We start from the raw sequence: 115343 nt of genomic DNA on the forward strand, positions 1-115343 counted from the left end.
TGTTCCCACGATGGCGGTGAGTCGAACTTGGGCCGCCAGTCGATGGTAATCAGCGGGTACGCCAGCAACGCCTGTGGGGCAACCACGTCGGCCAGCACGGCAGGGCTGCAGGCGGGCACCACGCAATCGCGAAACAGCTCGATGGTGAGCTGGTCATCGTGGATACCTTCGCCGTAGCTCAAACGAAAATCCACGCCGTTGGCCTGCGCTTCCGACGGTTCGGTGTGCGTACCGTCGAGGTACACGCTCAACTGCGGATGCTGCAGTTGCCAGTCGGCCACCAGCGGCGCCAGCCATTTCGACAACAGCGAGGGCAGGGCGCTGATGTACAGGCTGTTGGCGTTCTTCGAGCGCTCCAGCTCGGCGTAGGCGGCGCGCAGGCGTTCGAAGGCCTGGCTGCAGCCTTCATGAAAACGCTGGCCCGCCGCATTCAGGCGCAGGCGCTGGCCTTCCTTGGCGGTCAGGTTCAAGCCCACCGCTTCTTCAAGAATTTTCATTTGCTGGCTGACAGCGCCTGCGGAAATACCCAGGCGTTTGGCCGCCTGAGTGATGCCGCCGCACAAGCCAACGGCTTCGAACACTTCCAGGGCACGCAACGGGGGGAGGTGGCTCATGAGCGCTCTCGACAGGCCTGAGGAAGGGCTATTTGTAGTTTAGAAATACTTAACAAATCAACAGAAAAGCCCATCTATTCTTTTGTTCGGTCCAGGCTTAGGCTTTTTCTCAAGAAGCCAAGGCTTCGCATAACAAAAAGAGGAGCTACATGCCATGTTCTTGAGAAACGCCTGGTACGCCGCCGCCTGGGACAGTGAAGTGAAGCAGGCCCTGCATGCAACCGTAGTGCTTGGCGAAGCCATCGTGCTGTACCGCAAGGGCGACGGCACGGTAGTGGCCTTGGAAGACGCCTGCCCGCACCGCAAACTGCCACTGTCGATGGGGCGCCTGCACGGTGACGTCGTGGAGTGTGGCTACCACGGGCTGACCTTCGATGGTGCTGGCAGCTGCGTGAAAGCCGCCTGCGTGTCGCGTATTCCGCAAGTGGCCAAGGTGCGCAGCTACCCGGTGCACGAACGCTATGGCCTGGTTTGGCTGTGGATGGGCGAGGCGGCGCTGGCCGACCCTGGCAAGCTGCTGGAGATCGCCGAGTGGGATGACCCGAACTGGGGCGTCAACCGCGGCGACTCGATGACCATCGAGTGCAACTACCTGTACATGACCGACAACCTGCTCGATCCCTCGCATGTCGCCTGGGTACACCAGAGCACCTTCGGTACTTCGGCGTGCGAGTCCGAACCGCTGAAAACCGTGGTCAACGATGACGGTGTGGTGGTGTCGCGCTGGCTCTACGACATCGATGTGGCGCCGTTCTACCAGCAATACCTGAAGTTCGAGGGGCGCTGCGACCGCCTGCAGTACTACGAAGTGCGCTACCCGGCGCACGCCATCATCAAAGGCGTGCACACCCCGGCCGGCCACGGCGGCGATGGCGCCCCGGCGCACCCGCAGGCGTTCTTGATGGACTCTTACAACTTCATGACCCCGGTCGATGAACACCGCACCCGCTATTACTGGTTCCAGTTGCGTAACTTCGACGCTGATGACGAAAACGTTTCGCGCCAGTTTGCCGCCGATGTGCGCCGTGCCTTCGAAGAAGACCGGGTGATCCTCGCGGCGGTGCATGCCGGGATGAAAAACCGCCAGAGTGCCAACATCGACCTGGCCATCGACGCCGGCCCCTTGCGCTTTCGCCGCGGCATGGAGCAGCGGATCCGCGAGGAACAGGCCTCTGCGGCCAACCTGATCACTACCCTTGAGGTCAACGCCCATGCTTGAAGCCATTCCGGCCGCGAAGGGCTTCGCGCGCTTTGAGGTGACCAGGAAGGTGCAAGAGAGTGCGTCGATCACCTCGTTCGTGCTCGAACCTGCAATCGACACCGGGCGCGTGGCGTTTCGCCCCGGGCAGTTCATTGTCGTGCGTATTCCTCAGGCCGAGGGGCCGCAGTTGCTGCGGGCCTACAGCCTGTCGAGCGACCCCGACGATGCCGCGCAGCTGCGCATTTCGGTCAAGCACGAACGCGCCCCGGCAAACGCCCCCGAGGTGCCGGCCGGTGTCGGCTCAAGCTTTCTGCATGAGGCGGTGCAGGTCGGTGAGCAGCTGGAGATTGCCGGCCCTGCGGGTAACTTCTTTCTTGATGAAAGCAGCGAACGCCCGGTGCTGCTGTTCAGCGGTGGGGTTGGCCTGACGCCGATGGTGAGCATGCTTCACCGCCTGGCCCATAGTTCACGGCCGGTGTATTTCATCCATGCCTGCGAGAACGGTGCGGTGCATGCCTTGCGCGATGAGGTGCTGGCGTTGGCGGGCGCGCGTGCCGGGATCACGGTGCATTTCTGCTACCGCCTGCCGAGCGAGCACGACCTGCAACAGGCGCATCACCACAGCAGTGGCCTGATCACCCGGCAGACATTGCAGGCGCTGCTACCGCTGGATGACTACGACGTATACCTGTGCGGGCCGCGGCCGTTCATGCAAGCGAACTGGCGTTTGCTGCGTGAGCTGGGCATCGACAAGGCGCGGATCCGCTACGAGTTCTTTGGCCCGGCGACGATCCTCGATGAAGACGAAAGCCCAGCCGCAGCCCCGCTCATAGTGCCTCAGGCAGGCACTGCGCTGAGCGTGCGCTTCGAGCCTGGCGGACCCAGCGTGACCTGGGATGACGCCTGCCCCTCGCTGCTCGATTGCGCCGAACAGGCCGGGCTGACGCCAGCGTTCAGCTGCCGTGCCGGGCTGTGCAACAGCTGCCTGACACCGCTGCTCAGCGGAACGGTCGAGTACAGCGAAGCGCCACTGATGACTCCCGAGCCCGGCCAGGTGCTGCTGTGTTGTGCGCGGCCCACCTCAGCGGTGGTACTGGGATTGAACAGCCAATAACGGCGCAGGCTGCGCTACTCATACCCCAATCAACCAAGGACCAACGGCCTATCGAACCACCTTTACCCCTGATGTGCCTTGCCTCGCGTGCCCTATACCGTGCCTCGCACCGGAGAATTAAAAGATGAACAACAAAAAAACACGATTCGCCGCCTGCTCGCTGATGATGATGCTTGCCAGCTTTTCGCTGAGCACCCACGCCAAGGAGTGGAACACCCTGCAGATCGCCACCGAAGGCGTCTATGAACCGTGGAACCGCACCTTGCCCGATGGCTCCTTCGATGGCTTCGAGCCGGAAATGGCCAAGGTCTTGTGCGAACGCATGAAGACCGACTGCACGATCGTCGCCCAGGATTGGGACGGCCTGATCCCCGGGCTCAAGGCCGGTAAATTCGATGTGGTCATGGATGCCCTGGCGATCAGTGCCGAGCGGCGCAAGGTCATCGATTTTTCGCGGCCTTACACCAAGGCACCGGCCACTTTTATCGCCCTGCAATCGAACGGCATTGACCTGGGGCGCGGCACCTTGCACCTGCGCGGCAAGCCGGAGCTGGACACGCCCGCTGTCGATGATTTGCGCAACCGTCTCAAAGGCAAGTTGATCGGTATTGTCAGCGGCACGGTGTACAGCAAATTCATTCGTGACCAGTTCGGCCAGGTGGCGACCATCCGCGAATACAAAACCCCGCCCGAGCCGCTGATGGACCTGAAAAACGGTCGGGTCGATGTGGTGTTCGAAGACCTCGGCTTTCTCTCCGGCGAGCTGCAGCGCGGCAACGACAGTGGCCTGGTGCTGGTCGGCCCGGCGATCAACGGGCCGATCTGGGGCGAGGGCGAGGCCTTCGGCATCCGCCCGGGCGAGCCGGAGCTCAAAGCCAAACTGGACGCCGCAATCGATTCGATGATCGCCGACGGCACCATCAGTGAATTGAGCCGCAAGTGGTTCAAGCACGACTTCACCCCGCCTACTGAGTAGATCCACAAGCCGTCCGGCGTCCTCGATGACGCCGGATGCTGACAGGCCGCTCACGCAGCCGCGTGGGCCGGCCGTTCTCTGACGGGCTTAGAGGCGGGACGACGGTGATCGACTTGATTGGTTTTGGCGCAAAGGGGTGGGGCAGCGTATTGCTGTTGGCGGCGCTGATGACGGTATTGGTGACCGTGGCGGCGTTGCTGATCGGCGCTGTACTCGGCGCAATGGTGGCGGCCGCCAAACTGCACGGCAACGGCTTGCTGCGCATGCTGGGCGAGGGCTACACCACGGTGTTCCGGGGCATTCCGGAATTGCTGGTGATCTATTTGTTCTTTTATGGCGGCTCAGCGTTGGTGAGCAGTGTCGGCGGGTTGTTCGGTGCCGAAGGCTTTATCAGTATGCCGGCGTTCCTGGTCGGGGCGCTGGCGGTGGGGGTGGTGTCTGGCGCCTATCAGGCCGAGGTGTACCGTGGTGCTTTCCAGGCGGTGTCGCGCAGTGAACTGGAAGCGGCGAAAGCGATCGGCATGCCCGTGATGCTGCGCTTTCGGCGGATCATCGCGCCGCAGATCCTGCGCTTTGCCCTGCCAGGCATCGGCGGTGTGTGGCAGATCAGCCTGAAAGACTCGGCACTGATCTCGGTAACCGGGCTGGTCGAGTTGATGCGCGCCAGCCGTGTTGCTGCGGCCTCCACCGGGCAGTTCGTGTTGTTCTTCATGACCGGCTGCGCGCTGTACCTGGTGCTGACGGGTATTTCCAACCTGATGTTCTCCCGTGCCGAACTGCGCGTGGGCAGAACCTTCCGCCGTGGCTGAACAGGGGACAGAGCATGTCTATTGATATCGCATTCATTGGCGACACCCTGGTGCAACTGCTGCGCGCGCTGCCGGTCACGCTGTTGCTGTTCGCCGCCTCGGTTGCCATCGGTACGCTGCTGGCCATGCTGGTGGTGTGGCTGCGGGTCTGCGAGGTTGCGTTGCTGCGGCACCTGGCGCGGGTTTACATCTTCCTGTTTCGCGGTTCGCCGCTGCTGATCCAGATGTTCTTGCTGTACTACGGCCTGAGCCAGTTCCCGGAGGTGCGCCAGAGTCCCTTCTGGCCGCTGCTGCGTGACCCGCTCAACTGCGCGGTGATCGCCCTGGCGCTGTGTACTGCCGGCTACATGGCGGAGATCTTTCGTGGTGGCTTGCTGGCCGTGCCGCCACAGCAGATCGAAGCCGGGCGCGCCGCCGGGATGTCGGGCGGGTTGCTGGCCCGCCGGATCATTATCCCGATTGCCCTGCGCAGCTGCCTGCCAGCCTATTCGACCGAGATCATCCTGATGATGAAGGCGACATCGCTGGCCAGCCTGGTCACGGTCTATGAAGTCTCGGGGGTCGCCCAGCGGATCATCGCCGAAACCTATCGCACGCTGGAGGTGTTCCTCTGCGCAGCGCTGATCTACCTGGTTCTGAACTTTCTGATTGTCCGCACACTGGCGTGGCTTGAACGCAGGCTGTCGCCGCAACAACCGCTCAGCGCCAATCCAACAACAAAAAAGTACGCGCTCAGCGTACCTAGAGGGTAAGTGGCATGACGACAAGTAACGATCCGGTGCTGCAGGTCAAACACCTGCGCAAATCCTTCGGCAACCTCGAAGTGCTCAAGGGCATCTCGCTGGACGCCCATGAGGGGGACGTGGTGTCGATTCTTGGCGCCAGCGGCTCAGGCAAGAGTACTTTCCTGCGCTGCATCAACCTGCTGGAAATCCCCGATGCCGGTGATATCCAGGTGGCGGGCGAGCAGGTGGCGTTCAAGCGTGGCCGCCATCGCTTGCGGGTGCCGGCCGACCGGCGCCAGGTGGACCGCATACGCCCGGAACTGGGCATGGTGTTCCAGAGCTTTGGCTTGTGGTCGCACCTGACCGTGCTGGAGAACGTGATTGAAGGCCCGGTGTATGTGCAAAAGCGCCGGCGTGCCGAGTGCATCGACGAGGCCGAGGCGCTGCTGGAAAAGGTCGGCATGGCCGACAAGCGCAACCACTACCCGGCGTTTCTGTCCGGCGGTCAGCAACAGCGCGTGGCCATTGCCCGCACCCTGGCGATGCGACCGCGGGTGATCCTGTTCGACGAGCCCACTTCGGCGCTCGACCCGGAGCTGGTGGGCGAAGTGCTGAAGGTTATGCGCGCGCTCGCCGAGGAGGGCCGCACCATGCTGGTGGTGACCCATGAAATGGGCTTTGCCCGCAATGTCTCCAACCGCGTGGTGTTCATGAACCAGGGGCTGATCGAGTCCCAGGGCACACCCCAAGAGATGTTCCAGGAACAGCGTTCGGAGCGCTTTAGCCGCTTCATTCTCAGCCACGCCTGAACGCACTGATCCCGTCGATTTTTCGCCTGTTCGCTAACGGGGCAGGCGTTCTACGCCCAAAAAAAGTCCATGAGCAGAGAGAGCACCGCAATGCCTATTCACCCAAAAGACCTCACCACCGTGGTACTGGACGACGCCAAGCCTTCCATCGAAGCGTTCATCGCGGTGGCCCGCTATGGCGCCAAGGTGAGTTTCTCCGACGCCTACCGTGCCCGGGTGACGCGTTCGCGTCAGTTGATCGAGCGCTTTCTTGAGGAAAACCGCCTGGTCTATGGCGTGACCACCGGCTTTGGCGACAACGTTCGCCATGTCATCTCCCCGCAGGATGCGCAAACCCTGCAGGTCAACATCGTGCGTTCCCACGCGGTGTCGGTGGGTGAGCCGCTGAACCGCGAGCAGGTGCGTGCGGTGCAGTTGATGATCTTGCTGAGCCTGGGCAAGGGTTACTCCGGCGTGCGCATGGCCTTGCTCGAACAGATCGCCGGGCTGCTCAACAACGACGTCGTGCCGTTTGCGCCGGGTGAAGGTTCGGTCGGTTATCTTGGCCCGGAAGGCCACCTGGCCCTGGTGCTGATCGGAGAAGGCCAGGCCAGCGTTGCCGGTGGCGACTGGGTAGACGGTGCAACCGCCTTGCGTCAGGTCGGTATGCAGCCGATCAGCCTGCAGTGCAAGGAAGGCCTGGCGATGCTCAACGGCACCACCTCGGTGACTGCGATCGCCACCCTGGCCCAGTACAACGCCAACCAGGCGGCACAGGCTGCGGATATTGCTGCGGCGATCTCGCTGCAGGCGCTCAAGGGCACCATTCGTGCCTTCGACCCGCGCTACCACAGCGTCAAGGCCCATGACACGCAGGCGCAGACTGCCCGTTACATCAAGCAGCTGTTGGCCGACAGCCAGTTGATCGAGGAGAACATCGACTACCGCCTGCAAGACACCTACAGCCTGCGCGCCATTCCCCAGGTGCATGGCGCGTCGAAGCAGTTCATCGCTTATGCCCAGGCGTGCATCGACAACGAGATCGCTTCGTCCGGCGACAACCCGGTGATCTACCCGACCGGTGAGGACGACGGCGTAGCCATCTCCGGGGCGAACTTCGATGGCTCTTACGTCGGTATGGCCGCCGACACCCTGTGCAACGCCATGACCAACCTGGCGAAGATTTCCGAGCGGCGTACCGACCGCATGGTCAACTCGCACTTCAGCGAAATGCCCGCGTTTCTGGTGCGCAACCCCGGGCTCAACAACGGCTACATGATCATCCAGTACACCGCCGCCGGGCTGCTGGGGGAGATGAAGGTGCTGTCGCAGCCTGCAACCATCGACAGCGTGTCGACCTGCGGTAACCAGGAAGACCCGGTGAGCTTCGCCTACAACGCCGCGATCAAGGCCTATCAGGTGTCGCGCAAGCTGGAATCGGTGTTGGCGATTGAAGTGCTGGTCGGTTGCCAGGCCCTGGATTTCCATGCGCTGGACAAAGCCTCCAGCGCCACCCGGGCTCTCTATGACCTGGTACGCAGCCGTGTGCCAGTGGCCAATGAAGACCGTGCGTTCTACCCCGACATCGTCGCGGTCACCGAGCAACTGCGCTCCGGTGAGCTGTTGGCCTGTCTAGACCGTGTGCTGGCCAATCAGTAATTGAAGACTTATCACCCCGTTGAATAAAACAAGGAACAGAACCATGGCTGTGTTTACCCACGTTACTGTCGGCACCAACGACTTGCGCAAAGCCCGTGCTTTCTATGATGAGGTGCTCGGCCAGTTCGGCATGCAGCGCCTGGCCGATCTGGGTGACAACGGGTCGATCTGGGGTATCGATACCCCTTCGTTCTTCGTGCTGAAACCGGCCAATGGGCAGCCTGCCAGTGTTGGCAATGGTGTGACGGTGAGTTTCCAGGCGCCTGACCGTGCAAGCATCGATGCGGCGCACCTGAGCGCCTTGGCCCTTGGTGGAAAGGATGAAGGCCGCCCAGGCGCGCGCGACTGGAAAGCGCATGCCTATGCAGCGTACTTCCGCGATCTGGATGGCAACAAAATCGCCGCCTATTGCTTCAACGCCAATCAAGGTAACTCAGCGTAGTTTGGCGCCGGAATCACCCAGTGATTCCGGCGCCAAACCCGTGCTCAGGCCTGCAACGCCAGTTGCATGCCGGCCAGCTTGATGCAGGTTTCTTCGTATTCACTGGCCGGGTCCGAGCAGTGCACGATGCCACAGCCAGCGAACAACCGCGCCTGCTCGCCATTCAACAACGCCGAGCGCAAGCCGACGATGAACTCACCATTGCCGCGCGCATCCAGCCAGCCGAGCGGTGCGGCATACCAACCGCGGTCGAAACCTTCGAAACGGCGGATATGCTCCATGGCCTGCTGGCGTTCGTGGCCGCCGACGGCGGGGGTAGGGTGCAGGGTTGCGACCACTTGCAACAGGCTGCTCTGCGCGTGCAACTGGCCTTCAATCACGGTGCTCAGGTGTTGTACCCGACTCAGCCGCTGTATCGACGGTGCGGGCGGGACCTGCAGCTGGCTGACCCACGGGGCCAGGTCGTTCTCGATGATCTGCACCACCACCGCATGTTCGTCACGGTTTTTCGCGCAATCCATCAGGGCCTGTGCCAACTGTGCGTCTTGCTCTGGTGCGGGGTCGCGGCGGATGGTGCCGGCCAGTGCCAGGGTCTGCAGATGGCCGTCGTGCAGTTTGACCAGGCGCTCTGGTGAAGCACCGAGGAAACAGCTCTGCTGTCGGCGGAAGGCGAACAGGTACGCCGAGGGGTCGTTGCTGGCCAGGCGCGTCAGGGTGCGGCCAGGGCTGACGGCGTGGCTGAACTCACTGATGACTTCTCGCGCCAATACCACCTTTTTCATCGAGGTCTGCCGCAGCGCGTCCAGTGCATGGACGATTTTGCTTTCCCAGCAGGCGCGTGGCAGGAACTGGTCGCGGGTATGCTGCGGCGCCTGAGCCGTGAGCGGCGGCGACAGGTAGCGATCCATCAACGCGTTCCATTCATTGATGACCTGCTCGCAACGCAGGCGGGCGTTGTCCGCGGCGTCGATGCGCTGCTGGCACACTAACCAGCAGCCGTCATCGTCGCGTATCAGCAGCAGGCTCATCAGCCGCATCGAGGCATCGCCAAAACCCTGCCAGGCACTGCTGGCGCTGGCCTGATGATCGAAGCGAAAGCCGCCGCACAGGGTCGGTGGCTGCGGCCCGGCGATCACCGCGCTGTGCAACCACTGCTGCCATTGCCGGTCCACCGCTGCGAAGCGCTGCTCGCCAGCGCCACTCAGCTCTGCGGCCACGCCCCAGCCGAACAGGCTCTTGCCGCCATCGGCGGCGCGCCAGAACACGCTGTCGGTGTCGGGCCGGTCGACACGGCAGAATAACGCCAGCAAGTCCATGTCGTTGATCGCCAGGGCGTAGCTGGCCAGCACTGGCGTGCCGAGTCTGGCGGCACGTTCGCGGGCCTGTTCGAACACCTGGGTCAGCGCTTGGGCGTGGGGCTCCAGCGGTGTAAAGGCGTTCATGCCGGCGCTCTCGTGGCGCGCCAGTGCCGTACTTGCTGGCTGATGTACCAGTGGATGATTTGTGCGAACAAGGTCTCGACAAAGTGCGCTTCAAGCCCGGCCTCTTCGGCCCATTGGCGCCGCTGCGGGAGCATCTGCGCGACGCGTTCGGGGGCGGCGATGCTGCTTTCAGTCGGCTTGAAGCGCGCCGCAGCTTTGACGTAGGCCATGCGCTGGCGCATGAGTTCGATGATCTGGTGGTCCAGTGTATCGATGGCGACACGAATGTCCGCCAGGCCTTCACAAGCGTCAGGGGTTTTCATCAGCAGGGTTCCTAAAGGGCAGGGGAGGTGAGCGGGCGGCGGCCCAGCAGGGTGTTCGACACTGCGTCGAGGACTGCCTGGCGTTGCTCGATCAGGTAGAAGTGGTTGCCTTGCCAGCGCTGCAGGTGCAGTGGCTGGAGGCTGGCGGCTTGCCAGGCCAGGGCTTCGTCGAGATCGATCTCCGGGTCTTGTTCGGGGTAGAACACCGCGATCCGAGCGTTCAACGCCGTTGGCTGCGGGCAGCCGTAGGTTTCGACAATGCGGTAGTCGTTGCGCAGGCTGGGCAGGAACAGCTCGCGCAGGCCCGGGTCTTCGAGCAGCGGATTGGGGCGGTTGGCGAGGCGCCGGACATCATCGAGCAGGGCGTCGTCCGGACCACTGTGCAACTGCCCGCCACGCTGGCGTTGCGGGGCCGGGTGGGCGGAAATGAACAGGTGCTCGACGCTGATTGCCTGTTGCTCCAGGCGCGTTGCCACTTCGTAAGCCACCGCCGCGCCGAGGCTGTGGCCGAACAACGCCAGGGGGCGGTCGGCATACCCTTGCAGGGCCTGGCAGGCCGCTTCGGCAAGGCTGTGCATGTCGCTCAGGCAGGGTTCGTTGAAGCGGTCTTCACGCCCCGGGTACTGAATGGCCAACAGGTCGATGTCGCCGGGCAGGCTGCTGGCCCAGTCACGGAAAAAACTCGCGCTACCGCCCGCATGGGCGAAACACACCAGGCGCCAGCGTGGCATCGGCGACAGGCGCAAGGGGCGTACCCAGCGCTCGCCCTGGGCCAGCAGGTCAGCGATCACGAGGCAGTGCTCCCACGCTGGGCATCGAGCCACGCCAGGCGCAGGCGTTCGCGCAAGTCCTTGCGGCTGACCTTGCCAACCCCGGTCTGCGGGAACTGCGGCACAAACTCGATACGGTCCGGCACTTTGAACGCGGCCAGGCCCTGGCTGCGCAGGTGCTGTTTCAGACCAAACGCCGATGGCGCCGGATCGCGGGCGACGATAAAGGCGCAGGTGGACTCGCCCAGCAGCGCATCGGGCATCGCCACCAGGGCGGCGTCATGCACCTGCGGATGATTGATCAGCAGGTTTTCCACTTCCTCGGCAGCCACTTTTTCGCCGCCGCGGTTGATCTGGTCCTTGTCGCGTCCCTCGACCACCAGGTAGCCCTCGGGCGTGCGCCGTACGCGGTCGCCACTGCAATAGAAGCCATCCGCGGTGAACGCCTTGGCATTGTGTTCGGGCAGGCGGTAGTAGCCACGAATGGTGTAAGGCCCGCGCACCTGCAGCTCGCCGACTTCACCGTCGGCCACCGGCTGCCCGTGCTCATCGACGATGCGCACTTCGTCGTCGGCGCACAGCGGGCGGCCCTGGGTGTGCAGGATCAGCGCCTGCGGGTCATCCAGGCGGGTGTAGCACAGCAGCCCCTCGGCCATGCCCAGTACTTGCTGCAAGGCGCAGCCAAGCACCGGTGTGACGCGCGCGGCGGCGGTGCTGAGCAATTTCGCGCCGCCAACCTGCAGCACGCGTAGGCTCGACAGGTCAGCCTGGCGCTGGCTCTGGGCATCGAGCCAGAGCATTGCCAGCGGTGGCACCAGCGCGGTGAACGTGACTCGCTCGCGGCTGATCAGGGCAAAGCAAGTGTCCGGGTCGGAGCGCTGGGTACACACCACCCGGCCACCGGCCAACAGGGTGCCGATCACCCCGGGGCAGCACAGGGTGAAGTTGTGCGCCATGGGCAGGGCAGTCAGGTATACCGTGTGCGCGTCCAGCCCGCATACGGCGCTGCTGGCGCGCACGTTATAGAGGTACTCAGCGTGGCGCCGGGGAATCAGCTTGGGCGTGCCGGTGGTGCCGCCTGAAAGCTGGAAGCAGGCTACTGCCCCGGCGCTGCCTGCGTCATGTTCAAGCGGCTCGCTGCGGTACAGCGTGCTCAGGGTGGTGAATTCTTCGCTGTTGCCCTCGATCACCACGTGCTGCAGGTGCGGGTTGGCTGCGACTAATTGGCGCGCCATCTGCCGGCAGTCAAAGCCTTCCAACTGCTCGCAGCCGATGTACGCCGAGGCCTGGGCGAAGGCGCAAAAGCCACCGATCTCATGCTGGCGATGCGCGGGCAGGGCGAGGATCGGCCGGGCGCCGAGGCGAAACAGGGCGAAGCACACTTCGATGAAGGCGCTGCCGTTAGGCAGGTGCACCACCACGTTGTCAGCGGCCTTGATCCCCAGTGCCTGCAGGCCACCAGCCAGGCGTCGGCAGCGTTCTGCCAGGCTGCGGTAGTTCAGGTGCAGGGGGCCGTCGGTAATCGCAATCGCCGAGGGGTTGCGGGCTGCGGCGGCGTCCAGGGCCTGGGTGAACGTCTGGTCTTGCCAGTAGCCGGCTTGACGGTAGCGCTCGATGAACGCTGCCGGCCAGTCAGGTGCATCTCCCAAGGCGTCTGGAGTGCGGGTTGCACAGAGCAATGACATGGAATCCCCTCAATGTAGAAATAGTTCGCTACATATGGCTAAATGAGATCTATTATCATTGTCTTTTCGCTCTGGCATCTCAACGCGAAGGCTTTCGGTAGCGCGGCTTTTTCATTAGATGAAATGCGCAACGGCTTCAAACAGGGAGGTTTACGGATTAAATGCCTCCCGTAATTTCAGGTCAGGCCCCGCGTAATGGCCTCAGGATTAAGGGAAAACCCAATGACTATTACGATCATCGCCCCAACTCAGCACGAAACGCAGGCCGAGCCCAAGGGCAACCAACCCGGTACGGTCTACCTGGAACCGCACATGACCCTGGTCACAGGCACGCTGTGGTCTGAGAGCGAAGAGTGGGTCGAAGACCCGCTGGAGCGCGGTCTCAAGTTGATTCTGGTGCAGAGCGGCGAGCTGTCTTGCCGGATTCCCGGGCATGCCGAGCAATCGATCCGCGGCCCGAGCCTGTGCACCATCGTCAATGACGGCGAGTTCACCTCTGCGCAGATCTACGGCACCTCGACGCCGCTGCGCTACACCATCGTGCAACTGGACCTGGAGTCGCTGGACCGGCACCTGGGCATGGCCCCACGCAAACTGTTGGCCAGCAGTGGTGGCGACCCTTACATGATGGTGCGCCCGGCACCGCGGGCAATGCAGGCACTGGCCACGCAAATTGCCACCTGCCCGATGCAGGGCCCGAGCCGCTCGCTGTACCTGGGCGGCAAGGCCCTGGAGTTGACGGCGCTGAGTGCGCAGTTCCTGCTTAACGAGCGCGGGCAGCCAGAACAGAAGCTGCGCATTACCGCTTCGGATGTCGAGCGCGTGCACGCCGCGCGCGATCGTCTGGTGCGTTCGCTGCTCGAGCCGCCGAGCTTGAATGAACTGGCCAGCCATGTCGGCATGAGCCCACGCAAACTCACCGCCGGGTTTCGCAAGGTCTATGGCACCAGTGTGTTTGGCTACCTGCACGAACATCGCCTCAGCGAAGCGCATCGCATGCTCAGTGATGAAGAGAGCAATGTGTCTACCGTTGCCTACGGTGTGGGCTACAGCCCGGCGCATTTCTCGATTGCCTTTCGCAAGCGTTACGGCGTTTCGCCCAGTGAGATCCGCTGATCAGGCCAGCGCTGGGCGTCACTGTCTCTGAATCGAATGAAAAGGCCTGTGCATCTAAAGCCCTGAACGCTTTCTGAAAATCTGTTTGAGATAAAGTCTTATTTGACAATGGCTTGCATCTTTGTGGGCCGTGCAGACTTTATTTTGACCGGTCACAGGAAGCTTTTCATGAGCGAGCTGACAACAGCAGACACGACCTTGGCGACCCCACTTCGCACCTGGTTGATCGAACACCTCGCGCAGCTACTGGGCGCGAGCGTGGCGGAAATCGACACCCTAGGCGACGAGGAAAATCTGCTTGGTTGCGGGTTGGATTCGATCCGCCTGATGTACCTGCAGGAGCGCCTGCGCAGTCACGGATTACACATCGATTTCGCCCAGCTCAGTGCCCAGCCGTGCCTCGCCGCGTGGCTGGCGTTGCTGCACGGGCAGACCCTGCGCAGCGCGGTGGCAACGGCAATCGTACCGACGGCCGTGCCCGAGGAAAGCTTTGAACTCAGTGCGGTGCAGCAAGCCTACTGGCTGGGGCGTGGCGCGGCTGAAGTGCTGGGCAATATCAGTTGTCACGCCTGGCTGGAATTCGATTGCCGCGGCATCGACCCACAGCGCCTTGAGTCCGCCGTACGTCTGCTGCAGGCCCGGCATCCGATGCTGCGGGCCAGCTTCAATGACGGTCGCCAGCGCATTCTGCCGTCGTCGACGCAGCCGCTGTTCGACCTGCAGGACTGGCGCCAACAGTCCCCACACGCCGCCCAACACGCCTGGGAAACACTGCGCCATTGGCGCTCGCACCAGTGCCTGGCGGTAGAGGCCGGGCAGGTGATGCTGGTGGGTCTGGTGCAGTTCCCCGAAGGCCGCGACCGGGTTTGGCTCAGTGTTGATTTGCTGGCTGCCGACGTCGAGAGCCTGCGCCTGCTGATGGCCGAACTTGGCCAGGCCTACCAGGCGCCAGCGTCACTGGCACCAGCGCCGACCTTGCACTTTGCCGATTACCTCAAGCGTCGCCAGCAGCGCCGTGCCCAGGCCTACGCCGTGGACCGCGAGTACTGGTGCCAGCGCCTGGCGCAGTTGCCCGATGGCCCGGCGTTGCCCCTGGCCTGTGCGCCCGAGTCGATCCGCGAACCGCGTTTCAGTCGCCAGGCCTATGTGCTCAGCACCGCGGAAGCCGAACGCCTGCAAGCCCAGGCCAGCCACCACGGGCTGACCTTGTCCTGCGTGTTTGCCACGGCTTTCAATGCCGTATTGGCGCGTTGGAGTACGCACTCGACGTTCTTGCTCAACGTACCGTTGTTCGACCGTCACGACGACCAACAGCCAGTCGATCAGGTGATTGCCGACTTCACCACCTTGCTGCTGGTGGAGTATCAGGATGCGCCGCAGTTGCCGTTCGCCGAAGCGGTACAACGCTTTCAGCGCAGCCTGCACACGGCCATCGACCATTCGGCCTTTCCTGCCCTTGAGGTGTTGCGCGAAGCACGGCGCCAGGGGCATCCACGTGCGGCGCCGGTGGTGTTTTCCAGCAACCTGAGTGAGTCGGCGTTTGTCCCGGCGAGCTTTCGCGAGGTGTTTGGCGACCTGCACGACATGCTCTCGCAAACCCCGCAGGTGTGGCTCGATCACCAGCTCTACCGGGTCGAAGACGGTGTGTTGCTGGCCTGGGACAGCATCACCGAGCTGTTTGCCGAAGGTGTGCTCGAGGCGATGTTCCAAGCCTACATCGAACTGCTGCAGCGCCTCGCCGACAGTGACTGGAACCTGGCGCAGCCGGTGTTGCTGCCGCTTGCGCAGCAGGCCCGACGCGCGCGCCAGAACAGCGTGCCAGCGTTGGCGACGGGGCGTGGGTTGCTTGAGGACTTTTTCCGCCACAGTGAGCAGTACAGGGATGACCTGGCGTTGATCTGCGGCGAGCAGCGCTGCACCTACGGCGAACTGGCCACGCGTTCACTGCGGGTCGCCGCCGGGCTGCTGGAGGCCGGCATGCGTCAGGGCGAGGCGGTGGAAATCTGCCTGCCACGCGGCATCGAGCAGATTGTTGCGGTGTTTGGCGTGCTCGCGGCAGGGGGTTGCTACGTCCCGGTCGACACCGCACAACCCCCGGCACGTCGGCGCCTGATCGAAGCATCGGCAGGCATCAGCCTGGTGATTACCGAGCACGCGCCAAGCGCCAGCGCTGACAGCCCGGCGTTGCGCTGGCTGGACCTGACGCAGCTGCAGCAGTCGGCGCCGCTGGCAGCGCCGCGTGCCGTCGCCGCGCAGTCGAGCGCCTACGTGATCTACACCTCGGGCTCCACTGGCGTGCCCAAGGGTGTCGAGGTCAGCCATGCTGCGGCGATCAACACCCTCGATGCGCTGCAGGCAGAACTTAAGGTCAACCCAGGCGATTGCATGCTGGCAGTGTCGGCCCTGGATTTCGACCTGTCGGTGTACGATCTGTTTGGCGTGCTGGGGCAGGGCGCACGCCTGGTGTTGCTGCAGCCTGAAGAAACCCGCGACGCTGCACGCTGGGCGCAGTTGATTGCCGAGCACCGGGTGAGCCTGTGGAACTCGGCCCCGGCGCTGCTGGAAATGGCCCTGGGCATTGCCGCTGGCGACTGTCGCTATCACAGCCTGCGGGCGGTGTTGCTCTCCGGTGACTGGATTGCCCTGGACCTCGCCGCACGCCTGCGCCAGCACGCCACGCCGCAGTGCCGGGTGTACGGCCTGGGCGGCGCCACCGAGGCCGGGATCTGGTCGAACCTGCACAGCATCGATGAGGTGCCGAGCCACTGGCCGTCGATTCCCTATGGCAAGCCCCTGGCTGGCCAGGCTTATCGAGTGGTGGATGCTGACGGCCGTGATGTCCCCGACCAGGTGGTGGGGCAACTGCTGATTGGCGGTGCCAGCCTGGCGCGGGGTTACCGCAATGATCCGCAACTGACCGCCCAGCGCTTTCGCAGTGACGAGCGTGGCCGCTGGTACCACACCGGCGACCGTGGGCGCTTCTGGGGCGATGGCACCATCGAGTTTCTTGGGCGGATCGACCAGCAGGTCAAAGTACGCGGGCAACGTATCGAACTGGGCGAGATCGAGGCGGCGCTCAGTGCCCATCCGCTGGTCGAGAGTGCCTGCGCCGCGGTCTTGCCCGGCGCGGTTGCCAGGCTTGGCGCAGTGTTGGTGATGAGCGCGCCGGTGGTCGATGCAACTGAAGGTGCGCTGCAAGGGCCGTCACTGCTGGAAGACACCCTGCAGGCTGAAGTGCGCGTCACGCAAGCGTTGCTGCAACGCGTGCTGCAAGGGCCGCCGCTGCCGGAACATGCGCTACTCGACACCTGGCGTCAGTGGCTGCACCACCAACCTGATACGGCGTTGAGCTTGGCTGACGCCCTGGCGCAACTGGGCTGGCGTGAAACCGACCTGCAGGCGATGGTTGCCTCGCTGCAGGTGCTGCTGGCCAGCGAAGGCGGTGCTTCCGAGCTGCTGTTCGACCCGTTGCTGGCGCCGCAGGCCATGGCCCTGAACTTGCCGGCCGGGCGTCAGCTGCTGGATGCGCTGAGCCTTGCCTTGCAGCCCAGCAATGCAGAAGACGGGCCGCTGAAGCTGGCGGTGCTGGATGTCCGCGGCGGGCAGTTGCTGGATCAATGGCTCGCGCACCTGGACCCAGGCGCGTTGCACATCACGGTGTTCGACAGCAGCCCGGGCCTGTTGGCCGCGGTTGGCGAAAAGCACCCGCGTATCACCCGCCAGTTATTGGCCGACGGCCTGCTACCCGCCGAACACTGGTCGCAGTACGACGTGGTAATCAGCTTTGCTGCCTTGCACAGCTATGCGCAACCCGCTGACTGCCTGCAGTTGGCCCAGGGGCTGCTGAAGCCGAACGGCCGCCTGTTGCTGGCCGATCTGCTGCGTGAATCGCCGCTGGGGCTGATCAGCGCGGCATTGCTCGACAGCCGTCCGCCGCTGTTACCCGATCCCGCGCAGATGGCCCGGCTCTTGGCGCAGGGCGGCTTTGCCGAGCTGCAGTGCCTGTGGCAGAACCCGGCGATGGTGCTGGTCAGTGCCAAGGCCGCAAGCGCTGCGCTGAACCGCGACACCCTGCAGCAGTGGCTGCAGCAGCGCTTACCGCAGGCGATGCAGCCCGAACACCTGGCCTGTCTGCCGCGCCTTGCACTGAATGCCAACGGCAAGGTCGACCGTGCGCGCCTGCAGACGGCCTTGAGCGAGGCGGTGCAGCGTCAGCAGCCAGCGAGCAGTGATGACGGCGACTTGAGCCCGGCCCTGCAACCGCTGGCCGCTTGTTGGGAGGCCGTCTTGGGACGCCCGGTGCGCAGCAACCAAGGCAGCTTTTTCAGCCTCGGTGGCGACAGCTTGCTGGCCACCCGCTTGCTGGCCCGTGTGCGTGAACAACTGGGCGTCAGCCTGCGCATGAGTGATTTCTATCTGCAGCCCACCTTGCAGGGCATGGCCGCGCTGCTCGCATGCAGTGCTGATCTTGAGGAGGGCGTGCTATGAGCCTGGATGATGTGTTGCACATTTGCCGTGAACGCCAGATCGAACTCTGGGCAACGGCAGGCAAACTGCATTTTCGCGCACCGCAGGGTGCACTCGACCCGGTCTTGGCCGAGCGTATTCGCAGCCAGCGTGAAGCGTTGATGGCGCATCTGTCGTCGCGCGCCAGCTGGCGCTCGCAACCTGAACAGGCGCTGCAGCCCTTTGCCCTGAGTGCAGTGCAGGGCGCCTATGTGCTGGGGCGCAACCCGGCGTTCGACTACGGTGGCACGGCCTGCCACCTGTATGTCGAATACCCGTGGCCGGCTAACGTCGACTGCGAGCAACTGAACCAGGCCTGGAACGCTTTGGTACAGCGCCACCCGATGTTGCGCGCGGTGGTGCAAGACAACAGCCGCCAGTGCGTACAGGCCCAGGTGCCGCGCCAACAGCTGCCGCTGCATGACTTGCGTCAGGCCACCCGCGAGGCGTTCGAAGCCCACCTGCAGCAGGTGCGTGAACGCCTCGATCATGCCTGTCATGCCCTGGACCAGTGGCCGATTCTGCTACCCGAGCTGAGCCTGGGCGCCGAACGGACGGTACTGCACTGTTCGGTGGATTTCACCCTGCTCGACTACGCCAGCCTGCAATTGCTGCTGGTGGAACTGACCCAGCGCTACCTGGAGCCGACACGCCAGTGGCCGGAACTGGAAGCGACGTTCCGCGACTACCTGGTGCATGAGCAAGAGGCCCGCAAAGGTGCGGACTGGCAGCGCGACAAGGACTGGTGGCTGGCGCGCCTGGACAGCCTGCCTGGGCGCCCGGACTTGCCCCTGAGCGATGATGCTGGCATCCGTTCCACGCGCTTCGAGCATCACCATGGCACCTTGAGCACCACGCAGTGGAACAGCCTGTGTGCCACGGCCAGTGCCCAGGGCCTGAGTGCCGCGGGCGTGACTCTGGCAGCATTCGCCGAGGTGATCGGGCGTTGGAGCCAGAGCGCCGATTTTTGCCTGAACCTCACCGTACTCAACCGGCCGAATCTGCACCCCGAATTGGGCCAGGTGGTGGGCGACTTCACCGCCTTGAGCCTGCTCGCAGTGCAGGGCGGCAAGGGTGCGGACTTCATTCAGCGGGCGCGGCGCATCGGCGCACAGTTGTTCGAAGACCTCGACCACAGCCGTTTTACCGGGGTCGATGTGTTGCGCGAACTGGCGCGGGAGCAGGGGCGCGGTGCGGACCTGATGCCGGTAGTGTTCACCAGTGGTATCGGTAGCGTCGAGCGCCTGCTGGGAGAAACCGCGCGGCTGTTGCATCCGCCCAGCTACATGATCAGCCAGACGCCTCAGGTGTGGATCGATTGTCAGGTCAGCGATCAGTACGGCGGCTTGCAGATTGGCTGGGACGTGCGCGTCGGCGTGCTGCCCGAGGGCATGGCCGCGCAGATGTTCGCGGCCTACCTCAGCCTGTTGCAACGTCTGGCCGAGGATGCACACCTGTGGCAGGCCAGCGGCGATATCGTCCTCCCGCAACAGCAGGCGCCGCGCTTGCACGGTGAAGTTGCGCGCGCCTGCAACATCGCCAGCGGCTTTGCCCAGCAGGCTTTGCGCACGCCGGATGCGCGAGTGATCAGCGACCGTGACGGCCACTACAGTTACCGCCAGGTGGCGCAGCGGGCTGCAGCCGTGCGTGCAGCGTTGGAAGCAATGGGCCTGGCGCCAGGGGCGCGGGTGGCGGTGATGCTGCCGAAAAGCGCCTGGCAACTGATGGCGGTGCTGGGCATCAACCAGATGGGCGCTGCCTATGTGCCGGTAGACATCCGCCAACCGGTCCTGCGCCGCGAAGCGATTTTGCGCGATGCTGGCATTGCTGCGGTTATCTGCCTTGAAGACGAAGCATTGCCGACGGCCCTGGACTTGCCACGCATTGCCATCGACAGCCTGCTTGCCGACACTCACTGGCCGCCCCGCGAGCCGTGCGCTGTGCTCGCCGATGACCTGGCTTACATCATCTATACCTCCGGCTCCACCGGCACACCCAAGGGGGTGATGCTCAGCCATGGTGCGGTGGTCAATACCCTGGACGACATCAACCAGCGCTACGGCGTCAACGCAGCCGACCGGGTGCTGGGCCTGGCGGAGTTGAGTTTCGACCTGTCGGTGTACGATTTTTTCGGCGCGACAGCGGTGGGCGCGCAAGTGGTGCTGCCAGACCCGGAACGAGGCGCCGACCCTTCACACTGGGCGCAGCTGATGCGCGAGCACGGCGTGACCTTGTGGAATTCGGTACCGGCCCAGGGGCAGATGTTGATGGATTACCTGGAGACGGAACCGGCAACGCTGCCCGGACCGCGCTGTGTGATGTGGTCGGGCGACTGGATCCCGACCACCTTGCCGACCCGCTGGTGGCAGCGCTGGCCTGACAGCCAGTTGTTCAGCCTGGGCGGTGCGACCGAAGCGGCGATCTGGTCGGTGGAGCATCCGATCCGTCCTGCCGACACACAGTTGCCGAGCATTCCCTATGGCCGCGCACTCAAGGGCCAGACCCTCGAAGTGCTCGACAGCTTCGGCCGGCAGTGCCCGCTGGGGGTCCGTGGCGAGATTCACATCGGCGGCCTGGGCCTGGCCCTGGGCTATGCCGAAGACCCGCAGCGTACTGCCGAACGCTTTATCACCCATGCCAGCGGACGGCGCTTGTACCGTACCGGCGATCAGGGGCGCTACCTGAACGAAGACGGTCTGATCGAGTTTCTCGGGCGTCAGGACGATCAGGTCAAAATCCGTGGGCATCGCATCGAACTGGCAGAAATTGATGCTGGCTGGCTTGCCCATCCAAAGCTGGCCGCCAGCACCACGGTGGTGGTGGGCGAACGTCATGAGCGCGCGTTGTGCAGTTTTGTCACTGTGCACAGCGCAGCGCCAGACAGACAACGCGTCTACGCAGAATTGTCAGCGGTTACCGCGGCGGCGCGCCAAACCCTGGAACAGGCAGATTTCGGTCCACGCAAGCAGATTCAGGCAGCGCTGTCGGCACTCGACCACGCGGCCGAGGTGTCGCTGCTGCACTGGCTGGCGGGCAGTGGCTTGCTGGGCCGCGAACAGCCGCTGGAGTTTATCCCGCTGTGTCAGGCGCTCAAGCTGCAGCCCGGGCAGCATCGCCTGTTACAACATTGGTTGACGTTGTTGACCGACAGCGCCTACCTGCAACGCCACAGCACAGGTTGGCGCTGCCTGGTGGAGCCGGGCGATTTCGATCAGACCGGGGCCTGGGCGCACTTTGCCGCGCTGGCGCCGGCAGCGCTGTGGCCTGAAGCCCTGGTGGACTACCTGCAAAGCAGCGCCACGCAACTGGCCGCGCAACTGCAGGGCCAGTTGAGCCCGGCAAGCCTGATGTTTCCGCAAGGCTCGGCACATATCGCCGAGGCCATGTACAGCCGTGGCGTGCATGCCCAGGTCTTGCACCAGGCCATGGCCGAGGCGATCGGCGCCATCGTTGGCCGTGAGCGTCAGCGCAGCTGGCGGATTCTTGAAGTCGGCGCCGGCACGGGTGCGGCCAGTGCCTCGATCATTCCGGCGCTGGCGCCGTTGGCCGCGGCCGGTGTGCAGATTGACTACCTGTTCTCCGATGTTTCCAGCTACTTCCTCAACGCCGCACGTGAGCGCTACGCCGCTTACCCGTGGGTGCGCTTTATGCACTTTGACATGAACAAACCGGCCTGCGAGCAAGGGCTGCAGGCCGGTTCTGTCGATCTGCTGCTCAGTTCCGGGGCGCTGAACAACGCCCTGGATACTCCGCGCCTGCTCAGTGAACTGCGCCAGTTGCTGCAGGCCGATGCCTGGCTGGTGATCCAGGAACTGACCCGCGAACACCGCGAAATCAGCATCAGCCAGAGCCTGATGATGGAGACCCCCGAGGACTTGCGCGCGGCCAATGGTCAGTTGTTCGTGCACACCCGGCAGTGGCTGGACTGGCTCAACAGCGAAGCAGGGGACGCTGCCCAGTCGCTGGCCTCGTCCAGCAGTGTGCTGGCGCTGCTGGGCTACGACGTGTTGGTGGCGCGGATGAAAACTGACCGGCCGCGGTTGTCTGCCCAGGCCTTGCTCGCCTTCATAGCCGAGCGCGTGCCGCGCTACATGGTGCCGTCGCAGGTGCGGGTGCTGGAGCGCCTGCCGGTAACGGCCAATGGCAAGATCGACCGGCGCGCCTTGACCCTCTTGGCGCAACAGCGTCAGGTGGAGGCGGTACGCCAGGTCACGGTCGAGGTCGGCGATGCATTGGTCCAGCGCCTGATCGGCCACTGGCAACGGGTGCTTGATTGCGACGGGTTGTCGGCGGATCAGGACTTCTTCGCTGCCGGTGGCGACTCGCTGCTGATTGCACAATTGATTGCCGGCCTGCGCGAGCAGGAACCTCTGGCCCGCGAACATCCCTTTGACCGCCTGCTGCGCTGGGCGCTGAGCCAGCCGACGCCGGCGGGCCTGGCGCAGCGTTTGCGCACTGAATCGAGCAGCGCGCCAGCGGCACCTGCTGCGCGCGAAGCAGTGACGTGGGAGGCGACCAGCCGAGCGCCGTTGGCCGGACGTCGGTCAGTGGATGCGCTTAGCGTGCTGGCCGATGGTGAAGGTATCGCCCGGGTGCTGGTGCATGAAGGCCTCGGCACGCTGTTGCCTTATCGCGGGTTGATTGCCGAGCTGGCGGGTAGTGGTCCGTTGCTGGGTTTGGCGGTACACGACAGCGAAGACTACCTGCGCCTGCCCGCACAGCACGTGAATACGACCTTGGGTAAACGCTATGCCCAGGCCTTGTGGGACAGCGGCCGACGCCGCTTCGACCTTCTCGGCTACTGCTCTGGCGGGCTGGTGACCCTGGAGCTGGCCAAGGCCTTGCTGCAGTTGGGGGCCGACGTGCGTCAGCTGGACATTGTCTCCAGCTACCGCATTCCGTATCGGGTCGACGATGAATTACTGATTCTGCACAGCTTCGCCGCCACCTTGGGCCTGGACGCCGAAGCCCTCGGCCTGCCGTCTGCCGAGCTGCTGCAGGCAGCGCTGACCCAGGTGTTGCAGGACTCACCGCAGCACCTGACGGCGGGCAGCCTGAGTGCGTTGTTGCCGAACGTCGACGCGGTGCTGCTCAAGTCGCGGGTGCTGGCCGCTGCCAGCGGCATTGCCGACGAGCAGTTGTACCGGGTATTTGCCCATTCGGTACGGGCCAGTCATTACAGCGACGGTGCCCCGTATGCCGGGGCGCTACGGCTGTTTGTGCCGAGTGTTGGCAACCCGCTGATTGCCGATCACCAGGCCAGCTTACGCCACTGGTGGCAAGCGGCATCGCTGGCCCCGCTGACCGTGCAGACCCTGCACGCCAACCACTTCGATTGCCTGAACACCGGGCTCAGTCGTTACTTGCTGGAGGCGTCACGCCCATGAGCACCCCTGTTAAAACCCTGGTAGTGGGTTCGCGATTTGGCCAGTTCTACGCCGCTGGCGTGTCCGCCGCCGAGCACCTTGAACTGGTGGGCGTGCTGGGCCAGGGCAGTGGCCGTTCACAGGCGTTGGCCCGGCATCTGCAAGTACCGTGTTTCAACGCCCTCGAGCAGGTGCCCGACGACACCCGCCTGGCCTGCGTCGCGGTGGGCGGTGCTGCGCGCGGCGAGCAAGGCCCGGCGTTGGCGCAAGCGCTGATGGCCCGTGGCATCGATGTGTTGATCGAGCATCCGCTGTTGCCGCAGGAGTGGCAAGCGCTGCTGCGCTGCGCGGCGCAGTTGCAACGGCGTTGCCTGCTCAACAGTTTTTATCCGCAACTGCCATGTGTGGCGCAGTTCATCGAACTGGGTCAGCGCTTGCATCGTCAGCAGGGTATTCGCCACATCGAGGTCAACTGCGCGGTGCAGGTCAGCTTCGCGACCCTGGAGGTAGTGGCGGCGCTGCTGGAATCGGTAGGGCCGTGGTCGCTGGACAACATCGCCCCGGCCTTGTCGCCGTGGCGCGATATCAGTCTGGTGATGGCGGAGGTGCCGCTGTCGCTGCGCGTGCTCAACGAACTGACTGCGGCAGATGACGGGCGCATGCAGTTTTTGCAGCGCATCAGCCTGGCCACCGACAGCGGTACGTTGCTGCTTGCCTCGCCGCAGGGGCCACTGCTATGGATGCCGGCTGTGCGGGCACCGGCTGAGAACAGCGAAGGCCTGTTTGATTTCAGCGGCGCGGCATTGCCGTGCGCAGAAGTGCTGCTGAACGCCAGCAGCGACTGGGCGCAGGTGTACCGCCAGGTCTGGCCGCAGGCCGCAGCCCGTGCCCTGCAGCCGTTAATGGATGGCAAGGGCCTGGCGCGTCTGCAACAGCGCAGCCTGGAGGTGGTCGGGCTGTGGCAGCAGATCACCGCCGCCCTCGGTTTTCCCGAAACGCCTGCCCAGGCGTTGCCTGCAGCCAGCCTGGCGCAGGCGCTGGACGGTTACCGATGAGCCTGCTGGGGCCTGAGTTACGCGCACTGTTGCAGCCGTTTCAGCGACGCTTGTGGCTGGCGGTGGCACTGCAGGCGGTCGCTGGGATCAGTTCGCTGCTGCCGCTGGTGGCTTTGGCACAACTGGCACCCAGCCTGCAGCAGGCGCCGCCGCTGGCGCCAGCGGTGTTTGGCTGGGTGGTGGTGGCGGTACTTGGCGCGGTGCTGTGGTTATCAGGCCAGACCCTGGCCTTGCACCTGACCCACGAGGTTGACGCCGACCTTTGTGATCGCCTGCGGGTGCGCCTGGCCGAGCACCTGCAACGCTTGCCGCTGGGCTGGTTCGCACGCCTGGGGCCGGATGCTGTCAGCCGTTACGCCGAGCAGGATGTACGGGCGCTGCATCAACTGGTGGCGCATGCGCCCACCGACCTGGTCAACCTGCTGCTGATCCCGCTGGCGACCCTGGGGTACCTGCTGTACAGCGACAGCACCCTGGCGCTTTGGTGCCTGCTGCCGCTGGGGTTGGGTGCGCTGGGCTACTGGCGCCTGGCGTCGGCGCACTATCGCGCTGACGTGGAACAGCGCAATGCGGCGATCCAGCGGTTGTTCAGCGACTACGGCGAATTCGCCGCCAACCTGGGGCTGGTGCGGCAATTTCCGGGGGCGGGGATCGACCAGCGCATGCACCAGGCCGTGCAGCAGTTCGATCAGCGTTTCAGCCACTGGGTGAGTCGCGCCGGGCATATGGCGGCGTTGATCCAGGTGTTGCTCAGCGCACCGTGGCTGCTGGCCTGGGTGGTGTTGGGCGCCTTGTTGTTGGGCGTCAACGAGTTGGGCGCAGCGCAACTGTGCGCGTTTGTGTTGTTGGTCCGTGCGATGGCGGCACCGGTGCTGGCCCTGGGGCACGGCTTCGATGCGCTCAACAATGCCCGGGTCAGCGCCCAACGCCTGCAGGCGCTGTTGAGTACCGCACCGCTGGCCGAGCCCAGTGCGCCGCAAAGCCCCAAGGACGCCAGCGTGGAATTGCGCGATGTGTACTTCGCCCACGGCGTGCAACAGGTGCTGACGGCGATCAACCTGCGCTTGCAACCCGGCACCACCACGGCGCTGGTGGGGCCGTCGGGCGCAGGTAAAAGCACGTTGGCCGGCTTGATTGCGCGGTTCATGGACGTAGACCGCGGGCAGGTGCTGGTTGGCGGGGTGGATGTCCGGCACATCGCCAGCCAGCGATTGCAGCAGCAGTTGGCGCTGGTGTTTCAGCACAGCGCGGCGCTGCGCCTGTCGCTGGCGCAGAACATTGCCCTGTACCGGCCTGAAGCAAGCCTGGCGCAGATCCGTCAGGCGGCGCAGGCCGCGTGTCTGGACCCATGGATCATGGCCTTGCCCAACGGCTATGCGAGTGTTGCTGGCGATGACGTGCAACTAAGTGGTGGCGAGCTGCAACGGTTGGCCATCGCCCGTGCGTTGCTGTCGAGTGCGCCGATCATGCTGCTGGATGAGCCGACCTCAGCGCTCGATCCGCAGACCGAGCGGGCGTTGCGCGCCGCCTTGTTTGACCAGGCGGTGGGGCGTACCCGGCTGATCGTTGCGCACCGGCTGGAAACCATCCGCCACGCCGAGCAGATCCTGGTGCTGTGTGACGGCCGGATTGTGCAGCGCGGATGCCATCAGGATTTGCTGGCCACGGAGGGCCTTTACCGTCAGTTGTGGCGCGAACAGCTGCCGCGCGTTGATCAATTGGAGCCTCTGTTATGAGCTTTTTTTCGCCCCTGCGGCATTTGCCGGACGCCACTCGCCGCGTGCTGCGTGGCGCCTTGACCTGGATGGTGCTGGCCGCCGTGCTCGACGGACTGGCGGGGTTGGCGTTGGTGCCGCTGATACTGGCCTGGTTCGACGGCGCGCCTGCCGACGTGTTGCGCAGCGCAGGGCTGTTGTTGGGGCTGACGCTGCTCCACGCACTAATAAGCTACGCCGCGCAACGTCGTGGCTACCTGGCCGGTGCAAGCCTGGCGGCGGGCCTGGTAGGGCGTTTGCTGACGCATTTGCCACGCCTGCCCATGACGCGGCAACGCGACTTGCACGGGTTGGTGCGCGGGCCGGTGTTCAACAGCATGGGGATTCCCGCGCACCTGTTGGCGCCGTTGATCAGCGCCCTGGTCACGCCGACGGTGGTGGTGCTCGGCTTAGGCCTGATCGAGTGGCGTCTGGCAGGGGTGTTGGCGCTGGCCTACCTGCCGTTGTTCGCCTTGTTGCGCTGGGCCGGGCAGCGCAGCCTGGCGCTGGAGCACCAGCGCCAGGCGGTGGATCGTCACGCCGGACAATTGCTGCAGACTTTCGCCGAGCAGCAAGCGCTGTTTCGCAGCGCCGGTAAGGCCAGTCAGGTCCAGGCCGCCTTGCACGAGGCGCTGCATCAACAGCATCAAGCCACGCGCTTGCTCAACCGTCGCGCATTGCCCGCCAGCCTGGGCTTTGTCGGCGCGCTGCAGTTGCTGTTCGCACTGGTACTGGTTGGTGGTGTACTGGCGGTGGCGGGTGGTTATCTGCAAGGGCCGCTGTTGGTCGCGGTGCTGGTGTTACTGGTGCGCTTTATCGAGCCGCTGTCGCAACTGGCGCAACTGGATCAGGCCTTGCGCATGGCCTGGCAGGCGTTGTCGCAGGTGCTGGCCGTGTTGGGCAGCGCCACGCTGCACAGCCCTGAGCCTGGCCTGCAGCCACGCGATGCCAGCCTGCAGTGCCAGGCCTTGAACGGCTACGGCGACAACGGTGAACACCTGCTCAAGGACCTCGACGTACAGTGTGCTGCGGGCAGTTTCACGGCCATTGTCGGCCCTTCGGGGGCTGGCAAAAGCACGCTGTTGGCATTGCTCGGCCGACGCATGGACCCGCAGGCTGGCGAGGTGCGCCTGGGGCAGGTGGACATTCGCCAATTGAGCGAGCACACCCTTGCCACTCACCTGGCCCAGGTGTTCCAGCACAGCGGCCTGTTTGCCGGCAGCCTGTTGTGGAACGTCAGCATGGCGCGGCCCGAGGCCACTGCGGCGCAATTGCTGCAGGCCGCTGAAGCCGCGGCGCTGGACGAGGTGCTCGACAACCTGCCCGATGGCTGGCTCAGCGAAGTCGGCCCGGGGGGCGCGTTGCTCTCTGGTGGTCAACGCCAACGGGTGGGCTTGGCGCGGGCGCTGCTGTCACCCGCGCCGGTTCTGCTGCTGGACGAGCCCACCGCCAACCTTGATGCGCGCAGTGAAGCGCGGGTCAGTCGCAGCCTGCGCGCGTTGCAGGGTCGACGCACGCTGGTGCTGGTGTCGCACAACCCGGCGCTGGTGCGCGATGCCGATCAGATTCTGGTGCTTGAAGGTGGTCGCTTGAGCGGCTGCGGCAGCCATGAACAACTGCTGGCCACGCACCCCTGGTATGGGCAATTCGTTGCGCAACAGCGCATCGACGGTTAAGTGCATTTGTGCCGGGCAGCCATTGAAAAAGTCATTAAATCGAAAAAACCTACCCGGCATTTACAGGATACTAATGAGAATTATTATCGAAATTGGGGCGGGGCGATGTTTCACCAGCACGTAACAAAGGCGAAAAGGGGTTCCAAGTACAGCCGGGCGCACATGGGGATGGTCCTGGTACTCGGCTTGAGCCCTCTGGCGCAGGCCATTGCTGCCGAAAGCGGCACGGGTTCACTGCACCTGAGCAACATCGAGATCACCGGTGAGGACAGTTCAGGTGCGGTGCTTGATCCGGGCGTTACCACCATTGGCAAACTGCCGCTGAAACTGCGGGAAACACCGCAATCGGTGAGCGTGATTGACCATGAGCGCATCGAACAGCAGAACCTGTTCAGCCTCGATGAGGTGATGCAGCAAGCCACCGGAGTCACCGTGCAGCCGTTCCAGTTGTTGACCACCGCGTACTACGTGCGCGGCTTCAAGGTCGACTCCTTCGAACTTGACGGCGTGCCCGCCATGCTCGGTGGCACGGCCAGTTCGCCGCAGGACATGGCGGTGTATGAGCGGGTCGAGATCCTGCGCGGCTCCAACGGTTTGCTGCATGGCAGTGGCAACCCGGCCGCCACCGTCAACCTGGTGCGCAAGCGCCCGCAAAAGGAGTTTGCTGCCAGCACCACCCTCAGCGGCGGTAGCTGGGATCGCTACCGGGGTGAGGTGGACGTTGGCGGGCCGTTGACCGAGAGCGGCAATGTGCGGGGGCGCATGGTGGCGGCCTATGAAGACCGCGATTACTTCTACGACATCGGCGAGCAGGAAACCCAACTGCTGTACGGCATCAGCGAGTTCGACCTGAGCCCCGACACCCTGCTGACCGTGGGCGCGCAGTACCAGACCATCGATTCGGTGACCAACATGGCCGGGGTGCCCATGGCCAAGGACGGCTCGAACCTGGACCTGTCGCGCTCCACTTACCTGGACGTCGACTGGGACCGCTTCAAGTGGACCACGCGCCGGGTGTTTGGCTCGCTGGAACAGCAGTTGGCGCATGGCTGGAGGGCTAAGCTTGCGGCGGAGTACCAGGATGCCGACTCCAGCCTGCTGTATGCCGGCTCCTTCGGCGCCATTGACCCGGTGACCGGCGACGGTGGCCGCCTGATGGGCGCGGCCTACAAGTTCGACAGCACCCAGAAAAGCCTGGATGCCTCGGTCAACGGGCCGTTCTCGTTGTTCGGCCGTAGCCATGAGTTGCTGCTGGGCAGCAACTACAGCCAGGGCAAAACCGAACAGCACACGGCACCGTTCACCACGCCGTTGAACGTGCCGGTGAATGTCTATCGCTGGGACCCGCACAGCGTACCGAAGCCAGGCATCGGTACGTACACCTCGCCGGGCTCTACCACCACCACGTCCAAGGGCGTCTATGCGCTGACCCGCTTCAAACTGCTCGATCCGCTGACCCTGGTGGTCGGTGGCCGTGCCAGCTGGTGGGAGCAGGATGCGCCCAGCGATCGCTTCAAACCCGGGCGCGAGATCACGCCTTATGGCGGGTTGATCTGGGACTTCACCCAGGACTGGTCGTGGTACGTCAGCTACGCCGAGGTGTTCCAACCGCAGACCAAGCAAACCTGGAGTGGCGAGCTGCTTAAACCGGTGGAAGGCAAAACCTACGAGACTGGGGTTAAAGGCGAGTTGATGGACGGCCGCCTGAACCTGTCGCTGGCGGCGTTTCGCATCGACCTGGAAAACAACCCGCAGGTCGACCCCGATCACCCGGGTGTCGGGCCCACCACCTATTACATCAGCGGCGGCAAAGTGCGCAGCCAGGGCTTCGAACTGGAAAGCACCGGCTACATAACGCCGGACTGGAGCCTGTTCGCTGGCTACACCTACACCACCACCGAGTACCTCAAGGACACCCGCAACGGTTCGGGCGAGGAGTATGCCGAATTCACCCCGCGGCACATGCTGCGACTCTGGAGCCAATATCAATTGCCTTGGCAGGAGCGGCGCTGGAGCGTGGGCGCCGGGGTGCAGGCGCAGAGTGACTTCTCGACGCAATCGGGCACGGTGACCATGGAGCAGGGCGGCTATGCGCTGCTCAATGCGCGGGTTGCCTATCGCATCGACGAGCACTGGACGGCCTCGGTCAACGGCAACAACCTGGCCGACCGCAAGTATTACCAGAGCCTGTCCAACCCCAACTGGAACAACCGTTACGGCGAGCCACGCAGCTTCAACATGACCCTGCGAGGCACGTTCTGATGACCACGCCGGGCCTCGGGCCATGGCCGGTGCGTATTGCGTTGGCCTTGGCGGGCAGTGTCCTCAGCAGCCTGCAGTTGGCGGTGCTGGTGGCCCGGCATTACCCCTGGGGCGGCGGGCTGGAGCGGCTCTACGCTGCTATCTTCCTCGGCTTGGGGTTGCTGGTATCGGTGCTGCTCTGGGCACTGCTGGCACCCACCCGTAAACAGGTGGCTTACCGTGCTGGTGCCTGCTTGCTGTTGTTCACGCCGTGGCTGCTGTGGGACGGAGCCGGGTCATGATGGGCGCACCACGGGCGCTGGTGCAGCGCGTGCATGCTGGCGCCGGCGGGGTTTTTGGCGTGTTGCTGTTCATCATTCTGTTCACTGGCGCCTGGAGCATGGCCCATCAAGACTTGCGCACCTGGTTTCGTGGACCGATGGCGCAGGCCCCTGGGCCTATGCTGCCGTTGTCGCATTGGCTGCAGGTGGCAACGGCCAATGGCCTGCCCCTTGAGTCGTTGCAGATCCGCCTGCCCGACACTGCCTACCCGGTGGTGGAACTGTGCGCCTCGGCTAAAAATTGCAGCCTGATGCTGGACCCGGTGACGGGGCAGTCGCTGCCGTTGGCCAGTGCCGCCGACATCATGTTCGAACTGCACAAAAGCCTGTTTATCGGTTTCCCCGGGCGGATGCTGATCAGCCTGCTCGGGGTGGTGTTGTTGCTGCTGATCTGGGCCGGCAGTGCGCTGCACAGCGGGCGCTGGCAAGACCTCAAGCGCCTGCGCCGGGACCGTGGTACTCGGGTCCTGGCCCATGACCTGCACAGCTTGATCGGCCGTTGGACCTGGCCTTGGTTGCTGCTGTTCGGGGTGACGGGGGCGATGTCTGGCCTCGGTGCACTCGGCACCTTGAACCTGGCCGGACAGGCGTTTCCGGGGGCGCCACAGCAAGCGTTCATGCAGTTGCTCGGCGCGCCTCCACAGATCACTCCTCAGCCCGGTACTTCGCAGACGCTGGTGCTCGATCAACTGCTGCGAAACGACGCGCAGGCACACCCAGGCTTTATCGCCCAGAGCGTCACCCTGCATCGCTGGGGTGAACCCGGGGCCTGGGTGGAAGTCGCCGGGATCGAGCAGGGCCTGCCGAGCACTGCGGTGTTCGAGCGGCACACCTACCGTGGTGATAACGGCCAGGCGCTGGGAGTTCACAGCGCCAGTGGACGCGGTTTCTGGTTGCAGGCGTTTATTGCCGTGCAACCGCTGCACTTTGCCGATTACCGCTGGCTGCCTTACGCCGGATCAACCTTGCGTGCACTGCATTTCGGCATGGCCTTGGCGGCGGCGATGCTGGTGCTGAGCGGCCTGTACCTGTGGTTGGAGCGTCGGCGCATCAAGCAGGGCGGTGCCTGGCAGGTACTGTTGCGGCTGGTGGTGGGCGGCGCCGGTGGCCTGCTGACGGCCACCGCGCTGTTGCTGTGTGGCGGGGCGTTGAGCGCTTTGGGGCTATTCGTCCCCAGCGGGTTGGCCTGGTTGTTCTGGGGCAGTTGGGGCGCCAGCGTGCTGCTGGCCTGTGTCATGCCAGCTCAACGGCAACCACTGCCGCTGCTGTTGACCCTGGCGGGTCTGGGCTATCTGGCGGCGGCTGCCCTGCACCTGGGCGGCAGCCTGCTGCAGGGCAACCTGAACGTCTGGCCGATCGACCTGGTGCTGCTGCTCAGTGCTGCCGGTCTGTTGTGGGCGGTGCGCCGCCTGAGTGTTTTCACGCGTACGGCAGCGGCTGCCGACGCCACTGTTGTTTGATTGGAGAGTCACATGCTGGAACTGTTGAAACATTGGCGAATGGTGCTGACGTTTGCGTTGTTGTACCTCTCCCAGGGCATGTGCTTCGGCATTGCCATGGACGCCTTGCCGACCCTGCTGCGCCATGATGGCGCGGCCCTCGATGCCTTGGCGTTCCTGCCGTTGGTGGGGCTGCCGTGGGTGATCAAGTTCATCTGGGCACCGCAAGTCGACAACCGCTGGAACGCGCGCCTGGGACGGCGGCGCAGCTGGATCATGCCCATGCAGTTGCTGGTGCTGCTGTGCATCGTCACGTTGGCGAGTATCGGCCTGAGCGTTGAAACCGCAGGCTGGGCGGTGGGTCTGTTGATCGTCGCCTCGTTTGCCAGTGCCACCCAGGACATCGCCACCGACGGCATGGCCGCCGAGTACTTCAGCGCCAACCTGTTGGCGCGGATCAATGCGATTCAGGTCGGCGGCACCATGGTCGGCTTCTTTGTCGGCGGAGCCGGGGGCTTGTTGCTCAGCGGCTACCTGGGGCAATCGACAGCCTTTGCCCTATTGGCACTGCTGCCATTGGCAAGCCTGCTGTGTGTTGGCCTTATGCCTGCCGCAGTGGCCAGGGAAAAGCAGCCAGATGTACCGCACGCCAGCCTGCTGCGCTTCATCAAACGGCCCAAGGCCCTGGCGCTGGTGCTGTTGGCGTTGCTCAGCGCGATGACCTCGGTTTCAGGCTTTGGCCTGTCAAAACTGTTTCTCAACGATGCCGGCTGGTCGTTGCAGGCGATCGGACAATTGGGCATCAGCGGCGGGGTGATCACCGTTGTCCTGGGCTGCGGCGGCGGGGCATGGCTGATCCGCGTGCTGGGCTTGTGGCCAGCGTTCATGCTGGCGGTGGGCATGGCGGCATTGGCAGCACTGCTGTGGCTGCTGCAGGCCGCTGGCGTGCTGGCGGCTCAAACAGAACTGATCTGGCTGGCAGTGGGGTTGGGGTCATTCGCGACTGGGGCCAGTTCGGTCGCGATCATGACCGCCTCGATGACCTTTGCCGGGCAAAGTGATCAGGCGGGCACCGACATGACCGCAGTACAAAGCACCCGCGATCTGGGGGAGATGCTGTCGTCCTCGCTGTTGCTCGGGTTGACGGCTCAGGTGGGTTACAGTGGAGGATTTCTGGCCGGGGTACTGATGGCGATGGCAGCCTTGCTGGTTGCGTTGAACCTGGCGCGCCATTCGCAGGTACGCAGTGCAGCCCTGTAGGAGCGGGCTTGCCCCGCGATGCGCTGAGCAAACCCACTCCCAAGCCGATTAGAAGTCGTACTTCAAGCCAAAGGTAGCGTTACGCGGGGTACCGTAGTAACTGCTGCCAGCGGTGTTGGTGTAGTACTCCTTGTCGAGCAGGTTATTGACGTTGACGGTGGCGCTCAACTGGCGGGTGATCGGGTAGCGCGCCATCAGGTCGACCACGGCGTAGTCTTCCTGGGTGAAGCGCACACGGCTCGGGCCCTGGTTGTTGCTGTAGATCTCGCTCTGCCAGTTCACCCCGCCGCCCACGGTCAGGCCGTTGCCGACGCTGCGCAAGGTGTAGGTGGTGAATAGCTTGAAGGTGTTCTGCGGCACGTTGGTGTTGAGCTTGTTGCCGTTGGCGTCCTGCACGATGTTGCGGCTGAAGCTGGCGCTGGCTTGCCAGTCGCGGGCCAGCTCACCGGACAGTTCCAGTTCGAAGCCACGGGTCTTGGTGCCGGATTCGGCGCGGTAAGCGAAGCCGCCACCAGGCACCGGAACGTTGGGCTGGATGAGTACCGCCAGGTTGTCTTGCTTGATCTCGTACAGGGCCAGGCCGAAGTTCAGGCGCTCGTCGAAGAACGAGGCCTTGCTGCCCACTTCGTAGCCATCGCCTTCGAGTGGGTCGATGTATTGGCCGTTGATGTCCTTGTTGCTTTGCGGTTTGAAAATGCTGGTGTAGCTGGCATACACCGACCAGTTCTGGTCGAGGTCGTAGACCACCCCGGCAAACGGCGTGACCACCCCGGTTTCCTTGCGGCGCACGTCTTCGTCAGGTGTGGCGTCGTAGTAGTCGGTCTTGACCGTGTTTTTCCAGTCGTTGACGCGGGCACCGAGAATCAGCGACAGATCGTCGGTCAGGCGCAGGCGCGTGCTGCCATAGGCTGCGGTCTGGTCTTCCTGATAGTCGATGCGGCTGGTGGCGGGTAGCGGTGGCTTGCCGGGGGTGTCGCCATCCCAGGTGTAGATGTTCTCAATGGCATTGCTCCAGTTGTCGAACCACCACAACGGATAGCCATTGGTGCGGAATTCGGTGTGCTGGCGGGTGTAGCCGATCACCGCGTCGTGCTCCAGGCCCCACAGGTCGAAGTTACCGGCGATGTTCAGGTCAACGCTGGTTTGCACAGGCTTTGCTTCCCAGCGCCCGGCCCACAGGTTGACCCCGGCGCCGGTTGCCGGATCAGGGTTGCCGCCGGCGGCATAGCCGAGCACTTCGTCGTATTCGTAACGGTCGTGGTTCAGTGTCAGCTTGGCTTTCCAGCGCTCGTTGAGGTTGTGCTCAAGGGTGGCGAAACCGGTGGTGAACTGGCGATCGGAGTAAGCCCAGCTGGCAGCGGCGGAATCCGAGCGCGACCATTTGGCCCGCGAGCCGTCCTTGTTGAACAGCGGCAAGCCGCTGCGCGCGTGGTCGTCGGCATCGTGGGACTGCGAGTCCATACCGAAGGTAAACAGTGTGTCGGGGCTCAGGTCGGCTTCGATGATGCCGTAGAACACTTTCTTGCGCTCGTTGAAGCGGTCGATGTACGACTCGTTGTCCTGGTAGGCGCCGACCACCCGGCCACGCAGGGTGCCGGCGTCGTTCAGCGGGCCGCTGGCGTCTACCTCGGTGCGCTGATAATTCCATGAGCCGACCGAGCTGGAAATGCTGCTCTGGAACTCGGCTGTCGGGCGCTTGCGGATCAGGTTCACCGTGGCGCCGGGGGTGCCCACGCCGTTGGTCAGGCCGGTGGCGCCGCGGATGATCTCGACGCGGTCGTACAGGGCCATGTCGTTGCTCTGCGCCACGGACTTGTAGTTGCTGTCCAGGCGTTGCAGGCCATCGACCTGGTAGTTCTCCACGGCAAAGCCGCGCGAGTAGATCTGGCTGGAGTCGGAGCCCGCGTTACCCCCCTGGTTGACGCTCAGGCCCGGGGCCTGTTTGACCACGTCGAGCAACTGGGTGAGGTTCTGGTCTTCCATGCGCTGTTGGGTCATCACGCTGACCGATTGCGGGGTTTCGCGAATCGACAGCGGCAGCTTGGTGGCGCTGGCGGTTGAGCCGGTGGTGTAAGAGCCCGTGCCTTCGGTGGTGGCGCCCAGGCCTGAACTGTTGATGCTGGTGGCACCGAGCTCCAGGGCGTCCCCGCTCGGTTGGCTGACGATCAGGGTGTTGCCGCTTTGCTGGTAGCTCAGGCCGCTACCGGCGAGCAGGCGCGACAGCGCGTCGTGCGGCTCCAACTGGCCGCTCAGCGCGGGTGCCTGGCGGCCTTGTACCAGGCTGCTGTCGACGGCAATGGTCAGCCCGGCGGCTTCGCCGAGCTGGCGCAGCGAGGTGGCCAGCGGCTGCGCCGGCAGGTCGAGATCGATCGGCGCGGCCACAGCCTGCGCGGCCAGAATCAGGGCCACTGCGGCCGACAGGGCACGCAGGGTCGGTTGCATCGTCATGCAGAACATCCTTCTTGTGTTTAATTGCTCTAGCACTAACGCGGCAGGGTGGTTTTACCCTGATGTTGTGATTGCGAATTATTTGCGATGCCGACGAGCGGTCGTTCAGTGGGAGCGGGCTTGCCCCGCGAAGCAGGCACTGCGGTGAATGGCACGGGCTTCGCCCGTGTTCGCGGGACAAGCCCGCTCCCACCCACAGAGGGCCGCGAAGTGGGCAAAACCTAGCGGGGCTGCAGGATGGTGGCGTCCGCTTCGTTGCGCAGGCGCACCGCTACGACCTGAGGCAGCGCCTGCAGGAACCCCTCGATATCGTTGAGTTGCACCACAGCGCTAACGCGCGGGCTCTGGCCGGTAGCGGCCTGCACCGGCAACTGACGGTAGCGCGACAGGCTGGCGGCGACCTCTGCCAGGTCGGCCTGGTCGAACACCAGGCTGCCGTTCTGGAACGAGAATGCATCACTGGCCGCACGTGGCAGGCGTTGCAGGCGTCCGTCTGCGCCTACCTCGGCGACCTGGCCGGCTTCCAGCACCAGGCTTTCACCGGGCCGCGAGAGGCTGTCTACCTGCACCTGGCCGTGGTCAACGCTGACCCGCAGGCGGTCCGGCAAACGGTTGAGGACAAAGCGCGTACCCAGCACCCGTACTCTGGCCAGGCCGCTGTCGATGATGAACGGCCGCTGCGGCTGACGTGCCACGGCGAAGATCGCCTCGCCGCGCATCAGTTCGACCAGACGCTGCTCGGCGTTGTAGTGCAGGTGCAGGTGGGTATCGGCATCGAGTGTCAGTTCAGTGCCGTCCCGCAGTTGCTGCACCTGCCGTTCGCCAATAGCGGTGTGCAGTTCGAGGTCCAGTGGGCCGTAGCGGTGGGCCTGCCAGCCGAACGCGCTAGCGAGTGTCAGCACCACGGCCAGGGCGCCACCTTGCAGCAGGCGACGGCGCTGGCGCCGACGCTGCTGTTCCATGGCTTGGGCCAACGCTTCGGTGCGTGGGGTGGAGGCGAAGTCGCCCCACAGTTCGAGCAGCGCCTGGTATTCGGCCGCATGGTGTGGATCGGCGGCCAGCCAGGCGTCGAACTGCCTGCGTTCAGGGTGCTCGCCAGCGTCGTTGTGCAGGCGCGCAAACCACAGCGCCGCTTGCTCGCGGGCATCGCTCATGAACGCAGCAAGTCGCGGGCGTTGCGCAGGCTGACCAGAGCGCGGGCCATGTGACGCTCGACCATGTTCAGGCTGATATCCAGTTGCTGGGCGATCTCTTTTTGCGCATAGCCCTCGATGCGCGCCAGCCAGAACACCTCACGGCAGCGTGCCGGCAGGCAATCGAGGATGCGTTGCAGGGCGATCAGCCGTTGCTGGATGTCCAGCAGGTGTTCATTACTCGGCGCGACATGCTCGTCGCCGGTTTCCTCATGGTACTCAGGCAGCGGCTGCAAACGGGCGTTGCGGCGAAAATGGTCGATCAACACCGACTGCGCCACCTGCCTGAGGTAGGCGTTGGGCTGGGTCAAGGGCTGCGGGTGCTGAGCCAAGGCGAAGCGCAGCAGGGCGTCGTGCAGCACGTCATAGGCGCGCTGCACGCAGCGGGTCTGGCGACTGAGGCTGAGCAGCAAGTCGTTATAGGCCCAGCGCAGGTCGATGTCCTGCCAGTTCAGCGACGGGCTTGTGGAAATTGACGGGGAGGAGAGGGCAATCGACACGATCGGGCTGCTCTTTGACACGACCGGATTAGTCGCGTCAGGCAGCATAAATAGTTGTCAATCGTATGTAAATAAGAAGTATTTCTATTTATGTTTGTGATTGGCGGCCCTCTTCAAGATGCCAGCACGATACCGCTGACCGTTGCGCCGTCAGCGTCAGCGCAGGTGTTGGCACCGCCCTCAGACAAGTAGCGCGCAGGCGGCTTGCCCATGGCCTTGCGGAACATGGTGACGAAGCCGCTGGCACTTTCATAACCCAGCGCCAGCGCTACCGCCTGCACGCTTTCGCCCCTGGTCAGGCGTTGCAGCGAAAGCACGATATGCAGCTGGCGGCGCCAGCGGCCGAAACTCATGCCGACCTCCTGCAGCAACAAGCGGCTCATGCTGCGCTCACTCATGCCGATGTGTTTGCACCATTGGCTCATTGAGGCTTTGCTCGATGGATCGGCCAACAGCCCTTGCGCCAATTCACGCAGGCGGCGGTCTTGCGGCATGGGCAAGTGCAGGAATTCGATCGGCGCCTCACGCAATTCATCCAGCAACACCGCGCTCAGGCGCGCTTCGGGGCCGTCTTCGGCGTACAGCGGGGCAAAGCCTGTGGCTTTGAGCAATAGCTCGCGCAGCAGCGGCGACACCGCCAGCGTGCAACAGACGCTGGGCAAACCTTCGACCGCATCGGGTTCAACAAACAGGCAATAGCACTCGGTTTCTCCCGAGCCGCGGGTCGAGTGCAGCAGGTTGCCCGGAATCCACACTGCGCATTGCGGCGGCACGATCCATACACCGGTCTGCACCTCGCAGTTAAGGATTCCGCGCACCGAATAAATCAGCTGCGCCTTGCGATGCTGGTGCGGTGCGTGTTCCCAATCCTTGTCAACCCGCGAGGTATTCAACGCGGTGACCTTGCGCGCAATGCTGTCGATGTCCCAGGTAATCATCGGATCGTCAGCGGTAACGGGTTCCACGAACGCTTCCTATGTGGCAGTTAGCAGCACTTGGCCGAAATGAAAAATAGTGTGGCCTGATTGTGCAATGACGTAAACCGCTGCGGTTGGATATCGTGCCGTTGCGTTACCGGCACCCTCATTTGAGCAGGGTGCAGATTATTCAATGCAGAGGACAGGTCACATGGTTATAGATTGCGCACACTTTCCACTGGTCTGGATGCAGATTGGCACCACTGTTATCAACACCGGCGATGAAGGGTTCGTTGCCTTTGAAGGGCTGCTGGCACGCGCTGAACCCTTCGTGCTGCTGGACGAACAACGCGCGGACCCGCCAGCGCAACAAAACAGCCAGGATGAGCAAAAACAGTTGGCGCTGTGGATGAACCGCCACAAAAGCGCCTTGCGCACCTTCGTCAAAGGGCAAATCCACATCGAACCCGACACCAGCAAGCAGCAGGCAGCGACATTGTTTGCGGTCAAGTTCGAGTATTTCTGGGGCTATCCGTTGTTTGTGGTGGCCAGCAGGGAAGAGGGGGTGGAACTGGCGCAGAAACTTCTGGCGCAATGAGCAGCGAGGGCTAACGACCATGGGGATTGTTGCTATCAACGCGGTCGAGATCGATCCGGCCGATGGTTCGGCCGCCGTCCTCCGCGAGCGTCTGCAGGCGCTGCTGCAGACCCTGCAGCACAGCTGCGACTGCGCGGCTTATCGGCTGACCTGCGGCAGCGATCCTGGCGGCACCTGGTCGCTCACCGGGTATTGGTATTCGACCGAGCGGATGCAGGCCCACTTCACCTTGCCATGCCTGGCCGAGCTGTTCGAGCTGACGGCGCAGCGGCTGGTGAAGGGGCTGCGGTTCAGGACGTTTTCGGCGGATGATCCGCATTCGTTTGCTGTTGTGCAGGGGCAGTAATGTCGGTGGGCTTCGCGGGGCAAGCCCGCGCCTACAGGGAGTGATGGCACTTTGTACAATGGCGGTTGGAAATGTTTGAATGTGCACCGCTATTTTGAAAATGGACCTTTCTCTGATGCACATGCTTCGTCGTTCTGCCTTTGCGTTCCTGCTTGCCGTTTCTTCTGCTCCCGCCGTTGCCGACTTCAGTTTTGGTCGCAGTGACGAGGCAATGGTAGGGCTCGGCAAGGCTTATGGTTACCTGCTCGGTCAGGACTACACGCTCAAACGCATCGCCACGTTGTATCCCGCGTTGCAGGCACCGGTGAAAGGCGCAGAGCATGGGTTTGCCGCCGCCTATGGCAGTTCGATCAAGGACACGCTGGCCACAGAAATCAGCGCCGCAGTCGGCAGCGAGGCCTTTGGCCAGATCGCCACGCGCATGGAGTCATCCGTGGTGCAGCAGATCAACACGGCACGTCTCACGCAAGATCAAGCCGTCAAGTTCATTGCCGAGGTCAACAGCCGAGCCAAAGGCGAGGTAGATGCAAGCGTGCGGCCGTTTTTGCTTGCCGCCCGCTACAAAGATCAGCCCGCGAGAGAGTTCTCGGCCAAACAGCGCCAGCGTTTCGATACTCAGGGGCATCCGAAATCCCTCGGCTTGAACCTGACATTGGACGTACCGGTGTCGTGGGTCGGCGCAGAGGGCGAACGCCCGCACATTGTGCAAAAGTGGCAAAGCATGGCCGGCTTCGGCCAGCAGATGATTACCCTCGATATCCGCAACACCGGCGCCAAAGTGACCCCGCAGGAGATCAAAGCGCAGGTCGATGGCGAGGGTATCAAGAGCCTGACCCCGCCGGACAGCACGTTCATCAATGGCGGGGCGCAGACAGTCGAGACGTTGCCGGGCTACTGGCTGGATTTCAGTGGCGAGTTTGAGCGGGCCGGTGTCAAGATCTACCAGGTTGCCCGGCTCAATGCGTTTTTTATCGGTGAGCAAGCCTTCCTGGTCAGTTGCGCGACAACGGTGGGGCTGGCCGACAAAGCGCAAGCGGATAAAGACTTTGTCAAACTCCAGGCCCTGTGCCCGCTGGTGGTCAACAGCATTGTCGTGAAAGACCGCTGGTAGGCGTGGCGGTGCGGCGACCCTACTTCAAGTAATGGTGAACGTGAAAAATGGATCTGCATTCGATTCTGGCTTTTACCCTGGTAGCAGCGATTGCCATCGCAAGCCCCGGGCCTGCGACCTTGATGGCCATCAACAACAGCCTGGCCTACGGGCCGCGTTACGCCATCTGGTCATCGATCGGCAATGCGTGCGGGCTGTTCTGCCTGTCGGCAGCGGCGATGTTGGGAATGGGCGCGCTGCTGGCAAGCTCCGAGTGGATGTTCAACGCGGTGAAGATTTTGGGCGCGGGCTATCTGTTCTACCTGGGGGCCAGGCAGTTGTTCAAGAAAAGCCCGGCACTGGCCAGTGAAGTACAGGTGGACGGACACGCCATCAGGCCGTCGCGTTGGAAACTGTACAAATCGGCGTTTCTGACGGCAGCGACCAACCCCAAGGCGACGATGTTTTTTACCGCCTTGTTTCCACAATTCATTGACCAGAACGCGGCGCTGTTGCCGCAGTTTCTGCTGTTGACGGTGATTTTCATGGGACTGTCACTGACTTCATTGAGCCTGTATGCCGCCATTGCGTCCCGAGCCAAAGGCATGCTGACCCGGCCTGCGTTCTCGGTGTGGGTCAGTAGGGTGGTCGGTTCGACGTTCATCGGCTTCGGCACCGCCATTCTCGCGATGCGCCGGCCTGTTTCTTAGTCTCTGTACAAAACGTTTTGTGGGAGCGGGCTTGCCCCGCGAATTCAGGCCTTGCTGTCGCGTTGCGGCAGATCGCGGGGCAAGTCGGGTCGCCGCACCGCCGCTCCTACCGGGTAATTCGTTCCCGTATTGCCTTGCCCCCCCTTTGACGAGGGGGCAGCTGTTCACCAAAAGTAGGCAGCATTCAGCTCATGTGTGCACACGATTGCACGATGACTGAGGCTGCGATGTGACGGCAAAAAACCACCTTCCCGAATTTCCGCTCACGGCCACTGCCCGTTCGAGCGGTCGGCCTACAGCCCGGCATTTAGCTGAGCAACTGGGCGTGGCCACCTCTACCGTCACGCGCGCCTTCGACGCAGATTCGCGTATCTCGGCCAAACTGCGCTCGCGCATCCTGGCGCTGGCCGACGAGCTGGGCTACCGCCCCAACGCCATTGCCCGCTCGCTGAACCGGCGGCGCACAGGGATCGTGGCGCTGGTGATGGGCGACATGAGCAATCCGTTCTACCCCGCAGTACTTGAGGCGTTCTCCCAGCAGTTGCGCGCATCAGGTCAGCAACTGTTGCTGTTCGTGGTCCCGGCAGGCGCTGATGCCGACACCCTGATGCCGCAAGTACTGCAATACCAGGTCGACGGCATTGTGGTCACGGCAGCGAAGTTGTCTTCACACATGTCCGAACTCTGCGCGCGCCAGGGGGTTGCCCTGGTGTTTCTCAACCGCCGCGTTGAAGACCCGACCGTCTGGTCTGTGTGCTGCGACAACCAGCGCATGGCCGCCGCGGTGGCCGACTACCTGGTTCAACAAAATCGCCACGCCTGCGCCTTCATCAGCGGTGACCTGCAAAGCTCGACGACCGCTGACCGTCTGCTCGGCTTCGAGCAGGGCCTGGCAGTGCATGGCCAACGTGTGGTCGCGCAGTGCCATGGCGGCTACAGCTACGAAGGCGGACGTGCCGCTGCCGCGCAGCTGTTCTGCGCCGGGCAGCCGGCCATCGACGCGGTGTTCTGTGCCAACGACCAGATGGCCCTTGGTGTATTGAGCTATCTGCGCTTGAACACCAGCCTGCGTGTGCCCGAAGACGTCGCGGTGGTCGGCTTCGATGACATCTGCGCCGCAAGCTACCCGGAGCACGCCCTCACCACCGTGCACCAGCCTATAGAACAGATGATCGCCTGCGTCATTCGCTTGCTCGGCGAAGGCCACCCGCCAGGCAACACGCCAGCGCTGTGCGAGATCCCCGGGCATCTGGTGCTTCGCGCCACAGCCTAGCGCCACACCCCTGCAGGTCAATAACAACAAAAAACATCAGGAGACAGGCATGAACCTCAGCGAAACCCCAGACGACCGCAAGCTTTATCGAAAAATCGCGTGGCGCATCATGCCATTGCTGATCGCCGCCTATGTTGTGGCGTTTCTTGATCGCATCAACGTCGGCTACGCACAGCTGCAGATGAAGGAGACACTGGCGTTCAGCGACGCGGTGTATGCGCTAGGCGCCGGTATCTTCTTCATTGGCTACTTGTTGTTCGAGGTGCCCAGCAACCTGATGCTGGAGAAGATCGGCGTGCGCAAAACGCTGTTGCGCATCATGGTGTGCTGGGGCGTGGTGGCCATGGCCATGATGTTCGTGCAGACACCTGCGCAATTCTATGTTCTGCGTTTTCTGCTGGGCGCCTTCGAAGCCGGTTTCACCCCCGGGGCCTTGCTCTACCTGACCTTCTGGTACCCACCCGCGCGGCGTGCAGGGATGATCGCGGTGTTCCTGCTCGGGGCCATTTTCGCCAGCTTGATCGCCGGGCCGCTGTCGGGAGCGATCATGAAGTTCCTTGACGGCTTCAATGGCTGGCACGGCTGGCAATGGTTGTTTCTGGTGCAAGGCCTCCCAGCCCCGCTCCTGGGACTGCTGGCCTGGCGAGTGCTGGTCGATGGGCCTGAACAGGCGAAATGGCTGACCAGTGAAGAGAAGAACCGTCTGCGCGCGCAATTGGACGCCGAGCAGCACTCATCGCTCAAGGCCAGCCATGGCTCCGTGCGCGACCTGCTCGTCGACTCCAGGTTCTGGGCGTTGTCGCTGGTTTACGTGCTGATGGTTGCCGGCACCTATGCCATGGCCTTCTGGACCCCGACATTGATTCGCAGCTGGGGCGTCGCCGATCTGATGCACGTCGGCCTCTACGCCACCCTGCCACAGCTGTTCGCTATCGCCGGCGTGCTCCTGCTCAGCCGCAGTTCAGACCGTTTCGGCGAGCGCCGCTGGCATTTCTCCAGCGGCGCATTGGTGGCGGTCTGCGGCCTGGCAATCATGGTGTTGGCCCAGGGCCAACTGGGCGCCTCGCTGCTCGGTCTGTGCCTGGCCATGTTGGGCATCGCCTCGGTAACGCCGGTGTTCTTCGCGCTGCTCTCTGAATACCTGCCACGCGCCTCGGTAGCAGTGGGCATTGCCCTGGTCAGCAGCATCGGCAACCTCGGCGGCGCGATCATTCCTTCGCTCACCAGCGCCCTGAACACCGCCAGCGGTGGGACCAGCTACAGCTTCTACCTGCTCATGAGCCTGTACCTGGTTGCCAGCGCCATTGTGTTGCGGGTCGCCCGGCCCGCGCTATCGACCTACCAATCCGCCTGAAATACACCCTGTGCATCCCTTAGGAGAACACTCGTGATTCAACACCTCAAAAAGGGTCGCCCGGCCCAGGCCAAAGCCAGCGACCAGGCGCAGATCCGCAGCACCGTCGAGGGCATCCTCAGCGCTATCGAGCAACGCGGCGATAGCGCCGTGCGCGAATATTCCGAGAAGTTCGACGCCTGGTCGCCCCCCAGCCTGCGCCTGAGCCAGGAGCAGATCGACGCCTGCATCGCCAGCCTGCCCGAACAAACCCTTGAAGACATCAGGTTCGCCCAGGCACAAATTCGCCGTTTCGCCGAGATCCAGAAGGCCTCGATGCACGACGTTGAAGTTGAAACCCTGCCGGGCGTGGTGCTCGGTCATCGCAACATCCCGGTGAACTCGGTCGGCTGCTACATCCCCGGTGGCAAATACCCGCTGATCGCCAGCGCGCACATGAGCGTACTGACGGCCAAGGTGGCCGGCGTCAAGCGCGTGATTGCCTGTGCTCCGCCTTTTGCAGGCAAGCCCTGCGCCGAGATCGTGGCAGCCATGCACCTGGCGGGTGCCGACGAAATCTACTGCCTGGGCGGTGTGCAGGCAGTGGCAGCAATGGCCATCGGTACCGAAAGCATCGACGCGGTCGACATGCTCGTCGGCCCCGGCAATGCCTACGTGGCAGAAGCCAAGCGGCAACTGTTCGGCCGCGTCGGTATCGACCTGTTCGCCGGCCCGACCGAAACGCTGGTGATCTGTGATGACACGGTGGACGCCGAACTGGTGGCCGTCGACTTGCTCGGCCAGGCCGAACATGGTCCAACGTCCCCGGCCTATTGCGTCACCACCAGCAAAACCATTGCCGAACAACTGCCAGGCGCGATCGAGCAGGTGCTGGCACGCCTGGACACTGCCGCCGTAGCGAGCGTGGCCTGGAACGACTTTGGTGAGATCTACCTGTGCGACAGCGATGAAGAAGCGCTGGAAGTCGCCGAACGCCTGTGCTCGGAGCACGTGCAGGTCATGACCCGTGACCCGAGCTGGTATCACCAACGCATGACCCGCTACGGCGCACTGTTCCTTGGTCATCGGACCAATGTCAGCTACGGCGACAAGGTCATCGGCACCAACCACACCTTGCCGACCATGGGCGCGGGCCGTTACACCGGCGGGCTGTGGGTGGGCAAGTTCATCAAGACCCACACCTACCAACGCGTATTGACCGACGAAGCCTGCGTGATGATCGGCAACTACTGCTCACGGCTGTGTGGCTATGAGCATATGTCCGGGCATAAGGAGCAGGCAGACATCCGCGTGCGCCGCATGAAGCAGGAGGCCTGAAGGTATGAGCAAGCCCGTACCGCAACAGCGCAGCGCCTACCCTTACTTGCGCGACATCACCACACGCTGGATGGACAACGACGTCTACGGCCACGTCAACAACGTGATTTATTACAGCTGGTTCGACACCGTGGTCAACGGCTGGCTGTTGGAACAACACCTGCTGGACCTTGATCAGTGCCCGACCATTGGCCTGGTGGTCGATACCCAGTGCAGCTATTTTTCCTCGATTTCCTTCCCTGACCTGGTGCGTGGCGGCCTGCGCGTGGCCAGCATCGGCCGCTCGAGCGTGCGCTACGAAGTAGGGCTGTTCGTCAACGACAACAGCCAGGCCTCGGCACAGGGCCATTTTATCCATGTCTACGTCGACCGCGTGACACGCCGACCAGTGCCGCTGCCGGAGCCTTTGCGTCGTGCGCTGCAATGCATTCAGGTGCAACAGGTGGAGACAGCGTCATGAACGCGTTCAGCAATCGGGTAGCGGTGATCACCGGTGCCGCCTCAGGCTTGGGCAAGGCATTCGCCGAGAGGGGCGCGGCGCTTGGTATGAAACTGGTGCTGGCCGACCTGCAGCACGAAGCGCTGGAGGCCACCGTGGCCCAGTTGCGCGCTGGCGGTGCGACAGTGATTGGCCTGCACGCCGATGTCTCACAAGCAGGCCAGATCCAGGCACTGGCCGATGCCGCCATCGCAGCGTTCGGTGCCGTGCATGTGCTGTTCAATAATGCCGGGGTGCTCGCTGGCGGCCTTGTGTGGGAGAGCAGTGAGAAGGATTGGGACTGGATACTGGGCGTCAACGTGCGCAGCGTTATCAGCGGCGTGCGCATTTTCACGCCGTTGATGCTGGCGGCGGCCGCCCAAGACCCCGACTATCAAGGGCACATCATCAACACCGCGTCGATGGCCGGTTTGCTCAACGCGCCTAGCCTGGGTGCCTATAACCTCAGCAAGCACGCGGTGGTGTCGCTCAGCGAAACGCTCTATCAGGACCTCGCCCTGATGACCACCCAGGTGCATTGCTCGGTGCTCTGCCCGTACTTCGTGGCGACCGCTATCAGTGCCTCTGCGCGCCATCGTCCGCTCGACCTGGTGAATGCCGAGGGCCAAACGCGCTCTCAGGCAGCGGCTCAGGCGCAAAACCAGAAAGCGACCGGCGCGGCCAAAGTCAGTGCCGAGCAGATCGCAGAACTCACCTTCGAGGCCATCGGCCAGCGCCGCTTTTATATCTATTCGCACCCACACGCCATGGCTTCGGTGCGCGATCGTTTCGACGCGATTGTCGAGCAGCGTAATCCACCCGATCCCTTCGCAGACAAACCGACACTGCGCGCGCAATTGCTTGAAGGGCTGCGCGGCTGAACCCGCCGCCTCTGCAGTTAACGTCGCAATAAGGAGACCGCTCATGATGCAACGCATGAAACGCCTGGTCATGGCAGGTATTACCGCTGTTGTGCTTGGCGCCCCCATGGCGCATGCGCAGACGGCCAAACCCAACATCCTGGTGATCTGGGGCGATGACATCGGCTGGCAGAACGTGAGCGCCTACGGCATGGGCACCATGGGCTACACCACGCCGAACATCGACCAGATCGGCCAGCAAGGCATCCGTTTTACCGACCACTACGGCCAGCCGTCCTGCACGGCCGGGCGCGCGGCCTTTATCACCGGTCAGTACCCCATCCGTTCAGGCATGACCACCGTCGGCCAGCCCGGCGACAAGCTCGGCCTGCAGGCTGCCTCGCCAAGCCTTGCCGAAGTGATGAAGGATGCCGGCTACCGTACCGGCCAGTTCGGCAAGAACCACTTAGGCGACAACAACCCCAACCTGCCCACCGTGCATGGCTTCGACGAGTTCTTTGGCAACCTCTACCACCTCAATACCGAGGAGCAAAGTGAGTACACCGATTATCAGAACTTCGCCAAGCAGTATCCGGGCGGGCCGCAGGCCTACGCGAAGAAGTTCGCCACCCGTGGCGTGCTGCACAGTTTCGCCAGCGACCAAGAGAACTCGACGGTCGATCCACGCTTTGGTGTGGTCGGCAAACAGACGATCGAAGACACCGGACCGCTGACCATCCAGCGCATGCAGGACTTCGACGGCGCCGAAGTGATCCCCCATGCCATGGCCTTCATGCGCAAAGCCAAGAACGATGACAAGCCATTCTTCGTCTGGGTCAACACCAGCCGCATGCACCTGTACACCCACCTCAACGACACCTGGAAACATGCCGCCGCCAGGTACACCCACGAGGGCGATACCCAAGGCAGCGGCATGCTGCAGCACGACCACGACATTGGCGTGCTGCTGGATTTTCTCAAACAAAGCGGCCTGGATCAGAACACCATCGTCTGGTATTCCACCGACAACGGCCCGGAGCACTCATCCTGGCCCCACGGTGCGACAACGCCGTTCCGTGGAGAAAAAATGACAACCTACGAAGGCGGTGTACGTGTGCCTTCGATGTTGCGCTGGCCGGGGGTCATCAAGCCGGGGCAGATCAAGAACGGCATACAGGCGCACCAGGACATGTTCACCAGCCTGGCAGCCGCAGCCGGTGTAACGGATGTGGCAGAGCGCATGAAAGTGCAGAAAAAGCAGTACATCGACGGCATCAATAACCTCGACTACTGGACCGGCAAAGCCCCCGACAGCGCGCGCACCAGCCTGTTTTATTACATCGAGAGCAAGTTGACCGCCGTGCGCATGGGGCCGTGGAAGCTGCACTTCTCGACCAAAGAAGACTACTACGCGCCGATCAAGCCGCTGTTTGCCCCTTTGATGTTCAACCTGCGCAGCGACCCGTTCGAAAGCTACGACAGCAATGACGCCTACGGCCATATGATCCAGAAGTCGTCGTGGATCGCAGCACCGATGGGCGAGTTGATTGGCGCGCACCTGAAAACCCTTGCCGAGTATCCGCCAGTGCAAGCCGCCAAGTCGTTCGATCGCTCGAACCTGGTTCAGGATTTCCTCAAAAGCCGGCAGTAGACCAAGCCTTCCAACGAGCAGGAGCCACACGATGAAAGAAGCTGTAATCCTTTCCACCGCCCGCACGCCGATCGCCAAGGCCTTTCGCGGTGCCTTCAACGTCACCACCTCGCCGACCATGGCCAGCTTCGCGATTCGCGCCGCCGTCGAGCGCGCCGGTATCGAAGCCGGAGAAATCGAAGACCTGGTGATGGGTACCGGCATGCCCGCAGGAACTGCGGGTTGGAACCTGGGACGCATGAGCGCTTTGGCGGCAGGCCTGCCGCTGACCGTCAGCGGCCAGACCCTGGATCGCCAGTGCGCATCGGGCTTGATGGCCATCGCCACTGCCGCCAAGCAAATCATGGTCGACGGCATGCAGGTGACCCTGGGTGCCGGCCAGGAACACATCAGCCTGGTGCAGAACCGGCACATGCATTGGGTCGACAGCCAGCATGACGACAGCGTCCTGCGCCACGTACCCCAGGCTTACATGCCGATGCTGCAAACCGCCGAGTGGGTGGCCCAGCGCTACGGCATCAGCCGCGAAGCGCAAGACCACTACAGCCTGCAATCACAACAACGCACCGCTGCCGCGCAACAGGCAGGTGTGTTCAGCGATGAAATAGTGCCGGTCACTGTGAGCAAGCAGGTGGTTGACAAAGCCAGCGGTGCGATCAGCCATGAACAGGTAAGCCTGAGCCTGGATGAAGGCAACCGCCCACACACCCAGATTGACGACTTGAGCCGGCTCAAGCCCGTGATCGAAGGCGGCAGTATCACCGCCGGCAATGCCAGTCAGTTGTCTGACGGCGCGAGTGCCTGCGTACTGATGGACGCGCGCCTGGCCGAACAGCGCAACCTGCAGCCCCTGGGCCTGTACCGCGGTATCGCCGTGGCCGGCCTGGCGCCGGAAGAAATGGGCATCGGCCCGGCACTGGCGGTACCGAAGCTCCTGAAACAGCACGGCCTGAGCGTCGATGACATCGGCCTTTGGGAACTCAACGAAGCCTTTGCCTGCCAGGTGCTTTACTGTCGCGACAAACTGGGCATCGACAACGACCGGCTCAACGTCAACGGCGGTGCCATCTCCATCGGCCACCCCTATGGCATGAGCGGCGCGCGCATGGTGGGTCATGCCTTGCTCGAAGGCAAACGCCGTGCAGTCAAGTACGTGGTGGTGACCATGTGCGTCGGGGGAGGGATGGGCGCCGCTGGCTTGTTCGAAGTCGTGTGATGCATGCCGCTATTCTGGCGGGGCCGCTTCGATGAAGGTCGAGCTATCTTGCACAGAAGCAAGCCCCGTCAAGTACGTCGCATTGAGGCCACGCCTGCACATTTGGACGATCTGCACGATAACGTTGACGATCAGATCCCAGGGCGCTCATGGCGGCGTCCACTATGTCTCCAGGGTTGATCAAGCCCCAACCAACTTACCGGAGACTCACCATGACGCGTATTACTGCCCTGAACTCGGAACAGGCTCCCGAGTCCTCTCGTCGCCATTTGGAGGGCCTGCACAAAGCGTTCGGTGTTGTGCCGAACGTGTTTGCCACGATGGCTCATTCGCCCGCCGCATTGGGTGGTTACCTGGCCCTTTCTCAGGCGCTGCAGAAGTCGACATTGACTTCCCGTGAGCGAGAGGCCGTTGCCTTGGCCGTTTCGCAGGTCAATGGTTGCGACTACTGCCTCGCGGCGCACGTTTTGTTTGCCGGTAAAGCCGGCCTGGATGCGAGCGACATCACACGTGCTCGTGAGGGGCGCCTGGATGCGGTGGTGGTGTTGGCTCGCCAGGTTGTCGAATTGCGAGGGCGCGTCACCGAACGTGATTTGCATGACGCCCGCGAGGCAGGTTTGAGCGACGCCAAGATCGTCGACGTCATTGCCCTGGTCGCGACTACCACCTTCACCAACTATCTCAACAACGTGGCCAACACTGAACTGGACTTTCCCGCCGTGGATTGATGCGCCTGGCAGATAAACCACGGCAGGCGCTGGCCGCTGCAATTTCGCAGTGGCCATACCACTGTGCTGTAACAAATCCATGCCTAGCCACTCAGTCAATTGACCCTCCTTTGCAATCCAGGAATTTACTATGACCCCGTCCGCACTTGCTGGCCTGCTGCGCAGTGACATTGAAATCAAGTTCACCCGTTGGGCGCTCGTTGTGATTTTTGCCCTGTTCGGCTACGCCAAATGGTTCCCCTACGAGGCACAAGCGCTGCAGCCCTTGATTGGCAACAGCCCGATCCTGGGATGGATGCACACCGTGTTCGGTGTTCAAGGTGCCAGCTACGCACTGGGCGTTGCGGAATGGTCGATAGGGCTGGGCCTGGTGCTCGGTGCCTGGTTTGCAAGGATTTCAGTGCTGGCATCGGCGGGGTCCGTGGCGACGTACTTGACTACTCTTACCTTGATTTTCTCCACGCCCGGTGCCTGGGAGGCGTCGGCGGGCGGGTTTCCTGCCATGGGCGGCGCGACGGGTTTCCTGCTCAAGGACGTGGTGTTGCTGGCGGCTTCACTCGTGCTCCTCAAACACAGCCTGCTGCGCGTTTTTCGAGTGCCGCAGCACGCCCCGGCTGTCGCCTGAGCCGTTGATCGGGCGGGTGAGGTGACTGTGCTATTTGCCTTGATTCTGGCGCTGCTGATTGGCTGGACAGCGCAGCGCATGGGGTTGTGCCTGGTCAGAGCCTGCGAGCTGTTGCTGCAAGGGCGACCGACGTTATTTGTGGCACTGCTGTCGTGCGGTCTGTTCGGGCTGCTGCTTGCACCGCTGTATGAGCGGCTCGGCATCAGCCAGCCATTGTTTTCGCCGGGTATCGGCTATTGGCCGCTGCTGACTGGCGGCCTGCTGTTCGGTGTCGCCTCGGTTTTGAACGGCGGCTGCAGCCTCGGCACCTTGACTCGAATCACCCGCGGTGACCTCAACCTGACGCTGACCATTGTCGGCTGGGTGCTCGGTATCCTGTTGTGGCACCGCCTCAATCGGCAGCCTGAATACAAGATCGATCGCTTGCCGGAGATCTCCAGTCTCCATTACGGGCTGACCCTGGGTATTTTGCTGTTGGTATTGCTGGTGCTGGTGCGGGCTCACGGCGATCGACGCCTGGTGTTGGCCAGCATGCTGCTGGGTACCTTGACCCGTGCGCTTTACAGCCTTGAACCTTTATGGACACCCAGTGATTTTTTCTACGATCTGGCGCAATGGGTGTGGACGCCGGGTCAATGGTTGATCAGTGGCCAGCGCCTGGCGGTGTTTGCGGCACTGCTGCTGGGCATGCTTGGCTTTACTGTGTACCGCAAGACCTTCAGATGGCAAGCAATCCGGTTGGCCGCATCGAGTCGACATTTGCTGTCGGGAGTACTGATGGGCGGTGGCGCCTCCATGATGCTGGGGGGTAACGATTCACAGATGCTGCTGGTGTTTCCAACCCTCAACGTTGTTTCGAGCCTGCCTTTATTGGCGATTGTCGTGGGCATCCTTGCAGCCCTGGGTGTCAGGCGTTGTTGTCGCCCCCCCACTTGAACTGTGCAACGAGGAGCTTCATGAGCACTCTCGACATCGTCCTGAATCATTTCAACCTTCACGCGGCCACCTACCATCAAGGTGGCTTTTGCGGTACGTCAGCGTACAGCGGCCAGGTACCGTGCGGGTATATCCATTTGCTGCGGGCAGGGCGTGTCACTTTCGAGGATAAAGCCAGGCGGGTGTTCCACCTCGAAGAGCCCGGGTTGATGTTGATTGTACGGCCCAATGCCTATCGGCTTAGCGCGTTACAAGACGGCGGGGCTGAACTGGTCTGCGCGACCCTGCAGTTTGACGGCGGCATCGACAATCCGTTGTCCCGCGCTCTCCCGGACTACATCATCAGGCCGTTGCGCGAACTCCCGAGCCTGAGTGGTTGCCTTGACTGGATATTCCAGGAGGCGACAGGCCAGGAGGCGGCGCGCGAGCTGGTGCTCAATCGCTTGTTCGAGCTGATGGTCATTCAATTGCTGCGCCACATCATGACCCGGCGCGAGCTGCCTTGCGGGCTGATGGCTGGCTTGGCAGACATACGCCTGTCCCGGGCCCTCAACCAGATCCACGAAGCCCCCCAGAAGAGCTGGTCGGTTGCGGCGCTTGCCAACATCGCGGGTATGTCGCGAGCCAGCTTCGCAGCGCATTTTCGTCAAGTGGTGGGGTTTTCCCCGGCGGACTACCTGCTGGAGTGGCGTGTGAGCCTGGCGCAAAAGCGCTTGCGTGAAGGTCGGCCTATTGCCTTGATCGCCGATGAGGTGGGCTACGAGAGCCCATCGGCGTTGGCCAGGGCTTTTCGGCGCAAGGTAGGCAGCAGTCCCAGCCAATGGCTACAGCAGGTAGTCATCCAGGCGTGAGTACTGGACGTACTGTTGTGCATTGCAGACGCGCTGCCGCCGAGGCAGCAACGTGGCTCCCTAGAATTGCGCCATGCCTGTGAAACAGGACATTCACTGAATTGGGGAGTACCACCATGCAACGCCTTTTAAAGGCAACAGCCTTATTGATTGCAGGCACTGTCACCGCGACTGCTTTTGCTGAAGAGGGTGCCGAGCACCTTCGCGCGTACCACGCCCAGGCCAATGCCATGAGCCTCGCCGAGCACACCTATAGCCACTATGTGGATGACAAAGGGAAGATCAGTTTGCCGGTCGACTTTCGCAAGACCTGGAGCCACCTTGGTTCTTGGGTAGTGGGTGACAAACAGGCACCTGGCTTTGGCTTCCACGATGTCTACACGCAGCCCGAGGTTGTCGAGGCCTACCGCGCAACCGGTGAGTTTCCGGATGGGGCGGTACTGGTCAAGGAGATTCGCAACGTAGAACAAGGCGCTCAAACGACAGGTTTGGCACAGTGGGCCGGGCAGACTTCGGTGTGGTTCGTGATGGTCAAAGATCGCCAGCAGCGTTTCCAAAGCAATACCCATTGGGCCGAAGGGTGGGGCTGGGCACTGTTTGAAGCCAAGGCACCCAAGATCAATGTCTCGAAAGGTTTCCAGACGACGTGCCTGGGTTGCCATGTACCCGCCAAAGCGTCGGATTGGGTATTCTCCCGCGGGTATCCCACGCTGTTGAAGTTACCGCAATGACGGATGCAGCCGCTCATATTGAAAATGGCTCTTCACGGATTGTCGGGGGGAAGGGTTGGATTTTGCTTTTGCTTTTGCTTTGAGGGCTGTGGGCTTATCCATTTGATGGGGTGGCTGGGCTGGCACCTTCCGCCTTTACGGCGGCTTACTTTTTTCTTGGAAAAAGTAAGCAAAACCGCTGGCTCCTGCATCCGGCCCTACCGGTGGGAGCGGGCTTGCCCCGCGATTTGCTGTATCGCGCCAGATCGCGGGGCAAGCCCGCTCCCACCGTGACAAGCCCTCCAGTCACCTCCACTCGGCCTCCTGAAGTCGCTAAGTTACGGGCGGCGCCCGGGCTGGTGTTAGCTTCGCTAGTGGCGGCTTGGATGGTCTGTACGCTTGTGGCTTGTTGTTTTGCTCTTGCTTTGTGCGCGCGTTAGTTCAGGCGCCACGGTCTGCGACTTCAGGAGGCTGAGTGTAGGTGACTGGAGGGCCAGGTGCGTTAGCACCCTTCGGCGTAGCCGAAGGCGCGAGATGTAGACTTGCGTAGCAAGTCGTAGGCCGCGCGGGCCTGGAAGTCGCCGGAGCGAGGGGACCCGGAGCGAAGCGTAGGGCCGGATGCAGGAGCGAGCGGTTTTGCCTACTTTGCCCAAGAGCAAAGTAGGCCGCCGTAAGGGCGGAAGGGGCCAGCCCAGCCACCCCATCAAATGGATAAGCCCCCAGCCCTCAAAGCCAAAGCCAAAACCAATCCTGCCCCCGATCAGCGCCGAAAGAGATTTGGTCAACCCCGCCGGTAGAATCCGAAACCTTTGATCCGTAGCTTTTGAAGTTCTAACGTTGCATTGGCGCAAGCGGGCCTACGAACATCACCTTCAGTCGATCACGGCCAATGACACGTGCTAACTCCGCGATCACGCAATACATGAAGATCAACGTGATGAGCAGAATCTGTATTGCCCAAAAGCGTGGCCAGTTCATTGAAGACCACAGCAGCGAATTCGCATCCACGAGGCTGGGTGCTTCCTTCCAGTATTCGTACAGACGCTCCAAGTAGTGCACAACCAGCGCGACCACTGCATACATCAGCGTCTTCCAGGTTACATTCCAAATCAACGGTTTGTCAGGAAAGCGGTTAATGAAGGGCAGCATATCCGCGACCAATACCGATTTGCCGAGGATCATGGATGCGATCAGTACTGAAGCCGAGACGGGAAGATCAACCCCCGAGCCCTTGATCATCAGCCCGCGAATAAGGGCCACAATATGCAAAATGATGAAAAAGAAGATCGTGGGCGGAAGGACTTTCATGAATTCATGTTTGAGCTTGTGTATCAGCGTGCTCATAGTGATGCCCTTCAATTGAGGTTAGCGTGGCTTCGCCGGGACAAATAGAGGCTGGGTATCCAATCCAGGGTTGTCACCGTTGTATTAAACAAAGAGGCAAGCCACCGACTTATTGCCAATGGCTTGCCGAGATGCAATCAAGCATCAGTAGGCACGTTAGGGCGTGACGATTGGGAACCAGAAGTCGAAGTTGTCCATGTAGCTCATCAACTCCTCAAGCTTGCCTTCGTTGCCGTTGATCTTCACGTCGCCCTTGCTGACAGCATCCTTGAGCGTGGTCTGCTTGAGCATGATGTTGTTCAAGGTGTCACGGGTCAGGGTGATGGTCGCATCGGCGTCTTTGGCTTGCATGCCTTCGGTGTGGTTGAGTACACCGTTGACCATCTCCAGCGTGTACTTCTGCTTGAGGTCAGTGAAGTCCAGGTTCAGGGTGATGTGCTTGTCGCCCACCTCAGGCCCTTTCAAACGCATGGCCAGGAAGTCGAAGAACAGGTCCAGGTCCATCGCCTTGACGGTGTCGGGGCTGGCGGTGTCTGGCGTTGGCAGCTTCTGCACGCCGTTGCGCAGTTCTTGGGCACCGGTCAGGTAGAAGTTGCGCCATGGGCCGCTCTCGGCCTGGTAACCCAGTTGCTCCAGCGTGTCGGCTTGCAGGTTCTTCGCCGCCTGGTTGCTCGGGTCGGCGAAGACTACATGGTTGACCACCTCGGCCACCCAGCGGTAATCACCCTTGTCGTAGTATTCCTTGGCCTTTTTCAGCACGGCATCGGCACCGCCCATCATGTCGACGTAGCGCTTGGCCTGTTCATCCGGTGGCAGCTCCCACAAGGTCGCAGGGTTGCCGATGAACCAGCCCAGGTGCAGCACGTAGGTGGCCTTGACGTTGTGGTTCAACGAGCCGTAGTAGCCGCGGTTGGAGAAGCGGTTGGCAATCGACTTGGGCAGTTTCACCTGCTCGGCGATTTCGGTCATGGTGTACCCCTTGTTGGCCAGACGCAGGGTTTCGTCGTTGATGTAGCGGTACATGTCACGCTGCGACGACAGCTGATCTTTGACTTCCTTATTGCCCCAGACCGGCCAGTGGTGCATGGCGTACATCACCTGGACGTCGTCGCCCCACATCTTCAGCGCCTCGTTGAGGTACTTGGACCACGGCAGTGGCTCGCGGATCTTCGCGCCACGCAACGAGTAGGTGTTGTGCAGGGTATGGGTGGAGTCTTCGGCCGTGTTCAGGGCCTTTTTCTCCTTGATGTAATAGAGCATCTCGGCCGGCGCCTCACTGCCCGGCGCGTAGAGGAACTCGTAGGTGAGGCCGTCGATTACATGGGTCTCGCCGGTTTTTTCGATGATGTCGGTCGGCGGGATCAGGGTCACGGTACCGGCGGAGGTGGTGGTCCCCAGGCCCGCGCCCAACTGGCCGGTTTCGTTCGGCGGCAGCAGGTTACCGTACATGTAGCTGGCGCGACGGCTCATGGCGGTACCGGCCATGACGTTCTCGGCCACCGCATGCTCAAGGAAACCTTTGGGAGCGTAGATCTTGACCTTGCCGGCCTTGACGTCGTTCTCGTCGACAACGCCGCGCACGCCGCCGTAGTGGTCGACGTGACTGTGGGTGTAGATCACCGCCACCACCGGCTTTTTCGGGCGGTGCTTGAAGTACAGCTCCAGCGCAGCCTTGGCGGTTTCACTGGAAATCAGTGGGTCGAAGACGGTAATGCCGTCCTTGCCCTCGACGATGGTCATGTTCGACAGGTCGTAGTTACGCACCTGGTAGATGCCATCGGTAACTTCGAACAGGCCGGAGATGTTGATCAGTTGCGACTGACGCCAGAGGCTTGGGTTGGTGGAGGCCGGTGCCGTTTCACCTTCCTTGATAAAACCGTATTTGTTCGGGTCCCAGATCATGTTGCCGCTGGGGCCTTTGATCGGCTCGGACGGCAGCGGGGCGATGAAGCCCTTGTGCGCCAGCTCGAACGAGGTTTTATCGTTGAACGGCAATTCCTTGAGCAGCGCGTCGTTGGCCGCCTTGGTGGCCTCGGTGGCGGGCTTGGGCGCTTCGGCGGCCCAGGCGTGGTTGCTCATGGCGATGGCAGCGGCGAGCAGGACCGAGGTGCTGAGTTTCCAGATTCCGGCTGATGCGTTGTCAGCCCGTAGGGTCGAGGGTTGGACGATCGCTTTCATTTCAAACTCCTTGTTCAACGATGCGCTGTACCCTTGCAGGTAACCGCCAGCGCTCTGCACTGTACTCACAGTGCAGAAGGTTGGGGATCTACAGTGGGGTCGCGATTGCGACCTATTTCTTCAGCGCCTCGAACGACTTGACCATGTCACGTGCCCAGCCATCGATCACTGCCTTGGCATCGTTGGCACTCATGACCTGGGAGGAGTTGTCCAGCTCGGCGCCCGCGCCTTTGCGTACCACCTGAGCGACCACTTCGTTGCTGCCGCCATCAAGGAACGCCGCTTCGGTGGCGATGCTGGTGTCCTGATCGCGGATACCTGTGGCCGCGCTGACGCCGGCGGCTACCAGGGCAATCGGGATCACTTCATACGGTTGCAGGCCCTTGGTCTTGGCGCTGACCGCAGTGATCGCCGGACGTACCACCAACACCCGTGGCCCGGGGCCGCTGGCAAGCGGTAGTGCCTTGGCGAACTGGGTTTTCAGCGATTGATCGTAATACGTGGTGATGCCGTTCAGGGTTTTCTGCGGCACCTTCTCGGTGGGTTGCGGTTTTGGATACAACTGGCTTGGTTCAATAAACACGCTGGTGAACTGGCTGGCGTTCACGCCTGGTTTGATCCAGCGCATCACTGCTTCGCCAGAGGGCGACTTTTCTTCTTTGAGCAATTGGTAGCTTTTCAGGAACCCGGAGTACTCCTCGGGTGCTACGTATTTACTGCTGCAACCTGCCATCCCTAATGTGGCCAGGCACAATACGACCGCTAGCGGCTTCAACTTCATGGTGTAACTCCTTGTGGTCAATCCCGTACAGAATCAGGTCGAGACGGTGTTATCCGATTCAAAAACGCCAGGTCGCGCCGCCACCAATAATGTGTAGCGCGGCATCCTTGTAGGTTCCGGAGAGGGTGGTTCCGGAACGCGACTTGGTCTGTTCGTCGTCCATGTCTCCCAACCACACGAGGGTGTAAGCGACGTGCAGATCGAGACCTTCTTCAAGCTGGTAATTGACCCCGGTCGCGAAACGCCAGGCTTCGCCCATGGGGTTGTCAACGGTGCGGTCTTTGTCGTCTACCGCCGAGCTGTCATAGCCCAGGCCCATGCTCCAGCGCAGTTGTTTGGTGGCCTGGTACTGCGCCCCGAGCGAGGCGTGCCAGGTGTCTTTGTACTGGCGGTCTACCGTGCGGTCGACACCGGCGGCATTGGCATCGACCTCTACGCCGATCTGGCCGAAGTCGCTCCATTCTTGCCAGCCCAGGCTGCCGAGCAACTTCCATTGCGGATCGAGCTGATGTGCCACGCTCAACAGCACGGTCTGCGGGACATTCATGTCCAGCTCCAGTGAGTCGACGTCGAGGCGGCGCAGGGCGGCATTGATGATCGGGTTACTGACGTTGCGCACGTCCGGGCTGTCTTCAAACTCCAACTTGACCTTGCTGGTGTAGGCCAGACCGACTTGCGTGCGCTCGTCGAACTTGTAGAGCAAACCAAGGTTGACCCCGGTGCCTATGTCGGTGTCTTTGTATTCCAGTTGCCCATCCGGGCTGTCGCGCAGGCCGAGCAGGTTATTGTTGATGGCAACTTCGTCGCGGTAGTAACCGTACACAATGCGTGGGCCGATACCGACCGAAAGTTGGTCGGTGAACTGGTGAGCAATAGTTGGCTGAAAGGACACGCCGATCACCGCAGTTTCCTGGCTGAAGTAACGGCCGGCCCAGTCATCGTCATAATCCAGCGCCAGGCCAAAGTTGCCGTACATGCCAAAGCCAACGGCCGAACGCTCATCGAGCTGATGGCTGATAAACAGGCTCGAGCCCGGCAGCCACTGCAGGGCATTGCCGCCCTCGTTGCCGTCGAACTGGTTGTTGTCATCACGAGAAAAGCGAATGTGACCAAGAATCACCTGGGCATTGGCGCTGACTTGTGTGCCCTTGAGTTCGGTGATCCCGGCCGGGTTGCTCATCAGTACACTGGGGTCGGTAGCGAGTGCGGCAGCGCCTGCGTTGGCCAATCCGGCGCCTTCCTGGCCGGCCTCATAGATGAACAGGCCACCGGCGTTAGCATTCAGACTCAACAGTCCCAGCCCCGAACTGAAAACTGCCGCACACCAGATACGCGCGCTACGTGTACACGTGTTACTCATCGAGCTTCCCCTGCTGAATGTAAAAATTGCAGCACTTCCAAGGCATGGGCGCCCGATGGTTTTTGCTATTGTCTTGATATCATCAAGTACTGTTTAACGGTACGCCCAGCCCAACTACGACTAGCAAGAGCCTAGTAGTGATCGTGCAGAGCGCAACTTCAAGTGTGAGGAAAATGCGTTTCATTGCTCATTTCCCCACCGTAGGAGCGGGCTTGCCCCGCGATACCATGTGACTGATACACCGCAATCGCGAGAACAAGTCACATCACCGCCCCACAAGTTCAATGGCTGTGTTCCGCCCCCTCTTTGTGCGCATGCGTTTTAGCCGCAGGGCTGCTGTGCTGCCCTTCATGGTTGTGCATCGTGCTTTCCCCGCCACCGTGCTGATGGCCACCGCTGCTGGCTACCAGGGTTTGGTATTGCTCGGCATTCATCTGCGGCAGTTGCTCTAGGAACGCGACAACCCCCCAGATGTACTGATCCCCCATGCTCTTGCCCCAGGCCGGCATGCCGGTGGCCTTGATCCCGTGTTTGATGGTCCAGAAGGCAACGGCGGGGTTGTCGCCTGCGCCGACTTTGGCGAGGTTGGGCGGTGCCGGATACAGCGCCTGGCTGAGCTCGGTCTTTTCGACCCCGGGGGCGAGGTGACAGCCAATGCACATGGCGTTGTAGTTACCGGCGCCGGTGCGAATCAGCGCTTCATCTTTTAGATTCGGTACCTCGATATCGCGTGCACGCACCGCGATAGAACGATCCCGCGCCATGGCGAGGAAGGCATGCACGGCCGGAAAGTGCGGGTCATCAGCGCCGACATTGACCAGGCCGAAATACGCGCCGCCCAACACGGCCGCACTGCCTACGGCGCCTGCTACCACGAGTGTTGTTATTGTTTTTTTCATGTCAGGCTCTCAAAACCACATGCGGATACCGGCAACGAAACGCGCTTCATCGACATCGTCACCTTCGTCACGAATCAGGTCGGCGGTTTTGCCATAGGAACGGCTCCAGGTGACGCCGATGTAAGGTGCGAACTGACGCACGATCTCATAGCGCAGGCGCAGCCCGACCTCGGTGTTGGCGAGGCCGGAACCCACGCCGCGTTCGGGGTCGTTCTTGCCATAGAAATTGGCTTCGGCCATTGGCTGGAGGATCAGGCGATTGGTCAGCAGAATGTCGTATTCGCCTTCCAGGCGCGCGGCAGACTGGCCATTCTCGCCAATGAACGCAGTGGCTTCAGCTTCGAAGCTGTACAGCGCCATGCCTTGCACACCGAACGCTGCCCAGGTCTGCGGTGACTCAGGTTTGAAGTCCTGGCGTACGCCCGCGACCACATCCCACCAGGGACCGATGGCCCGCCCGTACAGCAGCTGCAGCTCCGCGTCCTCGGTCACGCCATTGGTGCGCTCACCCTCGGAGCGCATCCACAGGCGGTTGATGTCGCCACCCATCCACCCCGAAGCGTCCCAGGCCAGGGTGCTACCTTCGTCGGCATCCTGATATTCAAGCTGGTCGAGCAACAAGAAGCCGTTGATGGCGCTGTCGTGAACCTGGTGACCCGCCAGCGGCGGAAACGCGGCGTTGCGGTCGGCGTCGGTCAGTAGCGGAATCGGCGTGCGACTGGCTTTGGTGGGGGTATCAACCGCGCCGTGGTTCATGTTCGAATGATCCATGGCGCTGTGATCCATCCCTTGCATGCTGCCATGGCCCATCGCTGCATGGTCCATTTGTTCCGCCGCGAAGCCTGGCGCTGCAGCCAGTGTGCTGAAGGCCACCGTCAACGCCAGCAGCGACGGTCGTGTCAGGCTATTGACCATCTTTCCCTGCCTTAGCGTTGTCGCTGCCCTGTGATTCCATCATTTTGCTGTGGTCCATGCCCTGCATCGAGCCATGGTCCATTCCTTTCATGGCGTCATGGTTCATGCCCTTCATCGCGCCATGATCCATGCCTTGATGATTCATCCCTTGGGCTTGCTTACCCTGGGCGCCGGCTTTTGCTTCAGTCGCATGTTGCGAATGCTGCTGATGATTTTCGTCCGACCAGGTCGAAGGGGCATACACAGCCATCAGGCCTGCCATGGCGGCGGTGAAGAAAAAGGCGCTTGGTTTGATTGCTTTGCTCATGTCGATTCTCCAGTTCATTCGTCTACGCGGACTTCTCGGAACATGCCCATTTCCATGTGTAACAACAGGTGGCAGTGAAAGGCCCAACGGCCCAAAGCGTCCGCTGTCACGCGGTAGCTTCGTTTCGAGCCGGGCGGCATATCGATGGTGTGTTTACGCACCATGAAGTTACCGTCTTCATCTTCCAGGTCGCTCCACATGCCATGCAGGTGGATGGGGTGGGCCATCATGGTGTCGTTGACCAGGGTGAGACGCAGACGCTCGCCATACTTGAGGCGCAGGGGCTCGGCGTCTGAGAATTTGATGCCGTCGAACGACCAGGAGAACTTCTCCATGTGCCCGGTGAGGTGAAGCTCGAGGGTACGCCCCGGGGTGCGTCCGTCCGGGTCCATAAAGGTGCTGCGCAGGTCGGCATAGGTCAGTACGCGACGGCCATTGTTGCGCAGCCCCATTCCCGGATCGTTCAACTTGGCTATCGGGGTCATGGTTTGCATGTCGACCAGGGGGTTGTCGGTCTCGGACGCCGGGTGAGTCTGCATCCCGCTATTCATGCTGCCCATGCCGGCCATGCTGCTGTGGTCCATGCCGGCCATGCTGCCGTGATCCATGCCGGCCATCTTGCTGTGATCCATACCCGCCATGCCGCCATGGTCCATCCCGCCCGAGCTGCCGTGGTCCATGCCCATATCGCTCATCGCGATCAGCGGACGCGGGTCAATGGCCGGTACCGGCGCTTGCAGACCTTCACGCACGGCCAGCGTGCCCCTGGAGTAGCCGGTGCGGTCCATGCTCTGGGCGAAAATGGTGTAGGCCTGTGCGTCGTCCGGCTCGACGATGACATCGTAGGTTTCCGCTACCGCGATGCGGAACTCATCGACTTTCACCGGTTTGACGTGCTGTCCGTCGGCGGCGACGACGGTCATTTTCAGGCCAGGAATGCGCACATCGAAGTAGGTCATGGCCGACGCGTTGATAAAGCGCAGGCGGAGCTTTTCGCCGGGCTTGAAGAGCCCCGTCCAGTTGCTGTCCGGGGCCTGGCCGTTCATGAGGTAGGTGTAGGTGTAGCCACTGACGTCGGCCAGGTCGGTCGGGCTCATTTTCATCTCGGCCCAGGCTTTGCGGTCTGCGAGTGCCGCCGACCAGCCCATCTCGCTGACGTCGTTGACGAAGTCGCCAACGGTGCGTTTGTGCAGGTTGTAGTAATCCGATTGCTTCTTGAGTTTGGACAGCACCCTGGCAGGGTCTTCATCGGTCCAGTCGCTGAGCAGCACGACATAGTCGCGATCGTAAGTGAACGGCTCGGGCTCCTTGGCATCGATGACCAGCGCACCGTACACCCCGATCTGCTCCTGCAGCCCGGAATGACTGTGGTACCAGTAGGTGCCGTTTTGCTGAACCTTGAACCTGTATTCATACAGGCCATCGGGGGCGATGCCGTGGAAGCTCAGGCCCGGCACACCGTCCATGTTCGCCGGCAGAATAATGCCGTGCCAATGAATCGAGGTGTCCTCTTGCAGGCGGTTGCGAACCCGCAGGGTGACGGTGTCACCTTCGCGCCAACGCAGAACCGGGCCGGGCAGGGAGCCGTTGATCGCCATTGCCGTACGAGCGGCGCCGGTGATGTTGACCGGCAGCTCACCGATGTACAGATCAAAATCAGTGCCTGTCAGCACATTCGCCTGGCCCGGGCTGGTCACCGCCCAGACCGGCGTGCGCCACAGGCCCAATCCACCCAATAATCCAGTAGCGGCCAGGCCTTTGACGAAGGTTCGTCTCGTGGTTGTGCTGTGCATGCCGTAGTGTCCAGTCAGTCAGGTAATTCGCTGATATCCAGGGCTGCTCGACGTCGCAGGTCCCGGTTTCCTTGGGGTTGCCCCAAGCCTTGTGAGCCCCGAGGGCTGCAGGCTTGGGGCCACCTTAGCGAGCCTGCGCTTTCAAACAGCTGAGCCCGACATTACAGTTCTGTAAGGTGCTCGCGCCGGTTTGCCTGACAGCTATCTGATGCCCACATTACTTTTGTGTCAGGTTCTGGTTAGGTGGTTTTTTTGCTGCACACTGGGGGCTGTACACCTTTGGGGGCGGAGCACATGAAACTACTGGTCGCTGAGGATGAGCCGAAAACCGGGGCCTATTTGCAGCAGGGCCTTACGGAGGCAGGTTTCGTTGTAGATCGCGTCCTCACCGGCATCGATGCCCTTCAATACGCGCTGAGCGAAAGCTACGACCTGCTGATTCTCGACGTGATGATGCCCGGGCTGGATGGCTGGGAAGTGCTGCGCTTGGTGCGTGCGGCGGGCAAAGAGGTGCCGGTGTTGTTCCTGACTGCACGCGATGGCGTGGAGGACCGGGTGAAAGGGCTTGAGCTGGGCGCCGATGACTATCTGATCAAGCCCTTTGCCTTCTCGGAACTGTTGGCGCGGGTGCGAACCCTGTTGCGGCGCGGCAGCGGCTCATCAACGCAAACCACCATGAAGATGGCCGACCTTGAAGTCGATCTGCTCAAGCGCCGTGCGACCCGCAACGGCAAGCGAATCGACCTGACCGCCAAGGAGTTCTCACTGCTTGAGCTGCTGATGCGCCGTCGCGGTGAAGTCCTGCCCAAGTCACTGATCGCCTCCCAGGTGTGGGACATGAATTTTGACAGCGACACCAACGTCATCGAAGTGGCGATACGGCGGCTGCGGGCCAAAATCGATGATGACTTCGCGCCGAAGCTGATCCACACCGCCCGCGGCATGGGCTACATGATGGATGTTGCTGAGTGATGTTGGCCCGGTCTTCGCTGGCCAAGCGTTTGACCCTGATGATCATGTTTGCGGTGATCGCGGTACTGGTGGTGGCGGGCATCAGCTTCAACATGCTGGCCCAGCGTCACTTTCGCATGCTCGATGAACAGGCGCTGACCGAGAAGCTGACGTCGGCCACCCACATGCTCTCGATCCAGGCCCCTGGCGCGCGGCTGCAAGCGCTGCAACCGCAACTGCGCGCATTGCTGGGTGCACACCAGGACCTGAGTGCGGTCATTCTCGATGCACAGGGCACTGTACTGTTTGCAGAAGCCGATGCCTTGCCGATCCCTGAGCGTTTCAAGCGTGCTGACAAGCAAACCCTGTGGGATTGGCAAGACGGTGCGCGCAACTTTCGCGGCGTCACCGCTCACGTCCAGATCCAGGGCGTGCCAGGCCCTGTTACCGTCATGCTGATGCTCGACATCACCAGCCATGCGCATTTCTTTGCAACCCTGCAGCGATGGTTTGCAATCGGTCTGGTGATCAGCGCCTTGGTCAGTGCCGGCCTGGGCTGGTTGGTCGCCAAGAGTGGGCTGCGTCCGGTTCAGCAGATCACCAGGGTTGCGACGTCCATGTCGGCCAGGTCACTGCAAGAGCGTATCCCCCTGGAGCCTGTGCCCCTTGAGCTGCAAGAACTGATCTTGTCGTTCAACGCCATGCTTGCACGCCTGGAGGATGCCTTTGTGCGCCTGTCCAACTTCTCGGCCGACATCGCCCATGAGCTGCGCACCCCGGTCAGCAACCTGCTGACGCACACCGAGGTGGTGCTGTCGAAGAAGCGCGATCCGGATGCGTACGAGGAAAACCTGTACTCGAATTTGGAAGACCTCAAACGCATGTCGCGGATGATCGACGACATGCTGTTTCTCGCCAAGTCCGACAACGGCCTGATCATGCCCGAGCAAGTCGAGATCAAACTTGAAGAGCGGGTGTCCAGGCTGTTCGACTACTACCAGTTGCTGGCTGAGGATCGCGACATACGGTTAACCCTTGAAGGTGAAGGCAGTGTCCGTGGCGACCGGCTGATGATCGACCGGGCTGTTTCCAACATTCTTTCCAATGCCTTGCGTTACACCGCGCAAGGCAACGAGATAGCGGCGCGCATCGAGCAAAGCGCCGATAACGTGACCCTCGCCATCAGCAACGGCGGCGCCAGCATCGACCCGCAGCACATCAACCGGATTTTTGATCGCTTCTACCGGGTCGACCGGGCCAGGCGGGAAGGGGCACCCAGTAATGCGGGGCTGGGGCTGGCCATAACGCGATCCATCGTTGAGGCGCACCAAGGCAAGATCTGGTGCACCTCGATTGAGGGCATGACCACGTTTCACCTTGTTTTTCCGGCGCTATCGCGGGGCAGGGTGATTGCCCTAGGCATCTGACCGAGGTAGGAGCAGGCTTGCCCCGCGAATGCGGTCTGTCAGTCACGTCGCTTCGCGGGGCAAGCCCGCTCCTACAGGAGATAGGGTTGCAGGTCTTGGTGGGCTTGATCTTCGAGCAGGCCGACGGTGACTTCAATGCCGGCCTGGCGCAGTAGTTCGATACCTGCGCCGTTGTTGCGCGGATCAGGGTCGAGCATCGCCACATGCACACGGGCAACCCCTGCATTCACCAGCGCCAAGGCACATGATGGCGTTCGGCCTGCGAAGGAGCAGGGCTCCAGCGTGACATAAGCCGTTAGCTCATCGAGCCCTTTCTCCAGCTGGGACAGCGCCATCGCTTCGGCATGATAGCTTCCCGGCGCTTGTGTGTAGCCACTGGCGATCACGGCACCATGGCGGACGATGACACAGCCTACTGGCGGGTTAGGCAGGCAATTGGGGAGTGCGCGTCTTCCCTGGTCTAGCGCCTGGCTCATCAGCAGTTTGTCTTGTTGCGCGCGGGGAAACGACATACCGGGTCCTTGGCAGTGAAGTGGTGTCGACAGCATACAGTGCCAGCGTCCCGCGATGGCCGGAAACGACGGCCCGCGTGGTATGGTGACACCCCGATCGCGGGGCAAGCCCGCTCCTACCGGATGATGTATGTTCGATGAATATTTGAAACGCTGGGCGCTCACCCAGGACGGTGACGCGTTCACCTCGCTGAACGGCCATCTGCTGCCGGTTCGCCAACACGGTGTGGCGGCGATGCTGAAAGTCTCGCAACAACCCGAGGAACAAGCAGGCAGTCTGCTCATGGCCTGGTGGGCGGGAGAGGGGGCGGCGCCAGTGTTGGCCCAGGATGGCGAGGCCTTGCTGATGGTGCGTGCGCAAGGCTCAAACTCGCTGTTGCGCATGGTTGAAGGCGGCCAGGACGATCAGGCCACGCGTATCCTCTGTGCCGTGGCGGCCCGCTTGCATGCACCTCGCAGCAAACCCTTGCCTGCCTTGGTGCCGCTGGAGCAATGGTTCGATTCGTTGTGGCGTGCGGCCGCCAGCCAGGGAGGCCTGCTGGCGCACAGTGCCGCCACCGCCCGTGAACTGTTGGCCGCGCCGCGCGATGTCGCGGTATTACATGGCGACATCCACCATGAAAACGTGCTGGATTTCGGCCCGTCTGGCTGGCTGGCGATTGACCCCAAAGGGTTATATGGCGAGCGGGGTTTTGATTACGCCAACCTGTTCTGCAATCCTGATGGCGAAAGCGCGCTTGCACCGGGGTGTTTCGCGCGCAGGGTTGAGAGCGTTGCCCAGGTTTCTGGCATCGATCGCAAAAGACTGCTGCAATGGATACTTGCCTGGACAGGCTTGTCGATAGCCTGGAAGCTTGAAGACCAGATTGAGATCGGCCATACCCTCGCTGTAGCGCAACTGGCCGCAGCACTGTAGGAGCGGGCTTGCCCCGCGATCACGAAGCGCCAGACACACCACAATCGCGGGGCAAGCCCGCTCCCACCTGAGTAACACCCATGACACCCATTTTTCGCCAGGCAGTACCCGCTGACACCGACCGCTGCTTCCACATCGAAACGATCGCCTACGAGGGCGACGAAGCGGCAACCCACGCCAAGATTGCCACCCGCATCGCCCAGTACCCACAAGGCTTCCTGGTCATGGAGCTGGAGGGCGAAATCGTCGGCTTCATCAACAGCGGCTGTGCCCATGAAGTGCTGATGTCTGACGAAGCGTTCAAAGAGCTGATAGGCCACGATGCGAACGCTGTCAACGTGGTGATCATGTCGGTGGTCCTCGATCCTGCCCACCAGGGCAAAGGCTATTCCAGCCTGCTGATGCGTCAGTTCATCGCGCGCATGCGCGGCATGGGCAAGAAAACCATTCACCTGATGTGCAAAGAGCGGCACATCGACCTCTACAAACACTTTGGCTATCGCTACGTGAAGCCGTCCCCCTCCGAGCATGGCGGGATGGCGTGGCACGAGATGATCATGGAACTGTAGACAACCGGCACTATCGACTCGGTTCTTGCTTGCCGACAGCGCGATGTCCCGGTTGTTTTGCTTTGGCTGTCAGCGTGACCCAGGCCACACCGCTCAAGGTGACCAACGCCGACAACCCGGCACCCCAGGAAATATGTTCGCCGAGCAGCAAGACGCCGAGTACCGCGCTCAGCAGCGGTACCGAGAGCTGTACCGCACCGGCGCTAATCGCCGTCATGCGCCCACGAACCCAGTACCAGATCGCATAGCCAATCGCAGAAGCCAGGCTGCCAGACAGCAGGGCATAGGTCATGCCCCACCTATCGACACTCAGGTGATCGTGCTGCACCCACATCAGCAGCAACGCCAGCGGCACGGCCCAGAGAAAACTGGTTGCGGTGTTGGCGATCGGCGAGTCGCAAGCACGCCCAAGCACCGAAAAACCGCCCCAGGCGAACCCGGCCACCGCCATCAGCGCCGCCGCTGACCACGCTGGCGTCGAGGCGGAAGGCGCAAGAAACGCGGCCATGCCGCCCAGTGCAACCAGCACGCCGAGCAGGTTGGTTCGTTCGCCGTTGCCGTAGCCGTAAGCGATCATCAACAGTTGCGCCGAAGCGAACAGCACCAGTGCGCCTGCGCCGGTACTGATATCGCGATAGGCAAAGGAGAACGCTGCCACATAGGTAAACAGCAACACCGCCGACCACAACCCCGATGGCGTGAACTTCAGCCTTACGCCCTGCAGCAGCGCAATCAGCAGCAGGGTCAGTGCCCCGGAAATCACCCGGATCGCGGTGAATGATGCTGCGTCAATCGTCGTGGTCTGGAAGGCCGCTCGCGTCAGCAATGAGTTGGCTGCAAACGCCAGCATGGCGAGGCTGGTCAGCAACACCACGAGCAGCAGACGCTTCTCTGTGTTATTCATACGCGCACCTTTTTTATTGTTGAAGTGGTGAGTCAGTCAAGACTATGCGAAATGTGACTTCGCCTGATCTCATCCTTTGGTAGGTCTTAGTGGCGTTCGAGGCAGACTGATGACGTTGGTAATGGAAAACCTGACTCGCTTTGAGCGTATTGAATGCTCGATGGTCAATGCCAGTGGCGCCCGTTACCCCAAGCACACTCATGAAGAGTACGTGATCAGCGCGAACCTCAGCGGGCTGGAGCGGATCTGGTTCAACGGCAAGCAGCAACAGGTGCTATCCGGCGAGGTGACGCTTTACAACCCGATGACCGTGCAGGCATCGGAGTTCTGCGGCACAGGCGCGCAATTCATCAGTGTGCATCTGGATGCGCAGCAAGTGCACAGCATCTTTGACCAGACCAGCAGCGCCAATGACCTGCCCACGTTCGAGGAGGGCGTGCTCCGTGATGGTGCGCTGTTTCGTTCGATCCTCGCGTTGAATGAGCAGTTGGACTCCAGCGGTCGAGACGAAGCGTTACTGGTGCTGTTCAGTGAGCTGGCGCGTTTTCGTACCACGCCAGCAACTACCGATGAGCCAGTGCGCCTGGCGCAGTTGATCCGTTTCATGAAGGACAATCTGTACGAAGCGATTGAACTGGAAGACCTCTGCGCCGAAGCCAATCTGTCCAGGTTCCATCTGGTGCGCAGCTTCAAGGCCCTGAAAAGCCTGCCCCCTATGCAGTATTTCAAGCAACTGCGCCTGATCGAAGCACGTCGGCGTCTGCGCCTTGGCCATGCACCGGCACGTATCGCTGTCGAGCTGGGTTTCTTTGACCAGGCGCATTTGAGCAATGCCTTTCGCAACGTGATGGGCACTACGCCGTCGAACTACAGGTCGGGAATGGGGTAGAGTGCCGCCCACTTATCAATCGTTGTTTGAGCAATGAATCGTCCGCTATTTGTTTCCCTGGATGGGCCCAAAGGTACCGGCAAAACCACCCTGTTGGAGGCCGTTACCAAAGCGCTGAGGGCTGACAACCACAAGGTGATCCGGCTCTGCGAGAGAAAAAGCGATCCCAACCGTGCTGAAACCATGGCGCTGGTCAACGCTTTCGTCAGAAATCCCAGCTGGGAACTGGAACTGAGGGTTTGTGAGCGCTTTGCGCACAGCCGTGCCTGGATTTCCCGGCATGTGCTGCCTAAGCAGCCAACCGATAGCATTGTCCTGATCGATCGCTGGTACCCGTCGGATGCCGCGTTTCGGCGGCTGGTGCCGTTTGCAGACATTCTTCAGCTGAACATTGATCACAATGTGCAAGTGCCAGACCTGCATGTCGGGGTTGTCACCGACCCTGACGTTTCCTGGGCCAGGGCGGCGGCACGCTCACGTGGGCTGAGCAGTACGGTGATGCACAAGCTGCAAGAGCATGTCGCCTGTACCGAGGCGTTCGAGCGGGCGGTCGCTGATCAGGGCTGGGTGTTATGCCGTAATGAAGGATCGATTGAAGCGGCGACGCGGCAAGTGGTGTCTGAGATCTATACCGCAGCGGGTAGGAGCGGGCTTGCCCCGCGATTGCGGTGAATCAGAACCAGCGCGATCGCGGGGCAGTTGGCGGTCTTTCGCTATGCTCATCGCACTGAGAGCGTGTTAGCAGGGAGGAAGGCCAATGGCCACTGCACTTCTCGTGGACCCGACACCGATCGTGCGCAGTGCCTTGCGGGATCTGCTGGAAAATATGGGGCACACTCGTATTGACGAGGCGGTGGACATCCCCTCGGCGCTGACGCTTGCCCGTGAACATCACCCGGAACTGGTGATCCTCGAAATGGCCCTGCCAGGGGCCGGTGGGCTTGACCTGCTGCGCCGCTTGCGGGCCCGCGATCCGGCGCAGAAACTGCTGGTGTACAGCCGCCAGAACCCCGAACATTTTGCGCCGCTGTGCTTTCAGGCCGGCGCCAGTGGTTTTGTCAGTAAAGACGAGGACCTTGGCGGGCTGCGCAAGGCGATTGTCGATGTGCTGGCCGGGCGCGCGCATTTCGCCCGCCATTACATGCAGCCGGGCAGTGGCGGGGAGCTGGCGAGTTTGACGCCCCGCGAATTGGCGGTGTTGCAGTTGATCGCCGAGGGGCACTCCAATTTGCGCATCGCCGATCAGTTGCGCATCAGTTTCAAGACGGTGAGTACCTATAAGGGCAAGCTGCTGGAGAAACTGCACGTGAGGTCCAACGTCGAACTGGCGGAAATCGCCCGGCGCAACGGTCTGGTAGCGGGGCAGGAGAGCGGCTCCGGTGCCCTGGCAGCGCAGGAACTGCCGCTGGAACTAGGCCTGTTGCGCGGCCTGGTGGACGCTGCGCCCAATCCCATGTTCGTGCGCACCATCGAGGGCCGGTTGCTGTTCTGTAACCAGCGCTTTCTTGACTACTACCACATCACCGCAGAGGAGGCGCTGAACTCGGGACACGCCGATGCCCGCTGGTTTCCGCCTGCGCTGCGCCAGAAAGTTGCCGAGTCGTTCCCGCGGCTGGTCAACGACGGCGTTCCGATTGCGGTGACCAACCGCGTGGAGGTGTTCGGCGTACCGCGCCTGCTGCACTACTGGATGGTGCCTTACCGCGACTCGAACGGTCAGCCTGCAGGCATGCTCGGGGGGTTGCAGGACATCACGGTCAATGAAGAACACCTGATCGAGCTGCGCGACCAGGCACTGGCTGCGCAAGCACAACTGCACCAACGCAGTGAATTTTACCTGTCATCGCTCGGCGAACTGGCCGAGCGCCTGGCAGATATGGGCCTGCATCCGGCAACGCCAGGGCTGGCCGACCTCACCGCGCGTCTGGCGCGGCTGCGGCGTATCTGTGACCTTGAAGATAGCCACGCAGCACGATTGCCCATGACCTGTGAGCTGCGGGCCTTGGTCGAGCGCTGCCTGATCGGGCATCAGGCCACCTTGTTCGGTACCTCCAGCCTCAACACCGATCGGGTCTGGGTGGATGCGCAGGTGTTCTCGGAATGGATGACCAGTGCCCTGGCCCTGTTTCGCGCCGGCAATGATGCGCCGATTACGCTGCGCCTGGACACGGCCGCTCTGGAGCACGGACGCCTTGCCGCGCATCTGCAGATACACGGGCGGATGGCAGCGCAAAGCATCATCGACCGGCGTCATGCCGAGCGCCTGGCAGAGCACCTTGAGGGGCGCTTCAGCTATGCGTGCGAGGCGGGCGACGTCACCGTTTCGCTTAAACTCGAACTGCTCATGGCCAGTGTCGAGTGACTATCGAATTACTCTGATGGCACGGCCTGAAGGACTCTGAGTTCGCTCCGAACCACCCCGCCCTAGCATGAGTGCAACCCGATTAGTTACGGAGTTGCACCATGAAATCCACTTCGAAATCGTCTTCAAAGCGCCGTCCAGGCGCACTGTCCACCCTCGTCATTGCGCTGTTGATGGCCAGTGGCTCAGTTCTCGCCGCGCCAGCGGCGGTGCCGCAGAAACCGGCGCAGCCATTGGTGATGCTGGCCCACCAGCAATTGCTCGAAGGCAACCTTGCCGGCGCCCAGAGCGTGTTGCGCGAAGCGGGCGCCAAAGGGCAGGGCGGTACCCGTGCTTTGGCAGAGCAGGCCTTTCTGGAAGACGCCTACGGCCGCCATATGCGCGCCCGGCAGTTTTACGACGCCCTGAAGGGCAGTGACCAGCAGGCGGTGATCGCGGTGCCTTCAGCCGTGAACCTGACCGCTCTGGCGCGCTTCGAACAGGCCCGCATCGCGTTCGCCGATATTCAGAAAAGCTCGCCCAGCCCTCAGGTACAAGCTTATGCCGGCCTGTGGCGCCTGTGGCTGGGCGCACGTACTGCAAGCGATGCCGGACTCACGCCAGAAGCGGCCAAGGCACGGGTACAGAAGCTTGCCCGCAGCATCAAACCGGCCACGGCTGAACAACGCGCCCTGGTGGCCCTGTACCAGGGCAAAACCGATAGCTCGGCAGTGCTTGCCGAAATCGACGCCCTGCAGGTTCCCGAGGCGACCAAGCGCGATCTGCGCACCGAAGTCGGCTTGTTCGCTGGCGCCTACCTCGACTATGTCCGCCAGGACCATCAGGGCGCACTGCGCATCTACCAGCTTGCGCTTGAGCAATCGCGCCCCGCAGCCATGGAGCGGCAACTGCTGATCCAGACCAGCCGCGCCCTGCAACTGTCTTCTCGCTGAATTTCCCTACCCATGCCAGGGCGATCCCCTGGAAGGAGCCTTATCATGAACAGAATTTATCGTGTGGTCTGGTCTAAGGTCCAACAATGCTGGTGTGTAGCCAGTGAATTCGCCCGGCATTCGGGTAAGGGCGGCCGCGCACTGGCGCTCGTGTCACTGGGCGCGCTGAGTGGATTGTTCCTGGGTGACGCCGTCGCCGCAGGCGGTTCAAACTACGAGAAAGGCATCGCCGGAAACGGCGGCCTGTACGTCAACGACAGCACCGATTCAGGCTGCGTGTTCGTCCACGATACCGGCGTGAGCGGTGACCAGGGCTGGAAGTACGATGGTAACAACAGCAATTGCAAGGCCGGCGACAGGGCTACCCAAACCGGCCGCGTGCTGTTCTACGGCACCGGCAGCCAGGCCGATGGCAGCAACTCGCTGACCCTGGGCAACGAACTGTATGTCAACGGTGGCCGCATCGGCTTGAACAACAAGATCGATGGCACCAACTCCCTGGCCATCGGTAACGTTGCCAGCGATGCGTTGGGTAACCCCATGGGTACACGTGCCGTTGCCGTGGATTCGGTGGCAATCGGCAATAACGCCATCGCCAGCAAGCAGAACGCGATGGCACTGGGCACTGCTGCCCAGGCGCTGGCCCAGGACAGCGTGGCCTTGGGCGCAGGCTCGGTTGCGGGTACCGCGGCTGGCGTACTCGGTTTCATTCCTAATGGCGGCAACCCGGCCCAGGCCAACGCGATCAGCGCTACCACCAGTACCTTGGGCGCGATCGCCGTCGGTGATGCCGGCAGTGGCAAGTTCCGCCAGATCACCGCAGTGGCTGCCGGCACCCAGGACAGCGACGCGGTGAACGTGGCCCAGCTCAGAGGCGTGACCGAGATGCCGATCACCTTCACCGGCAATGCTGGCTCGGTAGAGAAAAAACTCGGTGATACCCTGGCCATTGAAGGCGCGGCCACCACGGCAGGCAACTACTCGGGCTCCAACCTGAAAACCGAGGTGGACGCCTACGGCAACCTGCAATTGCAGATGGCCGATAACCCGGTGTTCGATTCGGTGACCACCGGCAACACCACGATGAGCACCTACGGCCTGACCATCACCGGCGGCCCGAGCGTAACCATGTACGGTATCGATGCGGGCGACCACAAGATCATCAACGTGGCGCCAGGCGATATCAGTGACAGTTCTACCGATGCGGTCAATGGTTCGCAGCTGAACACGACCAACCAGCAGGTGGAGCAAAACAGCAACATCGTCAACAACCTCAATTACAACATCAACAACGGCTCGATCGGCCCAGTACAGCGCAGCGGCACCGACCAGCTGTCGCTGATTGCATCGGGTGGTGATGCCTATACACCGGGCAACGCACAAGTGCTGACCAACGTTGCGGCCGGCGCCGTCAACAGTGTCTCGGTTGATGCGATCAATGGCTCGCAGCTGCACGAGACCAACCAACGGGTGGACGCCAATACCACCAACATCACCAACCTCGATGGCCGGGTGACCAACGTTGAAGGCGACGTCACCAACCTGGGTGCCCACATCGACAACATCTACACCACCGGCACCAAGTACTTCCATGCCAACTCCACCGGTACCGATTCGTCTGCCACTGGCGTGGACTCGGTAGCGATTGGCATGGGGGCGGTTTCCAGCCATGACGGCAGCGTCGCCCTGGGCGCCGGGTCTGTCGCCAACGGCAGCACCCTTGGGCATCAGGCCTATCTGGTGGGCGGCACTGCCACGGGCGAAGTCAACCTCGGCGACCGTCGCGTGACTGGCCTGTCGGCCGGTGCCGATGATACCGATGCGGTCAACGTCGCCCAGCTTAAGCAAGTGTCGAGCGCTGCCACTGAAGGGTCGGTGAAATACGACCTCAATGGTGATAGCAGCATCAACTACAACAACATCACCCTGGGTGGAACCACCTACAACAGCGTGACCAAAACCGGCGGAACCAAGATCACCAACGTCGCCCGCGGCGAAAACGACAGCGATGCGGTGAACATGTCCCAGCTCAACGAGACCAATACCCAGGTCACCAACATCGATGGCCGGGTGACCAACGTTGAAGGTGACGTCAGCAATCTGGGCGACCACATCGATAACATCTACGCCACCGGCACCAAGTACTTCCATGCCAACTCCACCGGTACCGATTCCTCTGCCACTGGCGCGGACTCGGTAGCGATCGGCATGGGGGCGGTATCCAGCCATGACGGCAGCGTCGCCTTGGGCGCCGGGTCTGTCGCCAACGGCAGCACCCTTGGGCATCAGGCCTATCTGGTAGGTGGTACTGCCACGGGCGAAGTCAACCTCGGCGACCGCCGCGTGACTGGCCTGTCGGCCGGTGCCGATGATACCGACGCGGTCAACGTCGCTCAGCTCAAGAAGGTCACGAGCGCTTCCACCGAAGGGTCGGTGAAGTACGACCTCAATGGTGATGGCAGCATCAACTACAACAACATCACCTTGGGTGGACCTACCTATAACAGCGTGACCAAGACTGGCGGCACCAAGATCACCAACGTCGCTCGCGGCGAAAACGACAGCGATGCGGTGAACATGTCCCAGCTCAACGAGACCAATGCCCAGGTCACCAACATCGATGGCCGTGTCACCACGGTCGAGGGCAGCATCACCAGCATCAACAATGGCGGCGGCATCAAGTATTTCCACGCCAATTCCAGCAAACCCGACTCGGTCGCCAGTGGCGCTGACGCTGTTGCTGTCGGGCCAAGCGCACAGGCCAGTGGCAAGGGTGCTATCGCCGTGGGCAACGGCGCCAGTGCCAGCGCCGATGGCAGCGTGGCTCTGGGGCAGGGCGCCAGCGACAACGGTCGTGGTGCGGAACACTACACCGGCAAGTACTCCAAGGCTGCCAACGCCAGCGTCGGTACCGTCTCGGTGGGCAATGCCGCGACCGGTGAAACCCGCACTATCAGCAACCTTGCCGATGGCAAAGAGGCCACCGATGCCGTCAACCTGCGCCAGCTTGATGGCGCCGTGGTGGAGTCCAAGCAGTACACCGACAACTCCATCAGCAACATCAACACCAAGGTCGCCAACGTCACCACCAATGTCAGCAACCTCGACAACCGGGTGACGCATGTCGAGGGCGACGTGAGCAAGGTACAGAACGGCACCGATGGCATGTTCCAAGTGAACAACACCAGTCGCTTGCCGAAACCGAAAGCGAGCGGCAAAGACGCGGTGGCTGGCGGCGCAGGGGCTCAGGCGGTGGGCAACAACAGCACCGCTATCGGCAGCAACGCCAAAGCCAAGGGCGCCAACTCGGTCGCGATCGGCGCCAAGTCGGTAGCCGATCGGGCCAATAGCGTCTCGGTTGGCAGCGCTGGAAACGAACGGCAGATCACCAACGTGGCCGCTGGTAGCGCAGCGACCGATGCGGTGAACGTCAGCCAATTGCAGCGCAGCATGGGCGACATCTCGAACTCCTTCTACGACTACACCGATGCCCGCTACGACGCATTGCGCCACGACCTGAAAAAGCAGGACGACATCCTCAGCTCGGGTATTGCCGGTGCGATGGCCATGGCCACCTTGCCACAGCCTTATGCGCCTGGCGCCAGCATGGCGACCGTCGGGCTCGGCAACTTCCGTGGCCAAGGGGCGCTGGCAGTCGGTGTTTCGAAGATTACCGACAACGGCAAATGGGTAATGAAGCTGCAAGGCAGCACCACCAGCCAGGGTGAGACTGGCGTTGCGGTGGGTGTCGGTTACCAGTGGTGAGTTTTTCCATCAAGGCCCGGTTCTGCCGGGCCCTACCGAGGAGATAGACATGAGCACTTTCCATAACACCGCGGTACGTACACTGATCATGAGCTGCGCCGGCCTGCTGTTGGCAGCCTGTGGCACCCTCAGCCAAGTAGACGACCAGGGTCACAGCGCCGAACCGAAGTTTCCTGCAGTCAGTGAGTCGTATCGCCCGCAAGGTAGCTACGTGAATCTTGAGAACCTGGCGAACGTTCAACCGGGCATGAGCAAGGCGCAGTTGTACGAGCTGTTAGGTGCCCCACATTTCCACGAAGGCCTGTTCGGCGTTCGCGAGTGGGACTACATCCTGCGCTTTCGTCGCGCTGGCCAGGCTGATCGGGTGTGTCAGTACAAGGTGCTGTTTGACAAGGACATGAAAGCCCAAAGCTTCCTGTTTTCGCCGGCCGATTGCCTTGACCCGCTCAAGCCGCTGGCAACCTCCGTGATCAACCAGGGTAAGGAGTGAATCATGACGACTTCCAGTAAATGGCTGACTGCCATGCTGTTGCCGCTCTGCCTGCTGGCTGGCTGCAACAACACTGCACAGAACGCTACCGCCCAGATGAAACCTGCCACCCTGAGCATCCTGGAGTACCCGGCATTGCCTGTGATCCGTAACGCGGTGTTCAGCATGTCACCGCTGGTGGATGGCAAGCGCAACCCAGCGGTCATGCAGCATATTTGCGGCTTGGCACGTGGCGAGATGCAGCAGGCTGAAGTTGACCGTTTCGTTGGCGCCAGTGGCGAAACGAGCGAAGACCTGAAGAGCAAGGGCGGTGTTACTGCGCTGCTGGTCAACGGTAATCGCCAGGCCCAGGAAGTTGCCTGCGCCGCGTTCCTGGCGACGGCACCGTTGATCCAGGCCGATGGTCGCGACTTCATTGCCGAGCAGAAAAGTGCTGATGGCACACTTCAGGTCGACAAGCGTCGTCTGCAAGAGGTCATGGCGTTTCGCATGGCCTTGGCCCGCACCGATGCCGAATACTTCACGCTGATCGCGAAAAAGCTGCAGCAGACTCCCGGCTTGACCTCTGCTGAGTACCAAAGCAGAACCCGTGAACTGTTCTCCGAGCTGGCACCGGCCTACCTCAAACGCGCCAAGGAACAGATGCCGCTGCCCGGTACGCAATACGACGTCAAGCGCCTGGATGCAGAGCGCTTTGCCTTCGGCACGTCCAATGGCGGTGAGTATGCGTACGGTAACGATGGTATGTCGCTGCGCCAGGACAACATCATCTGGTATGGCGAGGGTCAACTGATGGGGCAACATCAGATGCTGCAGATTGCCTACTACCCGCAAGAAGTGGTCAACCGCATCCATTAGCAATGTAGGAGCGGGCTTGCCCCGCGATCGTGGTGGTTCTGATACACCGCGATCGCGGGGCAAGCCCGCGCCTACCGGGTGCTAGGCAACAGGCAACTGGAAACTCCAGGCTTGCGCTGGAACCAACCGACAGAATGGCCCGCCAAGTGTTGCATTGTGATGCGCGACAATATCCTCAGCCCTCATCTGCGCGGTGTCAGAGCAGGTATGACCATCGGCAATGAGTACCGCGTCGAATCCAAGATCTCGCGCAGCACGGCATGTGCTGTCAACGCAGTACTGAGTCTTCATTCCGGTCACGACTACGCCGGTGGCACCGCAAGCGCGCAAGCGGGCTTCCAGCTCGGTAGACGCGAAGGCATTTGGCCGATGTTTTTCGAACACTGTTTCATCGCCTTGCAACATCAACTCGGGTGCAATTTCCGTTAGCGGGCTCCCCGACTCGATAGGTGATCCGGCTGGCCCGATGTGGCGTGCGATAAAAATCGCCGCGCCAGCACTGCGCGCCTTCACCATCAGTCCATTGACTGTCTCCAGTAGTGCTTCGCAGCGCCACGGCTTTTCCGGACCGTGAACCAGTCCGACCTGGATGTCGAGTACCAATAAGGCATACATGGGCGCATCTCCTTGCGTTTGAGCCATCAATGAACAGTAGGGGCGGGCTTGCCCCGCGATAGCGGTGTGACAGGTAGATCGCTATCGCGGGGCAAGCCCGCTCCTACAGGGGGTCCTTTAAATCAACAAGTTAACTGCATCAAACAGCTCTCGATCCTCTGGCTTCGACGAGCGCGCTCGGCGCCTCACCACCTGCAACAAACACTCGACAAAACACTGCGCCGCCGTTCCCAGCTGGGTATTTCTCGGCGTAACAATCCCGATCGTGTCGGTGGCAAAAGTTTCCTCCAGGTCCAGCCGCGCCACCCGCTCGCGGTAGATCGGCACGGTCAGCATCGGCTCGGGGCAGTAGCTGAGCATGTCTGTCTGTTCAATCAGCGACAGCATCAACTGCAACGACTGCGCACGCTGCACCTGTTCAACCGGGATCTGCGCGTTGTGTTGCCAGAACAGTTCAGTCATGAAGTCGTCGTGGCCGGTGTCGGGGTAGTTGACCACCCAGTCCTGATCCAGCAGTTCATGGATGCTGCGGCACGCTTGTTTCGGATGCCCGCTGCGGGCGATCACCGCCATCTGGTAGGAAAGCAGCGGATCACAGGCAAATTCCGGGCGCGGCAGCAGGGCGGAGACCAGGCCGATGGCAAACTCCATGGTGCCTTCGCGCAGGCGCGGCAGGGTGACGGCCATCAGGCCTTCGAAGATCTCCAGGCGTACTTTCGGCATGCGTTGGCGAAACAGCTGCACCACTTCCGGCAGCAACGCCATGCCCATCCACGGCGAGATGCCGAAGCGCAGGTGGCCTTCGGTCTGGCCTTTGAGGTGGGTCAGTTCCCGTTGCGCCAGTTCCAGTTGCCCGAGCATTTGCCGGGCGTGGGTCAGCAGTGAGCGGCCGTACAGGGTCAGGCCCACGCCACTGGCGTTGCGCACCAGCAGCGGCAGTTGCAGGTGCGCCTCCAGTTCGCGCAGGGCTTTGGAAATGGCGGTTTGCGAGACGTCAAGCGTACGCGCGGCGGCGCGGATGCTGCCGCAATCGGCAATCGCCACCAGTGCCTGAAGTTGATGCAGCTTCATGGTTTCCCTTGTGTGTAAGCGTAAACCTTTGGTTGTCAGCGCAACCGAATTGCGGACTTCCGGGGCTTCGCAGCGCCACCCTATGATCTGCGCAGCATGCCCAGCCCTGGGAAAAACAACAATAGGAAACGCCATGAGTCATCCCGCCGTGCTCCCCGGTATTGAGGCGATCGAAGCCGAAATGATCGCCCTGCGCCGTCACCTGCATGCTCACCCGGAGCTGAGCTTTGAAGAGTTCGCCACCAGTGAGCTGATTGCCACAAAACTTCAGGAATGGGGTTATGAGGTGCACCGTGGCATCGGTCAGACCGGTGTGGTCGGCCGCCTGCAACGTGGAACCGGGCGCAAGGCGATCGGGCTGCGCGCCGACATGGACGCTTTGCCGATTACCGAGCAGACCGGCTTGCCCTACGCCAGCAAGCATGCGGGCAAGATGCACGCCTGTGGGCATGACGGGCACAGCGCAATACTGCTGGCGGCGGCCAAGTACCTGGCGCAGCACGGTGACTTCGATGGCACGCTGACGCTGATTTTCCAGCCAGCCGAGGAGGGTGACGGCGGCGCCCGGCGCATGCTCGAAGATGGCCTGTTCGAGCGCTTCCCCTGTGATGCGGTATATGCCCTGCACAACATGCCAGGGCTGCCAGTCGGCACACTGGCGTTTCGCAGCGGGCCGTTCATGGCCTCGACTGACACGGTCAGCATTCAGGTGCATGGCGTCGGTGGGCATGGGGCGATGCCGCACAAGGCGGTTGATGCGGTGTTGGCCGGTGCGGCGATTGTCATGGCGCTGCAGAGTGTGGTGGCGCGTAATGTCGATCCGCTCGATTGCGCGGTGGTGACCGTGGGAGCGATTCATGCCGGAACCGCTGCCAACGTAATTCCCGAGCACTGCGAACTGCAGTTGAGCGTGCGTGCGCTCACGCTAACGGTGCGTGACCAGCTGATCGAACGCATCACCGCGATTGCCCAGGCGCAGGCGGCCAGCTTTGGCGCCAGTGCCCGGGTGCTGGTGGATGAAGCGCAGCGCTTCCCGCCGCTGGTCAATCATGAGCAGCCCACGGCCTTTGCACGCCAGGTGGCGCTGGACTGGTTGGGCAGCGATGGGGTGATCAGCGACAGCAAGCCGCTGACCGGCAGCGAAGACTTTGCCGTGATGCTCCAGCACTGCCCCGGCAGCTACCTGTTGATCGGCAATGGCGACGGCGAGGGGGGCTGCATGGTGCATCACCCCGGTTACGACTTCAACGACGACTGCCTGGCCCTGGGCGCCAGCTACTGGGTGCGTCTGGTCGAATCCTATCTGGTCTGAATTTCACCGCCTGCCGGTCGCGCAGCCGTGAGTGCTGCGGGCCAGAGGAGTTGTCATGTCTGTTACCGTTATGCAGGCGGCGCCTGCCGCCGTTGTGCGCCCGCCGATCAGTGCCCGGGCGATTGCCGCGATCACCGTTGGTTCGGCGCTGGAGTTCTTCGAGTTCTCGGTGTTCAGCTTTTTCGCCACGCTGATCGGCCGTCAGTATTTCCCGGCGCAGAGTGAGATCAGCCAGCTGTTGCTGGCGCTGGCGACGTTCGGCCTGGGTTTTGTGATGCGCCCGTTGGGTGGGGTGATCATTGGTGCTTATGCCGACCGTGTCGGCCGTCGCCCGGCGATGTTACTGACCTTGAGCCTCATGGCCATCGGCTCGGCGCTGCTGGCCTGCACGCCAACCTATGCGCAAATCGGCCTGGCAGCGCCGCTGATGATTGTCGCTGCACGCCTGGTGCAAGGCTTTGCCATTGGCGGCGAAGTGGGGGCGTCGACGGCGATGCTGATGGAGTACGCAGGCGACCACAACCGCGGCTTTTACGGCAGCTGGCAGTTCTTCAGCCAGGGCTTGAGCTTTCTGTTGGGCTCGCTGGTGAGCCTGGCGCTGACCCTGAGCCTGAGTGCCGAAGCCCTGGAAAGCTGGGGCTGGCGCATGCCGTTCCTGCTCGGTCTGCTGATTCTGCCGCTAGGTGTGTACATTCGCCGCCACTTGCAGGAAACCGCAGAGCAAGAAGCACCGGGCGAAGTACGGACGCCAGCGCTGAAGCTGATCTTTACCCGATACCGCCGTGTGCTGGTTGCCGGTGTACTGATGACCATTGGCGGCACTGCCAGCAGCTACATCGTGCTCGACTACATGACCAACTACAGCGTCGCCGTGCTCAAGCTGCCGATGTCCATGGGCATCGGCGCCTCATGCCTGGGCGCTTTGGTGCAGATCGTGCTGTCGCTGTGGGCGGGCAAACTCAGTGACCGCATTGGCCGACGCCGCACCATCGTGCTCGGCAGTATTCCGATGCTGCTGTTGATCTACCCGGCATTCGTGCTGATGACCCATTACCCGACGCTGCTCGCCTTGCTGTCGGTATCGCTGGTGTGCACGTTCTTTCTGGTGCTGATCACCGGGCCGTCGGTGGTGATGCTCACCGAGCTGTTCCCGCGGGCCATTCGCGCCTCCGGGCTGTCGATTGTGTACTGCCTGGGCGTGTCGATCTTCGGCGGCTTCGCGCAGTTCTTTGCCACCGGCCTGATCAGCCTCACCGGTGACAGCCATGCTCCGGCGTTCTACGTGATGCTCTGCGTAAGCGCCACCCTGGCCGGACTCTCGCTGGTCAAGGAGACCGCCGGCCAACCGTTGAACTGAGCCGTCTGCAAAAGGCGGTTGAACAATAACAACAAGCGCTCAAAGCGCCCCTTGCGATGGATAACTGCATGACCTTTCTCTCGACTTCGCGGCCGTTGGCGGTTGCCTGCGTGGCTGTTTTTCCGCTGCTGGCAACGGCGGCTGAACACGGCTTTATCGAAGACAGCGAGCTGACCCTGAGCACCCGCTCGGTGATCCTCAATAACCAGATCAAAGGCGACGGTCATGACCGCCGCCCGCATAACCGACGCGACCCGCGCGATGTGTCGCTGGGATTGAAAGCCAATTTTGCCTCCGGCTTCACCCAAGGCACGCTGGGCCTGGGCGTTGATGCCTTTGCCTACAGTGGCTTCAAGCTCGATGGTGGCGACGGCCATGCCGGCTACGGCACCGTTCAGATGAACAAACACGGCGAAGCCCAGCGCAGTTTTGGCAGGGCCGGTGCGCTGATCAAGGCGCGCTATGCGCAAAGCCAGCTGCGCTATGGGCAGATGCAGGTGACCAACCCGGTGTTCGCCACCTCCGACACCCGCGTATTCCCCAGCACCGCCACCGGTTTTTTGCTGAGTAGCCAGGACATCGCCGGGCTACTGCTTGAAGGCGGGCACTTCACCGCCGGCACCGAGCCGTCTTCGACCAGCAGCAAAGGCGGGCTGTGGGCCAACTACGCCAACATCGAAACGCGCGCGGTGGATTTTGCCGGTGGGCGCTATGCGTTGAATGATCACTGGTCGATGAGCACCTATGGCGCTGACTTCGAAGACCTGTGGCACCAGTATTACCTGGGCAGCACCTACAGCTGGACCCTCGACCGCGCGTCGCGGATCGACCTGGATGTGAACGGCTACCGCACCAACGACGCAGGCCAGGCCCTGGCCGGTGACATCGATACCACGGCGTTCTCCACCCAGGTTGCCTATACCTGGCTCAACCACAAGGTCAGCCTTGGCTTTCAGCGGATCATCGGCGACACCCCGTTCGACTACATCGGCTTTGGCAACAACGGCTCTGGCGCCTTCGGCAACTCGATCTACTTGAGCAACCCGGTCATGGCCTCGGACTTCAACGGCCCCAACGAAAAGTCCTGGCAACTGCGCTACGACCTGGACATGACGCCCTACGGCGTGCCGGGTTTGAGCTTCATGGGTCGCTACGTGTACGGCTACGACATCAGCACCTCCCCCAATCCCAACTTCCAGGCCTGGTCGGCGGCTGACGATGCACAGCATCAGGAACTCGACCTGGAAGCCCGCTACGTGGTGCAGAGCGGCAGCGCCAAAGGCATGAAAGTGCGCCTGCGCGAGGGTTACCACAACGCCATGCGCGGTCAGCCAGACGGCGACATCAGCATGCACATGATCATCGTCGAATGGCCGCTGCGCCTCTTCTAAGCGTAATGCCCAGGGTGACCTGCGCGGCGGGTCACCTCAGCCAATCAGTAAAAATCCGACAACAACAATACTTCAGCGGAGCTTCAACCATGCGAATCAAACCTGCCTGTTTATCCTTCAGTCTTTTGAGTGTGCTGGTCGCCTCGGCGAGCCAGGCGGCCCAGACCGACTGGGTCGAAGCCGCAGTGACGGCGGTCAACCCGCAAGTGATCGAGTGGCGCCACGACATCCACCAGCACCCGGAGCTGGGCAACATGGAGCTGCGCACCTCGGCGCTGGTGGCCAAGCAGCTGCGTGCAGCGGGTATTGAGGTACGTACCGGTGTTGGCAAGACCGGCGTGGTGGGCGTGCTCAAAGGCGGCAAGCCCGGCCCGGTGATTGCCCTGCGTGCCGACATGGATGCCTTGCCGGTAGAAGAAATGACCGGCCTGCCGTTCGCCAGCAAGGCGCAAGGTGTGCGCTTGGGCAAAACTGTGCCCGTGATGCATGCTTGTGGTCACGATACCCACACCGCCATGCTGCTGGGCGCGGCCAAGGTACTGGCCGAGCACCGCGAGCAGGTCGCCGGTACCGTGGTGTTCCTGTTCCAGCCAGCGGAGGAGGGCGCGGCAGATGCCGACGACTTCGACACCCAGAGCGTGGCCGGCGCCCGCGCCATGATTCGCGACGGCGCGCTCGACTCGCCGAAGGTAGAAGCCGTGTTTGGCGTGCATGTCATGGCCGGCTACCCGACCGGGCATCTGTATTACAAAGACGGCCCGGTGCTGAACAGCGATGACGAATTCCGCATCACCGTCAGCGGCAACCAGACCCACGGATCCGCACCCTGGACCGGCACCGACCCGATTGTCGCCAGCGCACAGATCGTCAACGGCCTGCAGACCCTGGTAAGCCGACGCACTGACCTGACCAAGGGCATGGGCGTGATCAGCGTGGGTTCGATCAATGGCGGCACTGCCAGCAACATCATTCCGCAGTCGGTGGTAATGACCGGGACCATCCGTTCCAACCACCCGGACATCCGCGCTGGCATCCTCGAGAAAATGCCGTCGATGGTTGAAAGCATCGCCAGCAGCTACGCGACCAAAGCCAGCCTGCAGTTGGTGCCGTATGCGCCGGTAACCGTGAACAACCCGGCCCTGACCCAGGCCATGCTGCCCGCCCTGGAAAAAGCCGCGCCCGGCAAAGTAGAGCGCCTGCCCGCATCGCTGTCGCCCAGCGAAGACTTTGCCTTCTACGCACAGAAAGTGCCGGGCCTGTTTGTATTCCTCGGCGCCACGCCTGTGGGCGAAGACATGAGCAAGGTGGCCAACAACCACAGCCCGTACTTCGTCGCCGATGACGCTACCCTGGCGACCGGCGTGAAAGCACACGTGCAGTTCGTGCTCAATTACCCGGAGCGCGATAGCGGGGCTTGATCAGCCGTTATCGAGAATCTGCGCAATCGTCTGTGCAAATGCCTGAGGCTGTTCAAGCATCATCAGATGGCCAGCTTCAGGCATGAGACTGCGCATGTAATTCCCACTATGAGGCAAGCTCTGAAAAGGCCGAACTATCAGGCTTGCGTCAGCCAGCACATTGAGAATACTTTTCATTCAATGTTAGACTTTTCTCCTGTCGAGGGTGCACTGGATTTAAGGCGAATGTCGCAAGATCGCGAAGACCTGTTAGCTGCGTTCATGGAGAATCGCGAAGCGCTCCACGGCTACTTGGTTCGTCAGTTTGGAAACACCAATCTTGCCGAAGACATCGCCCAGGAAACCTGGCTACGCGTCGCAAGCCGCGCACTGAACCAACACATCGGCAACCCCCGCGCCTATATATTCCGCATTGCCCGTAACCTTGGCCTGGATATACGTCGCCGTCAGGCATTGGGCATTGAGGTACAGGCCGATCCCGAGATCGTCGAGCAAGTGCCAGCGCACAGCATTGACCCCTTACACTCGGTGCAGCTAAGCAAACAGCTGCAGCGACTGGTCACGGTTGTCGAGAACCTGCCGCCGCGTTGCCGCGAGGTATTTATCCTTTGCCGTCTTGAAGGACTGGACCACCAGCAGGTGGCCGAGCGCTTGAACATCTCAAAGAGCACTGTGGTCTCGCAGATGGTTAAGGCGCTGAAATGCATTGAGCAGGCAATGCAATGAAAGGACCGGTAGACTATCGGCCTCCCAACGGCCCGTCAGTACCTTCGCGCATGTCCGGACAAGACATACCAAGCCCTCTCGACCAGGCGCTGGAATGGTGCGTGCGCTTGCACGACACGAGCGCGACCGAGGATGATCGCCAGGCGTTCGAGCGCTGGTTGGCAGCGGATTGTTCTCACCCGCCAGCCTGGCAGCGAGCATGCCAGGTATGGGGGGGCACCACGCTCATCGCCCGGGCTTATGCCAACGCTAATCCCACGGCACCGCGTCGCAGAGCTGCCACGGCCTGGGTAGGTTGGGCCAGTGCTGCTGCACTATTGCTAGGGGTGACGTTGGTTGCGCTCGGCCCTGAACGATGGGCTGACTACCGGACCACCGTGGCGCAGACGCGCAGTTGGCAACTGGATGACGGCTCGACCCTGCAACTCGCACCGCAAACCTCACTGGATGTGAAGTACAGCGCGGGTGAGCGGCGAATTCGGCTGTACCGGGGCGAGGCCTGGTTCAAGGTCGCGGCCAACCCCGAGCGGCCCTTCATCGTCGAGGCAGGAGACAGCAGCCTTCGTGCTTTGGGTACCGCATTCGATGTGCGCTTTGATGGCGACCAGGGCCAGGTGGTGGTGACCGAGCACGCGGTCAGGCTGACGCATAACGGCAAGCAGGCAGATGTTGAAGAAGGCCAAGCGCTGAGCTTCGGCCACGCCGGCCTGAGCACTAGCCAAGCCATCAATGTGAGTCAGCAGCTTTCCTGGCGAGAACAGCGCCTAGTCTTCAAAGACACGCCATTGCCTCAGGTCATCGAGCAGTTACAGCGCTATTCCGAGGCTCACTTGCTCATGAGTGATAAGGCTCTCCAGGAGCTGTCGGTGACGGCCGCGTTCGATGCCCGCAATCCGGTACAGGCTCTGGATAGTCTACAAGTGATCCTGCCGCTTCGAATCACCACTGTCGGCCCTTGGCTCACACTGATCCGCGTCGACGAAAAAAAAGTCGAAAAAAAATAGATCAGGCATCGTTGTCTTTTCTTCGCCGTCCGTCATAAGGCTTATCGCAAACGGGAATGATTTGCGAATAACGCTGCCAATACGACGGAATCCACTACCCAATGTTCAATAGCCCCCTGCGCCTGGCGTCCGATACGCCAGTGCTCGTACGCTTCAAACCCTTGGTGCTTGTTGGTGCCTTGGGCTGCTTGGCCGCATTGCCCGAGGCGATCTTGGCGCAACCCAGCAGCATCACGCAGTCAACGGACCGCCAATACAGCATTGAAGCCCAGGCACTGGATGCGGCGATCCTGGAGTGGTCGGCCATTAGCGGTATCCAGTTGTTCGCCGACGGTCAATTGACCCGCGACCTGACATCGACAGCGGTGCGTGGCTACTACACGCCTGCCGCGGCCCTGACGCAATTGCTCCGGGGGACAGGGCTGAACTTCACCCTAGCGCAAAATAACCAGGCCTATCTGTACAAACAGGAGGGCGAAGGCAGCGCCGTCAAGCTCGACGCGACCACCATCGAGAGCCAAGGGCTAGGCAACACTACTGAGAACACCGGTTCTTACACAACTGGCACCACCATCGTCGGCAGCAAAGTCGCCCAGTCAATCAAGGAAGTCCCTCACTCGGTATCCGTGGTTACTCGCCAACGCATCGAGGACCAAAACCTCACCACGCTGACCGACGCACTGGACAAGACCACGGGTGTCACCCTGCAGAAGAACGGTGCCTCCGGCTCTTCGCTGGGCAACGACACTAACTTTTTCTCTCGTGGCTTCGCTGTGTCGAACATTCAGTTCGACGGTGGCGCGCCCATGGACACGTCGATTTCCGGCTATGGCTCGATCAGCCAGTTGGATCTGGCGCAATATGACCATGTCGAGTTTCTTCGTGGGGTCGACGGACTCTATTCCGGCAGCGGCAACCCGGGCGGCAGTATTAACCTGGTGCGCAAGCGCGCCCTGGACCACAACCAACTCAAGTTCTCCACCTCGGCCGGTAGTTGGGACACCTATCGTACCGAACTCGACGCCACCGGTCCTCTCACCCAGGCCGGCAACATTCGGGGCAGGCTGGGCATGGCCTACCAGAACAACAAGTTCTTCTACGACGTGGCCAATATGGAGAAGCATCTATTCTACGGATCGCTAGAGTTCGACCTGAGTCCCAATACCCTACTCACCATCGGCGGTAGTTACCAGGAAAGCGAAGGTATCTCCAACTTCGGCGGCCTGCCGCGCTACAAGAACGGCGACGACATCGGCTTATCGCGCAAAACTGCGTTCGTCACCACCTGGGACACCGTGCACGACAAGACCAAACAGGCCTACCTCAAGCTCGATCACAACTTCAACGAGGACTGGGTCTGGACCAGCGACCTGACTTACATGGACATGGATCGCGACGCCAACTCGCTGTTCGCCAACGGCGCGGTCGATCCAGTCACCTTGCAGGGCCCAATATGGCTGCACTTCCCAGCCAAGACGGGCCTGGAGCGCAAAGGAATAAACAGCTACTTCAAAGGCGGCTTCGACATGTTCGACTTGCGTCACGACGTGTTGCTAGGCGCCGACTACTCCCATGCCGATGGCTATACCGTGCAGCGCTGGGGCAACGACAACTTCCTCCCGGTCAATATCTTCGACCTCGAACGCCCAGCCGACCTGGGGAGCCTGCCGAACAAGACCGATGACAACACGACCGAGAAGTACGGCTATTACGGCATGACTCGTCTGTCGCTGAGCGACAGCACCAAGCTGATACTCGGCGCCCGTGTTGCAACCTACAAATACCGAGACGTGGAAGTCTTCTTTGACGACTTCGGCAACGTACTGGACGACCCAGCCCCGTACCATCGCCGGTTCAAAGAAAAAGGCGTGACCACGCCTTACGCAGGGCTGACGTATGACCTGACCACGCAATGGACCACCTACGTCAGTTACGCCGAGACCTACAAGCCGCAGTTCCTTCAGCAGGCATACCCGAACCAGACTCTGGACGCGGCTACATCGAAGAATTATGAGGTCGGCCTCAAAGGCCTGATCTTCGATGACAAGGTCAACACCAGCTTCGCGGTCTACCGTATCGAGCAGGAGGGCGCCGCTATCCAAGACCCGCGCTACCCGTTGGCGTTCGGCGCGTATAACTGCTGTTTCTTGAACCAAGGGAAAGTGATCAGCGAGGGCTTCGACGCCGAGATCAGCGGTGAAGTGCTGACAGGGCTCGAGCTCTTCGCCGGCTATACCTATAACCACACCATCGACAAAGCCAATGACGACAGTCGCGCCATTTACGCGGCGGTCACGCCCAAGCATCTGTTCAAACTGTGGGGCACCTACCGTCTGCCAGGCGATTTGGAGAAGTGGAAAGCGGGCATGGGTGTCACCGCACAAAGCAGCAACGGCCGCAGTGGCACAGTGAACGCCTTCAACCCGGATAGCGGGCAGTACGACGGTGCCGCCGAAGCGTTCAAGTTTATCCAAGCCGGCTACGCCATCTGGAGTTCGAGCCTGGAGTACCAGATCGATAAAAACTGGTCAGCGACCGTCAATGCCAACAATATCTTCGACAAGAAGTACTACCAGACCGTCGGCACCTCCGCGAACGGCAACTTCTACGGTGAACCGCGCAACTTTACGCTCACCCTGCGCGCCAGCTACTGACCCGGTCAGATAGCAGCCGGTCATCAGAGGCCGCTCTGGGGGGGATTAGAGGCTCGGTGGGAGCGGGCTTGCCCCGCGATGCGATATGACAGGGAGATCGCTATCGCGGGGCAAGCCCGCCCCCACAGCGGGTACCAGGTGTTCCCACCTTACTCGGACATCCCCGCTATCACCCAGCCAAGCGAGGCTGGCAGCATCGGCCCATGCCCCAGGCCATCGAAGCGTTTGAAGGTGACGTTCAGCCCCGGCACAGTCGCCAGGTTTTCACCCAATTCGCGCGCTGGACGCTCGGCATCGCCTTGGCTTGGCCCCCGTGGCTGTGAAGGTTCCTCACCACCGCGCATCAGCAGCAGGTGCGCATGCGTGTTGCCCAGCCGCTGCTGTAAGCCTGCAGCTTCCTGCACGATTGCGCCGTCATGCCACCATAGCGAAGGGCTGGCGGCCGCGTAGGTGCTGAACTCATGTGGGCGGGTGAACAGCGCGTGCAGCACCGCAAGCCCTCCGTAGGAGTGGCCCCAGAGTGTTTGCCGGCTGTTATCGATCCGCGCAACGTTGGCCACCATCGGGCGCATGCGTTGACTCAGCAAGTCGAAAAACTCATCCACGCCACCACTGGGCTGTCCGGTCAGCGGGTCGAGTTGTTCGCTTTTCCCAGGCAAGCGTGGGGTGTAGTCGTAGGTGCGTGCACTGCGCTCGATGCGCTGGTCGGTTTCATAGCCCACGGCAACCAGCAGCGGTGCCTGGCCTTTGGCGAGGGTGTGCAATTGCTCGGGGCTCAAGGCGCCGATGGCGGCATTGCCGTCGAGCATCCACAGCACCGGGTAGCCTGCAGCGGGGGCGGGGCGGTCGGGGCGGCCAACCCACAGCTGATAGTGACGCTTGCCGTCGGCAGAGTTCAGATGCAGGGACGTGAAGAAATACGCCAGTTCCTGATGCTGCAACAGGCTGGTGTCCATCTTCTGCTCGTGCACCGGCTGCGCCTGAGTAAGGCCGCACGTCACTAAGCTCAGTGCCCACGCCAATAGTAAGGGGGTCTTGTTCATGTGGCGTTCTCGTTGTGGCTTCATGCCAAGGCACCGACTGATCGTGAGGCAGGCGGTGCGTTAACAGCTTAGAAGGACGCAGTCAGGCTGGTGTAGAACGTGCGACCTGGTTCGTTGTAGGTGGCAGCGCCAGCGCCTTCGATGCCGTTGACGCCTTGAGCGTTGCCGGCCCGGAACAAGCGTTTGTCGAACAGGTTGTCCATCCCGGTGGTCAGGCTCAGGTTCTTGGTTATGGCGTAGGTACCGCTGATACCCACCAACGCGTAGGGCGAAAGCTGGTCGTTGGCACTGCCGGTTACCCGATCACCATGATAGTCGTACTTTTTCGGTGTCTGCTTGCCGTACCACGCGACGCTCAATTGCATCGACAGATCTTCGTTGGCCTGCCAGTCGAGCATCGAGTTGAGGGTGTAGTCCGGCGTCACCGACAGCGTTTCGCCCGTGGTTTTGTTTTTCGATTGCAGCATGTACGTCAGGTTGTTGCTCCAGGTCAGCTGCGCGCTCAGCGGAATGGTCAAAGTGCCTTCCAGTCCCTCTACCAGGGCCTTGGGAATGTTCTCCCACTGATAGACCGCAGCGTTGGCGTTGGCGCCTGTGCCACCGCTGGCACTGCCGACAGGGCTTAGCCCCGAGTCGATTTTGTTTTTGTAGTCGTTGCGAAAGTACGTCAGCCCGGCGACCCAGCCGTTGTGCTTGAACTCGATCCCCAGCTCTTTGTTGACGCTGGTTTCGGCATCGAGGTTTTCGTTGCCCTGCAGGTAGCAACTGGTGGTTTGGCCGTAGCAGCCCTGGCCTCGGCTGTAGAGCAGGTAATCGGGGTTGAGCTGGTACAGGTTCGGCGCTTTGTAGGCGCGCGCGATACCGGCCTTGAGGGTCAGGGTGTCTGTCAGCGCATGCGACAGGTTGAGCGAGGGGCTCCAGTTGTCGCCGACGATGCTGTGATGGTCAAAGCGCAGGCCCGGGGTGAGCATGGTGCCGGGCAACAGTTCGATGTTGTCCTCGGCAAACAACGAGACGATCTGCGCCTGCGAAGTGGTGTCGCGGCCGCTGCTGGCCAGGCCATCGACGGCGCCGCCTTCGCTGGTTGACTGGGTGTTGGCGCTTGGGTCATCGAGCTTTTGCTGGCTCCACTCGGCGCCCAGTGTCAGGGTCTGGTCGCGCCAGGCGTGCAGTGGCAGATTAAGCTCGCCATGTGCCGTGAGGTCGCGCAGGGTCGAGGTGTAGAAGTCGGTGCTGCTGAAGATACCTTCGGTGCCGCCGGCCAAGCCTTCGTTAATGCGCGAATTGCGGGTTTTCTCGTATTGCAGGTAGGCCATGGAGCTGCCGAAGTCCCAGTCACCGTTGTGGGTGAGGGCGTAGCTTTCGCGGTACAGCCGGTTGGTTTCCTTGCCGAGCATGCTTTTTACGTTGGCATTGGAGTTGGTGTTCTGCGTGTCGCCGGTATAGATGTTGCCCTGACGGCTGAAGCCTGCTTCAAATGCCAGGCTCTGTTCCGGGCTCAGGCGCCAGGTCAGTTGGCCATTGAGGTCTTTGTTGCGTACGCCTTCGCGGCCCGCTGGGAGGGTGCCGGCCTGGTTGCCGGTGCGCGCCGACTCATGGCCCTGGTTGATGTCCCAGTCATCCGCGTCAGTCTTGGCCACGTTGCCGTACACGCGATAGCTGAGGTTGTCGGTGAGCGGCCCGTTGAGGCCGAAACTCATGCGTTTGGTCGCGCCTTCGTCACCGTGCTGGGGGAAGTTCTGGTAAACCGTGGCGTTGCCGTGGGTTCCGCTGGTCGCCTGTTTGGTGATGATGTTCACCACCCCACCCATGGCCCCGGAGCCGTAGCGTGCGGCTGCCGGGCCGCGAATCACTTCGATGCGCTCGACCTGGTCGGCCGGTACCCAGTTGGTATCGCCGCGCGAATCGCGCTCACCCCGCCAGCCGTAGCGCACCGAGCTGCGGCTGCTGACAGGTTTGCCGTCGACCAGAACCAAGGTGTTCTCCGGGCCCATGCCGCGAATGTCGATCTGGCGGTTGTTGCCGCGCTGGCCGCTGGTGGAGTTACCGGTCAGGTTGACCCCAGGCATGGTGCGGATGATCTGCGACAGGTCATTGGCCGGAGGGCGTTTCTTGATGTCTTCTGCGGTGATCACCGACACGCCAGGGGCCTGTTTGGTCTCTTCCAGCGCTGTGGCCACCACATTCTGGCTTTCCAGCTCGACGGGTTGTGACGCAGTGGTGGCAGCCTGCACAGCATTGGCCAGCAGGCAGCTGGTCAGCAGCAGAAAAGGGGCGAGGGGCAGCGAACGGGGCGACATCTTCGATCTCCGGAACATCGTGCGGAAGGTAAGAGGTCGCAGATGATAGTCAGTCTTATTTGAGAGTAAAGCTCATTAACTTTCTAAACATTTGTCGCTTGCTGGCAACACGATATGCAGGCACAAACCTGGTTGCGCATTGCTGGCCCACAGGCGCCCGCCTTGCAGTTCGATGCCGCGCCGGGCGATGGCCAGCCCCAGGCCGAAACCCGCACCGCTGTCGGCCAGGCGCTGATAGGGCGCGAAAACACGCTCCAGATCGGCCTCGGGCACGCCCGGGCCCTGGTCGCGCAGACGCAGGTGCCAGTGATCGCCTTCGCGCCAACCGTCGAGGCTGATCACACCGCTGGGCGGTGAATGGCGGATGGCGTTGCGCAACAGGTTTTCCATGGCTTGAGCCAGGCTGTTCAGGTGGGCCTGCACCTGGCAGTCGGTGCCAAGCGTGCAGGGCAGGCGGGTGTGCGCCCAGCCGCTTTCGAAGCAGGCGTCTTCGCACAGCGCTTCCCAGACCGAAAGCACCAGCACCGGTTCTGTGGGCAACTGCGGGTGTTGGGTGTCCATCCAAGCCAAGTCGAGGGTGTCGACCAACAGCTTTTGCATATCGTCCACTTCACGGCCCAAGCGCTCACGCAGTTGCTCGGGCGGCAAGTGGCTGTCATGGGCGATGCGCAGCCGCGCCAGTGGTGTACGCAGTTCGTGAGACAAGGTGCGCAACAGTAAACGTTGCTGTTCAAGGCTCTGGCGCAGGCGCCTGGCCATGTGTTCGAACGCCTGAGCCAGCTCGCCCAGTTCGTCGCGCCGCTCTTGTAAGGGCAGGCCCGGGCTCTCGAGGTCGTCGGCGCGCAGGGCATCGGCGCGCGAGCGCAAGCGGTTCAGCGGCACCACCAACTGACGGTACAGGGCCAGGCCCAACAGCAAGGCGAGCAACGTAGGCGCTACCCCGTGAGTGATGATATGGGTCCAGGGTGTCAGGCCGGTGGGTAGCAGACGTTCAGGCAACTGGATGACCAGGCGGCCATCGGCTGGCCGCTCGGGAAACTCGATACTGACGTACGGCAGCTCATCTTGCAGGCGTCGGCTCATCGGCCAATCGAGCTTGCGCATGAAGGTCAGATGTCCAGCTTCCTCGGCGCTCAGCGCGGTGTTGCCAAGGCTCTCCAGGCGCGGGCCGACCACGGCCACCCAGGTATTTTCGGCGCGTTGCAGTTGATTGCGATAGGCCTCGACACCGGCAGCGCCATCGTTGTGCCAAGCGGCCTCGGCTTGCTGTGCATAGCGCGCCAGGTACTGCTGATCTGCCGGGCTGAGAAAGTACGTGCTGCGCTCGACCGACAAGCCCCAGGTCCAGATCAACCACGTCAGCAGCAGACAAAAGCCAACCTGCAACGCCGCCAGCTTCCACAGCAGGGGGTGACGACGCATCAGGACATCTGCGCGTCGACCAGGATATAACCCTGGCCACGCACCGCTTGGATCTGCAAATGCTGCGCGCCGATATCGGCCAGCTTACGCCGCAGATTGCACACGTGCACGTCCAGGCCACGGTCCAGGCTGGTAAAGGCGCGGTGCAGCACCGTCTGATAGAGAAAGGCCTTGCTCAAGGCTTCCCCGGGATGGGCGCGCAAGGTGGCAAACAAACGGTACTCGGAACCGGTAAGCCCGGCGCTGCGACCTTGATGCACAAGATCCTGGGCATTCTGGTCGAGGGTCAATCCAGCGTCGTTGCTGGCTTGGGCCTGGCGTCTGTCCAGGGCAACACGGCGCAACAGCGCATCGACCCGCGCATCAAGCTCGGCGAGGCTGAACGGCTTGGGCAAGTAGTCATCTGCGCCACGGGTAAAACCACTGATACGGTCCTGCTCGGCGCCCAGTGCCGACATCAACATCACCGGCACCGACTGATCGCGACGCAGCTCGTCCAACAGGCGCAGGCCATCGACGCCCGGCAGCATGATGTCTAGCAGCAGCAAATCAAAACCACCCCGCTGCACCGCACTCAACGCCTGAGTGCCGGTTTCGCAGGCAGTGACGGTAAAGCCTCGGCGCTGGAAGTGACGTTCCAGGTCTTGACGCAGGTACGGATCGTCTTCAGCAAGGAGCAACGTGGGCGACACAGGAGGGCCTTTAATGAGAATTGGTTGCAAATACGAATGATCCCACTGCGGGCAGGGGGATGGCAATACCAGGGGGGCTTTGGACGAGGTGCCGGACCGGTGCGTACACGGGGGAAGTGCGGGATATCCACTGCGGTGCCTGCTTGGCAACAGGGTCTGCAGTGATGGGTGTTTTCTGCCTGCCGTTAACGGCTGCTATCGGCCAGAAGCAGTCGGTAGACAGGTTCGTGGCAAATTGGTAGCGTCTCGTTGTTGCGCTGAATCTTTACCGCGTCGAACTCGCGGTCATCCATGTAGCTTTTCTCTTTGGGCTATGTCGCGTTTGCTGCGACTCCCTCCTAGCTAAGCCAGGGTTTATGGGACGACAAAGAACGTATACGACATTGCTGTAGTGTCTTAATGCGACAGTAATGTCGCCCAATAGTAGCTAGGCTTCATTATGAAGAGCTTTCTTCTCGCTGCAGCGAAACTCACCACAGGCCTCTTCCTTGCAGGTTTAGCTCTCGCGATTTCGATCGTGCTTTTCTCCTGGGCAACCGATAGCTACAGGAGCAGCCAGGCCAAGCAGTACGAGACCATTAAGGAGTGGTCAGCAGACCTCAGCACGAATCTCGGCTTACAACTTCAGGCTAAAACAAAGGTTGTGTCCGGGAAGCTTTTGTTATCCGTAGATGTCGTCGGATATCCAGCCTACCTATCGGACCCTCGTTTGGCTGAACGAAACCAGAAAGCACAACTCATCATCTACTTCGTCGACTTGGATGGCTTCAGAGTCTTCAGCAAACCAATCGAGCTTTCCGAATTTAGTGGCATCGTAGGCGCGAAGGGCGAGAAACTTGGCCTTCGAACCCAACTGCAAGAATATGTCTCAATCGAGGACTACAAGAGGTTTCAGCATCTTCAGGTCGAATGGACCCTGGAAACCAAGGTGCCGCCAGACCTTGCGCTCGATGTAAAAGAAGATCAGAGTCGCCTTGATCACTGCGCTCCCAGCATATCGCGAGCAGAACGGCTCAAACGCCTATCAAGACACGGAGAGTTACGACAAACAAGCTCCGGCTCTTATTCTGCTGGCTCTCGATCCGTGCATTTTTTCCACGATGGAACACTACTAAATTGTGAATAAAGAGCTTCTGGCGCTGGTCCAGCGGTGGGCAACAATCGGCCAAGAGTGTACGTGTAACCAACACGACTCTTTAGTCGCTGCTCAATTAACAGTTGCTCCAAAAACAAAGCTTCGCACAAAAGCACACACCCACCAGCCTCTTCAAGGCAGGACATTTGAATCCAGAATATTATACTGAATCGTAGGCTGTGGCGTTTCTACTTTCCAGTCCAACTCCTCAGAAATCATTAGAGTATTATACCATTCATTAAAGTAGGCATTCGCCAGTTCCTCACTCTCGATAAACAGTCCATTCTCCAGCGAAAGAGTCGCATTTACGGACATGTTAAATGATCCCGTCCATACCGCATAAGGTTTAGGCGGGTAGCCACAATCTTCCGGCTTTAGGAAAACTAAAAACTTATGATGCATTAGAGGGTGTACTTTACCAGTTAAGCGACGATACCCAACACATCGAATAGCTATGTCGGCAATCTCACCCCCATCATCCAAATATTCCAACGTACTCTTTTGAAATTCACCATATGAGTAGGGCGCCAACGCCTTCAGTAATGCATATTTTTGACGAACCGTTTTGTATGAGGTTGGTGTGTGATCGACATCCGGCCGCAGAAAATCCTCTTTTTGTAGAACGATAGAGCATCCTCCATTCAGTTTCGCCAATGCATCAAGCACTGCATAACTGGTTAACCAAGCAACACACCCAACAACTGCTTCTGATGATGATATCTTACGGACAATAACTTTCTCGATTTCACGAAAATGGGCCTCAACGAGAGAAACATTTTTGACAGTGACAGAGTTATCAGATTGCGAAACACGCTCTGGCCGGATGTTGTTTGTATCAGTCATCCTAAATTTTAGGCTCTTGAGATCCATATCAATCAACTTATTTGCTCCTATGTTACGGCCACTAACGAGTCATCGACTGGATGATATCTACACCGATCTAGCCAGTCTCTTTTGAGAGAAATTCGAAATGCTAACGCATTTAACGCTTAGCTATACCATAGCCAAAGCCATAACGCACGATTTACTCCACGATTGACACATTATGCGCCGTTTTAAATGGGGGTGATTTAACGGAAAAGAAACAAGGTAACACTTGTCGCTGTACGAAAATAGAGTCAAAAACAGCATACGGAACAAGTCAGTGAGACCATCGCTCGGTACTTGATGGATAAGAATCCATGATTCAGCTATCGCGTTGCTTTTAACAGTTTTGGCCTATCGCCACCGACAGCTATTGGCCGGTAATTGCCCTTCGCGAAAGTCAGCTTTGGGTCGATAGCTGCCAGTCAATATTTACTGCTACCGGCCAATTGCTAACTTTCGCTTTACGTCGCAATCGACCAAAACCAGTCATCAAGTAAAAATTTGGTCCGATTGCGTGTACCTAAGACATGCATTATTTGTTCGGACGATATCCGTATTCCCAAATCAACGTTCTGCTTTTTTTCGGCACCAGCCAGGAGGTGAAATATTAGCTTTCTCAATTAGGTCTTGGAATTTTTCCTCCAGCTTCTTGAATGTTGAATTTAAGTCCGAACCGGCCTTTGTCGACGCCGCCTGGTAGGCCAACTCCAAGCTCGAAAAACCCTGTATTAATCTATGGCACTCACTTTGATGAGCATCGCATTTTAAAACTGAATGCAGCCCCATAAGCGCGGCAGAAACAAGAGCAAGGACACCACCTATCACATCCCAATGAGCACCAAATAGCTCTGGTTTGCTGAGAACCGTTGCTCCTGCCAAAGCAGAGAGTAGCGTGCTGCCACCCACCATCAGCCATCTAACCGGTGTCAAAATATCAAGCCAGTACTGATGGGCCCTCATCTCAGCTTGGCATCGCTGCACACGCTCGGAGCATAGTAGTCGCTGGCTATTCTCTAAGTCGTCCATAAAATTACCGGGTAATTTTTATTTTAATCAGTTGTGATTATCTTAGTTCATCTTAAGAGGCTGTCGAGCAAGCAGTTTAGATGGGAGCTCATTAAATTGATTGTGGATTTAAAGTTGGCTTGACCAGCGAGGCGCACTATTGGCAGTAATCGGCCAATTTTTACCGATGCCGATAGGCAGCGAAGGGGCGGAAGCGGTCGCTCATTAATGGCTGCTTTTGGCCGATTTATGCCGATTTCCAATGGCAGCATGTAGTCGTCCAGTCGGGCCGCATCTGCGGCCCTGTTATACCCTCGTGCGCTTAACGCACCGAAGCTTGTTCCGCCTGCACCGCACGACGCACTACCGCCGCGGTTGCCGAACGGGCTTCGACTTCATCCAACACCGCTTCCACCAGTGCCAGGCTCATTTCCAGCGATTGCTCTGTTGCCCACAACAACCCGCGTACCTCGGCATTGACCCTGTCACAGGCGTGGGCGTTGGTTTGAAAGGCGCTTTTGAGCAGGACGCAGGCATGCACCAGGGCATCTTCGGAGGAGACGCCGGCGCGCACGGCGAACAGTGGATCGTGGCTGCCGTTGCAGGTGCCGAAGGTGGTGCTGGTTTGGGTGGTGGAGGGTGGGGGATCGGGGACAATTTTTGTCATGGTGGAACTCCTTGATTGGTGGAGCCGCCACGTATCGCTACCAAACGATTGGGTGGCGGCTGTGCGCAGGTTGGTAGACCGGGAATCAAGGAACCCAGCGCGCACGAGTGCGCCCCACGCACAGCCGCCATAACACGAAACAGCGGGCACAAAAAAAGCGCCAACTGCTCGGATAGGACGCTTGTGCGCCTTGATTATCTTCCGGGCTACCAAACCCGGTCGCTGGATTGACAGCGACGCTGGCAGGGTAACGGTCTTGGGGGCGGGATTCAAGTAGGAGCGGGCTTGCCCCGCGATGCGATGTGACTGACAGATTGCTATCGCGGGGCAAGCCCGCTCCTACCGATTTGAGGTCGTAGGTTGAGGCTGCTATTGCCCCGCGATTCGCTTGACCAGCGCAGCATGACCGCTGGCATCGTCGCTGCGGGAAATGACCTGGATGACTGCCATGCGATCACCAGAACCTGCGATAAAGGTGCTGTTCAAGGTTTTACCGCCACCCAGGGTCGCGGTACTGTCGACTTGTCGCACACCCAGGCCGTTGCGGCTAAGGCGCGACTCGCCGGTTTGTCGAAAGTCCGGCAGCCCGGCGCTCTGGCGTTCGACGAAACCACTGACGGCGCCGTCGAGGAAGGCATCGTCGTTGTCGCCGGGGCGAGACGCTTCGGGGAGCGGTTTTTCGATCACCATGACCACACGCTTTTCCTGCGCATTGGCGTACAGCGTCCCCACGGCGTCTTCGCCTTCGCTGCGCTGCTCATCAGCGCTCAGCGGGCTGGCATCGTAGCCTGCTGGTAGGTTGAAGCTGAACTTGCCACCGAGTACCGCGACCTTCACTTCAGGTTTCGGCTGGGTGGTGGGTTTACTGGCGGCCTGCAGATTCGACAGGCCCAACAGGCCGACAACGGCCAGGGTCAGGGTCAGCGTCAGGGTTCTGGTGTTGAAAATCGACATACAGCCTCTCGAGGGGCAGGGCAGGGTGGATAGCTTCACATAAACCTGCTTGTGATCGTCAACGGCCCTTGATGAAGGGCCGTTGACGGTCGACGCTAGTTCACCATCACCTCGTCCACTGCCTGCTCGAGGGTGCTGACCGTGCGTTCGATATTGTGCAGCTTTTCAAGTCCGAACAGCCCAATACGGAAGGTCTGGAAGTCGGCCGGCTCGTCGCATTGCAACGGTACGCCAGCAGCGATCTGCAGACCGCGGGCGGCAAATTTCTTGCCGCTCTTGATGTCGGCATCATCGGTGTAGCTCACCACCACGCCAGGGGCCTGAAAGCCGGCGGCGGCCACGCTTTTGATGCCTTTGCCGGTCAACAGGGCGCGCACCCGATCGCCCAGCGTCTGTTGTTCGCCACGGAGTTTGTCGAAACCGTAGGCCTGCATCTCTTTGATCACTTCGTTGAATCGCGCGAGGGCGTCGCTGGGCATGGTTGCATGGTAGGCATGTCCGCCCTGTTCGTAGGCCTGCATGATCTGCAGCCATTTTTTCAGGTCGCAGGCAAAGCTGCTGCTCTGTGTCTGCTCGATGCGCGCCAGGGCCAACTCGCTGAACATCACCAGGGCGCAGCAAGGGGAGGCGCTCCAGCCTTTCTGCGGTGCGCTGATCAGCAGGTCGACTGCGCATTTGTGCATATCAACCCAAATCGTGCCTGAGGCGATGCAGTCCAGCACGAACAGGCCACCCACCGCATGCACGGCGTCACCGATGGCCCGCAGGTAGTCATCGGGCAGGATGATCCCTGATGAGGTTTCAACGTGGGGAGCGAAGACAATCTGCGGCTTCTGTGCCTCAATGGCTGCCAGCACTTCGTCCAGAGGCGGTGGAGCATAGGCGGCCTGACGACCCGCTTCGACCGGTCGCGCTTTGAGCACCGTGGTGGCCGCTGGGATGTTGCCCATTTCGAGGATCTGGCTCCAGCGATAACTGAACCAGCCGTTGCGAATCACCAGGCAGTGCTGGCCGGTGGCAAACTGACGCGCCACCGCCTCCATGCCGAACGTGCCGCTACCCGGGACCACTGCAACAGCCTGGGCGTTGTAGACCTGTTTGAGGGTCTTGGAAATGTTGTTCATCACGCCTTGAAATGACTGCGACATGTGGTTGAGCGAGCGGTCGGTGTAGACCACCGAGTACTCGACCAGCCCCTCAGGATCGATACTGGGGTAGAGCTTTGACATGGTGTGACTCCTTTGGCAGAGATTTCCTTGGTATCGACCCTGCCTCAAGCCTTGGCAAATGACAAGATTGCCTGGGGGGATTGTGTACACCTCCTGGCATCTCGCAGGTTCAGAACGTCTTGCTGACCGAGGCCACCACGGTGGCCGAGCAGACATCCTTGAAGCCCAGATAGCTGGCGCATTCGCTCTCGGAAAGGTCGGTGTCGATGTAGCTGACCGACCAATCAAGCGACAGCAGCGTGCGGGTCAGCTTCACTTCCCATTCATGGTAGTCGTCACGGCTGGCACCGTCATTGCTGAACCAGCTTGGGTCCTTGTAGTCGTTGCGCCCATAGCGCACCCGTAGTTCGGTGTCGTATGGCAACAGGGTGGTATAGCCCACATAGCTGTAGAGCATCGACTGGTCGCCGTTGAAGTTGTCTGAATAATTGCCACCCAGCAATACACCCCAGGCGTGCAGTTCGGCATGGTATTCGCCGTAGTTGAAGTCGCCCTGGCGCGGGTACACGTATTTGATGTACGAGGTGTCGAGGGTGACATCGTCGTTGATTTGCCAGAAGTAGCCGGCGTAGTAGTCCAGCTCCTGGCGCGTGCTGCTGCCGAAACCGAAGTCGACGTTCGAGCTCCATACGCCGGCGTACAGGCCGCTGGAGTGAGCCAGGGTCACAGAGCCCTGCAGGGCCGGATCGTTCTGGGTCTGGGAGATGCCACGGGTGCGGTAGTCGCTGAACAGACCAGCCTTGGCCTCGAGGCTGAGGTCGTCGTTGAGGGTGATGGCATGGGCCAGCGGGGTGCAGATGAGCAGGCCGCCTGCGATAAGGTTGCGTACGGTCATTCGATACGTTCCAATTATTATTGTTGTTGTGCACGGTGAAGCAGGTGTGGCTTTGGCGGGCAAATCCGCACCCACAGGGATTTGTGTTGCGCCTGCGGGGGCGGGTTTGCCCGTGCAGCAGTCAGCGCTGGTAGATCTGCTTGCCGGCGAACCAGGTCTGCAGCACCTGGGTGTCACGCAGCGCCTCGGGGGCGACGCTGAACACATCGCGGTCGAGGACGATCATGTCGGCCTGCTTGCCAGCCTTCAGTGAGCCGACCTGCTGTTCCAGGCGCATGGCGCGGGCGGCATTGAGGGTGTAGGCCTGGAACATGGTTTCCCGGTCGATGGCCTCGTCAGCATTGAGCACGCCCTTGGGGCCCTTGCGGCTCACTGCCTGATAGATCGCCTTCCATGGCTCTGGGGTGGTGATCGGCCAGTCGCTGGCGCCGGCGATGGTCGCACCGGCCTTGTACAGAGAATGGGCCGGGTAGCTGTGGGCGAAGGCATGCGCGTCGACATACGGTTTGACCAGATCGAGGTTAGTCTCGTCGGCACTGGCCCAGTACAACTGCATCGAAGCGATCACATCGAGTTGCTTGAAGCGCGGATAGTCCTGAGCGCTGACCATTTGCAAGTGGGTGATCGAATGGGGAACGCCGCTGTGACGTGCGCGTCGAGCCTGTTCCACGCCGTTGAGTGCCTCGCGCACGGCGCGATCGCCGATGGCATGCACATGCACCAGCCAGCCACGAGCGTCGGCGGCATCGACCAGTTCACCGAAGTGCTTCGGGTCCAGCAGCAGTTCGCCGCGTTGGCCGGAGTTCTTGTAGGGCTCGAGCATCGCCGCGCTCTGCGCCGGCATTTCGGCGACGCCGTCGGCGAATACCTTGATGCCGGGCAGGGTGAGGTTGCGCACGCCGAGGAACTGCTGGCGTACCTTGTCCAGCGCATCCAGGTCGGTCGGGCGGGCCTTGGCGTCGGCCATCAGCAACGCGGCGATGTGGGCCGTCAACTCACCCCGCTCGGAGAGGTCCTTGTAGACCGGTAACACGCCCAGCGAGTCGTTCTTCACATCCGCGCCGGGCAGTTCGTTGGCCAGCGGATCCATCCAGCCGGTAATGCCGAGCTGCCTGGAGTAGTCCAGGGCCATCCGCCCGGCGGTCATCAGGGTGTCGTGGGACAGCGGCGGCAGCAGGTCGGTCACCGGGTAGTAGCTGGCGTCAGCCAGAAATCCGTTGGGCGTGCCGTCCTGGTGTTGGCCAATGGTGCTGCGCGCTTCGGCGGGCAACGCCGCAATGGTCTTGGCATCGATCTTGGCGCGCTTGAGCAGGGCCTGGTTGGCCCAGCCGGTGTGCATGTCGTTGGCGGCCAGCAGGATTGGCTGTTCGGCCCATTCGCCCTGGTTGAAGCGCTGCTCCAGGGCCGGGATGTCATCCCAGTAGGTCCCCGGCACGCCACCGACGGCCAGGAATTCGCCACGCACTGCCTTGCCATCTTTGCGCCACGCGCGCAGGCGCTGTTCCAGTTCATCAAGGGGGATCTGCTCACCCATCAGGTTGGCCAACTCCAGTTGCAGGCCGCCTTTGATGGCATGGGAGTGGGAGTCGAGCATGCCTGGCATCAGCACCTTGCCGCCCAGGTCGATGACCCGGGTGCCGTCGGCCTTCAGGCCCAGCACAGCCTGGTCCGAGCCCACGGCGACGATCTTCTCGCCCTCGATCGCCAGCGCCTGCTGCAGCGGCTGGCCCGGCTCGGCGGTGTAGACCTTGGCGTTGTGAAAGATCACGTCCACTGCCGCGAAGCTGTGCAGGGAGGTACAGGCCAGGCCCGCGCTGATCGCCATCTTCAGAAGGTGGTTCATTCGATGCCTCGTTGTTGTTGTGATGGAGCCGCAGCCTAGTCAAAGCGCAAGGCCGGTTAAATGCGACGACAGGCACAACTTTTTTCGCGATCAGGAAACAATCTCTGGCTTACGATTGCCTCGGTGCAAGCCACAGGCTGCACGCTGCCTATTCAAATCCGCGCCGTTTGCGGGCTTGATAAAAGGGCGTGGATACTCTCACGCTCCCCTCCATTGCCTCGCTTGTGCCGAACAGGAAGAAACCATGGACAAAATGACGGCCCTGACCATATTCGTCGCCGCCGCCGAGCACGGCAGCTTCAGCCGAGCGGCCGAGCAGTTGGGCAAGACGCCCTCGGCCATCACCAAGGCCGTTGCCCACCTGGAAGCCGAGCTTGGGGTGCGCTTGTTTGAGCGCACCACCCGGCGCATGGCGCTCACCGAGGCCGGCAGCCTGTACCTGGAAGGCGCGCGCCAGGCCTTGATGCACCTGCAGCTGGTGACCGAGGAGGTGGAGCAGTTGCAAAACGAGCTGCGTGGCACCCTGCGCATCACCGCGCCGCCATCGTTTGGCCCGGCGTTTCTCAACCAGGTGTGCTTTCGCTTCATGCGCGAACACCCGCAGGTGCGTTTGGAGGTCAACCTTAACGACGCCAACGAAGACCTGATCGACGGCGGTTACGACCTGTCGCTGCGCGATGGCCCCACCGACCAGCCGGAGCTGATCGCCCAGCCACTGATCGAGAACCGCGTGATCCTCTGTGCCAGCCCCGACTACCTGGCCGGCCGTGGCGAGGCCATCACCTTGGAGAACTACGCCCAGCACGACTGGCTGCTGCTGCGCCACCCTCTGCTCAACCGCAGCTTCTGGTGGGTCGAGCACCAGGGCCAGACCTTGCGCGTGCGCCAGCCCACGCCTCGGCTGGTGAGCGATAACTTCGACTTCCTGCTCGCCTGCTTGCTCGATGGTCATGGCCTGCAGTTCGTGCCCACCTGGTGCGCCGCGCCGTATCTGGCCACGGGGCAATTGGTGGAGGTGCTGCCCGACTATTGGCGGGCGTTGAGCGCCTTCGGACCCTGGGTGCACGTGCTGTACCTGCCCCATCGCCGCAGCACGCGCAAGGTGCAAGCCTTCATCGCCTTACTGCGCGAGCAATTGCGCAGCCAGGGGTTGTAGTCGAGGCGGGTAGGGGAGGCAATTGTTCCGCTCAGGCACAAAAGTTGTGCAGGTTGTGGCGATGATCGAGCGGGGGAGGCTCGCTAGGCTAGCGGTGGTTGCCTGAATCCAGTGTCCGCATTCTTTCCAGAACTGCAACGATGCCTCGAGCCTTCTGTACCAGGAGTTCCCCGCAGTGAAGATCCATACCCTAGTCACCGATGTCCGCACGCCCGTCGAACGGGGTCGCCAGATCGGCGAGCGCTTTGCCGAGCAGATCCGCCACACCACCCAGCGCTATCTGGATTTCTTCCCGCGGGTGGGGGTGTCCCTGCGTGAAGCGCAGCGTATCGGCGAAAACAGCCTGGCAGCCCTGCAAGCCTGGAGCCCGAACCTGGCGGCCGAGGTGATCGGTATGGCCCGCGGCGTCGACCTGCCGTTGTGGCAGCTGGCAAGCCTGAACGCCCGCACCGAGGTCCTGGCCGCACGCACCCGTCACAGCGAATGCTCCACCACCGTGCATGCGCCGCGCGGCCCACGCGCGCCGCAGACCCTGCAAACCTGGGACTGGCACGACAGCCTCTGCCCCCACGGCCTGATGCTGGCGCTGCATACCGAGCGTGGCATGAACGTCAAACTGTTCTGCGAATTCGGCATGCTCGCCAAGCTGGGCGTGAACAGCGCAGGCCTGGGCCTGCATTTCAACATTCTCCACCACACCAGCGACAACGACAGCGGGGGTGTGCCGGTGCACGCCATTGCCCGTCGTCTGCTCGAAGACGCCAGCAGCGTAGAGGAAGCTATCGAGCTGGCCCGTTCGGCGCGGGTCAGCGCCTCCACCGTGCTCACCGTGTTCTCTCGCGAAGACAGCAGCCCGCGCGCCGTCAGCATCGAACTGAGCCCAGAGCGCACGGCGCTGGTGCTACCGCGTGAAGACGGCTGGTTGCTGCACACCAACCACTTCCTCGACCCGCAACTGAGCCTGGGCGAACAGGTCGCTGACCGCGCCGACACCCAGTGCCGCCTGGGTCACCTGGAACAGGTGATCGGCCAGATGGGCAGCGCCGACCTGCGCGCCCGTGCCGAAGCCATGTGCGGCGCGCAGGGTGACAGCGCACCGATCTGCTTCCACCCGGACATGGCCATGCCTGATACCGAGCGTTGGGAAACCCTGCTGAGCGTGGGGATCGATACCGAGCGCTGTTTGTTGGAATACGTGGCGGGCACGCCGCTGCAACTGGCCAAGGCTGGCTTCGAACGCTTCTGAGCCCACCCGGTGCCGCCAGAACAAGGCGGCGCCCGCTGACAATGAGAATAACAACAATGCATGCGGAACATTCCAACCCTGCGTCGTCCCGGTCTGCGTTGCGGACCTTTTGCGTCTCCGGCATGGGCACTGCGCTGGAGTTCTATGATTTCATCATCTACGGCACTGCGGCTGCGCTGGTGTTTCCCCAGGTGTTCTTTCCCCAGATGGACCACCTGACCGCGACCTTGGTGGCCTTCAGCGCCTTTGGCGCAGGCTTCTTCGCCCGTCCGCTGGGTGGTTTGGTGTTCGGCCACTACGGTGACCGCATCGGTCGCCAAAAGGTGCTGGTCGCGACCTTGTTGCTCATGGGCCTGAGCACCTTCCTCATCGGTTGCTTGCCAAGCCATGCCAGCATCGGCGTCGCTGCGCCGATCCTGCTGGTGCTGTTGCGCCTGATCCAGGGCTTTGCCGCCGGAGGCGAATGGGGCGGTGCCGCGCTGTTCGGCATCGAAGCGGCGCCGCCGGGCAGGCGAGGGCTGTGGGGCAGCTTCACCAGCATGGGCATCGGTATCGGAGGGATTCTCGGCGCTGCGGTGTTCGCCATCGTCAGCGCCGCCTTCAACGACAACCTGGTGGACTTTGCCTGGCGTATCCCGTTCTGGCTCGGTGGTGCCTTGGTGCTGATCGGCCTGTACGCACGGCTGAAGGCACCGACACCGGTTGCCGCGCCGGCAGTCAAGCCGGTCCGAGCTCCGCTGGCCGAGGCCTTGCGTCAGCGTCCACGTCAGTTGCTGCTGTGCACCGGGATTGCCTTCGGCTACTGCACTATTGCCTACATCGGCAGCACCTTCTTCCTGACCTACGCCACCCAAGTAGGCTTCGGCAGCACCCAGGCGTTGATCTTCGACCTGACCTTGTCGATCGCCATCGTGTTCTCCGCGCCGCTGTTCGGCTACCTGTCCGACCGTCTGGGCCGGCGCACGGTGATGGTGTTCGGGGCGGTGGTCATGGCGCTCGGGCTGTTCGCTTTCTTCGAGCTGGTCGGCATGAAGAGCTTCGGCATCGCTTTGTTCGCCTACAGCCTCACAGGCCTGTTGATGGGCGCGACCCAAGGGCCGATCCCGGCGTTCCTGGGCGAGCAGTTTCCACGCAGCATGCGCTACTCGGGGATCTCCTTCAGTTACCAGATCGGCGCGGCGCTGGGTGGGGGCACCGCATCGAGTATCGCCACGGCGATCCTTATCCTCACTGACCACAACCCGCTGGGTGTGGCGATGTATGGAGCTGTGGCACTGACATTAGTCGCAGTGTGCTCATTGAAGCTACGGGAGACATCGCGGTTGAGCATGGCGAAAATCGATGAAGAAGCTGATGGTGGTGCAGGTGCAAGCGAAGTTGCTGCGACGCTAATGGGCATTGGCGACAAACAATAGAAGCCGCTTCACATCGCGGCGGATCTAAGTTGGCGACTTTGCAAAAACTGACTCGGTGGGAGCGGGCTTGCCCCGCGATGCGGTGTGTCTGGAGGGCCGCCATCGCGGGGCAAGGCCGCTCCCACCGAGCAATAACGTGATCAACGGAGGGGCCTTGTAGCGGTGGCGCTACAGGGCGTTCGCAAAACGCTCGCCACACAAACAGCGTCAGTTCTGCGCCATCCGAAAGCACAGGTTCACGGTCGTTCCCTTGTTTTTGCCGGTGGCCAGGCTTGCGTGACCACCAAAGCGCTGCATGATCAATTTCACCAACATCAAACCGATTCCAAAGCCTCCCTGTTTGATCGCGCAACGGGGCCGAAACAGTGCTTTCTGTTGGGCAGCGGTCAATCCCTTGCCGGTGTCCTGTACGGTGATGTTCAACCGCTTGAACGAGCGTTGATTGATGGTTATGTACAAAATCCCGCCGTCTGGCATCGCATCTATCGCATTGGATACCAGGCTGTCCAATATTTGAACGAGCAACCGGTGATGACCGGTGACCGGCAAGGTGCGGGTGGCTGAAAACTCAACATGTACATTGGCGTTGCTTAATGGCAGTTCAAGATTTCGCAAAGTCTCAAGCACTGCGTCTACCGGATCGACTTTACCGATTTCACCCTTCAGCGAAGTGGACGCCACATGCAGTTCCTTGATCCAGTCTGACATGCAGTCGACCTGGTTGATGATGTCCCCGATGTTTTTGCAGGCCGCTTGAGTGCCGATCTCCAGGGCCAGTTCTGCACTGGAACGGACCGCGGCGAGCGGGTTGCGTAAGTTGTGAGCCACAACGCTGGACACGTCGTTAAGCAAGGCGGCCATTTCGTGGTCGATGTTCTTCTGAGTCCTCGAAGGAAACAGGTTGCCAAGCCTACCGGTAAAGGAGAGGAGACCAAGGTAGATCAACGCTGCGCCAATCGAGCAGGCCAACCACATCACCAGGTAACCTGATCGAGTGTTGGTCAGCCAACCGGGGTGTTCGGTATAGAACTCGACCACTGAGGGCACTTCTCCGGCCTTGTTGACGAGCGGGATGTAATGCTCGATAAACAGGTTGCTTGGCTTTCGAATGAACTGCTGTTCTTTGCGACTTTCTTTTACCTGGTGGTAGCTTGCAACGACGCCACCCTTACCGGACTCAGTGCTCTCAAGTTCGTCGTTGTCTGGGAATTGCTGGCCGATCAGTTTTGAGTTGCTGGACCAGATAATGACTTTGTCGGGTGCATAAACATTGATTAACAACGTATCCGACTGTTTGGCAATGTTGCTCAGGCTCTGAAAAAACAGATTTCGTGATTTCTGACGATTGATCCGGGTTTCCTGCGGCAAGCCGCTGTCTGCACGCGAGTCCAGCAGGTCGCTTGTCTGATATCCCGGCAGCCCCGTGCTACCCGTATCCACTGCGCCCAAGGCCTGTATGAACTTGGCCGTGAGGGCGGTACTTTGTTCGGTGCTGATACTGACAATCACGCTGGTGGCAACCAGCCCAACCAAGGCGGCCACCGCAATGATGCGGGCTCCGATGGGAAGCGAGGGCCTTCGGATGACGTTGAGTTTCGCCCAAAGCGAAGCGCGTTGATGCCGACCGGCGTTTTCGATCGCCGAGGTTGGTAGGTTAGTCTCGTGAGTTTGCTGCATGAGCTTCACACCTCGAGATTGTGAAAGAACACTCTGCACTGCAGTTCAGATCATGGAACAAGCACGCACCATGCCAGGCTCGATAGCCCCTGGCGCTTGGGTTGGGGCTCCGGCGCGCTAAAGGTGGCACCCAAAAAGCACCCTCATTTGGGGGTTGATTGGGTTTATGACACCCAAATGAGGGTGTTTTGGGGCGGGCGGGGAAGTGGGGTATCCAATGCCCGGCAATCCACCCGCTCAGGTTTGAAGTGGGAGCGGGCTTGCCCCGCGATGCGATGTGACTGACAGATCGCCATCGCGGGGCAAGCCCGCTCCTACCGCGTTGTGGCCGGGGCGAGATGCTTCGTCGGCCAGACGGTCATGGCGAATCGCCTTGAGGGGGCTATCGTTGCTTGTCTGGGCAACGACTACCGACTGAGGGAGGCGCCATGAACACCAGTGATTTACTCGAACAACTACTTCAGGCCGGGCAGGGCTCGCAAGCGCGCCAAGGCAGCGGCGGCATGTCCGCGCAAGACGGCCTGGGCGGTTTGGGCGGCTTGCTCGGTGGTCTGCTTGGCGGTGGTGGTGGCGGAGCAATGGGCGGCGGTGGTGGCCTTGGTGGTTTACTCGGCGGCCTGTTGGGTGGCGCGGGTGGCGGCAGTGCTGGCGGCTATACCCAGGGGCGCTCAGCAGGTGGCACCAATTACGCGGCCCTGGCGTCGTTGGGCATGATGGCGTTCCAGGCCTATCAAAGCTGGCAGCGTAGCCACGCAGCAGCGCCGCAACAGGCGGTGCGTACGGTCGACCAATTGTCCGGCCCCGAGGCCGAGGATCACAGCCATGCCATCTTGCGCGCGCTGATTGCCGCCGCCAAGGCTGACGGTCGCATTGACAAGCAAGAAGAACAGTTGATTTACGCTGAAATCAAACGTCACACCGACGACCCGCAACTGCAGCAATGGCTGGACGATGAAGTCAGCAAGCCCCTCGATGCTGCTGACGTTGCGCAGTCGGCCCAGGACCCGGCCATGGCCGCGGAAATGTACCTGGCCAGCGTGATGCTGGTGGATGACCAGCAGGACGCCGAGCGGGCCTACCTTGATGAACTGGCTGGCGCACTGCAAATCGATCCGACCTTGCAGGTACATCTGGAGCAGCAGGCCAAGGGCGGCGCTTGACCGGGCTGAGAGGCCTGCGCTTAGTCCCCCTTGTGTGTCCGGGGCCGAGAGGTCAATTGCGAGCGCGGCGTCAAGATGGCCAAGGCAACCGCCACGATGAAGAGCGCTGGCACGTCACCTGCCAAGTGCCCCATTTGCTCCGGCTGTGTGGCCGCCTGGACGGCCATGATTGCTCCGTGTACAGCGCTAGACCACACGGTGAACCAGATCAGGCTCAGATTGGCTAATGGATCACGTGCGGCCAGGATCAAGAACACGCCAAGTGTGGCGTAGATGCCAACGATCATCATCGGGTAGTCCGAGTGACCGACGTGCCAGGCCCAGCCGGATGGCCAGAACAACATAAGTGGGTAGAGAGCAAGGCACGCGAGGCCAGCCAAAACGAGAACGACGCGCAAATACCTGAGGCGACCGACTACGCTCATAGCGGGATCCTCCTGGGGCCTGACGCTAAAAGACCCCGAGTGGGGGTGATATCGCCCAATCTGCTCAATCAGTTCCGACAGTAGACCAAGCATAGCTACTGATTTGCCATTGCTCCGTCCACCGGCTGCTTTGGGTTGCAGCCGTGTGGTGCGCCACTAGCACACCCAATTGCTGCAACTCACGCACAGGAGTCACCCCATGAACATCGACCTCAGCGCACGCACCGCTATCATCAGCGGCTCTACCGGCGGTATTGGCCTAGCCATCGCCCGTGGTCTGGCGCGTGCCCATGCTGACGTAGTCATCGCTGGCCGTAGCCAGACATCGCTGGATGCCGCCCTGGCCGAACTGCGTGCCCAAGCCGGGCGAGGCCAGGTACAGGGCGTCGTCGCCGACCTGGGCACCGCCGCGGGTGTCGAAACGCTGATCGCCGCCCACCCCAAGGCCGACATCCTGGTCAACAACCTGGGCATCTACGACGATGTCGACTTCTTTGAAGTAGCCGATAGCGAATGGGTCCGCTTTTACGAAATCAACGTACTGTCGGGCGTGCGTCTGGCTCGCCACTACGCCCCGGGAATGGTGGAAAAGGGCTGGGGCAGGATCCTGTTCATCTCTTCGGAATCGGGCATCGCCATCCCGGCCGACATGATCAACTACGGCGTGACCAAGAGCGCCAACCTTGCCGTATCGCACGGTCTGGCCAAGCGTCTTGCAGGTACCGGCGTCACCGTCAATGCTGTGCTGCCCGGGCCGACTCTAAGCGAGGGCGTCGCCAGCATGGTGGCCGAAGCCGCCAAGGCCTCCGGTCGCAGCATCCGCGAAGAGGCTGACCATTTCGTGCGCAACGCCCGCCCGAGTTCGATTATCCAGCGCGTTGCCGACGTCGACGAAGTCGCCCACATGGTGGTCTACCTCGCGTCCCCTTACTCTTCCGCCACCACCGGCGCAGCCCTGCGGGTCGACGGTGGTGTGGTCGACAGCCTTGCGATCTGAATCCAGCGTGTATGAACACAAGGGGCGCATAGCGGCCTTTCATTAAAGGCAGCAATTGGCCAGGAGCAGAGATTGATTTTCTACCGCTAGAGAAGGCGCTTGCGCCCACAGGCTTCCAGGGCAAAATCCAGGAAACTGCGGTGCTTGGGGGCATCCTGCGGTCCGGGGCGTAGAGCATATGCGGAAGCCAATCAGCAAGTCGGCAAGATTGTGGTCACCGTTTGATTGGCCCCGTAAAGGGCTGAAAGCTTGAACTCTCGGCCCTGTTTTTACGCCAGCCGATCGTCTCCTTTTGGCCGTGAGCTGCCAGTCAACAATGACCGCTTCCGGCCCAGACCGTGTAAAAACGCAGCAAACGATGACCATCAACTTCCGGGGATTTTCTCAGCGTCTAGGAGGCCGTCGGAGGCCCAATCAGGCGCAATCGATAATTCTGGTTGCTATGGCACTTTCGGCTTCAGTACGCCTGCTGGAGGGCGGTACGAGTCGTAGAACAGGCCTCAGGCCTTCATCGCTGCCATCAGGGCACCGCTGCCCAGCACGTTCAACACGCGTTTGAGATTGTAGGCGAGCACATGCAGGCTCATCTCGGTACTCACTCGGTCGAGAGTCTTGGTGAGGAAGTGGGTGGCGCCCATCCAGCTCTTCAGCGTGCCGAACGGGTGCTCGACCGTCTGACGGCGGATTCGCATCATTTCAGGCGCTTGATCCAGGCGACTCTGCATCGCTTCGAGCACTGCCTCATGCTCCCATCGGCTCACTCGGCGCTCTGAGCTAGGCGTACAGTGCTCTTTCAACGCACAACCCTGGCAATGCGAACTCCAGTAGCGGTGCAGTTTCAGCCCTTTTTCGACGCTTGAGAACCGCCAGATCAGGCTTTGCCCAGCCGGGCATCGATACTCGTTCTTGGCTGCGTCATAGATGAAATCACCTTTGCCGAAGCGACCAGCCGCTGTCGCTCCCGAGGTCAGCGTCTTGGGCACGAAAACGGTGATTCCAGCCTCATGGCACGCCAGGATTTCTTCGCCTTTGAAATACCCTCTGTCTGCGACCGCCGAGAGTTCCTCGACACCCATGGCCTCTCGCGCTTGCTTGGCCATGGAGCTCAGTTGGTCTCGATCGACCCCGTCGTTCGTGACCTCGTGGGTCACGATCAGGTGGTGCTTCGCGTCGACCGCCGCCTGCACGTTGTAGCCGACTATTCCGCTGCCCCGGGTCTTCATTGAGCGGGCATCGGGATCGGTCAGGGAGATCTGTTTATCCGGTGTTTCGTTGAGCTGTACCTCGACTTCCTTGAGCTCCCGCAGCTTAGTTTTCAAGGTCGCAATCTTGTCGTGGAGGCGTTCGGCTTTGACCTGCGCCACGGCCGGTTCCTGGCGATCAGCGGTATCCAGTGCGGTCAGGTAACGGTTGATGCTGGACTCGATCTCCTCCATTCGCCGCTGAAGCTTGGCGCTGGTGAAATTGCGGTCACGGTTGTTGACCGCCTTGAACTTGCTGCCATCAATGGCTACCAGCGCTTCAGAGAACAGGCCAAGTTGCTGGCACAGCACCACGAACTGCCGACAGACGCCGCGGATTGCCTTGCCGTTATCCTTGCGGAAGTTGGCGATGGTCTTGAAGTCCGGCATCAAACGTCCGGTCAGCCACATCAACTCAACGTTGCGCTGACTCTCGCGTTCGAGACGTCGACTGGACTGGATACGGTTGAGGTAACCGTAGATGTAGATCTTCAGCAGGTCAGCAGGATGGTAGGCGGGTCTGCCGGTTTCCGCCGGGACGACACCCTCGAAACCCAGTAGGCCAAGGTCGAGTTCATCGACGAAAACATCGACCACCCGCACCGGGTTGGTGTCCGCCACGTAGTCATCCAAGCTCTCGGGAAGCAGTGTGCTTTGCCCTCGGTGCTCTCCCTGGATAAAGCGCTTCATTGGCGTCCCCCGCTGATTTTGAATCCATCAAATCACAGCAAGGACGATGCCAACGTTTTTACACGGTCTGGGCCATAAGCGGACTTTCACCGGTGGGAGCGGGCTTGCCCCGCGATGGCGACCTTCCAGACACACTGCATCGCGGGGCAAGCCCGCTCCCACCGAGCCTAGCGCTCTAGGCTGGGTGGCGCAGACCTTTCAATCGTTGCATTGCCCACTGCGCATCGTCGAGAACGTCATCAAAAATGGCTTCCACTGACTGTACGGCATTGGCAAACACTACTGATGGGCCATAGTCGAGCATGCCAAGACTACTGTCACCCGTCAGGTATGCCTGAGTGGTGAGTGTCCCCATTACATGGGGTCGGTAGTCTTCGAAGTCGCTAGTCCCCGTCGCATCCAAAGCGGCAACTGCTTTTGCGCTTTTGTTGTGCAGAACCCGGTGATGCTGCTGTAGGCCGGTCTTCACTACAACGCTATCAGTACCATCACTCTGGACAAGTAAATCCTTGTATTGGCGGTGAATCCACAACTCCTCCGAAACCAACATTCGAGAGCCCATCAAGACAGCGTCTGCCCCCATCATCAGGGTCGCAGCCAGTTGGCGACCTGTTCCTATTCCTCCACCGATGACCAGTGGAATGGAAATCTCTTTCGACGCGTGGGGCGCCTGAACCATGCTGCTGATCCCATAGGTGCCTGGATGTCCTCCACAGTCATTGCCGACGACGATGACTGCATCCACACCAAGCCGTGCAGCTGATCGTGCGTAACGGACAGCGGGGACTTTGTGCAGGACTTTGATACCCGCTTCCCGCAGTGCTGGAAGAATACTTTCGGGACTTGCACCAGACGTTTCGACGCAGAGGACTTCTTCCTCGGCAAGAATTTTCACTTGTTCTTGTAGGCGCTCAGCCGCCTTGGTTTGACTTGAGAGGTAGAGATTCACGCCGAACCTCTTGCCAGAAGTCAGGTCACGGCACATCCGAAGTTGTTCACGAAACTCGCCCGGATCGGGAAAGCCAGCAGCAACGATAAACCCCATCCCACCGGCGTTGACTACCGCCGCGACATAGCTTGCGTCCGAGACACCAGGCCCCATTCCTCCGCAAAGAATAGGGTGACGAATGCCAAGCATTTCAGTAATGCGGGTTTTGAACATCGGGCTTCGCATAGTGGCTCTCCAGTTCATTGACGCCATAAGGCGGACAAGCCGATCCGGGCAAAGGAAGTCGATTCCACACGGCGGAACCACACACCACCGGAAGGCTACAGCCTTATAGCTGAACAATTGTTCAGTAGTAAAGCTATAGGGGAGCGATTGAGCGTACTGGGTCTCAGGATGGCCCTCTTCGTGAGGTTTGTATGGCGTAGAGACGGCCAGCGAAAGACGGCTAATCAATGCAGTGATTGCCGTTGGCGACAGTTCACAAGACCCGCCGGGCTTTCCCCTCATTATGCTTTGCTGCTCTATCGCCTGTGAAAAAACGTGCTAGCGAAACCGCTTGATTGTCGTTGGCCAGTCACTAGCCTCGACAACAGCGTATTCGCTTCACGCCAACAAGGCAGGAGAGCACTGATGAGCGCCCGTAGCAATGTGGTGATACTGAGCTTTGACCGGGCGTCAGCTGCATTGCGCGACGGCCTTTCGGTCGCTCAGCGCATTGGTGACACCCTCTGGGTGGCCAACGACGAGACCACCAGCCTGGAACGCCTGACCCTCCACGAGACAGCACCCGGTGAGGAGGTGATCTGCGACGCGCATCAATCCTTCCCGCTCATGGCATACCTCGACCTGCCCATACCGGAGTCGGACGACGAGATCGATATTGAAGGCCTGGCCTACGACCAGGACAGCGGATACCTCTGGGTGGTGGGCTCGCACAGCCTCAAACGCAAAAAGGCCGACCCCGACAAGCCTGCGCAAAAGAACATCAAACGGCTGTCGACGATCGAGGCAGACGGCAATCGCTTTCTGTTGGCGCGTATTCCTGTGGTGCAGCAGCACGACCGCCCTGAACTGGCCTGGGTGGTGGATGCCGATGGGCGTTCGGCGGCGCAGTTGCGTGGCAATGCGCTTGGCAACGACCTGACGGCGGAAATTGCCAGGGATGATCAGCTTCGGGACTTTCTGCGTATCCCGGGTAAAGACAACGGGTTCGATATCGAAGGGCTGGCGGTGATCGGTTCGCGGCTGCTGTTGGGCTTGCGCGGGCCGGTGCTGCGCGGGTGGACGGTGATGTTGGAGATCGAGCCGGAACTGGATGGCAACTCGGTGGATACGCTGGTGCTGAAGAAAATCGGCGAGGATGGGCGCCGCTATCGCAAGCATTTCTTCTCGCTCAATGGACTGGGAGTGCGGGACCTGTGCGTGAGTGGCGACGATCTGTTGATTCTGGCGGGGCCAACCATGGACCTGGACGGGCCGGTGACGGTGTTTCGTTGGCGAGGTGGTTTCGCTTCTGATGAACAACAGGTGGTCTTTGCCGAGCAGTTGGAGACAGTGCTGCAGGTGCCTTTCGGGCAAGGGGACGATCATGCTGAGGGGATGTGTTTGTTCGG

At 61.4% G+C, this 115343-nt stretch carries 94 protein-coding genes and 1 pseudogene (2 of these 95 only partly in view); 59 read left to right on the forward strand and 36 right to left on the reverse strand.

What is annotated here, in order from left to right:
* On the reverse strand, positions 1–614 hold the 5' portion of the coding sequence (locus tag ACVWSC_RS11425; protein ID WP_442113736.1) for a LysR substrate-binding domain-containing protein. Its footprint begins 313 nt before the window's first position; 614 of the gene's 927 nt are visible here — the first part of the coding sequence; it begins with the start codon at positions 612–614; its stop codon lies off the left edge, out of view.
* Positions 615–768: 154 nt separating this feature from the next.
* Here ACVWSC_RS11425 and ACVWSC_RS11430 point away from each other — a divergent pair, with 154 nt between their 5' ends.
* The 8 genes from ACVWSC_RS11430 (at position 769) to ACVWSC_RS11465 (ending at position 8328) form a co-directional block, all read left to right on the forward strand.
* Positions 769–1833, forward strand: a complete 1065-nt coding sequence (locus tag ACVWSC_RS11430; protein ID WP_442113737.1) for an aromatic ring-hydroxylating dioxygenase subunit alpha — start codon at positions 769–771, stop codon at positions 1831–1833.
* On the forward strand, positions 1826–2929 hold the full coding sequence (locus ACVWSC_RS11435; RefSeq protein WP_442113738.1) for an FAD-binding oxidoreductase: 1104 nt from the start codon (positions 1826–1828) through the stop codon (positions 2927–2929). Before ACVWSC_RS11430 ends, ACVWSC_RS11435 begins: the two co-directional genes overlap by 8 nt.
* 124 nt (positions 2930–3053) lie before the next feature.
* Complete coding sequence (locus tag ACVWSC_RS11440) at positions 3054–3905, forward strand: transporter substrate-binding domain-containing protein (protein ID WP_442113739.1); 852 nt, start codon at positions 3054–3056, stop codon at positions 3903–3905.
* Positions 3906–4009: 104 nt separating this feature from the next.
* Positions 4010–4714 (forward strand): ABC transporter permease, encoded by a 705-nt coding sequence (locus ACVWSC_RS11445; protein WP_442113740.1) that lies wholly within the window; start codon positions 4010–4012, stop codon positions 4712–4714.
* 14 nt (positions 4715–4728) lie between these two features.
* The gene (locus ACVWSC_RS11450; RefSeq protein WP_442113741.1) at positions 4729–5466 is read left to right on the forward strand and encodes an ABC transporter permease; all 738 of its coding nucleotides are present in this window, start codon (positions 4729–4731) and stop codon (positions 5464–5466) included.
* A gap of 5 nt (positions 5467–5471) precedes the next feature.
* A complete protein-coding gene (locus tag ACVWSC_RS11455) occupies positions 5472–6248 on the forward strand; it encodes an ABC transporter ATP-binding protein (RefSeq protein ID WP_442113742.1) in 777 nt (258 codons plus the stop codon).
* Positions 6249–6338: 90 nt separating this feature from the next.
* Positions 6339–7886 carry an HAL/PAL/TAL family ammonia-lyase gene (locus tag ACVWSC_RS11460; RefSeq protein WP_442113743.1) on the forward strand — a complete coding sequence of 516 codons (1548 nt, stop codon included), beginning with the start codon at positions 6339–6341 and terminating at the stop codon, positions 7884–7886.
* Between the two features lie 43 nt (positions 7887–7929).
* Complete coding sequence (locus ACVWSC_RS11465) at positions 7930–8328, forward strand: VOC family protein (protein ID WP_442113744.1); 399 nt, start codon at positions 7930–7932, stop codon at positions 8326–8328.
* Between the two features lie 44 nt (positions 8329–8372).
* Here ACVWSC_RS11465 and ACVWSC_RS11470 read toward each other — a convergent pair whose 3' ends face one another.
* Genes ACVWSC_RS11470 through ACVWSC_RS11485 form a run of 4 tightly spaced genes read right to left on the reverse strand, consistent with a single transcriptional unit; the run spans position 8373 to position 12527 of the window.
* Positions 8373–9770 carry an isochorismate synthase gene (locus tag ACVWSC_RS11470; protein WP_442113745.1) on the reverse strand — a complete coding sequence of 466 codons (1398 nt, stop codon included), beginning with the start codon at positions 9768–9770 and terminating at the stop codon, positions 8373–8375.
* Positions 9767–10072, reverse strand: coding sequence for an isochorismate lyase (locus ACVWSC_RS11475; RefSeq protein WP_442113746.1), 306 nt, complete (start codon positions 10070–10072; stop codon positions 9767–9769). The genes ACVWSC_RS11470 and ACVWSC_RS11475 overlap by 4 nt, the downstream gene beginning before the upstream one ends.
* Before the next feature lie 11 nt (positions 10073–10083).
* Positions 10084–10863, reverse strand: a complete 780-nt coding sequence (locus ACVWSC_RS11480) for a thioesterase II family protein (protein ID WP_442113747.1) — start codon at positions 10861–10863, stop codon at positions 10084–10086.
* Complete coding sequence (locus ACVWSC_RS11485; RefSeq protein ID WP_442113748.1) at positions 10860–12527, reverse strand: (2,3-dihydroxybenzoyl)adenylate synthase; 1668 nt, start codon at positions 12525–12527, stop codon at positions 10860–10862. The genes ACVWSC_RS11480 and ACVWSC_RS11485 overlap by 4 nt, the downstream gene beginning before the upstream one ends.
* Positions 12528–12749: 222 nt before the next feature.
* Here ACVWSC_RS11485 and ACVWSC_RS11490 point away from each other — a divergent pair, with 222 nt between their 5' ends.
* The 10 genes from ACVWSC_RS11490 to ACVWSC_RS11535 all read left to right on the forward strand — a co-directional run bounded on the left by ACVWSC_RS11490 (position 12750) and on the right by ACVWSC_RS11535 (position 33281).
* Positions 12750–13643, forward strand: coding sequence for a helix-turn-helix transcriptional regulator (locus ACVWSC_RS11490; protein ID WP_442113749.1), 894 nt, complete (start codon positions 12750–12752; stop codon positions 13641–13643).
* A gap of 168 nt (positions 13644–13811) precedes the next feature.
* Positions 13812–18131, forward strand: a complete 4320-nt coding sequence (locus ACVWSC_RS11495; RefSeq protein ID WP_442113750.1) for an amino acid adenylation domain-containing protein — start codon at positions 13812–13814, stop codon at positions 18129–18131.
* Positions 18128–23536 carry a non-ribosomal peptide synthetase gene (locus tag ACVWSC_RS11500; protein WP_442113751.1) on the forward strand — a complete coding sequence of 1803 codons (5409 nt, stop codon included), beginning with the start codon at positions 18128–18130 and terminating at the stop codon, positions 23534–23536. Before ACVWSC_RS11495 ends, ACVWSC_RS11500 begins: the two co-directional genes overlap by 4 nt.
* Entirely contained in the window at positions 23533–24570 is a 1038-nt protein-coding gene (locus tag ACVWSC_RS11505) for a Gfo/Idh/MocA family oxidoreductase (protein WP_442113752.1), read from the forward strand. Before ACVWSC_RS11500 ends, ACVWSC_RS11505 begins: the two co-directional genes overlap by 4 nt.
* On the forward strand, positions 24567–26306 hold the full coding sequence (locus tag ACVWSC_RS11510; protein WP_442113753.1) for an ABC transporter ATP-binding protein: 1740 nt from the start codon (positions 24567–24569) through the stop codon (positions 26304–26306). Before ACVWSC_RS11505 ends, ACVWSC_RS11510 begins: the two co-directional genes overlap by 4 nt.
* Positions 26303–28000 carry an ABC transporter ATP-binding protein gene (locus ACVWSC_RS11515; protein WP_442113754.1) on the forward strand — a complete coding sequence of 566 codons (1698 nt, stop codon included), beginning with the start codon at positions 26303–26305 and terminating at the stop codon, positions 27998–28000. Before ACVWSC_RS11510 ends, ACVWSC_RS11515 begins: the two co-directional genes overlap by 4 nt.
* Positions 28001–28162: 162 nt before the next feature.
* The gene (locus ACVWSC_RS11520) at positions 28163–30262 is read left to right on the forward strand and encodes a TonB-dependent siderophore receptor (RefSeq protein WP_442113755.1); all 2100 of its coding nucleotides are present in this window, start codon (positions 28163–28165) and stop codon (positions 30260–30262) included.
* Positions 30262–30543, forward strand: a complete 282-nt coding sequence (locus tag ACVWSC_RS11525; RefSeq protein WP_442113756.1) for a hypothetical protein — start codon at positions 30262–30264, stop codon at positions 30541–30543. Before ACVWSC_RS11520 ends, ACVWSC_RS11525 begins: the two co-directional genes overlap by 1 nt.
* Entirely contained in the window at positions 30540–32042 is a 1503-nt protein-coding gene (locus ACVWSC_RS11530) for a PepSY-associated TM helix domain-containing protein (protein WP_442113757.1), read from the forward strand. The genes ACVWSC_RS11525 and ACVWSC_RS11530 overlap by 4 nt, the downstream gene beginning before the upstream one ends.
* A gap of 12 nt (positions 32043–32054) precedes the next feature.
* A complete protein-coding gene (locus ACVWSC_RS11535) occupies positions 32055–33281 on the forward strand; it encodes a RhtX/FptX family siderophore transporter (RefSeq protein WP_442113758.1) in 1227 nt (408 codons plus the stop codon).
* Positions 33282–33329: 48 nt separating this feature from the next.
* Here ACVWSC_RS11535 and ACVWSC_RS11540 read toward each other — a convergent pair whose 3' ends face one another.
* The 4 genes from ACVWSC_RS11540 to ACVWSC_RS11555 all read right to left on the reverse strand — a co-directional run bounded on the left by ACVWSC_RS11540 (position 33330) and on the right by ACVWSC_RS11555 (position 38387).
* Entirely contained in the window at positions 33330–35729 is a 2400-nt protein-coding gene (locus ACVWSC_RS11540; RefSeq protein WP_442113759.1) for a TonB-dependent siderophore receptor, read from the reverse strand.
* A gap of 221 nt (positions 35730–35950) precedes the next feature.
* Positions 35951–36883: a FecR family protein gene (locus ACVWSC_RS11545; RefSeq protein WP_442113760.1), complete on the reverse strand. Its 933-nt coding sequence runs from the start codon at positions 36881–36883 to the stop codon at positions 35951–35953.
* Positions 36880–37422: an RNA polymerase sigma factor gene (locus ACVWSC_RS11550; protein WP_442113761.1), complete on the reverse strand. Its 543-nt coding sequence runs from the start codon at positions 37420–37422 to the stop codon at positions 36880–36882. Before ACVWSC_RS11550 ends, ACVWSC_RS11545 begins: the two co-directional genes overlap by 4 nt.
* Before the next feature lie 113 nt (positions 37423–37535).
* Positions 37536–38387 carry an AraC family transcriptional regulator gene (locus ACVWSC_RS11555; protein ID WP_442113762.1) on the reverse strand — a complete coding sequence of 284 codons (852 nt, stop codon included), beginning with the start codon at positions 38385–38387 and terminating at the stop codon, positions 37536–37538.
* Between the two features lie 163 nt (positions 38388–38550).
* Between ACVWSC_RS11555 and ACVWSC_RS11560 the strand changes: the two genes are divergently transcribed.
* The 16 genes from ACVWSC_RS11560 (at position 38551) to ACVWSC_RS11635 (ending at position 53103) form a co-directional block, all read left to right on the forward strand.
* The gene (locus ACVWSC_RS11560) at positions 38551–38937 is read left to right on the forward strand and encodes a hypothetical protein (RefSeq protein WP_442113763.1); all 387 of its coding nucleotides are present in this window, start codon (positions 38551–38553) and stop codon (positions 38935–38937) included.
* 19 nt (positions 38938–38956) lie between these two features.
* On the forward strand, positions 38957–39283 hold the full coding sequence (locus tag ACVWSC_RS11565) for a hypothetical protein (protein ID WP_442113764.1): 327 nt from the start codon (positions 38957–38959) through the stop codon (positions 39281–39283).
* Positions 39284–39398: 115 nt separating this feature from the next.
* Positions 39399–40394 carry a hypothetical protein gene (locus ACVWSC_RS11570; RefSeq protein ID WP_442113765.1) on the forward strand — a complete coding sequence of 332 codons (996 nt, stop codon included), beginning with the start codon at positions 39399–39401 and terminating at the stop codon, positions 40392–40394.
* Positions 40395–40441: 47 nt separating this feature from the next.
* Positions 40442–41083, forward strand: a complete 642-nt coding sequence (locus tag ACVWSC_RS11575; RefSeq protein ID WP_442113766.1) for a LysE family translocator — start codon at positions 40442–40444, stop codon at positions 41081–41083.
* A 229-nt stretch (positions 41084–41312) separates the two neighbouring features.
* Positions 41313–42356 (forward strand): LacI family DNA-binding transcriptional regulator, encoded by a 1044-nt coding sequence (locus ACVWSC_RS11580; RefSeq protein ID WP_442113767.1) that lies wholly within the window; start codon positions 41313–41315, stop codon positions 42354–42356.
* Positions 42357–42405: 49 nt separating this feature from the next.
* Entirely contained in the window at positions 42406–43710 is a 1305-nt protein-coding gene (locus ACVWSC_RS11585) for an MFS transporter (protein ID WP_442113768.1), read from the forward strand.
* Positions 43711–43743: 33 nt separating this feature from the next.
* Positions 43744–45027: a histidinol dehydrogenase gene (hisD, locus tag ACVWSC_RS11590; RefSeq protein ID WP_442113769.1), complete on the forward strand. Its 1284-nt coding sequence runs from the start codon at positions 43744–43746 to the stop codon at positions 45025–45027.
* A gap of 4 nt (positions 45028–45031) precedes the next feature.
* Positions 45032–45487 carry an acyl-CoA thioesterase gene (locus ACVWSC_RS11595; RefSeq protein WP_442113770.1) on the forward strand — a complete coding sequence of 152 codons (456 nt, stop codon included), beginning with the start codon at positions 45032–45034 and terminating at the stop codon, positions 45485–45487.
* Complete coding sequence (locus ACVWSC_RS11600; protein WP_442113771.1) at positions 45484–46386, forward strand: SDR family oxidoreductase; 903 nt, start codon at positions 45484–45486, stop codon at positions 46384–46386. The genes ACVWSC_RS11595 and ACVWSC_RS11600 overlap by 4 nt, the downstream gene beginning before the upstream one ends.
* A 43-nt stretch (positions 46387–46429) precedes the next feature.
* Entirely contained in the window at positions 46430–48016 is a 1587-nt protein-coding gene (locus tag ACVWSC_RS11605; protein WP_442113772.1) for an arylsulfatase, read from the forward strand.
* A 31-nt stretch (positions 48017–48047) separates the two neighbouring features.
* Positions 48048–49232: an acetyl-CoA C-acyltransferase gene (locus ACVWSC_RS11610; protein WP_442113773.1), complete on the forward strand. Its 1185-nt coding sequence runs from the start codon at positions 48048–48050 to the stop codon at positions 49230–49232.
* Between the two features lie 212 nt (positions 49233–49444).
* A complete protein-coding gene (locus ACVWSC_RS11615) occupies positions 49445–49960 on the forward strand; it encodes a carboxymuconolactone decarboxylase family protein (protein WP_442113774.1) in 516 nt (171 codons plus the stop codon).
* A 130-nt stretch (positions 49961–50090) separates the two neighbouring features.
* Entirely contained in the window at positions 50091–50585 is a 495-nt protein-coding gene (locus ACVWSC_RS11620; RefSeq protein ID WP_442113775.1) for a YkgB family protein, read from the forward strand.
* A 21-nt stretch (positions 50586–50606) separates the two neighbouring features.
* Positions 50607–51521 carry a YeeE/YedE thiosulfate transporter family protein gene (locus ACVWSC_RS11625; protein ID WP_442113776.1) on the forward strand — a complete coding sequence of 305 codons (915 nt, stop codon included), beginning with the start codon at positions 50607–50609 and terminating at the stop codon, positions 51519–51521.
* 20 nt (positions 51522–51541) lie between these two features.
* Positions 51542–52372 (forward strand): helix-turn-helix domain-containing protein, encoded by an 831-nt coding sequence (locus ACVWSC_RS11630; RefSeq protein ID WP_442113777.1) that lies wholly within the window; start codon positions 51542–51544, stop codon positions 52370–52372.
* A 116-nt stretch (positions 52373–52488) separates the two neighbouring features.
* Positions 52489–53103, forward strand: a complete 615-nt coding sequence (locus ACVWSC_RS11635) for a cytochrome P460 family protein (protein ID WP_442113778.1) — start codon at positions 52489–52491, stop codon at positions 53101–53103.
* 810 nt (positions 53104–53913) lie between these two features.
* Here ACVWSC_RS11635 and ACVWSC_RS11640 read toward each other — a convergent pair.
* The 8 genes and pseudogenes from ACVWSC_RS11640 to ACVWSC_RS11675 all read right to left on the reverse strand — a co-directional run bounded on the left by ACVWSC_RS11640 (position 53914) and on the right by ACVWSC_RS11675 (position 62659).
* Positions 53914–54426, reverse strand: coding sequence for a hypothetical protein (locus ACVWSC_RS11640; protein ID WP_442113779.1), 513 nt, complete (start codon positions 54424–54426; stop codon positions 53914–53916).
* A gap of 156 nt (positions 54427–54582) precedes the next feature.
* Positions 54583–56604 (reverse strand): alkyl/aryl-sulfatase, encoded by a 2022-nt coding sequence (locus ACVWSC_RS11645; protein ID WP_442113780.1) that lies wholly within the window; start codon positions 56602–56604, stop codon positions 54583–54585.
* A 112-nt stretch (positions 56605–56716) separates the two neighbouring features.
* On the reverse strand, positions 56717–57385 hold the full coding sequence (locus ACVWSC_RS11650) for a DUF3313 domain-containing protein (RefSeq protein ID WP_442113781.1): 669 nt from the start codon (positions 57383–57385) through the stop codon (positions 56717–56719).
* A gap of 58 nt (positions 57386–57443) precedes the next feature.
* Positions 57444–58745 (reverse strand): OmpP1/FadL family transporter, encoded by a 1302-nt coding sequence (locus tag ACVWSC_RS11655; RefSeq protein ID WP_442113782.1) that lies wholly within the window; start codon positions 58743–58745, stop codon positions 57444–57446.
* A gap of 284 nt (positions 58746–59029) precedes the next feature.
* Positions 59030–59644 (reverse strand): annotated as a pseudogene (locus ACVWSC_RS11660) (c-type cytochrome); the annotation flags it as partial.
* 9 nt (positions 59645–59653) lie between these two features.
* Entirely contained in the window at positions 59654–60559 is a 906-nt protein-coding gene (locus tag ACVWSC_RS11665) for a copper resistance protein B (protein WP_442113783.1), read from the reverse strand.
* A complete protein-coding gene (locus ACVWSC_RS11670) occupies positions 60549–60866 on the reverse strand; it encodes a hypothetical protein (RefSeq protein WP_442113784.1) in 318 nt (105 codons plus the stop codon). The genes ACVWSC_RS11665 and ACVWSC_RS11670 overlap by 11 nt, the downstream gene beginning before the upstream one ends.
* 14 nt (positions 60867–60880) lie before the next feature.
* On the reverse strand, positions 60881–62659 hold the full coding sequence (locus tag ACVWSC_RS11675) for a copper resistance system multicopper oxidase (protein ID WP_442113785.1): 1779 nt from the start codon (positions 62657–62659) through the stop codon (positions 60881–60883).
* Positions 62660–62953: 294 nt separating this feature from the next.
* On the opposite strand from ACVWSC_RS11675, the gene ACVWSC_RS11680 reads away from it, so the two are divergent.
* Both ACVWSC_RS11680 and ACVWSC_RS11685 read left to right on the forward strand, forming a co-directional pair.
* Positions 62954–63631 (forward strand): heavy metal response regulator transcription factor, encoded by a 678-nt coding sequence (locus ACVWSC_RS11680; protein WP_442113786.1) that lies wholly within the window; start codon positions 62954–62956, stop codon positions 63629–63631.
* Complete coding sequence (locus ACVWSC_RS11685) at positions 63631–65037, forward strand: heavy metal sensor histidine kinase (protein ID WP_442114293.1); 1407 nt, start codon at positions 63631–63633, stop codon at positions 65035–65037. The genes ACVWSC_RS11680 and ACVWSC_RS11685 overlap by 1 nt, the downstream gene beginning before the upstream one ends.
* 71 nt (positions 65038–65108) lie before the next feature.
* Here the strand turns inward: ACVWSC_RS11685 and ACVWSC_RS11690 are convergent, their stop codons facing one another.
* Complete coding sequence (locus tag ACVWSC_RS11690) at positions 65109–65549, reverse strand: bifunctional diaminohydroxyphosphoribosylaminopyrimidine deaminase/5-amino-6-(5-phosphoribosylamino)uracil reductase RibD (RefSeq protein WP_442113787.1); 441 nt, start codon at positions 65547–65549, stop codon at positions 65109–65111.
* A 130-nt stretch (positions 65550–65679) separates the two neighbouring features.
* On the opposite strand from ACVWSC_RS11690, the gene ACVWSC_RS11695 reads away from it, so the two are divergent.
* Together ACVWSC_RS11695 and ACVWSC_RS11700 are read left to right on the forward strand one after the other, a co-directional pair.
* Complete coding sequence (locus ACVWSC_RS11695; RefSeq protein ID WP_442113788.1) at positions 65680–66465, forward strand: aminoglycoside phosphotransferase family protein; 786 nt, start codon at positions 65680–65682, stop codon at positions 66463–66465.
* Positions 66466–66545: 80 nt separating this feature from the next.
* On the forward strand, positions 66546–67034 hold the full coding sequence (locus ACVWSC_RS11700) for a GNAT family N-acetyltransferase (RefSeq protein ID WP_442113789.1): 489 nt from the start codon (positions 66546–66548) through the stop codon (positions 67032–67034).
* 10 nt (positions 67035–67044) lie between these two features.
* Here ACVWSC_RS11700 and ACVWSC_RS11705 read toward each other — a convergent pair whose 3' ends face one another.
* Positions 67045–67938, reverse strand: coding sequence for a DMT family transporter (locus tag ACVWSC_RS11705; RefSeq protein ID WP_442113790.1), 894 nt, complete (start codon positions 67936–67938; stop codon positions 67045–67047).
* A 121-nt stretch (positions 67939–68059) separates the two neighbouring features.
* On the opposite strand from ACVWSC_RS11705, the gene ACVWSC_RS11710 reads away from it, so the two are divergent.
* The 7 genes from ACVWSC_RS11710 (at position 68060) to ACVWSC_RS11740 (ending at position 77234) form a co-directional block, all read left to right on the forward strand.
* Positions 68060–68827 (forward strand): helix-turn-helix transcriptional regulator, encoded by a 768-nt coding sequence (locus ACVWSC_RS11710; protein ID WP_476461730.1) that lies wholly within the window; start codon positions 68060–68062, stop codon positions 68825–68827.
* A 33-nt stretch (positions 68828–68860) separates the two neighbouring features.
* Positions 68861–69499, forward strand: coding sequence for a dTMP kinase (locus tag ACVWSC_RS11715; protein ID WP_442113792.1), 639 nt, complete (start codon positions 68861–68863; stop codon positions 69497–69499).
* 85 nt (positions 69500–69584) lie between these two features.
* A complete protein-coding gene (locus ACVWSC_RS11720) occupies positions 69585–71189 on the forward strand; it encodes a response regulator (RefSeq protein WP_442113793.1) in 1605 nt (534 codons plus the stop codon).
* Between the two features lie 101 nt (positions 71190–71290).
* The gene (locus ACVWSC_RS11725) at positions 71291–72121 is read left to right on the forward strand and encodes a hypothetical protein (protein ID WP_442113794.1); all 831 of its coding nucleotides are present in this window, start codon (positions 71291–71293) and stop codon (positions 72119–72121) included.
* 45 nt (positions 72122–72166) lie between these two features.
* A complete protein-coding gene (locus tag ACVWSC_RS11730) occupies positions 72167–75886 on the forward strand; it encodes a YadA-like family protein (protein WP_442113795.1) in 3720 nt (1239 codons plus the stop codon).
* 49 nt (positions 75887–75935) lie between these two features.
* Complete coding sequence (locus ACVWSC_RS11735; RefSeq protein WP_442113796.1) at positions 75936–76376, forward strand: outer membrane protein assembly factor BamE; 441 nt, start codon at positions 75936–75938, stop codon at positions 76374–76376.
* 3 nt (positions 76377–76379) lie between these two features.
* Positions 76380–77234: a hypothetical protein gene (locus tag ACVWSC_RS11740; RefSeq protein ID WP_442113797.1), complete on the forward strand. Its 855-nt coding sequence runs from the start codon at positions 76380–76382 to the stop codon at positions 77232–77234.
* 81 nt (positions 77235–77315) lie between these two features.
* On the opposite strand, the gene ACVWSC_RS11745 is transcribed toward ACVWSC_RS11740, so the two are convergent.
* Complete coding sequence (locus ACVWSC_RS11745; RefSeq protein WP_442113798.1) at positions 77316–77849, reverse strand: cysteine hydrolase family protein; 534 nt, start codon at positions 77847–77849, stop codon at positions 77316–77318.
* Between the two features lie 117 nt (positions 77850–77966).
* The gene (locus tag ACVWSC_RS11750; protein ID WP_442113799.1) at positions 77967–78920 is read right to left on the reverse strand and encodes a LysR family transcriptional regulator; all 954 of its coding nucleotides are present in this window, start codon (positions 78918–78920) and stop codon (positions 77967–77969) included.
* A 133-nt stretch (positions 78921–79053) separates the two neighbouring features.
* On the opposite strand from ACVWSC_RS11750, the gene ACVWSC_RS11755 reads away from it, so the two are divergent.
* The 7 genes from ACVWSC_RS11755 (at position 79054) to ACVWSC_RS11785 (ending at position 88782) form a co-directional block, all read left to right on the forward strand.
* Positions 79054–80232: a M20 aminoacylase family protein gene (locus ACVWSC_RS11755; RefSeq protein ID WP_442113800.1), complete on the forward strand. Its 1179-nt coding sequence runs from the start codon at positions 79054–79056 to the stop codon at positions 80230–80232.
* Between the two features lie 55 nt (positions 80233–80287).
* Positions 80288–81589 (forward strand): MFS transporter, encoded by a 1302-nt coding sequence (locus ACVWSC_RS11760; RefSeq protein WP_442113801.1) that lies wholly within the window; start codon positions 80288–80290, stop codon positions 81587–81589.
* 68 nt (positions 81590–81657) lie between these two features.
* Positions 81658–82980 carry an OprD family outer membrane porin gene (locus ACVWSC_RS11765; RefSeq protein ID WP_442113802.1) on the forward strand — a complete coding sequence of 441 codons (1323 nt, stop codon included), beginning with the start codon at positions 81658–81660 and terminating at the stop codon, positions 82978–82980.
* An 89-nt stretch (positions 82981–83069) separates the two neighbouring features.
* A complete protein-coding gene (locus tag ACVWSC_RS11770; protein WP_442113803.1) occupies positions 83070–84398 on the forward strand; it encodes an amidohydrolase in 1329 nt (442 codons plus the stop codon).
* A gap of 108 nt (positions 84399–84506) precedes the next feature.
* Positions 84507–85124 carry an RNA polymerase sigma factor gene (locus tag ACVWSC_RS11775; protein WP_442113804.1) on the forward strand — a complete coding sequence of 206 codons (618 nt, stop codon included), beginning with the start codon at positions 84507–84509 and terminating at the stop codon, positions 85122–85124.
* Entirely contained in the window at positions 85121–86128 is a 1008-nt protein-coding gene (locus ACVWSC_RS11780) for a FecR family protein (RefSeq protein WP_442113805.1), read from the forward strand. Before ACVWSC_RS11775 ends, ACVWSC_RS11780 begins: the two co-directional genes overlap by 4 nt.
* A 101-nt stretch (positions 86129–86229) precedes the next feature.
* Positions 86230–88782 carry a TonB-dependent siderophore receptor gene (locus ACVWSC_RS11785; RefSeq protein WP_442113806.1) on the forward strand — a complete coding sequence of 851 codons (2553 nt, stop codon included), beginning with the start codon at positions 86230–86232 and terminating at the stop codon, positions 88780–88782.
* 149 nt (positions 88783–88931) lie between these two features.
* Here ACVWSC_RS11785 and ACVWSC_RS11790 read toward each other — a convergent pair whose 3' ends face one another.
* From ACVWSC_RS11790 to ACVWSC_RS11805, 4 genes are all read right to left on the reverse strand, one after another.
* Positions 88932–89825, reverse strand: coding sequence for an alpha/beta hydrolase (locus tag ACVWSC_RS11790; RefSeq protein WP_442113807.1), 894 nt, complete (start codon positions 89823–89825; stop codon positions 88932–88934).
* 68 nt (positions 89826–89893) lie between these two features.
* Positions 89894–92125, reverse strand: coding sequence for a TonB-dependent siderophore receptor (locus ACVWSC_RS11795; protein ID WP_442113808.1), 2232 nt, complete (start codon positions 92123–92125; stop codon positions 89894–89896).
* 75 nt (positions 92126–92200) lie between these two features.
* Positions 92201–93547 (reverse strand): HAMP domain-containing sensor histidine kinase, encoded by a 1347-nt coding sequence (locus ACVWSC_RS11800; protein WP_442113809.1) that lies wholly within the window; start codon positions 93545–93547, stop codon positions 92201–92203.
* Entirely contained in the window at positions 93547–94239 is a 693-nt protein-coding gene (locus tag ACVWSC_RS11805; protein WP_442113810.1) for a response regulator transcription factor, read from the reverse strand. Before ACVWSC_RS11805 ends, ACVWSC_RS11800 begins: the two co-directional genes overlap by 1 nt.
* Before the next feature lie 439 nt (positions 94240–94678).
* Here ACVWSC_RS11805 and ACVWSC_RS11810 point away from each other — a divergent pair, with 439 nt between their 5' ends.
* Positions 94679–95365, forward strand: a complete 687-nt coding sequence (locus ACVWSC_RS11810) for a hypothetical protein (protein WP_442113811.1) — start codon at positions 94679–94681, stop codon at positions 95363–95365.
* Positions 95366–95506: 141 nt separating this feature from the next.
* On the opposite strand, the gene ACVWSC_RS11815 is transcribed toward ACVWSC_RS11810, so the two are convergent.
* The 7 genes from ACVWSC_RS11815 to ACVWSC_RS11845 form a co-directional block, all read right to left on the reverse strand.
* Positions 95507–96253, reverse strand: coding sequence for a phospholipase D-like domain-containing protein (locus tag ACVWSC_RS11815; RefSeq protein WP_442113812.1), 747 nt, complete (start codon positions 96251–96253; stop codon positions 95507–95509).
* Between the two features lie 552 nt (positions 96254–96805).
* The gene (locus tag ACVWSC_RS11820; protein WP_442113813.1) at positions 96806–97267 is read right to left on the reverse strand and encodes a hypothetical protein; all 462 of its coding nucleotides are present in this window, start codon (positions 97265–97267) and stop codon (positions 96806–96808) included.
* A 301-nt stretch (positions 97268–97568) separates the two neighbouring features.
* Complete coding sequence (locus ACVWSC_RS11825; protein WP_442113814.1) at positions 97569–97913, reverse strand: DUF6124 family protein; 345 nt, start codon at positions 97911–97913, stop codon at positions 97569–97571.
* 369 nt (positions 97914–98282) lie between these two features.
* Positions 98283–98867 (reverse strand): DcrB/PsbP domain-containing protein, encoded by a 585-nt coding sequence (locus ACVWSC_RS11830; RefSeq protein WP_442113815.1) that lies wholly within the window; start codon positions 98865–98867, stop codon positions 98283–98285.
* A gap of 95 nt (positions 98868–98962) precedes the next feature.
* Positions 98963–100096: an aminotransferase class V-fold PLP-dependent enzyme gene (locus ACVWSC_RS11835; RefSeq protein WP_442113816.1), complete on the reverse strand. Its 1134-nt coding sequence runs from the start codon at positions 100094–100096 to the stop codon at positions 98963–98965.
* 109 nt (positions 100097–100205) lie between these two features.
* On the reverse strand, positions 100206–100931 hold the full coding sequence (locus ACVWSC_RS11840) for a TorF family putative porin (protein WP_442113817.1): 726 nt from the start codon (positions 100929–100931) through the stop codon (positions 100206–100208).
* A 121-nt stretch (positions 100932–101052) separates the two neighbouring features.
* Entirely contained in the window at positions 101053–102774 is a 1722-nt protein-coding gene (locus tag ACVWSC_RS11845; protein WP_442113818.1) for an amidohydrolase, read from the reverse strand.
* A gap of 244 nt (positions 102775–103018) precedes the next feature.
* Between ACVWSC_RS11845 and ACVWSC_RS11850 the strand changes: the two genes are divergently transcribed.
* From ACVWSC_RS11850 to ACVWSC_RS11860, 3 genes are all read left to right on the forward strand, one after another.
* Complete coding sequence (locus tag ACVWSC_RS11850) at positions 103019–103930, forward strand: LysR family transcriptional regulator (protein ID WP_442113819.1); 912 nt, start codon at positions 103019–103021, stop codon at positions 103928–103930.
* Between the two features lie 175 nt (positions 103931–104105).
* Complete coding sequence (locus ACVWSC_RS11855; RefSeq protein WP_442113820.1) at positions 104106–105176, forward strand: C45 family autoproteolytic acyltransferase/hydolase; 1071 nt, start codon at positions 104106–104108, stop codon at positions 105174–105176.
* Positions 105177–105232: 56 nt separating this feature from the next.
* Positions 105233–106591 carry an MFS transporter gene (locus ACVWSC_RS11860; protein ID WP_442113821.1) on the forward strand — a complete coding sequence of 453 codons (1359 nt, stop codon included), beginning with the start codon at positions 105233–105235 and terminating at the stop codon, positions 106589–106591.
* Positions 106592–106798: 207 nt separating this feature from the next.
* On the opposite strand, the gene ACVWSC_RS11865 is transcribed toward ACVWSC_RS11860, so the two are convergent.
* Positions 106799–108268: a sensor histidine kinase gene (locus tag ACVWSC_RS11865; RefSeq protein WP_442113822.1), complete on the reverse strand. Its 1470-nt coding sequence runs from the start codon at positions 108266–108268 to the stop codon at positions 106799–106801.
* Positions 108269–108696: 428 nt separating this feature from the next.
* On the opposite strand from ACVWSC_RS11865, the gene ACVWSC_RS11870 reads away from it, so the two are divergent.
* Positions 108697–109428: a tellurite resistance TerB family protein gene (locus ACVWSC_RS11870; protein ID WP_442113823.1), complete on the forward strand. Its 732-nt coding sequence runs from the start codon at positions 108697–108699 to the stop codon at positions 109426–109428.
* Between the two features lie 20 nt (positions 109429–109448).
* Here ACVWSC_RS11870 and ACVWSC_RS11875 read toward each other — a convergent pair whose 3' ends face one another.
* Positions 109449–109853, reverse strand: a complete 405-nt coding sequence (locus ACVWSC_RS11875; RefSeq protein WP_442113824.1) for a DUF6632 domain-containing protein — start codon at positions 109851–109853, stop codon at positions 109449–109451.
* 199 nt (positions 109854–110052) lie between these two features.
* Here ACVWSC_RS11875 and ACVWSC_RS11880 point away from each other — a divergent pair, with 199 nt between their 5' ends.
* Positions 110053–110850 (forward strand): SDR family NAD(P)-dependent oxidoreductase, encoded by a 798-nt coding sequence (locus tag ACVWSC_RS11880; RefSeq protein WP_442113825.1) that lies wholly within the window; start codon positions 110053–110055, stop codon positions 110848–110850.
* 500 nt (positions 110851–111350) lie between these two features.
* On the opposite strand, the gene ACVWSC_RS11885 is transcribed toward ACVWSC_RS11880, so the two are convergent.
* A complete protein-coding gene (locus ACVWSC_RS11885) occupies positions 111351–112781 on the reverse strand; it encodes an IS1182-like element ISPa7 family transposase (RefSeq protein WP_023098450.1) in 1431 nt (476 codons plus the stop codon).
* A 175-nt stretch (positions 112782–112956) separates the two neighbouring features.
* A complete protein-coding gene (locus ACVWSC_RS11890; protein WP_442113826.1) occupies positions 112957–113955 on the reverse strand; it encodes an NAD(P)H-dependent flavin oxidoreductase in 999 nt (332 codons plus the stop codon).
* Between the two features lie 405 nt (positions 113956–114360).
* Between ACVWSC_RS11890 and ACVWSC_RS11895 the strand changes: the two genes are divergently transcribed.
* Positions 114361–115343, forward strand: the 5' portion of a protein-coding gene (locus ACVWSC_RS11895) for a DUF3616 domain-containing protein (RefSeq protein ID WP_442113827.1). It continues 109 nt past the right edge of the window; 983 of the gene's 1092 nt are visible here — the first part of the coding sequence; it begins with the start codon at positions 114361–114363; its stop codon lies beyond the right edge, outside the window.

The sequence above is a fragment of the Pseudomonas sp. NUPR-002 genome, from assembly GCF_056322725.1.

Bases quoted from the DNA above. Each gene is read 5' to 3' on its own strand.
- ACVWSC_RS11430 (WP_442113737.1), top strand. From the start codon at position 769: ATGTTCTTGAGAAACGCCTGGTACGCCGCCGCCTGGGACAGTGAAGTG.
- ACVWSC_RS11435 (WP_442113738.1), top strand. From the start codon at position 1,826: ATGCTTGAAGCCATTCCGGCCGCGAAGGGCTTCGCGCGCTTTGAGGTG.
- ACVWSC_RS11440 (WP_442113739.1), top strand. From the start codon at position 3,054: ATGAACAACAAAAAAACACGATTCGCCGCCTGCTCGCTGATGATGATG.
- ACVWSC_RS11450 (WP_442113741.1), top strand. From the start codon at position 4,729: ATGTCTATTGATATCGCATTCATTGGCGACACCCTGGTGCAACTGCTG.
- ACVWSC_RS11455 (WP_442113742.1), top strand. From the start codon at position 5,472: ATGACGACAAGTAACGATCCGGTGCTGCAGGTCAAACACCTGCGCAAA.
- ACVWSC_RS11460 (WP_442113743.1), top strand. From the start codon at position 6,339: ATGCCTATTCACCCAAAAGACCTCACCACCGTGGTACTGGACGACGCC.
- ACVWSC_RS11465 (WP_442113744.1), top strand. From the start codon at position 7,930: ATGGCTGTGTTTACCCACGTTACTGTCGGCACCAACGACTTGCGCAAA.
- ACVWSC_RS11470 (WP_442113745.1), bottom strand. From the start codon at position 9,770: ATGAACGCCTTTACACCGCTGGAGCCCCACGCCCAAGCGCTGACCCAG.
- ACVWSC_RS11475 (WP_442113746.1), bottom strand. From the start codon at position 10,072: ATGAAAACCCCTGACGCTTGTGAAGGCCTGGCGGACATTCGTGTCGCC.
- ACVWSC_RS11485 (WP_442113748.1), bottom strand. From the start codon at position 12,527: ATGTCATTGCTCTGTGCAACCCGCACTCCAGACGCCTTGGGAGATGCA.
- ACVWSC_RS11490 (WP_442113749.1), top strand. From the start codon at position 12,750: ATGACTATTACGATCATCGCCCCAACTCAGCACGAAACGCAGGCCGAG.
- ACVWSC_RS11495 (WP_442113750.1), top strand. From the start codon at position 13,812: ATGAGCGAGCTGACAACAGCAGACACGACCTTGGCGACCCCACTTCGC.
- ACVWSC_RS11500 (WP_442113751.1), top strand. From the start codon at position 18,128: ATGAGCCTGGATGATGTGTTGCACATTTGCCGTGAACGCCAGATCGAA.
- ACVWSC_RS11505 (WP_442113752.1), top strand. From the start codon at position 23,533: ATGAGCACCCCTGTTAAAACCCTGGTAGTGGGTTCGCGATTTGGCCAG.
- ACVWSC_RS11510 (WP_442113753.1), top strand. From the start codon at position 24,567: ATGAGCCTGCTGGGGCCTGAGTTACGCGCACTGTTGCAGCCGTTTCAG.
- ACVWSC_RS11515 (WP_442113754.1), top strand. From the start codon at position 26,303: ATGAGCTTTTTTTCGCCCCTGCGGCATTTGCCGGACGCCACTCGCCGC.
- ACVWSC_RS11520 (WP_442113755.1), top strand. From the start codon at position 28,163: ATGGGGATGGTCCTGGTACTCGGCTTGAGCCCTCTGGCGCAGGCCATT.
- ACVWSC_RS11525 (WP_442113756.1), top strand. From the start codon at position 30,262: ATGACCACGCCGGGCCTCGGGCCATGGCCGGTGCGTATTGCGTTGGCC.
- ACVWSC_RS11530 (WP_442113757.1), top strand. From the start codon at position 30,540: ATGATGGGCGCACCACGGGCGCTGGTGCAGCGCGTGCATGCTGGCGCC.
- ACVWSC_RS11535 (WP_442113758.1), top strand. From the start codon at position 32,055: ATGCTGGAACTGTTGAAACATTGGCGAATGGTGCTGACGTTTGCGTTG.
- ACVWSC_RS11540 (WP_442113759.1), bottom strand. From the start codon at position 35,729: ATGACGATGCAACCGACCCTGCGTGCCCTGTCGGCCGCAGTGGCCCTG.
- ACVWSC_RS11545 (WP_442113760.1), bottom strand. From the start codon at position 36,883: ATGAGCGATGCCCGCGAGCAAGCGGCGCTGTGGTTTGCGCGCCTGCAC.
- ACVWSC_RS11560 (WP_442113763.1), top strand. From the start codon at position 38,551: ATGGTTATAGATTGCGCACACTTTCCACTGGTCTGGATGCAGATTGGC.
- ACVWSC_RS11565 (WP_442113764.1), top strand. From the start codon at position 38,957: ATGGGGATTGTTGCTATCAACGCGGTCGAGATCGATCCGGCCGATGGT.
- ACVWSC_RS11570 (WP_442113765.1), top strand. From the start codon at position 39,399: ATGCACATGCTTCGTCGTTCTGCCTTTGCGTTCCTGCTTGCCGTTTCT.
- ACVWSC_RS11575 (WP_442113766.1), top strand. From the start codon at position 40,442: ATGGATCTGCATTCGATTCTGGCTTTTACCCTGGTAGCAGCGATTGCC.
- ACVWSC_RS11585 (WP_442113768.1), top strand. From the start codon at position 42,406: ATGAACCTCAGCGAAACCCCAGACGACCGCAAGCTTTATCGAAAAATC.
- ACVWSC_RS11595 (WP_442113770.1), top strand. From the start codon at position 45,032: ATGAGCAAGCCCGTACCGCAACAGCGCAGCGCCTACCCTTACTTGCGC.
- ACVWSC_RS11600 (WP_442113771.1), top strand. From the start codon at position 45,484: ATGAACGCGTTCAGCAATCGGGTAGCGGTGATCACCGGTGCCGCCTCA.
- ACVWSC_RS11605 (WP_442113772.1), top strand. From the start codon at position 46,430: ATGATGCAACGCATGAAACGCCTGGTCATGGCAGGTATTACCGCTGTT.
- ACVWSC_RS11610 (WP_442113773.1), top strand. From the start codon at position 48,048: ATGAAAGAAGCTGTAATCCTTTCCACCGCCCGCACGCCGATCGCCAAG.
- ACVWSC_RS11615 (WP_442113774.1), top strand. From the start codon at position 49,445: ATGACGCGTATTACTGCCCTGAACTCGGAACAGGCTCCCGAGTCCTCT.
- ACVWSC_RS11620 (WP_442113775.1), top strand. From the start codon at position 50,091: ATGACCCCGTCCGCACTTGCTGGCCTGCTGCGCAGTGACATTGAAATC.
- ACVWSC_RS11630 (WP_442113777.1), top strand. From the start codon at position 51,542: ATGAGCACTCTCGACATCGTCCTGAATCATTTCAACCTTCACGCGGCC.
- ACVWSC_RS11635 (WP_442113778.1), top strand. From the start codon at position 52,489: ATGCAACGCCTTTTAAAGGCAACAGCCTTATTGATTGCAGGCACTGTC.
- ACVWSC_RS11640 (WP_442113779.1), bottom strand. From the start codon at position 54,426: ATGAGCACGCTGATACACAAGCTCAAACATGAATTCATGAAAGTCCTT.
- ACVWSC_RS11645 (WP_442113780.1), bottom strand. From the start codon at position 56,604: ATGAAAGCGATCGTCCAACCCTCGACCCTACGGGCTGACAACGCATCA.
- ACVWSC_RS11650 (WP_442113781.1), bottom strand. From the start codon at position 57,385: ATGAAGTTGAAGCCGCTAGCGGTCGTATTGTGCCTGGCCACATTAGGG.
- ACVWSC_RS11655 (WP_442113782.1), bottom strand. From the start codon at position 58,745: ATGAGTAACACGTGTACACGTAGCGCGCGTATCTGGTGTGCGGCAGTT.
- ACVWSC_RS11665 (WP_442113783.1), bottom strand. From the start codon at position 60,559: ATGGTCAATAGCCTGACACGACCGTCGCTGCTGGCGTTGACGGTGGCC.
- ACVWSC_RS11670 (WP_442113784.1), bottom strand. From the start codon at position 60,866: ATGAGCAAAGCAATCAAACCAAGCGCCTTTTTCTTCACCGCCGCCATG.
- ACVWSC_RS11675 (WP_442113785.1), bottom strand. From the start codon at position 62,659: ATGCACAGCACAACCACGAGACGAACCTTCGTCAAAGGCCTGGCCGCT.
- ACVWSC_RS11680 (WP_442113786.1), top strand. From the start codon at position 62,954: ATGAAACTACTGGTCGCTGAGGATGAGCCGAAAACCGGGGCCTATTTG.
- ACVWSC_RS11685 (WP_442114293.1), top strand. From the start codon at position 63,631: ATGTTGGCCCGGTCTTCGCTGGCCAAGCGTTTGACCCTGATGATCATG.
- ACVWSC_RS11690 (WP_442113787.1), bottom strand. From the start codon at position 65,549: ATGTCGTTTCCCCGCGCGCAACAAGACAAACTGCTGATGAGCCAGGCG.
- ACVWSC_RS11695 (WP_442113788.1), top strand. From the start codon at position 65,680: ATGTTCGATGAATATTTGAAACGCTGGGCGCTCACCCAGGACGGTGAC.
- ACVWSC_RS11700 (WP_442113789.1), top strand. From the start codon at position 66,546: ATGACACCCATTTTTCGCCAGGCAGTACCCGCTGACACCGACCGCTGC.
- ACVWSC_RS11705 (WP_442113790.1), bottom strand. From the start codon at position 67,938: ATGAATAACACAGAGAAGCGTCTGCTGCTCGTGGTGTTGCTGACCAGC.
- ACVWSC_RS11710 (WP_476461730.1), top strand. From the start codon at position 68,060: ATGGAAAACCTGACTCGCTTTGAGCGTATTGAATGCTCGATGGTCAAT.
- ACVWSC_RS11715 (WP_442113792.1), top strand. From the start codon at position 68,861: ATGAATCGTCCGCTATTTGTTTCCCTGGATGGGCCCAAAGGTACCGGC.
- ACVWSC_RS11720 (WP_442113793.1), top strand. From the start codon at position 69,585: ATGGCCACTGCACTTCTCGTGGACCCGACACCGATCGTGCGCAGTGCC.
- ACVWSC_RS11725 (WP_442113794.1), top strand. From the start codon at position 71,291: ATGAAATCCACTTCGAAATCGTCTTCAAAGCGCCGTCCAGGCGCACTG.
- ACVWSC_RS11730 (WP_442113795.1), top strand. From the start codon at position 72,167: ATGAACAGAATTTATCGTGTGGTCTGGTCTAAGGTCCAACAATGCTGG.
- ACVWSC_RS11735 (WP_442113796.1), top strand. From the start codon at position 75,936: ATGAGCACTTTCCATAACACCGCGGTACGTACACTGATCATGAGCTGC.
- ACVWSC_RS11740 (WP_442113797.1), top strand. From the start codon at position 76,380: ATGACGACTTCCAGTAAATGGCTGACTGCCATGCTGTTGCCGCTCTGC.
- ACVWSC_RS11745 (WP_442113798.1), bottom strand. From the start codon at position 77,849: ATGTATGCCTTATTGGTACTCGACATCCAGGTCGGACTGGTTCACGGT.
- ACVWSC_RS11750 (WP_442113799.1), bottom strand. From the start codon at position 78,920: ATGAAGCTGCATCAACTTCAGGCACTGGTGGCGATTGCCGATTGCGGC.
- ACVWSC_RS11755 (WP_442113800.1), top strand. From the start codon at position 79,054: ATGAGTCATCCCGCCGTGCTCCCCGGTATTGAGGCGATCGAAGCCGAA.
- ACVWSC_RS11760 (WP_442113801.1), top strand. From the start codon at position 80,288: ATGTCTGTTACCGTTATGCAGGCGGCGCCTGCCGCCGTTGTGCGCCCG.
- ACVWSC_RS11765 (WP_442113802.1), top strand. From the start codon at position 81,658: ATGACCTTTCTCTCGACTTCGCGGCCGTTGGCGGTTGCCTGCGTGGCT.
- ACVWSC_RS11770 (WP_442113803.1), top strand. From the start codon at position 83,070: ATGCGAATCAAACCTGCCTGTTTATCCTTCAGTCTTTTGAGTGTGCTG.
- ACVWSC_RS11775 (WP_442113804.1), top strand. From the start codon at position 84,507: ATGAGGCAAGCTCTGAAAAGGCCGAACTATCAGGCTTGCGTCAGCCAG.
- ACVWSC_RS11780 (WP_442113805.1), top strand. From the start codon at position 85,121: ATGAAAGGACCGGTAGACTATCGGCCTCCCAACGGCCCGTCAGTACCT.
- ACVWSC_RS11785 (WP_442113806.1), top strand. From the start codon at position 86,230: ATGTTCAATAGCCCCCTGCGCCTGGCGTCCGATACGCCAGTGCTCGTA.
- ACVWSC_RS11790 (WP_442113807.1), bottom strand. From the start codon at position 89,825: ATGAACAAGACCCCCTTACTATTGGCGTGGGCACTGAGCTTAGTGACG.
- ACVWSC_RS11795 (WP_442113808.1), bottom strand. From the start codon at position 92,125: ATGTCGCCCCGTTCGCTGCCCCTCGCCCCTTTTCTGCTGCTGACCAGC.
- ACVWSC_RS11800 (WP_442113809.1), bottom strand. From the start codon at position 93,547: ATGCGTCGTCACCCCCTGCTGTGGAAGCTGGCGGCGTTGCAGGTTGGC.
- ACVWSC_RS11810 (WP_442113811.1), top strand. From the start codon at position 94,679: ATGAAGAGCTTTCTTCTCGCTGCAGCGAAACTCACCACAGGCCTCTTC.
- ACVWSC_RS11820 (WP_442113813.1), bottom strand. From the start codon at position 97,267: ATGGACGACTTAGAGAATAGCCAGCGACTACTATGCTCCGAGCGTGTG.
- ACVWSC_RS11825 (WP_442113814.1), bottom strand. From the start codon at position 97,913: ATGACAAAAATTGTCCCCGATCCCCCACCCTCCACCACCCAAACCAGC.
- ACVWSC_RS11830 (WP_442113815.1), bottom strand. From the start codon at position 98,867: ATGTCGATTTTCAACACCAGAACCCTGACGCTGACCCTGACCCTGGCC.
- ACVWSC_RS11835 (WP_442113816.1), bottom strand. From the start codon at position 100,096: ATGTCAAAGCTCTACCCCAGTATCGATCCTGAGGGGCTGGTCGAGTAC.
- ACVWSC_RS11840 (WP_442113817.1), bottom strand. From the start codon at position 100,931: ATGACCGTACGCAACCTTATCGCAGGCGGCCTGCTCATCTGCACCCCG.
- ACVWSC_RS11845 (WP_442113818.1), bottom strand. From the start codon at position 102,774: ATGAACCACCTTCTGAAGATGGCGATCAGCGCGGGCCTGGCCTGTACC.
- ACVWSC_RS11850 (WP_442113819.1), top strand. From the start codon at position 103,019: ATGGACAAAATGACGGCCCTGACCATATTCGTCGCCGCCGCCGAGCAC.
- ACVWSC_RS11860 (WP_442113821.1), top strand. From the start codon at position 105,233: ATGCATGCGGAACATTCCAACCCTGCGTCGTCCCGGTCTGCGTTGCGG.
- ACVWSC_RS11865 (WP_442113822.1), bottom strand. From the start codon at position 108,268: ATGCAGCAAACTCACGAGACTAACCTACCAACCTCGGCGATCGAAAAC.
- ACVWSC_RS11870 (WP_442113823.1), top strand. From the start codon at position 108,697: ATGAACACCAGTGATTTACTCGAACAACTACTTCAGGCCGGGCAGGGC.
- ACVWSC_RS11875 (WP_442113824.1), bottom strand. From the start codon at position 109,853: ATGAGCGTAGTCGGTCGCCTCAGGTATTTGCGCGTCGTTCTCGTTTTG.
- ACVWSC_RS11880 (WP_442113825.1), top strand. From the start codon at position 110,053: ATGAACATCGACCTCAGCGCACGCACCGCTATCATCAGCGGCTCTACC.
- ACVWSC_RS11885 (WP_023098450.1), bottom strand. From the start codon at position 112,781: ATGAAGCGCTTTATCCAGGGAGAGCACCGAGGGCAAAGCACACTGCTT.
- ACVWSC_RS11890 (WP_442113826.1), bottom strand. From the start codon at position 113,955: ATGCGAAGCCCGATGTTCAAAACCCGCATTACTGAAATGCTTGGCATT.